The organism is Onishia taeanensis (assembly GCF_013349955.1).
Lineage (GTDB): Bacteria > Pseudomonadota > Gammaproteobacteria > Pseudomonadales > Halomonadaceae > Onishia > Onishia taeanensis_B.
In genome coordinates, this window is the sequence record NZ_JABVXC010000012.1 from 1 (window position 1) to 113541 (window position 113541).

Below are 113541 nucleotides of genomic sequence, written 5' to 3' on the forward strand. Positions count from 1 at the left end.
TGTCAACCCTTGCTGTTGTTGCTCACCGTAGATGACCGGGTGAACCAGCGGCGAGTTGAGCGCCGATCGAGTGGAGGTGCATTCTACCGTTTCCGGCGTTTTTGTCAATGCTTATCGACTCAAGCGAACCGAAAAACCTTAACGAAAACAAGTGCTTCCAACACCCTTCACCGCGTCCGACGTTTGCCCGTCGGCGGCAGCGGATGCGTACTTTACGGATTATCGACGTGCCATACAACCCCTTTCCTGCAAAAAGATGACGAAGAGGTTGTGGATAGATGAAGGCGGCTGACCGGGTGTGGATAGATCGAGGGGCTAGACACGACAACGCCCGCACAAGGGCGGGCGTTATTGAGCAGGCAGCACAATCGCCAGGCCGTAGCACTGAAGGATTAGCTAGCCGGCTGATTTTTCATCTTGCGCAGCACGGCAAGCACCGGCCCCGAGGCAACATAGGCGGCGAACAGCAGCAGTAACATGACTGACGGTTCTACTGAGATCACCACGAAGCCCAGCACGATGGCGAGCAATACCACGAAAGGCACCGGCCCCTTGAGATCGACATCCTTGAAGCTGTAGTAACGGATATTGCTGACCATCAGCACGCCTGATGCAGCGACCACCACCAGCATCAGCAGCTTGAAGGCGAAGGCATTAGCATCGAAGCTGTGGAAGGTCCAAACACTCGCGGCCACCAGGGCAGCGGCGGAGGGACTGGGCAACCCAATGAACCATCTCTTGTCGGTGGAGCCGATCTGCACATTGAAGCGGGCCAGGCGGAGTGCGGCACAGGCCACATACAGGAAGGCTACCACCCAGCCGACCTTGCCGAGGTCCTGAAGAATCCAGGTAAAAGCAACTAAAGCGGGCGCCATGCCGAACGAAATCATGTCGGCAAGACTATCGTACTCGGCGCCGAAGGCACTTTGGGTATTGGTCATGCGCGCGACGCGGCCATCGAGGCCGTCGAGCACCATGGCGATGAAGATCGCGATGGCGGCTGCCGAAAAGTCGCCATTGATGCCGGCCACTACGGCGAAGAAGCCCGAGAACAATGCGGAGGTAGTGAACAGGTTCGGCAGCAGGTAGATGCCACGCCGCCGGATCTTCTTACCATCCTCGACCGCTTCTTCGACCACCTCCGTCTCGCGCAAGAACGTCGCGGTGACATCCTCGTCGTGTTCGGGGCGCTCGTGTTCGGTCTTTTGCGAATCCTGGCTCATAGAGGTCTTCCGTTGCTGGGATATGTGTCAGTGACACGAGAGCCATTCTACATGCTAGCTCCGACAACGATAGTAACGGTGGAATGTAAGAAAACAGCGAGGGCGCGGAAATCCGCACCCTCGCTGTCATGATGGCCGTATTGCTTGGCCCTAGCTATCGACCGGAACTGTCAATCAGCTCATGCGATCAGTTCTTGGACTTATCGACCAGCTGGTTGGCGGCGATCCAAGGCATCATGGAGCGCAGCTTCTCGCCAACCTGCTCGATCGGGTGCTCGGCGTTGAGACGACGACGCGCGGTCATTGACGGATAGTTGGTCTGGCTCTCAGCGATGAAGCTCTTGGCATAGTCACCGTTCTGGATACGCTTGAGGGCGTTGCGCATCGCTTCGCGGGACTGGTCGTTGATGACTTCCTTGCCGGTGAAGTACTCGCCGAACTCCGCATTGTTGGAGATCGAGTAGTTCATGTTGGCGATACCGCCTTCGTACATCAGATCGACGATCAGCTTAAGCTCGTGCAGGCACTCGAAGTAGGCCATTTCCGGCTCGTAGCCTGCTTCGGTCAGGGTCTCGAAGCCGGCCTTGACCAGCTCGACGGCACCGCCGCACAGCACGGCCTGTTCGCCGAACAGATCGGTTTCGGTCTCGGCACGGAAGGTGGTTTCGATGATACCGGTACGACCGCCGCCGACACCTGCCGCGTAGGAGAGCGCCAGCGCCTTGGCGTTACCGGTCGCGTCCTGCTGAACGGCGATCAGGTCGGGAATGCCGCCACCCTTGACGAATTCGGAACGCACAGTGTGGCCCGGGGCCTTGGGCGCGATCATGATCACGTCCAGGTCCTTGCGCGGCTCGATCTGGTTGTAGTGGATGTTGAAGCCGTGAGCGAAGGCCAGCGTTGCGCCCTGCTTCAGGTTCGGCGCCACTTCCTGCTCGTAGATCGCCTTCTGGTTCTCGTCGGGCGCCAGCAGCATGACCACGTCAGCGGTCTGGCTCGCTTCGGCGACGGACGCCACCTTGAGGCCGGCCGCTTCGGCCTTGGCGGCAGAAGAAGAACCCGGGCGCAGCGCGACAGTGACGTCGACGCCGGATTCCTTCAGGTTGTTGGCGTGCGCGTGGCCCTGAGAGCCGTAACCCACGATGGTGACCTTCTTGCCCTGGATGAGAGAGAGGTCGCAGTCCTTGTCGTAATAAACGTGCATAGCGATATTCCTGATAACGAATGAGAAGAGTGTCAGCGTTGATGGCAACCCGCGCCGTCTATTGCGACGCTTGTGGTATGTGATGCCGATGCAAGGACGATACGACAGACATCGCGTTGCGTAAAACGCTATATTTGCAACATCACATCCCATAAAGTGCAATGACCCTTATGGACATACGCGACCTCCAACACTTCATGAGCCTGGCCGACACCCTACATTTCGGCCGCGCCAGCGATGCCTGCCACGTTAGCCCCTCGACGCTATCCCGCTCGATCCGTTCTCTCGAGGAAAGCCTGGGGGCAACGCTCTTCGAGAGGGACAACCGCCACGTCGCTCTGACCCACCAGGGCCTGATCTTTCAGACCTACGCCCGAGATGCCCTGGAGCAATGGGAGCTGGTGCGCCAGGCCCTGATGGAAGAAACCGCGGCACTCGCCGGCGAGATCAGCATTTTCTGCTCGGTGACCGCCAGCTACAGCTTCCTGTATGAGCTGCTGAGCGACTTTCGTACCCGCCATCCGCGCATTGAGCTCAAGCTGCATACCGGCGACCCGGCCCATTCGATCTCGCGGGTACTGGCCGGCGAAGAGGACATGGCGATCACCCCGCGACCGCGACGCCTCCCCGAGGCCCTGGCCTTCAAACCGATGACCACCTCGCCGCTGGTGTTCATCGCCCCACGGGACGGTGCCGACTGGATGCCCGCTCATCCAGAAGTCCCCACCGCCAAGCAATGGGCCGAAGTGCCGATGGTACTTTCCGAGTCGGGCCTGTCGCGGGAATACAGCGATACCTGGTTCAAGGCGCTGGGCATTACGCCGCACATCTATGCCCAGGTCGCCGGGCACGAGGCCATCGTCAGCATGGTCGGGCTGGGCTTCGGCATCGGCGTGGTGCCGAAAATCGTGGTCGACAACAGTCCGCTGGCTGCCCGGGTGCAGGCCCTGGCGGTCAAACCCGAGCTGCCCCACTACGACGTCGGACTGTGTGTGGCCCAGCGCCGGCTGAAGAGCCCGCTGATCCGCGCGCTATGGTCCGAAGTCTCGGCACGATAGCGCCCCGACCGGCCAGGCACGAAAAAGCCGCTCCGAAGAGCGGCTTTCCTGGCGACTTTCCTAGAGACGCGGCCTTGGCTTACGGCCGCCAACGCAACCTCAGAGGCTCAGCACCTTGTCGCCGCGAGCGATACCCGAGACACCGGTACGCGCCACCTCGAGGATACCCACCGGGGCCATGGCCTGAAGGAAGGCATCCAGCTTGCTGGCATCGCCGGTGATCTGCACCGTGTAGAGGTTCGGCGTCACATCGACCACCTGAGCGCGGAAGATATCGGCGGTGCGCTTGACCTCGTCACGGGCCGCGCCGAGCGCCTTGACCTTGACCAGCATCAGCTCGCGCTCGATATGCTGCCCCTCGGTCAGGTCGACCAGCTTGACCACGTCGATCAGCTTGTTGAGGTGCTTGGTGATCTGCTCGATCACCCGATCGTCACCAGTGGTGGTGACGGTCAGGCGCGACAGCGTCGGGTCTTCGGTCGGCGCGACGTTGAGCGACTCGATGTTGTAGTTGCGCTGCGAGAACAGCCCCACCACACGAGACAAGGCGCCGGGTTCGTTTTCCATCAGGATCGAGATGATATGGCGCATCAGGTCCGCTCCGTCTTCGAAAGCAGCATGTCACGCATGGAGCCCAAGGGCACCTGCATCGGATAAACGTGCTCGCGCGGATCGACATAAACGTCGAGAAACACCAGCTCGTTCTTGTCGGCGAAGGCCCGCTCGAGAGCGGGTTCGAGATCCTCGTGACGTTCCACCTTGAGAGCGGTGAAACCATACGACTCGATCAGCATCTGAAAGTCCGGCAGCGACTCCATGTAGGATTGGGCGTGACGGGACTTGTAGTTCAAATCCTGCCACTGGCGCACCATGCCCAGCGAGCCGTTGTTCAGGTTGATGATTTTCACCCCCACCCCGTACTGCTTACAGGTCGAGAGCTCCTGCATCATCATCTGGAAGCTGCCCTCACCGGTGATGCAGACCACATCATCGTCCGGATAGCTCTTCTTGATGCCCATGGCCGCTGGAAAACCGAAGCCCATGGTGCCCAGTCCGCCCGAGGTAATGAGGCGATTGGGCTTGTCGAACTTGTAGTACTGGGCCGCAAACATCTGATGCTGGCCGACATCGGTGGTGACGTAGGCCTCGCCGCGCGTTGCCCGGCAGATAGCTTCGATCACTTCCTGTGGCTTGAGCGGCTCGCCTTCCTGTGAGGGCTCATAGAGCTTGCCTACCCGCTCTTCGCGCCAGCCATCGAGCTTCTGCCACCACTCGGCGAGTGCGTCAGGCTGACTGATTTCTTTGCCCTGTATCAGGCTGATCATTTCGTTGATGACGCTGGCCGCCGGTCCGACGATCGGCACGTCAGCGCGCACGGTCTTGGATACCGAACTGGGATCGATATCGACGTGAATGATCTTGGCCGTGGGACAGAACTTGGAGGTGTTATTGGTCACCCGGTCATCGAAGCGCGCCCCGATGGCGATCACCAGATCGGCATGGTGCATGGCCATGTTCGATTCATAAGAACCGTGCATACCCAGCCAACCGAGGCACTGACGATCACTCTGCGGGTAGGCGCCGATGCCCATCAGCGTCGTGGTGATCGGAAAGCCCAGGTGTTTGACCAGGTCCGTCAGGCCTTCGCTGGCATTACCGGTGACCACCCCGCCACCGGTGTAGAACACTGGACGCTTGGCCTTGAGCATCAGCTCCACGGCTTTCTTGATCTGGCCGGTATGGCCACGAGTGACCGGGTTGTAGGAGCGCAGCTTGACCTTCTTCGGGTAGACGTACTCGTAACGCTCGGTGGGAGCGGTCATGTCCTTGGGAATGTCCACCACTACCGGCCCGGGGCGACCAGTCGCGGCCAGGTAGTACGCCTTCTTCAGCACCTCGGGAATCTCCGACGGGTGCCTGATCGAGAAGCTGTGCTTCACCACCGGACGGGTCACACCGATGATGTCGGTTTCCTGGAAGGCATCATCACCAATCAAGTGGCTCATCACCTGCCCGCACAGCACGACGAGTGGGATCGAGTCCATGTAGGCGGTGGCGATGCCGGTCACGGCGTTGGTCGCGCCGGGACCCGAGGTGACCAGCACGGTACCTGGTTTGCCGGAAGCCCGGGCATAGCCGTCGGCGGCATGCGTCGCGGCCTGCTCATGGCGTACCAGGATGTGTTTGACCTTGTCCTGACGAAATAGGGCGTCATAGATATGCAACGCCGCTCCGCCGGGATAGCCATAGATGTATTCGACGCCCTCGTCCTGAAGGAAGCGGGCGATCATGTCGGCGCCGGAAAGCAGTTCCACTGTATTTCTCCCCTGGAGGTCTCGAGTGCCTTGCCGTGCTCAAAGAGGCACGCAAGTCGAGTGCGGCGGTATGCCGCGGCCGGTCGATGCCGGCACCTGATGCCAAACCCTGGCTTCATTCGGCCCGGATAGGGCCTGCACTCACATCACGGCGGTTCACCGTGTCGGGGCGTTGGCCGAGCGTGGCGGGTAGCCTTGCCCGGATAATCCTTCGGCGGGTAGAGGTCTTACGACCTACCCTTCACGCGGCGGTCGGGGATCGCCCGGATTCGTCCGCGCCCGCAATCAGGAACCGTCAAGAGTCCAATAGGCCCTCGGTAGTGTCAACCGTGAAACCGCCTTCCTGCGACGAGTAGACGAGAACCAGCCACTTCAACCGGCTGACAGGCGTCCGAATGGCCCTATGGGTGCAAGGGATATGGTACCGGCGCCACCACTCTTGGACCAATGTCTAGCGCGTTTTGGGTGGTAGATTTGCCGGCTGGTTGCTGTAATAGTTCTCGGCTGACACGATTCAGCTAACCACATAACGCACCTTTAGCCTTTCGCCGGGCTTTTCCTGGCCGCTTGGACCAGCAGACTGTATCGCCCTGGTCCGAACCCTCTGGCCTTAGCATTTGGTCTTCGCCTCAGGTGAATCGATTCACCTGAGGCGAACCAGCCAAGGGCTCAAGAGAAGCAGCGACGAAAGGTGCCCAGCAAGGAGAAAGCGCATGTCTCGCATCATTCAGTGGTCGATCACGGTTGCCCTCGCCGGCTTCCTGTTCGGCTTCGATACCGCCGTCATCTCCGGCGCCGACAAGCCCATTCAGGCCCTCTGGGGACTCAGCGATCTGCAGCATGGGCTGCTGGTCATGTCGATGGCGCTGTGGGGCACGGTGGTAGGTGCCATCGGCGGCAACTGGCCCACCGACAGGCTGGGACGCCGAGCCACCCTGGTGCTGATCGGCATCCTCTATCTGGGCTCGGCGCTGGGCTCGGCGCTGGCCACTGACCCCTACTGGTTTTCCTTCTTCCGCCTGATTGGCGGCATCGGCGTGGGAATCTCCTCGGTCGCCGCCCCTACCTACATCTCCGAAATCGCGCCAGCCAAGCACCGCGGAGCACTGGTGGGCCTCTACCAGTTCAACATCGTGTTTGGCATCCTGATGGCCTTCGTCTCCAACTTCGTGATGGGTTCACTGCTGGGAGAAGGTGCGTGGCGCTGGATGCTGGGCATCGAGGCAGTGCCGGCGTTGCTGTACACCCTGATGATCTGCCGAGTACCCAAGAGCCCGCGCTGGCTGATTCTCAAGCGCAACGACGTTGAGGGCGCAAGCGAAGTGCTGAGAAAGATTGACCCCAATGCCGATGTGGATCGCGAAATCGCCACCATCCGCGCCGCGGAAACCAGCGAACAGAAGGCCCATGCGCCCTTCTTCTCCGGACGCTATCGCCTGCCGGTCCTGCTGGCCTTCTTGATCGCCTTCTTCAACCAGTTCTCGGGTATCAACTTCATCATCTACTACGCGCCGCGAGTATTCGAAGCCGCCGAACTCGGCAATAGTGCCGCCCTGCTCTCATCCGCCGGCATCGGCCTGGTCAACCTGGTCTTCACCATGGCCGGCATGGCGCTGATCGACCGCCTGGGGCGTCGCACCCTGCTGTATATCGGCTCAGTGGGCTACCTGGTCTCGTTGGTGCTGATCTCGCGGGCCTTCTTCCTCGGCAACCTCGGTGGTCTCGAGGTGCCTTTGCTGCTGGGACTGTTCATCGCCGCTCACGCGATCAGCCAGGGGGCGATCATCTGGGTGTTCATCGCCGAGGTCTTCCCCAACCATGTGCGCGCCCGCGGCCAGTCCTTCGGCAGCTCCGTACACTGGATCTGCGCGGCCCTGATCACCCTGGTGATGCCCTGGGTGCTCGGCACCTTCAACGGCGGCCCGGTGTTTGCCTTCTTCGCGGTGATGATGGCACTGCAGGTGCTGTTCGTGAAATTCCTGATGCCCGAAACCAAGGGAGTATCGCTGGAAGCTCTGCAGCAGCGCCTGGTGCGCGAGCCGACGCCAAAGACGCGCCCCGCCAGCGCCGGCTCACGCTGATCACGAGCCCTGGTAGTCGAGCCCTGGTAGTCGGGCGCTGACCTAGGAGCCCCATAAAGCACGAAGGCCCGCCTCCTGAGAGGCGGGCCTTTCGTGTGGCCGACCGACGCGGTTGGTATTCGGGTCGGCCGAGACTTGATAAAGCCTCTTTGGTTACTCCTTGCTGAACACCAACTTTCCGTCCTGGCTTGCGACCTTGATGGTGTCGCCCGGGGCGAACTTGCCGGCGAGCAAGTCCTGCGCCAGCGGGTTCTCGATCCGACTCTGGATCGCCCGCTTGAGCGGCCGGGCACCAAATACCGGGTCGAAGCCCACCACTGCCAGCTGGGCCAGCGCATCGTCACTGATCTGGAGCGACAGCTCGTGCTCGGCAAGCCGCGCCCGCAGACGATCGAGCTGGATACTGGCAATGGCCTGGATCTGCTCCTGGCCGAGGGCGTGGAAGACCACCACCTCATCGATACGGTTGATCAGCTCGGGACGGAAGTGGTCGCCGACCACCGCCATCACCATTTCCTTCATGTGCGCGTAGTCCTTCTCGCTATCACCGCTGTCTTCGCCGCCCATGCGCTGGATGATGTCCGAGCCCATATTGGAGGTCATCACGATCACGGTATTGCGAAAGTCCACGGTACGTCCCTGACCGTCGGTCAGCCGGCCATCCTCAAGCACCTGGAGCAGGATGTTGAAGACATCGGCGTGCGCCTTCTCGACCTCATCGAGCAACAGCACCGAGTAGGGCTTGCGACGCACCGCTTCGGTCAGATAGCCGCCTTCTTCATAGCCGACATAGCCCGGAGGCGCGCCGATCAGACGGGCCACGGAGTGCTTCTCCATGAACTCGGACATATCGATGCGTACCATGGCCTCCTCGGTATCGAAGAGGAAGTTGGCCAACGACTTGCACAGCTCGGTCTTGCCCACCCCGGTCGGGCCGAGGAACAGGAAGGAGCCGTTGGGCCGGTTCGGGTCGGCAAGCCCGGCCCGGGAACGGCGCACCGCATTGGCCACCGCTGTGACCGCCTCATCCTGGCCGATCACCCGTTCGTGCAAGGCCTCTTCCATGCGCAGCAGCTTGTCGCGCTCGCCCTCGAGCATTTTGGATACCGGGATGCCGGTCCAACGCGATACCACCTCGGCGACCTCCTCCTCGGTGACGTTGGAGCGCAGCAAGGTGTGGGTCGAGGTGTCCGCAGTTTCGCTTTCCTCGATCGCGGCGATCTTACGCTCGAGCTCCGGAATCACCCCGTACTGCAGCTTGGACATCGTCTCATAGTCGTTCTGGCGCTTGGCGGCGTCGAGTTCGATGCGCGCCTTGTCGAGTTCGGCCTTGTGCTGGGCCGCGCCCTCGATGCTGGCCTTCTCGGACTTCCAGACCTCGTCGAGGTCGGCGTATTCCCGAGACAGCTCGTCGATCTGGGTCTCGATACTTTCCAGGCGCTTCTGGGAGGCATCATCGGTCTCTTTCTTAAGCTGCTCGCGCTCCATCTTGAGCTGGATCAGGCGCCGGTCGAGGCGGTCCATTTCCTCGGGCTTGGAGTCGAGCTCCATGCGAATCCGCGAGGAGGCCTCGTCGATCAGGTCGATGGCCTTGTCCGGCAGCTGGCGGTCGGTGATATAGCGCGCCGACAGCTTGGCCGCGGCGATGATCGCCGAGTCGGTGATATGGAGACGATGATGGACCTCGTAGCGCTCCTTGAGGCCACGCAGGATAGCGATGGTGTCCTCCTCGGAGGGCTCGTCGACCAACACCTTCTGGAAGCGGCGCTCCAGTGCCGCGTCCTTCTCGATGTACTTGCGGTACTCATCCAGGGTCGTCGCACCCACGCAATGCAGCTCGCCGCGTGCCAGGGCCGGCTTGAGCATGTTGCCGGCGTCCATGGCGCCCTCGGCCTTACCGGCGCCGACCATGGTATGCAGCTCATCGATGAACAGGATCACCCGCCCCTCTTCCTGAGCCAGCTCGTTGAGCACCGCCTTGAGCCGCTCTTCGAACTCACCGCGGAACTTGGCGCCGGCCAGCAGCGCGCCCATGTCTAGCGACAGCACGCGCTTGTCCTTGAGCCCTTCCGGCACCTCGCCGTCAATGATGCGGTTGGCCAGGCCTTCGACGATGGCGGTCTTGCCGACGCCAGGCTCGCCGATCAGCACCGGGTTGTTCTTGGTGCGGCGCTGCAGCACCTGGATGGTGCGGCGGATCTCGTCGTCACGGCCGATCACCGGGTCAAGCTTGCCTTCGGCGGCCCGGGCGGTCAGGTCCAGGGTGTACTTGGCCAGTGCCTCGCGAGATTCTTCGGCGTTGGGGTCGTCGACCTTCTGGCCGCCGCGCAGGCTGTCGATGGCCGCGGCCAAGGCCTTCTGAGTGAGGCCGGCCTGGGTCAACAGCTTGGTGACCGCATTATTCATGGCAAGCGCCGCCACTAGCACCAACTCGCTTGCGATAAACTGATCGCCGCGCTTCTGGGCTTCCCGGTCGGCCAGGTTCATCAGCCGCACGAAGTCCCTGGACGGCTGGACCTCGCCGTCGAACTGGCCGACCTCGGGAAGCCCATCCAGATAATTGGTCAGCGCGCTGCGCAACGCTGCTGCATCGCCGCCGGCCTTGTCGACCAGCCCCTTGAGGCCGGCGTCGCGATCCTCGAGCAGCGCCATGAGCAGATGGCCAGGATCGAGCTGATTATGGCCACGCCCCACCGCCAGGGATTGGGCATCGGCCACCGCAGTTTGCAATTTGCCAGTGAATTTATCGAATCGCATCGCATGTCCTCCATGAGGGCAGCGGCGCATTCGGACGCACCGCCTGCCTGTGTCGTGTCTTGACAGTATCAATGGAGGTATGGTGGCCCTCTTTCAAGGCGCCAGCCTTAGGAAAGGTGCACCGGCTTGATGCAGATCAAGGTTGGCTTAGGGGCCACCGAATATGACGCAGGTAACACAGCATGGGCAGCCTGGTAAGGCGAAGCGTCTTTTTCAGGGCCGGAAGGTGCATCCATGCGATTCCGGCATTTCCGCCATCCATGGCGGTCAGATGAAAAGCCGAGCCCCCAGGTAGGGATTCACCGCGTCTTCGCGGTCCAGGCCGCCGAAGTACTCAACCGCATCAGCGCAGCCAGATCGCGCTGGCCATACGGCCAGTGACGCCGTCGTCACGGCGGTGGGAGTAGAAGCGCGGTTCGCAGGCGGTGCAGAAATGGCCGCCGCTGATGTGGGCGACGCCGAGGCGCTCGAGGCGCAGCCGCGCCAGCCGGTAGATATCGGCCATGTAGTGACCGAGACGATAGGGACTGGGCTCGAAGGCGCTCTCGGCCTCGGGTTGAACTGCCACGAAGGCATCGTGCACTTCGGGGCCCACCTCGAACTGCGCGTTGGAAATCGCCGGGCCTAGCCAGGCCATCAGTTCGCTGGGCTCGATACCCAGCGCCGCCACCGTGGCTTCGAGCACGCCGCCGGCGAGCCCTCGCCAGCCGGCATGGGCGATACCCACCCGGGTGCCCAGCCGGTCGCAGAAGAACACCGGCAGACAGTCGGCGGTCTGCACCACGCAGGCATGGCCGGCATCGAAGGCCACCGCGGCATCGGCTTGAGGCGCATCCGGCACATAAACCTGCTGCACGCTGGCGCCATGCACCTGGTCGAGCCACAGCAGCGGACGGTCACTACCGATCTCGGCCTGCAACAGCTCGCGACAGCGCGACACCATCGCCGGGTCGTCACCCACATGTTCGGCGGTATTGAAGGCCGCGAAGGGCCCTTGGCTGGGCCCGGTCTCGCGGGTGGTGACCAGGGCCCGCACCGTGCTCGGCGCCGGCCAGTCGGGCAGCACTAGAGTGGGGTGCGGGTGCAGCGTCGCAGCGGGGTCCGTCATCACCGGATTCCTCAGCAAAGCAATGGCCTCATCGCATGGTTTCGTGATCGTCGCGCAGGTAATCGAGCAGCATCAGCATATCGTCGGGCAGTGCGGCGCGAAACTCGAGGCGCTGGCCGCTTTCCGGATGAACGAAAGCCAGCTTGCGGGCATGCAGGGCCTGACGCGGGAAGCCGCGCAGCAGGTCCTTGAGATCATCGTCCGCCCCCGGCGGCAGCTTGAGACGCCCACCATAGAGGCTATCGCCAATCAGCGGAAAGCGCTGGTGGGCCATGTGTACACGAATCTGGTGGGTCCGCCCGGTCTCGAGCTTGCAGCGCACATGGGTGTGATTGCGGAAACGCTCGGTCACCCGGTAGTGGGTAACGGCCGGCTTGCCAGACGCCGTGACGGCCTGGCGTTTGCGATCTTTGGGATGGCGCCCGATCGGCGCCTCGATGCGCCCGCCGGAGGTCACGACCCCGGTGACGATGGCATCGTATTCCCGCGAGACGCTGCGCGCCTGCAACTGCTCGACAAGCTGGGTCTGGGCGGCAAGAGTCTTCGCTACCACCATCAAGCCGGTGGTGTCCTTGTCGAGGCGGTGCACGATACCGGCGCGAGGCACGCTAGCAAGCGCCGGGCAATGATGCAGAACGGCATTGAGCAGGGTACCGTCAGGGTTACCGGCGGCCGGGTGCACCACCAGGCCGGCGGGCTTGTTGATCACCAGCACGGCGGCGTCTTCATGGACGATGTCCAGCTCGATGGCCTGGGGCTCAAAACGCAGTTCGTCCTCGACCACAGCGGTCAGCACGAGCTGCTCGCCGCCGTAGATCTTGTCCTTGGGCTTGGCACGAGCGCCATCGAGGGTCAGGTCGCCGGACTTTATCCAGGCCTTGAGGCGCTCTCGAGAGAAGTCGGCGAAGATCTCGGCCGCCACCTGATCGAAGCGCTGGCCGGCCATGGCCTCGGGAATGCGGGCGTCGCGATGTACGGTTTCTGACATGGGGGCTGTGTGCCTTTGAGGTGGCACTGACGAGGCACCAAGGCTCGGCGCTTTGCGGCCTGCCCTGAGTGGTTTATCGTGAGTGCTTTATGATGAGCCGCTGCGTAATTCTACCACGGCCATTCGGGTTGTTTGAGACGAGGACCATGATGCGCGTTTTCCCCCGTGGCACACGGCTGGGCGCCTATGCCCTGACAGCCGCCCTGCTCGCCGGCTGCGCCGGCAACGATACCGTTCCCGACGAGCTCGCGGAAGCCGAGCTCTACCAGCAGGCGATGACGGCGCTGGAGGCGCAGAACTATACCAACGCCGTGAGCCGGCTCGAAGCCCTCGACGCCCGCTATCCCTTTGGCGACCACGCCGAGCAGGCACAGCTGGAACTGATCTACGCCTACTACCAGACCGACAACTGGGAATCGGCGCGGGCGGCTGCCAGCCGCTTCATCCGCCTGCAGCCGGACCATCCCCAGGTCGACTACGCCTACTACATGCGTGGTCTGGCCGCCTATCAGGCGGGCCGCTTTAGCCTCGAAGGGCTCAAGCTGATCGACATTTCCAAGCGCGACCTGGGCGCCACCCGCGAGTCCTACAACGACTTCCGGGAGCTGATCGAACGCTTCCCGGACAGCGAGTATGCCCCGGACGCCCAGCAGCGCCTGGTCTACCTCCGCAACGTGCTGGCCCGCCATGAGCTGCAGGTGGCCGACTTCTATCTGCGCAAGGGCGCCTACCTGGCGGCGGTCAAACGCGGGCGCTGGGTGATCTCCCACTACCCGGAGGCACCGGCCAATCACGACGCTCTGGCGGTCATGGTCGAAGGCTATCTGGGCCTTGGCATGACCGATCGAGCCCGCGAAGTGCTCGCCACCCTGATCGAGAATGCGCCGGATAACGAACGCCTCGACGGCAGGGCCTTCGAGCCCCGTTACGTCGATGCTGAGCCGCTGACGCTGTAATGCCCCTTCGGGGAGCCGTAAGCGATAAGCTGGAAGAAACACCCACCACCGCGCTGTCTTGGCAGAGGGCGACTCCTCCAGCTTCCAGGCGCGTAGCGCCGCGCTTACAGCTTATGTCTCCCCGGCTAAGCCGGGGTCATTCCCCGGGCTGCCAACCGTTGACGATTGGATAGCGCCGGTCGCGACCGAAGCCCCTCGGGGTCACGCGCACGCCTACCGGCGCCTGACGACGCTTGTATTCGCAGCGGTCGACCAGCTTGACTACCTGATAGACATCCTCGCGAGCGAAGCCGGCGTCGATGATCGCCTCGGCGCTCATGTCGCCCTCGATGTAGCGAACCAGGATAGCGTCCAGGATGTCGTATCCGGGCAAGGAGTCGCTGTCCTGCTGATCCGGCGCCAGCTCTGCCGACGGCGGACGCTCGATGACTCGCTCGGGAATCGCCGGCTCCTGGTCGTTGCGCCAGCGCGCCAGCCGGTAGACCCAGGTCTTGTAGACGTCTTTCAGCGCATTGTAGCCGCCGACCATATCGCCATAGAGGGTGGCATAACCGACCGCCATCTCGCTCTTGTTGCCGGTGGTCAACACCATCAGGCCCTTCTTGTTGGAGATCGCCATCAGCAGCACGCCACGACAGCGGGACTGCAGGTTCTCCTCGGTGGTGTCGCGCTCGGTACCGGCGAAGCTCTCGGCCAGGGTGTCCAGGAAGCTCTCGACCATCGGCGCGATGGGCATCACCTCGTAGCCGACGCCCAACAGCTTGGCCTGTTCGGCGGCGTCCGCCCTGGAGATATCCGCGGTGTAGTGGTAGGGCATCATCACCGCATGCACCCGCTCAGGCCCCAGGGCATCCACCGCAATGGCAAGTGTCAGCGCCGAGTCGATGCCCCCTGACAGGCCGATCACCACCCCCTTGAAGCCGCTCTTGTTGACGTAATCACGCACCCCGGTGACCAGCGCACAATAGAGGCTTTCCTCAGGCTCGGGCAGCGGCTCGCACTCACCGGCCTGCGGCACCCAGCCATTCTGCTCGCGCAGGAACTGCACCGGCATCAGCCCCACCTGCCAGTGGGGCGCCTGTACCTGCAACTGGCCATTGGCATCGACGCAGGCTGAGCCGCCGTCGAACACCAGCTCGTCCTGACCGCCCACCTGGTTCACATAGACCAGCGGGCGCTGGGCCTCGGCAGCCCGCTCGCGCAGGAGCTCGAGACGCTCTGAGGGCTTGTCCTGATGATAGGGCGACGAATTGAGCGTAATCAGAATCTCCGCGCCCGCCTCGCAGGCCAGGCGAACCGGCTCGGTCTTCCAGACGTCCTCGCAGATCAGGATGCCGAGCTTGGCCCCCTTATGCTCGACCACCAGCGGCTCGGTGCCGGCGCTGAAGTAGCGCTGCTCGTCGAACACTTGATAGTTGGGCAGCGCCTGCTTGGCATACTCGTCGAGCCATTCGCCGTTATACAAAAGGCCCGCCAGGTTATAGGTCTGCCCTTCACGGCGACCGGGGTAACCGATAATCACCAGCACGTCGCGGGCGACCTTGGCCGCCATGCGCGCACGGGCCTCCCGCAGGCGCGTCTCCATGGAGGGGCGCAGCAGCAGATCCTCCGGCGGGTAGCCAGTCAGGAACAGTTCGGGGAATACCACGATATCCGCGCCGTGCTCGATGCGGGCCTCGCGCACCGCTTCGATGGCACGCTCGGCGTTGCCGGGAATATCGCCGACCAAGGGGTCGAATTGGGCCATCACCAGCGTCAGGTCTTGCATGGTCGGGGAAATCTCTCGAAACTCTCGGATAACCGTATTGTCCCGCATGGCCGCCCGAGTAGCAAAACACTAAACCTTCTCACGCGGCCCGACCAGGGAGTCATAAAAGGATGAACCTGTTGATCATTCGCCTGATCATTTTCGCCGTGCTGTTCTGGGCCGGCCTCAAGCTCTACCGCATGTACCGCGACTGGAAGCTGGAGCGCGAGGAATGGGAGCGCAAGGAGGCTCACCAGGAGGGTGGCCACATGGTGCGCTGCGTCTATTGCCAGGTGCACCTACCCGAGGATGAGGCCCTGCGCGAACAAGGCGAATGGTTCTGCAGCACGCCCCATCGCGACAAGTACCTGGCCGAGCAACATCCTTCCGACTGAGGGCGCCTCGCCCCGGCACCGCGCTGGGCGGAGCCTATCTCTCGCCCAGACCTGACGCCGGCGCCGCTAGCTATTTTTGCCACTCGTGTTGTCACTCGCCAAGGCGACCAACCAATCGATAAGGGGCCGGGTCGATGATCGGCTCACGGCCCAGCAGCTCGTCGACCAGCAGGCGAGTTGAAGCGGGTGCCAGCACCAGACCGTTGCGGTAGTGACCGGCATTGACCCAGAGGTTCTCCACGCCAGGCACCGCGCCGATGAATGGAATGCCTTCTGGCGAGCCGGGGCGCAGCCCGGCCCAGTGATGTTCCACCTCGCAGTCAGCAAGCGCCGGCACGATCCGGACGGCGCTCTGCCAAAGCGACTCCCGAGCCTCATCGCTAAGCGCCTTGTTGAAGCCCACCTCTTCCAGCGTCGAGCCCGCCAGCACGCGGCCATCGCCGCGGGGAATCACGTAGCGCCCGTCCATCAACACCACCCGCTGGACAAGCCCCGCCGGCGCCTTGAAGAGAATCATCTGTCCCTTCACCGGACGCACCGACAGCGCCACCTCGACGCTCTCCAGCAGTTGCGCCGCCCAGGCCCCACCGCAGACGATCACACGGTCTGCCGCGATCAAGCCCTCTTTCGTGCGGGCACCAACCACCGCATCGCCTGCATCGCGCTCAAGACCGGTAACCGTTTCATGCTCACGCAGCGTGACCCGAGGCATCATCGCCAGTCGCGCGCGCAGCGCCTGGCCCAGGCGCGGGTTGCGAATACTACCAAGCGTCGGCATCCATAGCGCCTGCTCACAGCCCGGCGCGGCCGCGGGCTCCTTGGCATAGATCACCTCCGGGCCCACTCGTTCCAGGGGTTTGCCGACCTGGCGCGCCCAATCGAGGGCACGCGCCTCGTCCTCGACACGCAGATACAGCAGGCCCTTCTGGCGATATTCCGGATCGATGCCGGTTTCCTCAAGAAGCCGTAGGCTGAGCTCCGGGTAGAACCCCTCGGACCAGCGCGACAGCCGAGAAACCGGCGTGCCGTAGCGCCAAGGGTAAAGCGGCGAGACGATGCCGCCCCCCGCCCATGAGGCCTCGCGGCCGCACTCGCCACGCTCAACCAGCGTTACCGACTGGCCCGCGTCGGCCAGTTGCAAAGCCGTCATCATGCCGATGACGCCACCGCCGATAATCAGGAAATCGCTCACAATAGAATACGCTCTGGCTTACAACAGTTTTGGCTAGAGTAATGGAAAGCTCGACAGAATAAAGGACGAGCGACGGAGCGAGCAGAGAAACGGGCGACAGCGAATACCCCAAGAGCAGGATGTGCGGGGGCATCGGACACTCCAGGGAAGGAGAGAGACATGCGCACGAGAGTAGAGACCCAACTACAACATCACAGGGCTGGCTTCACTCTGATTGAGCTGCTGGTGACCCTTGCCGTACTGACGGTCATGCTTACTTGGGGCGTGCCTAATTTCCAACGACTTATGGAGCAGCTCTCGATCGATACGGATATCAGCCGCCTGCAGCGAGCGATTGCGCTGACCAGAAACACCGCCATAAGCCAGCAGCGGCGACTGACGCTGTGCCCCAGCGCTGATAACAAGCAATGCAGCACCAACTGGGAACTGCCGTTGCTGATAATGGTGGGCAATGTAGATGGGGATGCACTCGAAGATGCTGAAGTACTGAAGGTAGTTTCTGCTGGCAACCTCGAGCGCGTTAACTTCCGCAATGGCTATCGCTGGCTACGCATCGGCTCGAGTGGCTGGCCGCGAGGGTATAACGGCACCTTTACGCTGTGCGGGCAGGACGCATCCGCGACACTGGTGATGAGTGCCACCGGACGCCTTAGGGTCGGCCCGCCCGGGGACTGCTAGAAACACTGGGCAATCGTCCCAGACCCCGAAATGGAAGCTTGTCCGGTCTGGTCGAGTGACAGCGTGCCGCAATCCGCATCAGGCGCCTGCGGCCCCGAAGGGGTAGCCTCAATCACAAACGTTTGCTCCGTGGGTTCTTTGTCGGCGAAAGCAAGCGTGTAGCGATTGGCATTAGCCAACTCACTGACGCATTCAGCATTCGGCAACGGCTGATCATCGTTCTTGTAGCTGAAGGTCTCGGTATACCGGCGTTCCATCCCTTGAGCCAGCTCATCGAGACAGGCTACAGCCCGTGTGCGCCAGGTATCGTTTACGTACCTCTGGTAGGAGGGGTAGGCGATACTGGCCAGAATGGCGATGACCGCTACCGCAATCATCAGCTCGATCAAGGTAAAACCGCGCGGCAGACCACTGCGCATAAAAAGCTCCTAGGGTTCAAAAATCTGACGCCATGACTGCCGGCCGGTTGTGGCTCCCGAGACGCCAGTGCGTTGCGGGCCACCAGCACTGCCTATAGTACCTGCCAGAACGCCTTGGCCGGTTCCCGGGTCGCGCACCACGACCTGAGATTCCCCGTTACCCAGCTTGATGCCCGCCGCCACTTGAGCGTCGCCATTGGCATCAGTGATGTTGTCAGCACTGTCGACCTTGCCATCACCGTTGGTATCGAAGAAGGCTCTGGTGCCAACGCCGCCGGTTTCGAGAAGTAAACTGTAAACGTAACCGTCGACCCCGGCAGTACATTGGCCAAACAGAGGTCTCAGCGTCGAAAATAGCGCCCGCTGATGATAGATACCGGCTGGCAGTGTCGGCATGGACACCATTCTTTCTCCCTCCGGCAGGTCCATGTACCAGCCTCGCTGAGCCGTTCCACCATCTTTCCTGATGGTACGGAAATCACTGCCTTCATCGATAACAAGGACTTTGTGGAGTAGGACCGAATCAGGGTCGCTAGCTTGTACCGACGTTAAGTTCTCATTACCCGAATCGAACACCCCATATAAACGCTGTTCGCTTGTATCATAGCGATCGTCAACGAACTGGAAACTGCCCGTACCAAATAGTACGACCAGGGTGCTGGAATCACCGGGCTTGAACTCAAGCTGCACAGGCGCGGTAATCGGCTGATCGGTTTGGCCTTTCAGGAGCCGCTGCGGTGCGCTCAACAGATTGGATAAATCAAAGCGCCACATATTCCCCTGCAAGTCACCCGCGTAGGCATATTGGCTAAAGCCATTGTAGTCTGGCCAGCGCGTAGCAGTAGGCGGTGCCAGTCCATTGGGATTGTCAGCCCCTCCGACGCCAGTATTCCATCGCTTTAGCTCGTCGCCAGTTTGCAAATCAACAGCGAACATCACCGCCTGCTGAGTCTTGCTGTTATAGCCATTGCCAAACAATACCACCCAGCGAGATTCTGGATTTTCCTCAGTGCCAATGTTAATCCTGGAGATTGATGGTCGAGTAACACCTTCCCCCAGTGCCTCGTCAGAGAATTCCCATAGCACGTCCCTTGTACTCATGCCTTCAGGGTCGGATACATCAAGCGCAAAAACCGTACGCCCACCGGCGCCCATGGTGCCGACGACGAACGCATTCTGACCAACGTCTATATCCTCGTTACGGGACTCCTTTATCTCGACGTTACGGGCAACCGGTGAGCCATCGACAAAGTACCGGTGAGTGTAATCAGGCGCCATCAGCGATTCTAACGGTGCCTTTTTGCCTAGCTGGCTAGTGACTAACTCACTGGGAAGGTAAGCAAATAACTCTTTTCCGTTATCAGCGGAAAAACCATGCAGCATGCCATCGTTGGCGCCGACGAAGACCATACCTCGGCGATCGCTGTTGAAGACCATGCCTGAGCGCTCGCTGTCATCTGGTGGCGTCAGCAAGAAAGGCGCGCTGTTGACGATATCCCCCAGCAGGTTAGGCTCTTCCTGACCGTCGGGAATACGGCTACGCAAGCCATCGACTTCTTCACCATAGAGCCAGCGAATTTGACTTGCACTTAGATCGCTGCTGCCAGTACTCAGCATTTTACCGTTTGTGTTAGACCCAGCGCCCTGTGCGGTCAGCAGCACCCGATCATCCGGTTTCTGACCACGCAACATAACCTCAGCATCCCACTTAAGGTCACGCTTGCCCCCGGAGAGTAACTGATAACCCTTGAGCTCCCCCGACCAATCAGTGCTGCGAAACCCAGCCGAGAAGAGCTGCGTATCCGGCCCAATGGTGTCATTACTGACTGCCACCGGTACTACCGAAGTCTCCTGACGAGATACGATCGTTCCCAGCACGGTATCCAGCCCTTCGACAAAAGCTTGGGGGTCGGACGCACTAAAGAAGCCACCATGGCCGTTGATCGATGCATGCAACAGATCATCCAAGCGTGCTCGGTTTGCGGTACCCGAATCACGGCTGCTGAAATCATTTTCACTTGGCCAGTCAACACTCTCTTCATTCTCAACCGCCTGCCAAGCGCTATCTGGATCAATAGAGCCCGACACACCGAACCCCACACCGAAGGTGGTCATATGCTGCCAGAAAGCAGGGTCCTGAGCGTTGACAGGTACATCGTTGGCAAGCCCATTCTTCCTACCCTCCCTAAGATCGTTTTTCCAATAGTGCATGGCCACATCGGCAAGCGTTGATGACACACCATCGGCATAAGGGGCGGAGGGTTTATATTGATATCTTCGGTCATCAGGCCCTTCAATAATATCACCTTCCGAGCCATCGACATTATTAATACCCGGAGGATTATTCCCACTCCAATAGCCGTCGGTCATCATCAACGCATAGTTGGCACGGCAGGATTGGAAACCGCTGGATTGGTCCGAACTGGGATCATTACGCCAAGGCTCATCATGCTTTTCGAAGTAGTTGCCGCTACGCTGAAGGCCTCGGCGCAGCGGCGTGCCTTCGGCGGGGACTTCGTGGGTATAGAGTTCATCGAAAAAGCCGCTGCGCCCCTCCCCCTCAAAGACACGTACGCCCTTCGACACATCCCCCTGAACGACGTTGCCATTGCTATTGATAGTGTCAAACCCCACCCGTATCGTTTCACCCAGTTGCGAAAATGCCTCGCCGATGCCTGCCCGGGCAGCCAGGGTTCTCGAACGATAGTAAGTGTACCAGTTGGCAAAGTTCTGTATTTCTTCTTGATAGGTGCAGCTCGGTATATCGGCTGAGGCATTGGCACAGTCGCTGCGATTCTCGCGCCCCTCCCCTTTAAATGGCCCATTCCCGAAGCGAATCTCCACGCGACGATAGTTATTAATATTATTATAGCTTCCGCCAGTGTGGCTATAATACAAGGCAGGGTAGAATGTGTCTTCATAGCTCTCGGTATACTGGTAACCGCAGCGATAAGACCACCCAAACCAGCCACAGACATACTCTCTACTACGAATCGGTTCACACCCCGCTGGCCCTACTTCCGTGATATTATTGCAATTGCCTATCCAACGATCCGCCGACTGCGTATTTTCAAAGGTGAGATTGCGCCCACCGCGGCTTGGGATGCTGGGGTTATGGTAGGCATTGTTGGGGTTAGCCGGCGCCATTCTGGACCCATCAGCGCGCGTCCAGGGCTGATAGGTCACGGCGGGATTATAGTAAAGCGTATTGGCTTGCGGCGAACGACTATAAGCATTGTAGGCATCGTCCTGATCGAAAGTCGGCACGATATTGGAATACTCTCCACCCCCATAACCAGATTGGTAAACATTATCAGCTCGTGGATAGATAAAACGTGCTGAAAGAGCAATATTTGACTCTGGCATATTTTCGAAGCGCATGGAGCCAGAGTCATCGATGATGAACATCAGGTTAGGGTCGACTCTGGGGCCTACTGAAAGTGGTGCTTGTGCCAGGTCGGCCGCCAGGGTCACCTGTATCCCTCCTGCGAAAAACAGCAGCAGTGTGATGGGGAAAAATCGTATACGCATGACAATGCCTTTAGTTATCAGGGATATACCAACTCTGCAAAACCACGCGGCTATTAGGTGAACCACCATAGCCAACCGCACTAATCTGATAAATAGGGTAGGGATTATTATTATCGTCCCCCTCGCCAGCCTGGCCTGCCAGGCCCGTAGGGTGCCATATATAGTACCCTGGATTGCTACTTACACCTGATGCATTCACAGACGTTGTCGTCAAAGACTTATCGCTGCCATTCCACTGGGTATTCTTGATTCCATTATCGCTATCAGCCTGCTCTTCCGCAGCCTTCAAGGCGGCTTCCGCTGCCTGAAAAGCCATGGCATGATCTCGCTGGTTGGCGACCATACGCTCCTGAAGCGTGGCGTCCTGAACAGAAGATACCGCTAGCAAACTCAATAACAGCAGAAAAAACAGCGACACAATCAGTGCCATGCCTTGCTGCCGGCAAGCGGGAGGCAGGCGTGTCGGTTGAAGACGTGGAGAGTTAGCGCGACCCAATGGCATCATCTCCTCCCCTCGGCCAAACGATTACGCAGGGCAACCGTTGTCGTAAAGCCCTGATAAAGATGAAAATCATCTTCCCCGGCCTGGAAATCGAGATCGCCGACTGTCACCTTGGCGGGGCTATCTAGCACGTTGGTCTCGGACGAGCGCAGCAGCAGGCTAACGCGAACAGCGGTGATATCCTGCCAATCGGCATTCGGTGGAGCTTTCTCATATGTCCCGTTTCTTAAAAATCGTAGCTCCATATCCACCACCGGGCTGGCCAATGTCTCTGAACGACCAGACACCAAATCACGACGCCTAAGGCCAGATGCACCGCTAGGATTGTCCCAACCGATGTAATAAATACTAGCTTGCGGCGCCCCCACCCAAGTGCTTCCACCTCCAGACACATGTGTAAACGTATGCGTAAAAGGGTCAGGGGCGCTCAGCTTTTTATCGCTGGTGGTCTCGACGATTTCGCAGTTGTTTTTTTCGATAAAAGCCAGAAGGTCACCCTTAGCCAACCCGTTCTCATTATTGAGCTTGATGTTTTGGTCGCCGGCATTGATATCCTGGGCCAAGCGTTGCCCGGCTGGCGTGGCCGCATGGTGAATCAGCAGCAGATCACCTTGCTGATAATTACTGGAGTCTACTTGTGAGGTATAGGCATCGTTGCCTCGGCTTTCCCAGCCACCTATCGCATCGAAGCGATCATTTGGAAACAGCCTACCGGCCGTAGCATCTTGCAGGTTCAGCACCAGGCCAACGCCTGACCCTGCCTCCCCCTGGCAGGCCGGCGCATAACCGGCGTGACGCAGGTCGCGCTGGAAGACATCCAGTAAAAAGCGACCGTTTTCCTGTACCTCGGAAATGGCATTCTGTAAGCGGTAAGTGCGCTGATTGGAACTGAATAATTGATAAATGCCTGCCGTGATCACCAACCCCAGCACCAGCACGATCATTAGCTCGACCAAATTCGCACCACGCTGGCGCGAGAGTCTCAAATAGTGGACATCTTTCACGGCTGCACCCATGTCTCGAAGCGTTGCTGATCGCCGCCCAGGCCTGGGGCCGAGGACCATGCCACGGTGATAACCACTTCATCACCGGTGACGGCCACGCTGCCATCCCCTTCCGGCAGAGTGCATGCGATATCAATCAACCAGTCAGCCAAATCTCGACTGGCAAGACTGCCGCCACTCGGCTCATCGTCGTCACAGTTGACGTCATTACCCAGCGCAGTGGCATAGGCACCTAGTTGCCCCTCATTGGCGCGCATCCGGTCTCCCAGGTCATAGGCCAGGCTTGCAGCCTGACTACGCAAGTAGGCCTCTCGATCCAGAGCAAGAGAACGAGTCTGCAAGGCAACCATGCCGAGAATGCCGATCCCCAGCACGAGTAGCGAAATCAACACCTCTATCAACGAAACGCCACTTTGACGCGTCATGGTGGGCAAGTACTCCCTGCTGCTATTGAGCCACTGGGGGCAACCTTCAGAACCTGACTCTGCCCATCAGCGCTTATCGTCAGGCAGTAGCTACTGGCGCCATCAGGCCGGCCAAAGGAATTGAAGGTGACGGATGCGTTACTGGTGATGGTGACACCATCATCCCGAACGGCATGTTGCTGAACCACGCTCTCCACCGTCCCATCGGTTTTCTTGGTCACCAGTTGCCAGCCAGTACTCCAGTCGCTCCCACAGCCGTTGAGGCCGCATAATGTCAGCGTGCGGTTGCGCTTGATGGCTTCGCTGCGGGCGAGCCGCAGGGTTGCGTTGAGATTATTGGTCACTGTTGTTAGCCGATTGTCGTTCACCAGCCCGGAAAAGCTCGGCACAGCGACGGTGGCGATGATGACGATCAACGCAACCGTCACCAGCAACTCAATTAGCGTAAAGCCTGACTGCCTCCCGCACCGTGTCATTCACTCCACCTATCCACCTGAAACCTAGTTGCCATCATCAATTCATCCCACCCCAGTATGTCGCAGGATGACTAACGGCGTCATACCCGAGACCAAAAAAACCGGGCCTGAGCCCGGTTGTTGTCGATAGCGGTCGGCCTGGAGCCCAGGCAGTCCCACTAACCGCTGGCGATCACCTGCTCGCGTAGCTCCTTGGGCATCGAGAAGGTAATGGTCTCCTCGCGACCGGAGAGCTCCTGCGGGGCCTCAGCGCCCAGCGCCTGCAAGCGCTCAATCACGCCATTGACCAGCACCTCGGGGGCGCTGGCGCCGGCGGTGATGCCGATCTGCTCGACGCCTTCGAGCCAGCCGGGCTCGATCTGCTCGGCGTCGTCGATCAGGTAAGCCGGGGTGCCGACTCGCTCGGAGAGTTCACGCAAGCGGTTGGAGTTGGAGCTATTGGGACTGCCCACCACCAGCACCAACTGACTGCCGGCGGCAAGTTCGCGCACGGCGTCCTGACGATTCTGGGTGGCGTAGCAGATGTCATCCTTGCGCGGGCCCTGAATCTCGGGGAACTTGGCACGCAGCGCATCGATCACCCGAGCGGTGTCGTCCATCGACAGCGTGGTCTGGGTGACGAAGGCCAGGCGGCTCGGGTCCTTGACCTCAAGTGCCGCCACATCAGCCTCGTCCTCGACCAGGTAGATGGCACCGCCATGGGAGGTGTCATAGCGGCCCATGGTGCCTTCCACCTCGGGGTGGCCGTGGTGCCCGATCAGGATGCACTCCTCTCCGCGCCGCGCGTAGCGCAGCACTTCCATGTGCACCTTGGTGACCAGCGGACAGGTAGCGTCGAAGATCCTCAGGCCACGGCGCTCGGCCTCTTGCTGAACCGCCCGGGAGACGCCGTGGGCAGAGAAGATCACGATCACGTCGTCGGGGACCTCGTGGAGCTCCTCGACGAAAATCGCCCCGCGCTCGCGCAGGGTGTCGACCACGAAGCGGTTGTGGACCACCTCGTGGCGCACGTAGATGGGCGCGCCGAAGACATCGAGGGCGCGATTGACGATCTCGATGGCCCGATCGACGCCGGCACAGAAACCGCGCGGGTTGGCCAGCTTGATTTGCATATGTTGCCTTGCCTTGATGCCTAGGCATCGCATCTTGGATTTTGTCAGCGGACGTGGCTGCACTGGGGGCGGGCCATCGCGAAGACGCTGTAAACCCTTCCCTGAGCGCTACTTTTGCCATCCATGGCAAAAGACCTTCGCTCCATCCAGCCCCCGGCGCCACTCACCAGAAAGCACTCAACGAGGGCATCAGTGAGTGGTCGCCGGGGCGACCTTGATCACCTCGACCTCGAAGGTCAGGGTACGCCCGGCCAGCGGGTGGTTGAAGTCCACCGTCACCTGTTCGCCATCGATCTCGGCGATCACGCCAGGCAGCTCGCCGCCGGCGGCGTCGGCGAAGGACATCACCATGCCCATCTCCGGCACCTCACCCTCGAAGTCGTCACGCTTCATCAGCTGCACGTTCTGCGGGTTGTGCTGGCCGAAGGCATGCTCCGGGGTGATCTCGTAACTGCCGGTGTCGCCGTCGGTAAGGCCGGACAGCGGTGCTTCGAAGCCCGGCGGCAGGTTGCCGTCGCCGACCTGGAAGGTCGCCGGGGCCTTGTCGCGAGTGGAATCCACCACCGTGCCATCCTCGAGCTTGAGGGTGAAGTGAAGGGTCACTTCCATGCCCTCGTCGATGCGGTAGTCGCTCATCTGCTTGGCTCCGTCAGGAACTGGCTCGCCCGCGGCGGGCGTCGCGCAGGGATTCGATGATCAGGCCGATGGCGCCCAGGGTAATGGCGACATCGGCCAGGTTGAAGGCCGGAAAGTAGGCCTGGCCCCAGTGGAACGACAGGAAATCGACCACGTAGCCATGCACCAGCCGGTCATAGAGATTGCCGAGTGCGCCGCCGATGATCAGCGAAAGCGCCGCGGCCAGCAGCGTCTCGCCGGCGCGCAGCCGGCGCATCCAGACGGTAAGACCGACACTGGCGCCGATGGCAATGACAGCGAACAGCCAGCGCTGCCAGCCGTCGTGCCCGGCCAGGAAACTGAAGGCGGCACCGGTGTTATGCAAGAGCGTCAGATTGAAAACCGGCAGCACTTCCACCGGACGGGCGTAGACCAACATGGCCGACGCCAGCACCTTGCTGCCAAGGTCGGCAACGATCACGGCAAGCGATAGCCATAGCCAGCGCAGCGGCCGCGTCATCGGCGGCGCACGGTGCTGATCGGTCTTCGCAGCGGCTGATGGCTCTTGATCAGGCATAGTGACGCGTCTCGCCGGGGCCGTCAGGCAGGTTGGTGATGCAGCGCCCGCATAGATCCGGGTGCTCCGGATGGCTGCCCACGTCGGCGCGATGGTGCCAGCAGCGCTCGCACTTGGTGTGGGCGCTTTCCACGACGCTGACCTTCAGGCCCTCGAGCTCAGTGGCCTCAGCGGCACTGCCTTCCGCCAGAGGCGCCAGGCGCACGTCGCTGGTCAGCAGCACGAAGCGCAGCTCATCGCCGAGCTTGGCAAGCGTCGCCTCGAGGGCGTCATCGACGTAGAGCGTTACCTCGGCGGCCAGACCGTTCTTGATCTGCTTGGCGTTGCGGGCGTCTTCGAGACACTTGTTGACCGCCTGCTTGACCTCAAGCACCCGTGACCAGAACTCGCGGCCCAGTGTCGCGTCCGCGGCGAGTGTGGAGAGCCCCTCGAAATAGGTCTCGAGCAGCACGCTATCGGAACGCTTGCCGGGGATATTCTCGTAGATTTCCTCGGCAGTGAACGACAGGATCGGCGCGACCCAGCGCGCCAGCGCCTCGACCACCCGATAGAGCGCAGTCTGGGCGCTGCGGCGCGCCAGGGAGTCGCGCTGGGTGGTGTACTGGCGATCCTTGATCACGTCCAGGTAGAAGCCACCGAGCTCCACCGAGCAGAAGGAATGCACCTGCTGATAGACATCGAGGAAGCGATACTCTTCATAGGCGGTTTCGATGCGCGCCTGTAGCTGGGCCGCCCGGTCGACCACCCACTGGTCCAGCGACAACATGTCCTCGAAGGCCACGGCGTCCCGCTCGGGCTCGAAGCCGTTGAGGTTGGCGAGCAGGAAGCGCGAGGTATTGCGAATGCGCCGGTAGACATCGGCGGTGCGTTTCAGGATCTCGTCGGAAACCGCCATCTCGCCGGAATAGTCGGTAGAGGACACCCAAAGGCGCAGGATATCGGCGCCGAGCTTGTCCATGACTTCCTGGGGCGCGACCACGTTGCCCAGCGACTTGGACTGTTTGCGTCCCTTCTCGTCCACGGTAAAGCCGTGGGTCAGCAAGCCCTTGTAAGGAGGATGACCGTCGACGGCGGTGCCGGTGAGCAACGAGGAATGGAACCAGCCACGGTGCTGATCGGAGCCTTCCAGGTACAGATCGGCGATCGGCCCTTCGGTATGACCATAGGGGTGTGAGCCGCGTAGCACGTGATAGTGGGTGGTGCCAGAATCGAACCACACATCCAGGGTATCGGTGACCTTTTCAAAGTCGGCCGCCTCGTCGCCGAGCAGCTCGGCCGGGTCGAGGTTGAACCAGGCATCGATGCCCTCGACCTCGACGCGCTTGGCGACCTCTTCCATCAGCTCGACGGTGCGCGGGTGCAGCTCGCCGGTCTGCTTGTGCAGGAAGAACGGGATCGGCACGCCCCAGTTGCGCTGCCGCGAGATACACCAGTCCGGGCGGTTGGCGATCATCGAGTGCAGGCGCGCCTTGCCCCAGGCCGGCACGAACTGGGTCTGTTCGATGCCCTCAAGGGCCGCTTCGCGCAGGGTGCGGCCGTCGCGGGCGGTGACGTCCATGCCGACGAACCACTGTGCCGTGGCACGGTAGATGATCGGTGTCTTGTGGCGCCAGCAGTGCATATAGCTGTGAGTGATGGTCTTGTGGGCCATCAACGCACCGGCCTCATCCAGAGCGGCGACGATCTTCGGGTTGGCCTTCCAGATCATCATGCCGCCGAACATCGGCAGGTCATCGACGTAGACGCCATCTCCCTGTACCGGGCTGATGAAGTCATCGAATTCCAGGCCATAGGCGCGGCAGGTGTTGAAGTCGTCCACACCGTGAGTCGGCGAGGAGTGCACGATGCCGGTGCTGCCCTCATCGCAGGTGACGTAGTCGGCCAGGTGCACCGTCGAGGCGCGCTCATAGAGCGGGTGGCGGAACTCGATCAGGTCGAGGGCTTCGCCGCGAGCGGTAGCGACGACCTCGCCCTCGAGGCCGAAGCGCGCAAGACAGCTCTCGACCAGGTCCTCGGCCAGCAGCAGCAGGCGATCACCCACGTCGACCAGGGCGTAGTTGAACTCCGGGTGGACGTTGAGCGCCTGGTTGGCAGGGATGGTCCAGGGCGTGGTGGTCCAGATCACCACCGCCGCAGGCTTGCTAAGCTCCGTGAGGCCGAAGGCCGCCGCCAGCTTGGCGTCATCGCCGCTCGGGAAGGCGACGTCGATGGCTTCGGACTTCTTGTCGGCGTACTCCACCTCGGCTTCGGCCAGCGCCGAGCCACAGTCGAAACACCAGTTGACCGGTTTCAGCCCCTTGAAGACATAGCCCCCCTTGACCATCTCGGCCAGCGCGCGGATCTCGCCGGCCTCGTTGACGAAGTCCATGGTGCGGTAGGGGTTGTCCCAGTCGCCGATCACCCCCAGCCGTATAAAGCCCTGGCGCTGATCCTCAATCTGCTCGCCGGCATACTCGCGGCACAGCTCGCGGGCCCGCTGCGGCTCCAGACGCTTGCCATGAGTGGTCTCGACCTTGTGCTCGATGGGCAGGCCATGACAGTCCCAGCCGGGCACATAGGGCGCATCGTAGCCAGCAAGGCTCTTCGACTTGACGATGATGTCCTTGAGGATCTTGTTGAGCGCATGACCCAGGTGAATACTGCCGTTAGCGTAGGGAGGGCCGTCGTGGAGCACGAAGAGTTCCTTGCCCTGGCGCTCCTGGCGCAGACGCTGATAGAGCGCCATTTCCTGCCAGCGAGCCACCCGGGCGGGCTCTCGCTTGGGCAGCATCCCGCGCATCGGGAAATCGGTCTCGGGCAGATTCAGTGTGTGCTTGTAATCGCTCATAGCCTTGGGGTCAGCCGTCATCTTGGTCGGTAGGGGCCGGGCCCACCGAGGAGTCAGAAGTCGCGGCTTCGCGCGCCAGCGGCGCCGATGCCAAAGGAAGTCCGGTAGAACGTGAAATTGAAGAGGCAGCGCGAGATGCTGCGTCATCAGCAAAGCCGGCAGCCTCCTGCCGCGCCTCGCTTTCATGCGTTGTCGCTGCTTTCGTCGCCATCCATCCATGGCGTGCGAAGTAATGCCGCGCCTGGGTCTGATCGACGTTGATCTGCTGCTTGAGGGCATCCAGCCCATCGAAGGTGATCTCGCCCCGCAGCCGGGCGCAGGGGTAGACCCGCAGCCGCTGGCCGTAGAGATTCTCGCTTACATCGAACAGGTGCACTTCAAGCGTCGGTCGAGTGCTGCCCACCGTGGGTCGCCAGCCGATATTGGCCACCCCAGGCAGGCGGCGACCATCGCTCAGTTCGGTGACCACCGCATAGACGCCGCGCAGCGCCAAGGGCTGAGGCAGCAGCGGCACGTTGGCGGTGGGCACGCCGATGGTGCGACCAAGCTGCTGGTCGACGATCACTCGCCCGGCCAGCCGATAGGGCCGCCCCAGCATGCGCGCGGCCTGGGCGAAGTTACCGCTCGCCAGCAGGGTCCTTACCCGAGTGCTTGAGACTCGCTCGTCATCGAGCAGGAAGGTGCGCGTGTGCTCGACGCCAAAGCCGCGTTCCTCGCCCACCCTGGCCAGCAGCGAGAAGTCGCCATCCCGCTCGCGGCCAAAGCGGAAGTCATCGCCGACCACCAGATGACGCACGCCCAGGCCCGCGACCAGAACACGTTCGATGAACTGTCGCGCAGTCAGGCTGCGCAGCGCATCATTGAACGGTAGGCACAGCACCTGATCGACGCCGCACTCAGCCAGCAACCGGGCCTTGTCGCGCAGCCGAGTAAGCCGCGGCGGGGCCTGTTCGCCGGCGAAGAACTCCCGCGGCTGCGGCTCGAAGACCACCACCGTGACCGGCAGCCCCAGCTTGGCGGCGCGCTCACGCAACTGATCGAGGATCGCCTGGTGGCCAAGATGGACCCCATCGAAGTTGCCGATGGTGGCCACGCAGCCTTGCGATGCCTTGGGCAGATTGTGTAGTCCTCGAATCACTCGCATGCGTTACTCGCGCGCCAAGTAAAGGGATCGATTATAACGGCCAGGCCGGCCGGCGCCTATCCATGCCGGCGGGCGCCCCGTTGCTATCCATTTGCCGCTAACCATTCGCCGCTAGCCATTCAAGCGAAAGTGGCTCAGCCGAACGCCCAGTGCAGCCAGCCAGGCGAAATAGGCCAGCGCCCCACCGGCTACCATAGCGGCCAAGGTGGCGACGCGCGGCCAAAGCCCCCAGCCGAGCCACACCTGCCAGTTCGGTGACAGCAGGTAGAGCCCCAGCCCCATCACCGCACAGCCGCCACCAAGTTGCAGGGCAAAGCGCCCCCAGCCGGGCTGGAACACCAGCACGCCCTCGCGACGCAGCCCCCGCGCCAGCAGGCCGGCATTGAGGAAGGCCGAGAGAGCCGTGGCCAAGGCCAGTCCGGCATGTGCCAGGGGCCAGATCAGCATCAGGTTGAAGACCATGTTGGCCACCATGGCGATGATGCCGATCTTGACCGGCGTCTTGGTGTCCTGGCGGGCAAAAAAGCCCGGCGCCAACACCTTGATCAGCATGAAGGCCACCAGGCCCAGCGCATAGGCCCTCAGACTCATGGCCGCCATGGCGATGTCGTGATCGGTCATGGCCCCGTAGTGGAACAGGGTAATCAACAGCGGCTCGGCCAACACGCCAAGCGCCAGCGCCGCGGGCAGGCCCAGCAGCAACACCGCGCGCAACGCCCAATCGAGCATCTTCGCGAAGTGCTCGGCAGACTGCTCGGCATGGCGCTTGGAAAGTGCCGGCAGAATCACCGTGCCGATGGCGATACCGAACACCCCAAGCGGCAGTTCGACCAGGCGATCGGAATAATACAGCCAGGACACGCTGCCGGCGGCCAGCAGGGATGCCAGCACCGTATCCAGCAACAAATTGATCTGGGAGACCGACACCCCGAACAGCGCCGGCGCCATCAAGCGCAGCACACGCCGCACGCCCTCGTGGGCGAACGACGGCCAAGGCTTGGGCAGAAGCCCCAGCCGTGTAAGGAACGGCGCCTGAAAGGCGAGCTGGGTGACACCCGCGATCAGCACCCCCCAGGCCAGCGCCATGGCCGGCTCTTCCATCAGCGGCGTCAGCAACAGCGCTGCACCGATCAGCGACAGGTTGAGCAACACCGGCGTAAAGGCCGGCACCGCGAAGCGATTCCAGGTATTGAGCACGCTGCCGGAAAAAGCCGTCAGCGAGATCAACAACAGATACGGAAAGGTCAGCCTCAGCATGTCGGCGGTCAACGCCAGCTTGGTCGGATCGCGCCCGAAACCTGGCGCAAATACCCATACCAACCAGGGGGCGGCAAGCATCGCCAACGCCGTGATCAGCGCCAGCACCACCGTCAGGCTGCCGGCCACCGCATCGAGCAGCTCGCGCACCTCCTCGCGGGTACGGCGAGTCGCGTACTCGGAGAGCACTGGCACGAAGGCCTGATTGAAGGCGCCTTCGGCAAACAGCCGGCGCAGGAAATTGGGGATCTTGAAGGCCACGAAGAAGGCATCGGCGCCGCTGCCGGCGCCCAGCAAGGCGGCAATGACCACGTCGCGCACCAGCCCCAGCACGCGCGAGAGCATGGTCATGACGCTGACCACCATTCCCGAGCGCAGCAGGCCGGCGCGGGCGACGGGCTTTGCTGTTTGCGAAGATGTCGAGTCTTGCTGAGCCACGCGCGATCGTCCCTTCAGTGTTCCCATGCCCTCGTTGCGGGCATCCATGTCGCTCGGGCCGCCCGCAGCACGCCTAGCCTAAAAGCGCCACGGCCCAAAAAGGTTCAGCCATAAAAAAACCGGCCGAAGCCGGTTTTTTCCCTGAGGAACGAGCGCCAGGCGCGCGAAACGCGCCGGCCATGTCCCTAGGTAGCGTCCGGCTTACGCAGCCAGCGCCTTAATTCGCTTGTTCAGACGGCTCTTGATACGAGCGGCCTTTTTCTTGGACAGCGCGTCCTTGTCAGCGATGCGGTCGATGACCGGCTGAGCTGTCTTGAACTCTGCCATGGCCTGACCGTGGTCGCCGCTCTGGATCGCCTTGATGACGCGCTTGATGTAGGTACGCACCATGGAACGCTGACCGGCTTTAAGGACGCGACGAGCTTCTGACTGACGAGCGCGCTTACGCGCTTGTTTAGTGTTTGCCACCGTTATCTCCTTGGAGAATCATTACCGGTTTTGCCGGCAACGCTGTATAAGTGTTTGACCTTGCTGGGAAAACCACAAGGCTCCCAACCGGTTTGGCCGTAAAAGTAAACGGGCCGTGTCTGAGAGGATGGGATAGTCTATCATGCGATCTCTGCCCTTGCTACAGCCCCCGCCGTCTCTGGGCCGAGCGTCTCAAGGGGCTTCCCACTACCCCGCCTTAAATCACCACCAGGTTGTCGCGATGGATCAGCTCGGGAGCTTCCATATAGCCGAGCAGGCTCTCGATCTGATGGCTTGGCTTGCCAAGAATACGCACAGCATCTTCGGCGCCATAGTTGATCAACCCCTTGGCGATGCGCTGCCCCTGCTCGTCGACACATTCCACCATGTCGCCGCGGACGAAGTCGCCGCTGAGCGCCTTGACCCCGACCGGCAGCAGGCTCGAACCCCGCTCGCGCAGCACCGTCACGGCGCCGGCATCCAGCGTCAGGCGACCACGCACCTGCAGCTGACCGGCAAGCCAACGCTTGCGTGCCGCAATCGGTGCCTGCTCCGGACGCAGCAGCGTGCCCAGGCGTTCACCCTCGACCAGGCGCGTCAGCACATCGGGCTGGCGACCGCTGGCGATGGCGGTGACCGCCCCGGAACGGGCCGCCAAGCGGGCCGCCCGCACTTTGGTTGCCATGCCGCCGCGCCCCAGGACACCGCCGCTGCCAGCCATCGCCGTCAGTCGCGCATCATCGGCGCGGGCCTCGGGAATCAGGCTCGCCTCAGGGTTATGGCGCGGATCGGCGTCGAAAAGCCCCTCCTGATCGGTGAGGATGATCAGCGCATCGGCTTCGAGCAGGTTGGCAACCAGCGCCCCCAGGGTGTCGTTATCGCCGAAGCGGATCTCATCGGTGACCACGGTGTCGTTCTCGTTGACCACCGGCACCACCCGCAGCTCGACCAGCGTCCGCAGTGCCGAGCGGGCGTTCAGGTAGCGCTTGCGATTGGAGAGATCATCGTGAGTGAGCAGAATCTGGGCGGTCAGCACACCATGACGGTCGAAATGGCCTTCATAGCACTCGGTCAGCACGTTCTGCCCTACTGCGGCGGCGGCCTGCAGCGCATGCACGGCGCTGGGGCGGGCCTGCCAACCCAGGCGCACCATGCCGGCGGCCACAGCACCGGAAGACACCAGCACCACTTCTATGCCGCGACGGTGCAGCTCGGCAATCTGATCGACCCAGCCGCCGATCGCCGCCTCATCGAGGCCGCGGCCATCATTGGTCAACAGGGCGCTGCCGATCTTCACCACTACTCGCCGCGCACCGGCCAGGGCATCCCGCCCCGGCGCCTGCTCACTGGCCATCATTCCCTACTCTCCCGAAAAGACACCGCCCGCAACATGACTTAGCCTAGTCGGCGGTCAGGGCGCGTATTCGACTTCGACATCGTAATCATCGTCGTCGAAATCGTCATCATCTTCGTCACCGAAGGTCTTGCGCTTGCGACCCAGCCGCGCCTCGGTGCGCGCTACCGATTCACGCTCCATGCGCTCACGCATGTCGCGCTCGTGCTCGGCGACGGCCTCGTCTTCATTCTCGAGACGACGTTGCTCGGTCAGCCAGCGATAGACCGCCTGCACCAGCGCATCACAGCCCTCGCCGGAGATGGCCGAGATACGGAACACTGGCCCCTGCCAGCCCAGGCGCTCGACGATCTTGTCGGCCACCGCTTGCTGGTCGTCTTCGGGTAGCAGGTCGAGTTTATTGAGCACCAGCCAGCGCGGCCGCTCGGACAGCGCCTGCGAGAAGGTCTCGAGCTCGTGGACGATCGCCTCGGCGGATTCCACCGGGTCGGTCTCATCGAACGGTGCCACGTCGACGACGTGCAGCAGCAGCCGGGTACGGGTTAGATGCTTGAGAAAGCGCAGACCCAGGCCAGCGCCGTCGGACGCGCCTTCGATCAGCCCCGGCACGTCGGCCATCACGAAGTGCTGATGCTGACCGAGCTTCACCACTCCAAGGTTCGGCACCAGGGTGGTGAACGGATAGTTGGCGACCTTGGGCTTGGCCGCCGAGACCGCGCGAATCAGGGTCGACTTGCCGGCATTGGGCATGCCCAGCAGACCGACATCCGCCATCACCTTCATCTCGAAGCGCAGATTGCGCCGCTCGCCTTCGGTGCCTGGCGTGGTACGTCGCGGCGCACGGTTGGTCGAAGACTTGAAATGGATATTGCCAAGCCCGCGGCGGCCGCCCTGGGCGACCAGCACCACCTGACCGATCTCGGTGACATCGGCGATCACCTCGAGGGTGTCCTCGTCGATCACCGTGGTCCCTACCGGCACCTTGACGTGCAGATCCTCGCCGGCGCGTCCGCTCATCTGCCGACCCTGACCGGGCCGTCCGTTCGGGGCCTTGTAGAAGCGCTGGTACTTGAAGTCGATCAGGGTATTGAGGGCGTCGTCACCGATCAGGTAGACGCAACCGCCATGGCCGCCATCGCCGCCATCCGGGCCACCCTTGGGCACGTACTTCTCGCGCCGGAAGCTCAGGCAGCCGTTACCGCCGTTGCCGGCTTCAACGATGATCGAGGCTTCGTCGAGGAACTGCATCTCTCACTCTCCTGACGGGATATTACCGTCATGATACGAAAAGGCCCCGCCGGGGCGGGGCCTTTTTCACTGCAGATTCGCGGCGTCTCAGGCAGAGACGACAGTCACGAACTTGCGGCTTTTCGGACCCTTGGTCTCGAACTTGACCACGCCTTCGTCCAGAGCGAACAGGGTGTGGTCCTTGCCGATGCCAACGCCGGTGCCGGCGTGGAACTTGGTGCCACGCTGACGCACGATGATGTTACCCGGTGCGACGGCCTGGCCGCCGAACAGTTTCACACCAAGGCGCTTGGATTCGGAATCGCGACCGTTGCGGGTAGAGCCCGCCGCCTTCTTATGTGCCATTACGAAAACCTCCTGTAAGGGGAACCGCTGCGCTTAGGCAGAGATACCAGTGATCTTGACTTCGGTGAACCACTGACGGTGGCCCTGACGCTTCATGGAGTGCTTACGGCGACGGAACTTGATGATCGACACCTTATCGCCACGGCCATGAGAGACGACTTCTGCCGCCACTTTGGCACCTTCGACCAGCGGAGCGCCAACCTTGACGTCATCGCCGTCGGCGACCATCAGCACTTCGTCAAACTGCAGGCTTTCGCCGGTGGCCACTTCCAGCTTCTCGAGCTTCAGGGTCTGGCCTTCCTGAACGCGGTACTGCTTGCCACCGCTCTTGATAACTGCGTACATAGCGTATCTCCAAACACTCATCGGGTTGAGCTCTTCATCGACCTGCGGCGAGTGGCGCCCCTTTTGGCAGCCATCTGACAGGGAGCATGATGAGTCGGGTGCGGGATTATAATCGCCCCGCACCTGTCAAGCAAGTCGGCCTCTATAGCCCGAACTGCCCCAGCTTGACGCCCTACCGGGGGGCCCATAGCATAAACGCCATCATACAGGCCCACAGTGCTCACGAAGGCCGACTCCCACCTCTATACAAGCAGCTAGCCCATGCAGCCTACAGCGTCGCCTATCCATGCGGCGGTGGCCGAGGACTTCGCCGCCGTCAATCGCACCATCCTGGCCCAGCTGGCCTCCCGGGTCCCACTCGTCGAAACCATCGGCAACTACATCATCGAAAGCGGTGGCAAACGGCTGCGTCCGCTGCTGGTGCTGTTGGCTGCCCGTTCGCTGGGTTACGACGGCAACCGCCACATCACCCTGGCGACGCTGATCGAGTTCATGCACACCTCGACGCTACTCCACGACGACGTGGTCGACGAATCCCACATGCGCCGTGGCAAGACCACCGCCAACGATGCCTGGGGCAACGCGCCCTCGGTGCTGGTCGGTGACTTCCTCTATTCCCGCTCCTTCCAGATGATGGTCGAAGTGGGCTCGATGCGGGTCATGGAAGTGCTCTCCGGCGCGACCTGCACCATCGCCGAAGGCGAAGTATTGCAGCTGACCAATATCGGCAACCCCGACATCGACGAAGCCGCCTACTTCGAGACCATCCAGGGCAAGACCGCCATGCTCTTCGAGGCTGCCAGCCACAGCGGCGCGATCCTCGCCGGCGCCAACGCCGAGCAGGAAGCCGCCCTACAGCGCTTCGGCCGCTACCTGGGCCTGGCCTTCCAACTGGTCGACGACCTGCTGGACTATCAGGGCGATGCCAAGACAATGGGCAAGAACGTCGGCGATGATCTCGCCGAAGGCAAACCGACCCTGCCGCTGATCCAGGCCATGGCCAAGGGCAGCCCCGAGCAGGCCAAGCTGATCCGCCGCGCGATCCGCGAAGGTGGCCTTGACCACCTGGAGGAAGTACTCACCATCGTGCGCGAGACCGGCGCGCTGGAATATACCCGCGAGCGGGCCGTGGCCATGGCCGACCAGGCTCTGGCCGAACTCGACGCCCTGCCGCCCAGTGCCTATCGCGACACCATGGCCGAACTGGCCCATCTGGCAGTCGACCGGCAGACATGAACCGCGAACGGGATACGCATAGCCGATAAACGGAAAAAGCCCAACCAGCGTTAGGGCTTGCATAACACCGGTGGATCCGTATAATGCGTCTCCGTTGGGCCACACGGCTCACGCATCGGAGTATAGCTCAGCTTGGTAGAGCGCTGCCTTCGGGAGGCAGAGGTCGTAGGTTCGAATCCTGCTACTCCGACCATAGATTCAGTAAAAACGGCCACTTAGCTCATCAGAGCGGTGGCCGTTTTTCGTTGTGGCCTGCTCAAGGTAACCAATGGGCAGCACCCGAGCAGTCCAAGTTGTGCACCAGCTTCTTCCTGCATTGTTGCTGGCAGCACTTCACCAAAAGTGGGTGCCGACTACGCCTGTGTTCTTAGGGGCTTTATTAAGGGCTTTAAGAGTCTCGACCCGCCCTCGCTTCGTCCCTGCCATATAGCCATCTTACAAGACGCTTGCGAGCGATCTCGGCGCAGCCACCTGCCAGCAGACCCCAGAACGGATCAACGAAAACGGTAAAACCTGCCGTAACAGCAATCACTGGCCAGCAGGATGGCCTGCCGTCGATGAGCCGTCTGGTGAACGCCAGCTGCCCCGCCGTTACCAACAGCAGTGCCCCCAGCCCCGCCCCTGGTATGGCAGCGAGAACCCTGAGGCCAACCCCGCCGGGTAACAGCGCGAAGGTGATCAGCGCCCCGCCAACCATCAGCGTTGCGGCGCCGCTTCGTGCGCCAAAACGATAGTGTGCCGCCAGGCCACCCGCACCATGACACATGGGCAACGCCCCCAAGGGCGTCAACAGCAGATTCGCCAGACCGCTACTGACCGAGAGCCTCACGGGCGTTACGTGAGAGGCCTGATCACCGAAATAATCCCCCGCAAGCAAGGCGGTGAGCAAGATGGCGTTGGTGAAGGTCAGCGAGAGCTGGGGCAGCACGAAAACTGAAATAGCACGTTCAATCTCGGCAAGCGAAGGCCAGGTCGGTATGGACACCAGCCCCGTTGGCAGTGCTCCGAAATCCAGCCCTGGCACATCAAGTGCCTGGGCCATCAGGCTCGCGGCTACCAAGGCGAGCAGAGTGGCCGGATAACGCGACGATTTCAGCAAGCCAGACAGCAATATCAGCGTCACTATGGCAATCAAGGGCGCGGATGCCATCAGCTCCAGGCTCATGTGAGCGAGTGCCAGCCCGAGGCCAAGCTGGAGGCCGGCCAGCACCGACTGCGGCACGAGGCGCGCCATTCGGTTGACCCCGCCCGTCCAGCCCAGAATCAGAAGGGTCACGCCGATAATGACGCCGCTAGCGGCAAGTCCACCGGGAGAAATCCCGGCAGTGAGTAGCGCTGCCGCTACCGCCTTCATCGGCTGCACCGGTACCGGGAGACGATAATAGAGCGCTGAGGCGATATAAAAGGCGGCAAATCCCAGCAAGACCGGGGTAGGGGCCAGCCCGACCAGGGCGATCGTACCCAGCATCATCGGCAATAGCGTGCCAAGGTCGCCTAGCGCCCCATTCACCTCACGCAGGGTGAAAACCAACCTCTTGCCCCTCATGCCCATGCTCACCACATGTTCTTGCCTGCAAGAAAGTTAAAAAATCTAGATAGGCAGCGTCCAGACCCGTCGGCTACGCCTACAGTGTGCTTACCCCATCCGTTGACACTGGATGCTCACTTCAAGAACTAATATTAGGATTACCATGCAACATAGTACCTTGGGCCTGATTAGGGGCGGGTATTTTGATGTCCACCTGGACGCAAGCCAGACGAACCCGTGGAGCTATATGCGACTGGTAGCCTAAAGGCGGCACTCACAGAGGTGGCCGCTGCGTTCGAGGAGCGCTACGGCGTGACCATAGCCCCCAGGCTCGCCCCCTCCTTGAGTGTCGGTGCCGACTACAGGCTTGCTGTTTTGGCTCCCGGCAACCCGGCAGCCGTGCGCTTTGCGCGCTTCCATCGTTCGGATACAGGTCAAGCGATTCTGGGCGAATACGGCTCCGATACGCCCACGCAAGTCTCTACCAACCAGTGAGGGAACTCATGAAAATCAGTGCACGCAACAATTGGCCCGCTACCGTCGACAATGTGGAGAAGGGGCCGGTCTCGACCGAGGTCCAGCTCAGGCTGGAGAGCGGTGACGTCGCAGTGGCCACCATTACGACCGCCTCGGCAAACGATCTGGCCCTGGCGCCAGGCAGCCAGGTCCGGGCACTGGTCAAGGCCTCGAATGTGATGGTACTTGCCGGTGATGGGGCCGATATCGGCATCAGTACCCGCAACCGCCTCTCAGGCCAGGTAACTGAAGTGACTCACGGCACGGTTCACTCCATGGTAGCCCTGCGCACACCCAACGGCACCGAGATTACGGCCAGCATCACCAAGGCCTCGGTCGCGAAACTAGAACTCGCTGCCGGCAAAGCGGCGACTGCGCTCGTCAAGGCTAGCGACGTCTTGATTCTCACGGAGTGATATTCCCATCGCGACCGGCGAGAGCATCGGCCGTGTGGCAATTGCCGCCGCGCCCTTCTTCGTGCTGATGTGCGTGGCGGCATTGATCATTATCGTATGGCCTAGCATCGCGCTATGGCTGCCCGCGGTGCTCTCTGGCTAACCACCACTGATCGCCGTATTCATGCCGGCAGCCTGCTCGTAGGCAGAGATCACGATGGTAGCGGACGCCTTTTATAGCGCGACGAAAGTCGAGGCCGATAAGAAGCGCCACACTTTAATACCCGGGACGGCTAGGACGCTTTGCCGGGCGAGAAGCCTGCCGTTCATCCTCCTGGATGGCTACGGCACGCTGTGGCTCGGCGGCTTCCTGAGGATCTGGACCTGGGGGTAACGTGGTCGCAGCAATGATCCATGTCTTGAATCGCCGGAAAGACGCGCGTAACGCACTAGATGAGAGGGCTCGTCAAAAATACCAGGAGAGCCCCGCACTCACCTCATCTGCTTTATCGTCTCCTTCAAGGCCTGCACGAAAATCCAACCGATTGGACAATGCCACCCGATGCCGCAAAAGCCATTGCGTGCGGCGACTCTCATTCCCTTTCAGCCCATCGACATGAGTCACTTGCAATAGACTGCGCTGGCCCGTCGACCAATCGCTCAATACACCAAACCGAGCCATTGGCGCCGCCGGGCCAGCCTGATGATGCTCACTACGTAGCTTGCCGCCGATCATGGCGAAGGGCAGGTGGCGGCCAAATCGGTGAGATTTCCCTCCCAGCAAAGTGGCGTAACCATCGAGACAGCTGCTGCAATCCAATTGGGAGCGCTCGATACCGGTAGAGGCTTGCCAGGCGACACTGGGCAATATAGGCAGGGGTACGCTACGTGCATGCAGGTTAGTCACTTGAAAGAGCTCAAACTTGGTAAGGTGTAGTCCATCATGCCCAACATCCACCTCGGTACGCCCAATCTCCAGTGCCGCATTGGGCATCCGGGTCGCGTTGCTATCAAGCAGGTCATACTGCAAGGGACGCAGGGTCAAACGAGAACCGCCACCCAGTTCATCATTATATACCCCCTCTAGGCGCACCAGCGCCGACGGTGTGGCCTCATGCAGCGGAACCTGAGCACCAGATTCCGGCAGTTCGCTACCCGCCGGCAGTTGCAGCCGCGCCTGCAATAGCTGTCTCTCGCGTTCGGCCAAACCCGGCTCTTCATCGGTTTGCTTGAGAAACGCCGCATGACTCAGCAGGGTATCCAAGACAGCAGCCTGACGACTTGAGGCGAGGCGACGGAAAGAGTCAACCTCCAGTTCGAGAGTACGAGCCTCGGGCCACACATCCATGGCGGCATCCTGTTCTGACGCGGATAGGGCCTTATAGCGCCACTCGGTCCTAAGCCGCCTCGAGGGCACATGCTCGACACCGCTTAGCAGCGGCTTTCCCTGCACCTCAGCTTCGCTGATAGCACGTACCAGGGCTTCGGGAGTCACCCATGGCGCATTACCAGGCGTCAGGTTTTCATCAACCACCAGCTCCAGGGTGCGAGCAATCCTCGAGGCACAGTTCTGATTAAGAAACAGATAATCAAAGTCCTTTCCAGCCACTTCATAAAGGTGGGCCACCAGTAGCTTGCGCTCTTCGGCAGGTAAAGCCAGGCGATAGTGCCAGAGGTCGCGCATCTCTCGCTCTGAGTAAAGCGCAGTATTTCGATAGAAAGGCGCACGTGAGTACTCAGCTTCGTAGCCGCCAAACAAGCCCTTGGCCATATAGACTGCTAGGCCATCCTCTGCCGGCACATCGGCACCAAAGTTCATACTGGTATCCAGAAGCTGCGTCAGTACTGCGCCTTGGTCGGCATCATCTTTCTCAAGATGCAGCATCAGATGGCCAAAAAATGAAGCGGGGTTCCCCAAATAGCCCGACGCGAAGATCAGACCTACCTCAACATCTTTGTTTTCAAGCTGCCATTCATGCCACTCGGGGCACTTTGCCTGAGGCCATTGCTCGCCCGTCACTTGGCCTAGCCAGAGGGCACGGGCAGGAAAGCGACAGCGCGCATGCAGCTCACCTTCCTCTGGAGGCTGTCTCAGTGCAGCTAGAGTTGCGCTCAGCTCCGCTCGGGGGTCGTACCGACCATTTACAGCCAGGAAGAAGTCATCATCAACGACTGCACTTCTGGGCTTGCTGAAAAAACCGTCACGATCAAAATGCAGCAGCGAAAGCCATCGAGGATGCTCGGCCAGCGCAGTATCGGAAGCCATAACAACGCCTGACTGCAGGCATAGCAGTGCTAACAGCGTCACCTGAAGGCGTCGCATGGAGGGCCGTCCTTACAGAAATGGAGGGGTATTAATGGTGTCGGAGAAAACTCCCCGACACCACGGCACCGTTTAGCTAGCGGCGCAGTCGGCAGCAGCCTGGTTCAAGCTGTTGTAGTACTGGAAGGCTTTGTCGGCATGGCCCTGCTCAGCATAGCTGGCAGTCGCGCTTTCCCGTTGAAGGTCGGCACGCAGCTTGCTGACGACCTCTTGACTAGCAGTGTTTCCACAATTCATCAGACCAAGTGCTGCAGTGAGGTGTTCACCTTCGCCCATGGCAGTTTCCATGGCCAGCTGTTCATACGTCTCATCCACGAAGCGAGCTACTTCGACTTCTTTACTGCTGCACGTTTCAGGAGACATGGTCGCGGAAGTCACGGCAGTGGTCCCGGAATCCCAGATAACATTAGAAATAGCAGCAGCAGTGCCGTTCTCGTCAAAGATACCGGCACCAATACCACAATGCTGCCAAGGATTGATGTGACGCTCGGTCTCGGCGGAAGCAGTGGAGGCACCCATGATCATCATGCTGCCAGCCAGAGCGACCGCAGAAAGCGTGACTAATTTCATCTTCCAGTTCCCTTGTTTCCATTTTGCCGACCTCTTTTATTACGCAATCGAGAGGGGCCAGCGACTCTCAATTTTTTGAAATACTCGGTTGTGCACTTTTTAAATACAGCAGGAAGGTCTCGCTAGGCGGAAGGACTTCGTCTCAGTCCGAAGCAGCAAGTTCAAGCTCCTTTTGAATGAGGGCAACTCTACACATCTGAATACATGAAATAAATAACTTAAAGGACATAGCTGAGGTCTAAGGGCTGTAGACATAAGGCGATGAGGACTTTCTAGTAGCCGCCCAACGGGTGCATATTGTCAGCTAGATGCTCGACAACATGATCCACTCAACCATAAGAGGAGACCTGCAAGTGCCTGCCGATACACCAACCGATCAGCTTCCCACCACCATGGCCGCGATGTTGCTGACCGGCCATGGCGACATCGATAAGCTCGTCTACCAGAATGACGTGGCGGTGCCCCAGCCTGCCCCCGGCGAGGTGCTGGTACGCGTTACCGCAACGGCCAAGAACAACACCGACCGCAAGGCCCGCGAGGGTCTCTACCCCACCAAGGACAAGGGCGAGGTCACGTCCTTTGCCATGGGCGGCTCACCGACGCTGACCTTCCCGCGCATCCAGGGCGCCGATGTGGTCGGCCATGTGGTGGCGGTCGGTGACGGCGTGGCCAGTGTGCGGATCGGTGAACGCGGCCTGCTCGACTTCAACCTCTACCCCGATGAGCGCCGCGATCTCAATTTGGTGCCGGACTACTATGGCCATGGCGCCGACGGCGGCTTCGCCGAGTACATCGCCGTGCCTTCGGATCAGTTTCATGCGGTCAGCAACCCGGGGCTACATGATGCCGAACTGGCCGCCATGGGCATGTGCTCCTATCAGACCGCTTACCATATGATGACCTCCGTTCGGGTCTCTGCCGGCGAGCGGGTGCTGGTCACCGGTGCCAGCGGCGGCGTGGGGACGGCGCTGATCCAGCTGTGCCGCATCGTCGGGGCGATTCCCTACGCCCTTAGCCAGCCGGACAAGGCCGAGGCCCTGCTCGCACTGGGCGCTGAAGCCGTACTCGACCGTAGCGACATGGCGGACTTTACCGAGCAGGTGAAGGCCGTGACCGGCGGTGCGCCAATCGATGCGGTGATGGATCTGGTCGGCGGCGAGATGACCGACCGCTTCATCGATACCATGATCTTCGACATGCGCCGTCGCAGCACCTACCCACGCCTGTCCATTGCCGGCGCCAGCGGTGGCAACCTAAGTGAGATCATGTGGACACGCGTCTATCTCTACCAGGTGCAGATCTTCGGCGTGTCCCACGGCACCCGTGCGGAAGCCGAGCAGCTCGTCGAGTGGATCCGCAGTGGCCAGCTCAAGCCGGTGCTGCACGCCGCCTTCAAGCTCTCGGCCCTGCACGACGCCGAGCGCTACTTCGTCAATCGCGGCAGCAACTACCTGGGCAAGATCGTGATCGTGCCCGATGCCCAGTGGGCCAAGCATGGCGCCCCCTTCGCCCTTAAAGACGCCCCTCTGGAGAGCGCCCAATGAGTCAGCCGCTTAGCTTTCAGTTGATCGACACCCATGCCGGCGGCGACGTCAGTCGCATCGTCATCGGCGGCATTACCGCGCTGCCCGGCGCCAGTGTGCGCGAGCAGATGCACTACCTGCGCGACGACGCCGACGGCCTGCGTCGGCTCTTGCTGGAGGAGCCCTATGGGATTCCGGAGATGTCGGTCGACCTGATCGTGCCGGCCACCGACCCAGCGGCCGCAGCGGGCTACATCATCATGGAGGTGATGGGCTATCCCATCTATTCCGGCTCGAACACTCTATGCACCGCCACGGCGGTGCTGGAAAGCGGCATCGTGCCCAAGCAGGAAGGACACCAGCAGTTCAAGCTGGAATCCCCGGCGGGGCTGGTACAGATCGATGCACGGGTCGAGAACGGCGTGGTCGAGGCCATCACCTGCGAGGGCTTACCCAGCTATATCGACACCTACCAGGCCAGCATTCAGGTGCCCGGCATCGGCAAGGTCACCTACTCGATTGCCTACTCGGGCGGCTTCTATGCGCTGGTGGATGCCGCCGAGCTCGGCTTCTCGCTAGTGCGCGAAGAAGAGCGAGCACTGGCCGAGTGCGCCCACAAGATCGTCGAGGCCATTCAAGCCGAACGCGGCTTCTCGCACTACAGCCTCGGGGACGTGGGACCACTCCCCTTTCTGCACTTCATGGGCCCGGTCGAACAGGTAGCCGACGATTTCTATCGCTCGCGCTCGACTACCTATGTGCATCCCGGCGTGATCTGTCGCAGTACCACCGGCACCGGCACCTCGGCCCGTCTGGCACTGATGCATCACGAGGGCCGCATCAAGCCGGGCGACCGGCTGGAGACCGTCTCACTGCGCGAGACCGGTTTTATCGGCGAGTTCACCGGCACCCATCAGGAAGGCAGCCAAGCGGTGGTAGAAAACACCATCACCGGTAAGAGCTATGTGCTGGCCCGCTCGGAAATCGTCGTCAACTGTGACGACCCGATGGTCGAGTGCGCAGGCCTTCGGCACATCCTCGGCAAGGGGCCTGCCAGTAAAGGGTAAGGTCAGCAAAGCCTCAGCAGACGAAGCCCCCGTAAGGGCTCCTGCAAGACTCCTATACGTCCTGTAAGCAAGTGGCCGTGGTCGGTCGGCCACTTGCTTTTCGCCCAAGGCTTTTTCAGAACATTTTCAGTGCATCGAGCAGTTTTCTTGCACCACCACAATGCAGCCCCGCATTGTCCATGAGGGCCTATTCACTACAACCTCACGCAAGTTAACTGTAACCACATGTTTTTATTTGATTTTATATTCCTGGCACGATTCTGGCTTCATAATTCTCTGTAACATGGGGTATTGGCAGCGTCATGCTGCAAACAATCGAGTTTCCAATGGACGGCTAGGGTTCCGGTCGCATCACTTCATCACCCCGATGCGATGACTGGTCCAAGAGCGGTCGACCCGGCGCTTCAGCGCAAGGTTACACGGCGGGACAAAAGCCCGGGAGGATAAGGTGCAGCGAGCTGCGCCGATGCCCCCGACGTTTCCTAGCCCATTGGAGTCCACCATGTTCCGCATCCCTCTCTTCTCCCGCGCCACACCCCGCACGCTTTCCGCTTCATCTCGCAAGATGGCACCTCGTCGTCTCGCGCTGACCGCGGCTGTCTCGGCGGCCACCCTGGCAAGCGCCGTCGTAAGCCCGCTGGCTAGCGCACAGGAGCGAGACTCCTTCAGCGTCTGCTGGTCAATCTACGCCGGCTGGATGCCTTGGGGCTATGCCGATGTCGAAGGCATCGTCGACAAGTGGTCGGACAAGTACGGCATCGATATCGATGTCGTGCAGGTCAACGATTACGTCGAATCGATCAATCAGTACACCTCCGGCAACGTCGATGGCTGCGCCATGACCAACATGGACGCACTGACCCTGCCCGCCGCCAGCGGCGTTGATTCCACGGCGCTGATCATCGGCGACTACTCCGACGGCAACGATGGCGTGGTGCTGAAGAATGCCGATAGCCTCGAGGACATCGCCGGCCGCGATGTGAACCTGGTGCAGTTCAGCGTCTCCCACTATTTGCTGGCCCGCGCGCTGGACAGCGTCGGCATGAGCGAGCGCGATGTCTCGACGATCAACACCGGCGACGCCGACATCGCCAGCCTGTTTGCCAGCCGCGACAACATCGATGCGGTAGTGACCTGGAACCCCCAGTTGACCACCGTCAGCGAACTGGAAAACAGCAATCTGGTCTTCGACTCGAGCCAGATCCCGGGTGAGATCCTCGACCTGATGGTCGTCAACACCGACACCCTGGCGGCCAACCCGGCTCTGGGCAAAGCCCTGGTCGGCGCCTGGTACGAAGTCATGGACAAGATGGCCGCCGACGATCAGGCCGCCCTCACCCAGATGGCCAGCGCAGCCGGCACTGACCTGGCCGGTTATCAGGCCCAGCTCGACGCCACCCACCTCTATACGACGCCGACCGAAGCCCTCTCGCTGTTCGACAGCCCCGACCTGCTCGACACCATGCAGCGGGTCGCCGAATTCAGCTTCGAACAGGGCCTGCTCGGCGACATGGCACCGAACCCCGGCTTCGTGGGTATCGAGACCCCGAGCGGCGTATTCGGTGATCGGAATAACATCAAGCTGCGCTTCGATCCGAGCTATACCCGCGACTACCTGTCGACTCAGGAATAACTCGTCATCCGCTGGCCGGCACCATCACCAGATGGTGACCGGCCGCCGTATCCCATCCGACGAGGAATGCCCATGAAACGAATGATCAACCTCGCCCCCTCTAGGGGCGGTCGCTGGCTGCTCGGCCTACTGCCTTTTCTGATCATCGCGATGGTCTATTTCAGCCTGTCCAGCGCACGGCTCGCCGAGAACCCCAACGACCGTCTGCTGCCGGCGCCGGCCACCATGGCCGACACCTTCTGGAGCATGGCCAGCGAGGAAAACGTGCGCACCGGGCAGATCCTGCTGTGGGCCGACACCCTCTCCAGCCTCGAACGACTGCTCGCCGGTGTGGCGATTAGTGCGCTGATCGGCCTGACGATAGGCATCATCAACGGCGGCGTGCCAATGCTGCGCGCCAAGCTCTCGCCGCTGGTCACGGTCCTGTCGCTGATTCCGCCGATGGCGATCCTGCCGATCCTGTTCATCGCCTTCGGCACCGGCGAGATGGCCAAGATCGCGCTGATCGTGATCGGCATCACCCCCTTTCTGATCCGCGACCTGCAGGGCGAGGCGCTGCGTCTGCCCGATGAACAGCTGATCAAGGCTCAGACCCTGGGCGGCAACTCCTGGCAGATACTCTGCCGGGTGCTGCTGCCACAACTCACCCCGCGACTGCTGGCCTCGACCCGGCTGGCGCTGGGCAGCGCCTGGCTGTTCTTGATCGCCGCTGAAGCGATCGCCGCCCAGGAAGGGCTTGGCTATCGCATCTTCCTGGTGCGCCGCTACCTGTCGATGGACGTGATCCTGCCCTACGTGGCCTGGATCACGCTGCTCGCCTTTCTGCTCGACCAGGCCCTGGCATGGACCTCGCGCCTGGCCTTTCCCTGGTATCACGCCAATGAGGGAGACAAGTCATGAGCCTGCTGGAAGCCAAGCGCCTGGAGAAGCACTACGGCGACCAGGTGGTGCTGGAGCGCCTGAACTTTCGCGTCGAACCCGGTGAGTTCGTCACCCTGGTGGGGGCCTCCGGCTGCGGCAAGACGACCTTCCTCAAGATGCTACTGGGCACCGAGCGGTCCTCGAAGGGCGAGCTTTTGCTGGATGGCAAGCCGATCCCCAACGAGCCGGGCCCCGATCGCGGCGTGGTATTCCAGAAATACTCGGTGTTTCCGCACCTGACGGTGCTCGGCAACGTGATGTTCGCCGAGGAAATGCGCCACTCGCGGCTATTCGGCAAGGCCTTCGGCGGTACTCGGCGTGCAGCGGCCGACAAGGCCCGAGAGCGCATCGCCGAGGTAGGGCTCGATCATGCCCTCGACAAGTATCCCCACGAGTTGTCCGGTGGCATGCAGCAGCGTCTGGCCATCGCCCAGGCGCTGATGATGAAGCCACGCATCCTGCTGCTCGACGAGCCCTTCGGCGCCCTCGACCCGGGCATTCGTGTGGACATGCACGAGCTGGTCACCCGCCTGTGGCAAGAGCAACAGCTGACCATCTTCATGATCACCCACGACCTCAAGGAAGCCTTTGCGCTGGGCACCCGGCTGTGGGTATTCGACAAGCTGCGCCACGATCCCCAGGCCCCCCAGGCCTATGGCGCCACCATCACCTATGACCTGCCGATCGACGCACGCCAGCGCCAAGAAGGCGTGCCGGCCACATTCGCCGAGAGCGGCATCAAGACCCTGACCCAGGAGACGCTGTTATGAACCCGACCGACGCGCTCTACACCACCCACCTGCCCGGGGCTCATCACTGGTCGCTGCGGATGCGCCGCGGCACCACCCTGACCCTCAGCGCCAGGGAGGCCGACAGCAATGTCGGGCTGCTCTGCTACAACCCCGAGAACCTGCTCGAGCGGCTGAACCTGCCGGACACCCTCAAGGCGCAGCACACCTTCAAGCTAACCGAGGGTCACTGCCTGTATTCCGACATGGGGCGCATCTTCGCCTCGATCACCGCCGACAGTCTGGGCTGGCACGACAGCGTCGGCGGCAACCTGCTGGCGCAGCACATGACCGAGAAAAGCTGGCAGCCGCGCCGCTATCAGCAGGCCCACAACGACTGGACCCTGAGCGGCCATGACGCCTTTCTGGTGGAACTGGCCAAGTATGGCCTGGGCCGGCGCGACATGGCGGCCAATCTCAACCTCTTCTCGCGGGTGAAAAGCGACGCCGAGGGCAAGCTTGAGTATGTAGCCGGCCACTGCCAGCCCGGCGCAGAGGTCACCCTGCGCTTCGAGATGGACACCCTGGTGCTGCTGCATACCTGCCCACACCCCCTCGACCCCAGCGCCGACTACCCGCGTCGCGGCGTGGATATCGCCCTGGGCACCGCGCCGGCGCCCAGCAAAGACGACGCCTGCTACCGCTCGCGCCCCGAGAACGCCCGCGGCTTCGAGAACAACCGCCTTTACCACCTAGGCCTTTGAGGGAGAACGCCATCATGATCATTTCAAGCCCCCTGCGTCCCGAGAATGCCATCAGCCGGACCACCGTCGATGCCGGCGACCACTACATCGGCACCGTCAGGGCCGGACAGACCCTGCGCATCCTCGACCTGGAAGGCAACCAGGCCGCCGACACCCTGTTCTTCAATGCTCACGACACCGCCGAGCGCTACAGCGCCATGGACACGGTACGCGAGCAGGGTGCGGTCTATCTGACCGCCGGCTCGAAGCTGATCTCGAGCGAAGGCAACCTGCTGCTGACCATCACCGCCGACACCTGCGGTCGCCATGACACCCTGGGCGGCGCCTGCGCCAGCGAAAGCAACACGGTGCGCTACGACCTCGAGAAGCGCCACATGCACTCCTGCCGTGACAACTGGATGCAGGCCATCGCCGACCACCCCGAGTTCGGTCTGACCAAGCGCGATATCACCCACAACATCAATTTCTTCATGAACGTGCCGGTGACCGCCGACGGCGGCCTGACCTTCGAGGACGGCATCTCCGCCCCGGGCAAATATGTGGAGCTGCGCGCGGCCATGGACGTGGTGGTGCTGGTTTCCAACTGCCCGCAGCTCAACAACCCCTGCAATGGCTATGATCCGACACCGATCGAACTGCTGATCTGGGAAGAGTAGGTCTCTAGCGAATAGGCCTGGAAAGCACAAGGGCGGCGGTCCTGGGGACGACCCCGGTGACCCATGAACAGCGGCGGGACGACCCGCCACCGATTCGGGCAACCTCCATGTTCACCAAGGTTCTGATTGCCAATCGCGGCGCCATCGCCGCACGCATCCAACGCACCCTGACACGCCTCGGCATCCGCTCGGTCGCCGTCTATGCCGACGCCGACCGCGACGCCCCCTATGTTCATCAGGCCGACGAGGCCTGGCCACTGGGCGAGGGCAGCGCCACCGAGACCTATCTGGCCATCGACAAGCTGATCGACATCGCCCGCCAGAGCGGCGCCCAGGCGGTCCATCCCGGCTACGGCTTCCTCTCCGAGAACACTCGCTTCATCGAGGCCTGCGAAGCCGCCGGCCTGGTCTTTCTCGGCCCGACCGTCGAACAGATTCGCGAATTCGGCCTCAAGCACGAGGCCCGCGAGCTGGCCAAGCGTGCCGGCGTACCGCTGGTGCCGGGCTCGGCGCTGCTCGAAGACCTCGATGAGGCCGTCGCCGAAGCCACCCGCATCGGCTATCCGGTGATGCTCAAATCGACCGCTGGCGGCGGCGGCATCGGCATGCAGGTCTGCGAGGACGAGGCGACGCTGCGCCGCGCCTTCGACTCGGTGCGCGGTCTCGGCGAGCGCAACTTCGGCGATGGCGGCCTCTTCGTCGAGGCCTATATCGCCCGCGCCCGCCACCTGGAAGTCCAACTGTTCGGTGACGGCCAAGGCCAGGTAGTGGCACTGGGCGAGCGCGACTGCTCCACCCAGCGGCGTCATCAGAAGGTGCTCGAGGAATGCCCCGCGCCCGACCTGCCAGAAGCAGTGCGACGCGAGCTGCACGCCACCGCCGTACGCCTGGGCGAGGCGGTCGACTACCGCAGCGCCGGCACCGTCGAGTTCATCTACGATGCTGCCCGCCAGGCCTTCTACTTCCTCGAGGTCAACACCCGGCTGCAGGTCGAACACGGCGTGACCGAGGAAGTCTGGGGCGTCGACCTGATCGACTGGATGCTGCGCCTCGGCGCCGGCGAGCTACCGCCCCTTGCCGACCTGACACGCGATCTGGTGCCCCGCGGCCACGCCATCCAGGCGCGCCTCTACGCCGAGGACCCGGCCCACGACTTCCGCCCCAGCGCCGGCCTGCTCACCGAGGTCGAATTCCCGACCTCCGATCAGGCCAGCGGCCAGCGCCTGCGGGTCGACCATGCCATCGAGGCGGGCCTCGATGTATCGGCGCTCTTCGACCCGATGCTGGCCAAGATGATCGTCCACGCCAGTGACCGGACCCGCGCCATCGCAGGGCTCGACCAGGCGCTTGCCGACAGCCGCCTCTACGGCATCGTCACCAACCGCCAGTGGCTGTCGCACGTCCTGAAAGACGAGCGTTTCGAGAAGGCCGACATCCATACCCGCTGGCTTGCCGACCTCGACTGGGCACCACCGGCCATCGAGGTGCTGGCCCCCGGCACCATGTCCACCCTGCAGGACTACCCTGGTCGCCAGGGCCACTGGGACGTGGGCGTGCCGCCCTCGGGTCCCTTCGACGACCTGTCGTTCCGTCTCGGCAATCGGCTGCTCGACAACCCGGACGACGCCGCCGGCATGGAGATCACCCTGACCGGCCCCACCCTGCGCTTTCATCGCGCCACCCAGATCGTGCTGACCGGGGCCGCCCTGCCGGCCACCCTCGACGAGACGCCCGTGGCCTTCTGGCAGGTGCTCGATGTCCCCGCCGGGGCCACCCTTGCGCTGGGCAAGGCAAGCGCCGGCGCCCGCGCCTATCTGCTGGTGCGCGGCGGCATCGACTGCCCGCGCTACCTGGGTTCACGCAGCACCTTCACCCTCGGACAGTTCGGCGGCCATGGCGGTCGCGCCCTGCGCAGCGGCGACATGCTCGAGCTGCCGGCATGCCAGGTGACCAGCCCCCGCCTCCTCGACGAGGCCCTGGTGCCGTCGCTTGCCAGCGACGAGCAGCGCACCTGGCAAGTCGCCGTGCTCTATGGCCCCCATGGCGCGCCGGACTTCTTCACCGACGACGATATCGACACCTTCTTCGGCCATGACTGGGAGGTGCACTACAACTCCAGCCGCACCGGGGTCCGCCTGATCGGTCCACGCCCCGAGTGGGCACGTGCCGACGGCGGCGAGGCCGGCCTGCACCCGTCCAACATTCACGACAACGCCTATGCCTTCGGCACCATCGACTTTACCGGCGACATGCCGGTGATCCTCGGCCCCGACGGCCCGTCGCTGGGCGGCTTCGTCTGCCCGGCCACGGTGGTGCGCGCCGAGCGCTGGAAGCTCGGCCAACTGACCGCCGGTGACCGGGTGCGCTTCGTACCGGTCAGCCGCGCCACCGCCCGTGCGCTGGAAGAGCATCAGCAGGCGGCACTCGCGAGCCTGACGCCTCAGCCGGCGCCTGGTCTCGAGACCGAGCGCGGCTCACCGATCCTGCGTGAGGTGTCAGCGCAAGAGGCCGGCGAGGCCATCTGCTACCGCCAGGCTGGCGATGACTTCCTGCTGGTCGAGTTCGGCGCCATGGAGCTGGATATCGCCCTGCGTTTTCGGGTGCACGCCTGGATGCTGTGGCTCAAGGAGCATCCGCTGGACGGCCTTCGCGAGCTCACCCCCGGCATCCGATCGCTGCAGATTCACTTCGAGCCCCGCGAACTGAACCTGGACGACTTGCTAGCCCACCTGGTACAGGCCGAGCGGGCGCTCTACGACGTCGAACAGTTGGAGGTGGAATCCCGGATCGTGCATCTGCCGCTGTCCTGGGACGACCCCGCCTGCCAGGAAGCCATCGACAAGTATCAGCGCAGCGTGCGCCCGGACGCCCCCTGGTGTCCCAGCAACCTCGACTTCATTCGCCGTATCAATGGGTTGGACAGCACCCAGCAAGTGCGCGACATCGTGTTCGACGCCAGCTACCTGGTGATGGGGCTGGGCGACGTCTATCTCGGCGCTCCGGTCTCCACGCCGCTGGACCCGCGCCAGCGGCTGGTGACCACCAAGTACAACCCGGCCCGCACCTGGACCGCCGAGAATTCGGTGGGCATCGGCGGCGCCTATCTGTGCGTCTACGGCATGGAAGGCCCCGGTGGCTACCAGTTCGTCGGCCGCACCCTGCAGATGTGGAACCGCTACCGTCAGACTCGCCACTTCGAGAACCCCTGGCTGCTGCGCTTCTTCGATCAGCTACGCTTCTTCGAGGTCAGCCACGAGGAGTTGACCCGCATCCGTCGCGACTTCCCTCATGGCCGCTACGACCTTAAGACCGAACCGGCCCGCTTCCGCCTGGCCGATTACCAGGCGGAAATCGACCGTCAGGAGGATGCCATCGCGCGCTTCCGTGAGCGCCGCGAGGCCGCCTTCCAGGAAGAAATGGCCGCCTGGCGCGCCAACGGCCAGTTCACCTTCGAGGACCAGGCCCCGGACGCCGCCGAGGCCACCGAGCTCGACGATAGCGAGAGCGGCATCGACAGCCCGGTGACCGGCAGCCTGTGGAAGCTCTTGGTCGCCGAGGGCGACACGGTCAGCCCCGGCCAGCCGGTGGCACTGGTCGAATCCATGAAGATGGAAGTCGAGATCACCGCCGTCACCGAGGGGCGTGTCACCCGCTTGCCCATCCAGGAAGGCGTCGCCGTGGCGCCGGGCAAGCCCATCGTCATTCTCGCGTCTACCGAGGAGTCATCATCATGAGCGCAACGGACATGAGCATCGCCACCCTGGCGGCGGCCTATCGCGACGCCACCCTGACCCCACGCGCCTTGATCGAGCAGCTGCTCGCTGATGCCAGCGAGCGCGGCCATGATCCGGCCTGGATCACCCGCTTGAGCCATGAGCAGCTCGCCCCCTATCTGGAACGGCTCGAGGCCACAGCCCCTGAGGCGCTGCCACTCTACGGGATACCCTTCGCGATCAAGGACAACATAGACCTGGCCGGCGTGCCCACCACCGCCGGCTGCCCGGCCTTCGCCTACACGCCTGAGGAAAATGCCTTCGTCGTCCAGTGCCTGATCGACGCTGGCGCCATTCCGCTGGGCAAGACCAATCTGGATCAGTTCGCCACCGGCCTGGTCGGCGAGCGGGCGCCCGACGACTATGGCGTGCCCGCTAACGCCTTCGACCCCGAGCGTATTCCCGGCGGCTCGAGCAGCGGCTCGGCGGTGGTGGCCGCCCAGGGCCAGGTCAGCTTCGCGCTGGGCACCGACACCGCAGGCTCGGGCCGGGTGCCGGCCTGTTTCCATAATCTCTACGGGGTCAAACCCAGCCTCGGGCTGCTCAGCACCCGCGGCGTGGTGCCGGCCTGCGCGACCCTGGATACCATTAGCCTGTTCGCGCTCGGTGCCGACGATGCAGCTGCCGTACTGTCAGTAGCGGCGATTTTCGATCCGCAGTGCGCCTGGTCGCGGCGCCACGATTTCAAGCTCGAAGGGCAAGGCTACGGCGCCGCGCCCCAACGCTTCCGTTTCGGGATTGCCCCCGAGCACCAGTGGCACACCGATACCGACTACACCGCCGGCATGAAGGCGGCCATCGCCAGCCTGGAGTCTCAGGGGGGCGAAAAGGTCGAGCTCGACTGCTCGCCGCTACTGGCCGCCGCCCGACTGCTTTACGAAGGCCCCTGGGTCGCCGAGCGCTACCACGCCGTGCGCTCGCTGCTCGATCGTGATCCCGACGCTCTGCACTCGGTGACCCGCCAGATTACCCAGGGCGGCGCCACCCCGCTGGCCGTCGATGCCTTCGCGGCACGCTACCAGCTTGCCGAGTACAAGCGTCAGGCGGATGCGCTGCTCGCCTCGGTGGACGTGCTGGTGATGCCCACCACCGTGGAACACCCCACCAAGGCCGCGGTGGCCGCCGACCCGATCGGCGTCAACTCGCGGCTCGGCACCTGGACCAACTTCGTCAACCTGCTCGACTACAGCGCCCTGGCGGTGCCCACGGGCTTCCTGCCAAACGGCCTGCCGTTCGGGATCACCCTGCTTGGCCCAGCCTTCGACGACCTGGCACTGCTGAGCCTGGGCCGCAGCCTGGAAGCCTCTCTCGGCCTGCCGCTAGGGGCCACCGAAAAGCCTCGGCCGCCGCTTCCGCCGCTGGCACCGGCCGGCAATGGCACCCTGGACCTGGTGGTCTGCGGCGCCCACCTCGCAGGGCTGCCACTCAACCATCAGCTCACCGAGCGTGGCGGTGTACGTATCGCCGCGACCCGCAGCGCGCCCCACTATCGTCTCTTCGCGCTGGCGGGCGGCCCACCGGCGCGACCGGCCATGGTCCGAGACGAAGCCGGTGGTGCGGCCATCGACGTGGAGGTCTGGCGCTTGCCGCTGACCAGCATCGGCAGCTTCCTGGCCGGCATTCCCGCGCCGCTGGGGCTTGGCCAGGTGGAGCTGGAGAATGGCGACTGGCAGTGCGGCTTCATCTGCGCGGCGGGGGCGCTGAACGAGAGCGGCGAGGCCACAGAGATCACCGCGCTGGGCGGCTGGCGCCAGTATCTCGCAAGCCAGGGCTGATCCGCTCGAGATTGACTATCCATCGATCAGACATCGGCCAAGGAAGCCGATAAGTCACAAAGGAAAAAGGGGCAGCCGACCCGCCGGTCGGCTGCCCCTTTTTCGCGCCCGCTTCCCGCTTCCCGCCGATCAGTATCTTGCGTCTATCTCTCGGTTGCCGAACGGATACGCAGCCCGTGGCGCTGCATCTTGCGCACCACGCTTGGCTGGCTGATGCCCAGCCGTTCGGCGATGGCATAGCTGCTGCCAAGCTCACCGCACAGCGAGGCCAGAATGTCGCGCTCGATACGCGCCATGGCCTCCTTGAGCCCCTCGCCCTCGGCCAGCCGGCTCGCTTGCGCACCGGCGGCGGCAGGCCTAACGCCTGCACTGGACGCAGTCGCTGGCCCCTCACTCACAGAGAGGTCGTTTACCGCCGCCAGAGCATCACCCTCGGGCGTGGCGATCACGCGGCTCGCGGCGGATAGCCAGGCGCGCTCCAGCCAGTTTTCCAGCTCACGTACATTGCCAGGCCAGTCGCGCCCCATCAGTTCCTGCCAGACGCCGCTGTCAAGAATCTTGTCGCCGCCATAGCGACGGTTGAGCTGCTTGAGCTGGCGCTCGACCAAGCCGGGAATATCCTCGCGACGTTCCCGTAGCGGCGGCAGGGTCACGGGAATCACGTTCAGCCGGTAGTAGAGATCGAGCCGGAAACGGCCTTCCTCCACGGCCTCAGCCAGGTTCTGGTTGGTGGCCACCACCAGCCGGAAATCGACTCGCCGCGGCGTGGTGTCACCCAGCCGCATCAGGCTACCGTCCTGGATCACCTTGAGCAGCTTGGTCTGCATGGCGAGCGGCAACTCGCCGATTTCATCGAGGAACAGCGTGCCGCCGGCCGCCTGCTCGAGGAGCCCCGCCTTGCCCTTGGGGTTGCTGCCACTGAAGGCCCCCGGCTGATAGCCGAACATCTCCGACTCGAACAGGCTCTCGGGAATGGCGCCGCAGTTGACGTCGATAAAGGGCCCCTCGCCCCGCGCGCTCCAGCGGTGCAGCTGCCGGGCGAAGGCGGTCTTGCCGACGCCGGACTCGCCCAGCATCAGCACATTGGCATCGGTAGGGGCGACACGCTTGAGCAACAGGGCGATTTCCTGCATCACGCTGCTGCGCACTTCCAGCACGCCCGCCAGGCCCGCCAGTGCCGGGTCCTGCTCGCCGGCTATCGCGCCCTCCCCGACGCTGCGCTTGAGGTGATCGCTGAAGCGCTGCTGCAGCAGAGCGTACTCCTCCTGCAGCAGTTGCAGGTCGGTTAAATCCATCGAGCGGCTGACCACGCAGGCCAACCGCCCCTCGCTGAACACCGGATGCGCCTGGGCAACCACCCGCCGGCCGGTGCCGGTATGCTGCAACAACTGCGCCGGCTTGCCGGTGCGAATCACCTCGAGACTCACCGATGGCTTGAGCACGCCCTGCTCGACCAGGGTACGGACATTGCTGCCGCGCAGCGCCTCGCAGGACATGCCATAGACGGCGGCGGCCCCGGGGCTTACATCCCGCACCTGGCCACTGGCATCGACCACGAAGAAGTGATCATGGGCAGTATCGATGATGGTTCTGAGAATGGCGCTGTCCAGCTCGCTCATGAGGCGCCCTCCGGCGATACATTGTTGAATCAATGATTCAATAATGTATCAATACGGCCCGCCAGGCAATGCACAATTGCATCACGGATAAGCCAACCCCTTGAAATTCAATAAAATAAAAGTTGGCACGTTTCCTGCTCTACTACTCCCTATATAGGGATACCTGACCGTCACGACGGACCAGGTCTCTTTGCAAGGTCTTTCGAAAAAGGACTCTCAACAAGGGCTCCCGACCAGGACGCCTGACGAGAGAGGCCTTGACTACCGACACCAAGAACAAGGAGCAGAACGTGAGCGACTTCAATCAGCCATTGGGCGGCAATGACATGCCACGTTTCGGCGGCCCGGCCACCATGATGCGGCTGCCGACCCAGGAAACCGCCGCCGGCCTCGACGCCGCCTTCATCGGCATTCCGCTGGATATCGGCACCTCGAACCGCCCCGGTGCCCGTCTGGGGCCGCGTCAGATTCGCGACGAGTCCCGCATGCTGCGCCCCTACAACATGGCGACTCGCGCGGCGCCCTTCGATAGCCTGCAGGTCGCCGATATCGGCGATGTGCCGATCAACACCTTCCACCTGCCCAAGAGCATGGACATCATCAGCAACTTCTACGATGAGGTGCTCGCCCACGGCTGCGTGCCGCTCACCCTGGGTGGCGACCACACCGTGACGCTCCCGGTACTGCGCGCCATTGCCAAGAAGCACGGCCCGGTGGGGCTGATTCATATCGATGCCCATGCCGACGTCAACGATCACATGTTCGGCGAACCCATCGCCCACGGCACGCCGATCCGCCGCGCCCAGGAAGAAGGCCTGCTCGACAGCCGCCGCGTCGTACAAATCGGCCTGCGCGGCACCGGCTATTCCGCCGAAGATTTCGACTGGTGCCGCGACCAAGGCTTCCGCGTGGTCACCGCCGAGCAGTGCTGGCACAAGTCCCTCGAGCCGCTGATGGCTGAGGTACGCGAGCAGATGGGCGATGGCCCGGTGTACATCACCTTCGACATCGACGGCCTCGACCCGGCCTTCGCACCGGGCACCGGCACCGTGGAAGCGGGCGGCCTGACCATGCCCCAGGGCATGGAGATCGTGCGCGGCGCCCGCGGCCTCAACGTGGTCGGCGGCGACCTGATGGAAGTCGCGCCGCCCTACGACACCAGCGGCAATACCGCGCTGATGGGCGCCACCCTGCTTTACGAAATGCTCTGCGTGCTGCCGGGCGTCATGCATCGCGACTGACGGCTCAGGCTTCAAGGCACCCCACGACTGACCCGGCCAGCGACACCGCTGGCCATCGGGCCTGAATCACGCACTACACACCCTAAGCCCAATACAACTCCAATAGGGAATACCTCATGTCTTCATCACTAGACGCGACCGACGAGATTGCCACCGATCCCGAACCGATAAACCGCCGAGGGCTGCTGAAGTTTCTGATCCCCTCGCTGCTGGGGGTCGGCCTGTTCCTGGTGCCGTTTTCGGTCAACGACACCATCAATATCGGCATGGGCCTGATGGCCGACGGCCTGAAGTCGGCACTGGGTGATACCCTGCCGGCCATCGCGGTGTTCGTGCTCTGCCTGTCGGTGGTGCTCACCGCCGTGGTCAAGTTCGGCAAGCCCGCTTGGGGCCAGCAGGGCATCGGCAAGGAGCTCTTCGATGTGGCGCCGCTGTGGTTCGCCATGCGCGGCCTCGGCGCGCTGTTCGCGCTGATGACCTACTTCCAGGTCGGTCCTTCCTTTATCACCGCCGCCTACACCGGTGGGGTGATGCTCAACGACCTGGCGCCGGTACTGCTGACGTTCTTCTTCTTTGCGGCGATCCTGCTGCCGCTGCTGGTCGACTTCGGCTTCATGGAGTTCATCGGCAGCCTGGTGCGCAAGCCGTTTCGGATGATCTTCGGCCTGCCCGGTCGCAGCGCCATCGACGCTACGGCTTCCTGGATGGGGTCGGGCACCGTTGGCGTGCTGATCACCACCCAGCAGTACGAGCAGGGCTACTACAACCGGCGCGAAGCGGCGGCCATCGCCACCAACTTCTCGATCGTGTCGATCGCCTTCGCGCTGCTGGTGACCAGCTTCATCGGCATCAACCACCTGTTCGTGCCGTTCTATCTGACCGTGGTGGTGTCGGGGCTGATCGCGGCGATCATCGTCCCGCGCCTGCCGCCACTGTCGCGCAAGGCAAACACCTACCATGAGCCGGTCGGCTGCCAGATCGCCGAAGAAAGCACCGGCGACATGGGCCTTTTCCGCTACAGCCTGAGCATCGCCGTGGCTCGCGCCGAAACGGCGCCCGGCCCACGCGCGCTGGTGCGCGTGGCGCTCTTCAACGTCGCCGACATCTTCCTCGGCCTGCTGCCGCTGGTGATCGCGATTGGCACCGTGGCGCTGGTATTCGCCGAATTCACGCCGCTGTTCACCTGGCTCTCCTACCCGATGGTGCCGGTGCTCGAGTGGCTGCAGATTCCCGATGCCGCGGCCGCCGCACCGGCAACGCTGGTGGGCTTCGCCGATATGTTCCTGCCGGCGGTACTGGCCAAGGACATCGACAGCGAACTGACCCGCTTTGTGATCGCCTGCCTGTCGCTAACCCAGCTGATCTACATGTCGGAAATCGGTGCCCTGCTGCTCAAGTCGAAGATTCCGCTGAAACTCTGGGAACTGGTGGTCATCTTCCTGCTGCGTACCGCCATCACCCTGCCGATCATTGCCTTTATCGCCCACGTCTTCGTCTTTTGAGGAGTGCTGACATGACCTGTGCCGAGCTGCTTATCGCCCTGCTGCGCGACCGTTACGGCGCCGATACCGTCTTCGGCATCCCCGGCGTGCATACCGTCGAGCTCTACCGAGGTCTCGCCGACAGCGGCCTGCGCCACGTCACGCCGCGCCACGAACAGGGCGCCGGCTTCATGGCCGATGGCTATGCCCGCGCCACCGGCAAGCCCGGGGTCTGCTTCATCATCACCGGCCCCGGCATGACCAATATCGCCACGGCGATGGGCCAGGCACTGGCGGACTCGGTGCCGATGCTAGTGATCTCAAGCGTCAATCGCCGCGACACCCTGGGTCGCGGCCAGGGGCGGCTGCACGAGTTGCCGAGCCAGCAGCAGTTGCTGGCCGGCGTCGCCCGCTTCAGCCATACCCTGCTTGACCCAGCGGCCCTGCCGGAGGTGCTGGCCCGGGCTTTCGCGGTCTTCGACGGCATGCGCCCGGGGCCTGTGCATATCGAGATTCCCATCGATCTGTTCGATACCCAAGTACCGACGCCCACCCAGTGGAGCGCTCCGACCATTCATCGCCCGGCACCGGACCCCGCTGGGGTCGCCACCGCCGCGGCCTGGCTGCATGAAGCCAAGCGTCCGCTGGTGCTGCTGGGCGGTGGCTGCGTCGCGGCACCCGAGGCGGCCCGCGCGCTGGTCGAACGCCTGGACGCCCCCACCGTCACCACCATCAACGCCAAGGGGCTGCTGGGAAACGGCGACCAGCTCTCGCCGCGACATCCGCTTGACCTGGGGGCCAACGCCGCCCTGCCCGCCGTGCGCGAGCTGGCCCATGATGCCGATGTGATTCTCGCCATCGGCACCGAACTCGGCGAGACCGACTACGACGTGGTGTTCGACGATGGCTTCCTGCTGACGGGCCGGCTGATCCGTGTCGATCTCGACCCCGAACAACTGGTGCGCAACCAGTCGCTTTCGCTTGGCCTGATCGCCGATGCCGGCGCCACCCTTAGCGCTATGCTGGCCCACTTCCCGACGGCCCTGTCGCGTCAGGGTCACCAGCGCACCGCCGCGGCCATGGAGGCCCTGGCGCTGCCCCAGGACCCGGCGTTCGCGCCCTTCGTGCCCTTGTTCGACACTCTGAACGAGGTAATGCCCGACGCGATCCTCGTCGGCGACTCCTGCGCGCCGGTCTACGCCGCCAATCACCTGGTCACCAAGTCCGAGCCACGGCGCTTCTTCAACGCCTCGACTGGATACGGCACGCTGGGCTACGGCCTGCCCGCGGCCCTCGGCGCCAAGCTGGCTCGTCCGGATCTGCCGGTGGTGGCGATGGTCGGCGATGGCGGTGTGATGTTCACCCTCTCAGAAATTGCCACCGCCGTGGAGGAACGCCTGCCGGTGGTGATTCTGCTGTGGCACAACGGAGGCTACGAGGAGATTCGTCGCTATATGGCCGCCAACGGCGTCATCCCGATCGGCGTCAACCTGCATGCCCCTGAGTTCCAGACCCTGGCAAGCGGCTTTGGCTGCCTATCCACCCGGGCCGAGGATCCTGCAAGCCTCGCCAAGGCCCTGGCACAGCGCCCCGAACAAGGACCGCTGCTGATCGAGATAGATGCCCATCGCTGGTCCGCCGGCTGAGGGTCTCGGTCTGTAAGGCTGCATGGCATCAACAGATCCCGCTTCATCCCAACTCTTAATAAGGACAACAACAATGAGCCAATCCTCGTCTCCCTTCGGTCAGGACACCCTGGCCGCCGATAACGTCGAACGCAGCCTGGGCATGCCTGGCACCTTCGCTCTGTGGCTGGGTGCCAATGTGGTGGTTACCACCATCCTGACCGGCATGCTGCTGGTGCCTGATCTGAGCTTCCTGCATGCCATGCTGCTGGTGCTGATCGGTTCTGCGGTCGGCATCATACCGCTGGTGCTGATCGGCCTGATGGGCCAGCAGACCGGCATGACCACCATGGTGCTGGCCCGCGGCACCTTCGGGCGACTGGGGGCGATGTTCCCGGCCTGGGTCAACCTGTTCGCGTTGATCGCCTGGAGCTGGATCCAGGCGCTGCTGGCCGGCATGAGCCTCGACTATGCCGTCTCGAGCCTGACCGGCTATTCCAACGTCGCGCTGTTCACGGTGCTCTGCGAGGCACTGGTGGTAATGATCACCCTGCGCGGTCACCTGGGCATCGAGAAGGCCGAAAAGCTTGCCGCGGTGCTGATGCTGCTGCTGTCCGGGGTGGTGGTGTTCGCGTTGGCCCGCAACTACGACCTGCCCTCGATCACCGACATGGAAGCGACGGGCGCCCTCGGTGCCGGCGTGGCCTTCGACATCATCATCGCCACCGCCTTTTCCTGGATTCCGCTGGCCGCCGACTACAATCGCCACTGCCGCTCTCCCAAGGCCGCGGTCATCGGCACCTGGGCCGGCTATGTCACGGCCACACTGATCGCCATGGGCCTCGGTGCCACGGTATCGGCCCTGTCGGTCTCGATCGGCTTCCCGCAGACCTATGACCCGACCCAGCTGCTGAGCAGCTTCGGCTTCGGTCTGCCCGCCGCCCTGGTGATCTTCTTCTCGGTGCTGACCACCAACGTGATGTGCGTCTACAGCGCGACCCTGTCGTACATGAGCGTGCGCACCCAGACCCCCTTCTGGAAGCCGGCCCTGATCATCGGCATCATCTCGGTGCTGGGCTCGCTGATCCCGGGCATCCTCGACCAGTTCCAGACCTTCCTGTTGATCATCGGCAGCGTCTTCATCCCGGCCTTTTCGCTGATGATCGTCGACTACTTCCTGGTCGACCGCGACCGCTACACGCCCAAGCACCTGATCACGGACGCCGCGACCCTGCCGGCGATCAATCCGCAGGCGCTCGGCTGCTACGTGGTCGGGGCGGTTCTCGCCTACTACTGGAACTGGGTCGCGCCGCTGAGCTTCGGCGCATCGCTGCCGGTATTCGTGCTAACTGGGACGCTCTACTTCGTCATCAGCAAGCTGTCCAGGCGCCAGCAGAAGGCCCGCGCATGAGTTCAACGTCCTCGCGCCTCGAGCGCATCGCGCCGGATCAGTGGTATCGCACCCAGCGCCTGAGTGATGGCATCACCCTGATCGACGAGCCTTGGATCAAGCCGTTCTTCCGCTGCAATATCTGGCATGTCCGAGGACGCGACCGCGATCTGCTGGTGGACTTCGGCCTGGGTGCCGTGCCCCTGCGCCGGCATGTCGCGCTCCTCGCCGAGCGCGACCTGGTCGGCGTGGCCAGCCACACCCACTTCGATCATATCGGGGCGGCCAGCGAGTTCGACTGCTGCCACGTGCATGCCGCCGAAGCCGATATCCTCGCCGCGCCGGATAACGCTCGCACCCTGGCCGATGCCTTTCTCAACGATGAGATGTTCGACGCCCTGCCGCCGGCGCCCTATGCCCACAGCGGCTATCGCATCCCCGTACCGCCCAAGATCGCCCACCTCGAAGATGGCGACGTCATCGACCTGGGCGACCGACGCTTCGAGGTCATTCACACGCCGGGCCATTCGCCCGGCGGCATCGCCCTTTGGGAAGCCGCCACCGCTACCCTGATCTCCGGTGACCTGGTCTATGACGGCCCGCTGATCGAGGACGCCTGGCACAGCAATCTCGCCGACTATGCCGCCAGCATGCGGCGGCTGCGCGCCCTGCCGGCCCGCATCGTTCACGGCGGCCACTTCCCGAGTTTTTCGGGCGAGCGGCTGAACGCCATGATCGACGACTGGCTTGCCCATCACGATCAATGACCTCTCGCCCCACCTCTCTAGACCCATCTCTCGACTTATGACGGAGCGCGTCATGCAAAAGATCGACCAGCAGTTCATTAACAATCACTGGGTGACCAGCCAGAGTCAGCGCCGGCTGGCCGTCATGGACCCGTTTCGGGAAACGGTGATCGCCGAAGTCACCGCCGGCGACCCGGCCGATGTCGAGGCCGCCGTTACCGCCGCTCGTCAGGCGCAGCCCGCCTGGGAAGCCCTTGGCGGCAATGCCCGTGGCGACTATCTGGACGCCTTCGCCGAGGCCCTGAGCGCACGCCGCGAGACGCTGACCCGGCTCTCGTCCACCAACAACGGCAAGGCGCTGATGGAAGCCGGCATCGACCTGGACGATGCCATCGCCTGCTACCGCTACTATGCCAATCAGGCCCGCGCTCTGGAGGCCCGGCAGGGGCGCCTGGTGGAACATGCCATGGACGGCGTCGAGGCCCGCTGCTATGAAGACCCCGCCGGCGTGGTCGGCCTGATCGCGCCCTGGAACTTCCCGCTGGTGACCAGCGCCTGGAAGCTCGCCCCGGCACTGGCCGCCGGCTGTACCGCGGTCTTCAAGCCGTCGGAAGTCACGCCGCTGCCCGAGCTGGCGCTGGCCGATATCGCCCTCGAGATCGGTCTGCCCGCCGGTGTGCTCAACCTGCTCAACGGTGACGGTGACGGCATCGGCGCGCCCCTGAGCCAGCACCCCAGCATCGACAAGCTCTCCTTCACCGGCAGCAACGCGGTTGGCGAGAAGATCATGCAGGCCGCCGCCCGTGGCGTGCGCGGCGTGTCGCTGGAGCTCGGCGGCAAGTCACCGATCCTGGTGCTCGACGATGCCGACGTCGAGCAGGCCGCCGACTGGGTGATGGCAGGCATCTTCTTCAACAGCGGCCAGATCTGCTCGGCCACCTCGCGCCTGATCGTCCACGAGGCGATCGGCGAGTCGCTGTATGCCGCCCTCGGCGAACGTATCGACGCGCTGACGCTGGGCGACCCGCTGGATGAGGGCACCGACATGGGCCCGATGACCAGCGAACGCCAGCGCGATGCCGTGCGTTCCTACCTGGCGCTGGCCGAACGCGAAGGGCTCGAGGCCGTCCGCGACGCCCGCCATCGCCGCCTGCCGGATCAGGGCTTCTTCGTCGCCCCGGTGCTGTATCGCGACGTGCCTACCCACAGCCGCCTGTGGTGCGAGGAAATCTTCGGCCCGGTGTTGTGCGCAAGAAGCGTGGCAAGCGAAGAAGAGGCGATTGCGCTGGCCAACGACTCGGCGTTTGGCCTTGCCGCCACCGTGATCAGCGGCGACGCCGAGCGCGCCAAGCGCGTCGGCCGTGCCCTCAAGGCCGGCAGCATCTGGTTCAATACCGAGCAGTTGGTGCTGCCCGAAACGGGCTGGGGCGGCTTCGGCATCAGCGGCATTGGCCGCGAATTGGGCCCTTGGGGGCTGGCCGGCTATCTCGAGGTCAAGCACATCGTCGGGCCAGCCTGAGACCGGACCGGGCCCCTAATCCAGGCCTGTGCATAAGCAAGGCGGCCGGCTGGCCGCCTACCAAAAGAGACCGCCGAGGCGGTCTCTTTTTTGGTTCGCTTTGTTAGGTTCGATGCGACGCCCAGTTAGCGCCCGTCATCGAAGACGCCGGCCATCAGGCGGCACCTGGTACCGGGGAAAAATGGGTGCGGGCATGGTGATAGAGGACGCTGGCATAGCCGTTGCGGTGGAGCAGCTTGTGAATCTTGGCCGGGTCCTGGTCCTCGAGCGCGCGGCGCAGCTTGGCTTGCTGCTCGGCGTCGATTGCCTCGTGCCAGTGGAAGGGTGTCCCCTGTGCCAGGGCCTTTTCAGCCTGCTGCATGAGGTCGATTTCCACTCGCCCACCCTGCTGATAGAGCAGGTCGAAGCCTTCCTGGCGCTCCGCAGCGGGAACGTCGCAGGGTTTCTCCATCGCTTCCAGTACATTGACGTAGTAATAGCTAAGCGGCTGCATCTCGGCTCCTTTCAAGGAAATTGTTGTCTTGCCAACGAGCTTTTTGCCGTTCTTGCCGACCACCCCCATAACGGGGTGACGCACTTCGAGTGTATCTCACCCATGGAGATCCGACAGCCATCCATGCTCTTGCGTCTGAGGATCCATGACGACCCTGACGTTGCCATACTCACGGGGGCCCTGTAGGAGTATCCCTAGAATCCATTCATTGGCAGGTGATCCATGGCTCGACGGCCCTTCGCTCTTTCGACAACCAACGCCTCCTCGACCACCCATGCTTCCTCGATAGCCGCGGCGGCCTCGACAGCGACTCCCGCAACCGCTACAGCTCAGCCGGCCTGGCTCAGGGAGTGTCTGATCTCACTGGCGATCGCGGCGCTGCTAGCCGGGATATCGCTGGGCGCTGGTCTCACCTGGCAAGCACAAGGCCTGGGCTGGCTGGCAGCCGGGCCACTGGTGGCAGCCATTGGCTGGAGCCTGGTCTGGGGATTTTTGCTGATACGCCACCTCCACCAGTCGCTGATCGGGGCCCTCGGCTTCTGGCTGGTGCAGGGAGCAATGTGGCACGGCAGCTACCGGGATGGGCCGCTGGGCGAACTCGAGACGCCGCTGCTGGTCCTTTGGGCGCTGATGCTTGCCGGCCTGGCCTTGACCCTGCTGGCGCTCTGGCTTGCCAAGGCTTACCGAAGCCGCACTGACTCCGGCCGTTAAACCAGGCACACCGTCGAGAGCATCTCGCGAGCAGGCGCGCTATCCATGATCCAGATCGAGTTCCCGCTCAGCATATGCACATAGCGCATATCTTGTATCAGTATTCATCAGTTCCCGAATACGGTGACGGTCTCTAGAGTGGCTATCATTAACTCGCCGCCGAGGGCGGCGAGGCATCAGCTGTGACCTTTTTCCAAATCATCTTTCAAACCATCACCAGGAGCTTCCATGAGCAAACGCATTCTGATGGTACTGACCTCTCACGACCGTCTCGGCAATACCGGCAAGAAGACCGGCTTCTGGCTCGAAGAGCTGGCGGCGCCCTACTATGCCTGCCTGGATGCCGGCGCCGAGATAACTCTGGCATCCCCCCAGGGCGGCCAGCCGCCGCTGGACCCCGCCAGTGACGCAGAAGATAGCCAGACCGATGCCACCCGTCGCTTCAAGCAGGACGATGCGGCCAACGCCAAGCTGGCCAACACCCAGCGCCTGTCCGAGATCAAGGCCGACGACTTCGACGCCATCTTCTATCCGGGCGGTCACGGCCCGCTGTGGGACCTGGTCGACAATCCCGATTCTATCCGCCTGATCGAAACCTTCTGGGCTCAGCAGAAGCCGGTGGCGGCGGTCTGCCATGCGCCCATCGTGCTGCTCAATGCACGCGATGAGTCAGGTGAGCCGCTGGTCAAGGGCCGCGAGGTCACCGGGTTCACCAACGGCGAGGAAGACGCCGTGGGCCTGACCGAGATCGTGCCCCAACTGGTCGAAGATGCGCTGATCGGCTGCGGCGGCGTTTACTCCAAGGCCGACGACTTCACGCCCTACACTCGCCAGGATGGCCGCCTGATCACCGGCCAGAACCCGCCCTCTTCCGAGCCAGTGGCCAAGGTACTGCTCGAGGCACTCGGCCTCTGAGTCGCCAGGAGCCGTCATCGACGCTTCTCATCCCGCCCTTGAATCCGGCGGGATGATCCCAAGGTTTATTAGTCAGCTATCGATGCCTAACGGGAGCGACTCGTCAGGCACGAATCTTGCCCATTGTTACGGAGGTTGCATGACTCAGCACACCGCTATTCCCAATCCCGGGCTCGGCACCTTCCGTCTTAAGGGCGATACCCTCAAGAGCGCCGTCAACAACGCTCTTGACCTGGGCTATCGCCATATCGATACGGCCCAGATGTATGGCAACGAGGCCGAGGTCGGCCAGGCGATCGCCGAGAGTTCGGTGCCGCGTGACGAGATTTTCCTGACCACCAAGGTCTGGCACGACACTCTCGAGCCCGATGATCTCAAGAAGAGCGTCGACGAGAGCCTGGACAAGCTCGGCACCGATTACGTCGACCTGCTGCTGATTCACTGGCCGTCGCCGAACGATGAGGTGCCGATGCGCGATTACCTCACCGCACTGCGTGAGGTACAGAAGGCCGGCAAGACCCGTCATATCGGTGTGTCCAACTTCACCATGGCGCAGATCGACCAGGCCGTGGATATCCTCGGCGAAGGCGTACTGCTGACCAACCAGATCGAGGTCCATCCCTTCCTGCAGAACCGCGCACTGGTGGAACATTGCAAGCGCCACGACATCGCGGTCACTGCCTTCATGCCGCTGGCCGTGGGCAAGGTGATGGAAGACGACACCCTCAAGCGCATCGCCGCCGACCACGATGCCACCCCGGCACAGGTCACGCTGGCCTGGCTTCAGGCGCTGGATATCGTGACCTTCCCGTCGTCTACCAAGGCCGATCACCTCAAGAGCAACATCGAGGCGCTGAAGATCACCCTGAATGACGACGAGCTTGCAGAGATCGCTACGCTCGATCGAGGCGAGCGCATCGCCAACCCCGACTTCGCGCCCGACTGGGACTGACCGCGAAGCACGGTAGCGAGATCCTTCGTGCCTGATCTAGCGATGAGATAAGTCCAGATAAGGCGATATAAAAGGGGGCGGTGGCCATGAGCCACCGCCCCTTTTTTTGCGTCTGCCCTGCCGCTCGATAGGCCCAGCCACTCACACGCATAGCGACAATTCAGCGGCACCGCGCCTCGCCGTGCACAACACTCACGGCATAGACACGCTGATCAGGAGGCCAAGATGCAACGCCTTTCTCTGGACAAGGCAACCCTCAGGGTTCGTGACCTCGATGCGCTGACCCAGGTCTTCGGCGAGCTGCTGCCGCTGTTGATCGCTACCCCCACGGGAACAGTTTTCGAGCTGGGCAGCGACGCCCGAGGGCATACCCAGGTACTGATGCTGGTGAAGAGCGCAACGCCCTCACCGCCACGCCGCATGACCCTCGAAGTGCCCGACACCGGCTTTGCCGCGCTATGTAAACGCCTGACCGCTCGCGGCGCCCGCCTTTACCAGAGCCAGGGCAGCAGTTCCCCGGGCTGCGCCTGGCGAGTGCTGAGCTACCCCCTGCCCGAGGGGCATCATCTGCAGGTGGTCACCATCGACCCACGGCGCTGTGCGCCGATGAGCATTCGGCCCACCGCCGCGGGCGCCTGAGCGCCATGGTGAATGCGCCCTTAGCCGCGATCTGCCTGCCTGCGCTGACGATTGCGCCGATAGGTCCGCGCTACCGCCAGCACCAGTGCTGAGGCGATCATCAGCCCGAGCGTCAGCCCCTGCCAGGGCCGAGCGGCATCGCCCATCACGGTTTCAAGCGTAATGATGGCGATCAGGCCAACGGCCTGACTGGCGATCGCTAGCGCGCGCAGGATGTCGAAGGCAGGCTTGGCCATGAAAGCTCCCGATGTGGATCGTTTGACCTGTTGTGGGTCGTTTGAATCGTGCGAGGGGTGTGGATAAGTCAACATCACCGATGAGACGCCTCCCTCGCGCAGCGCCTCATGATACCCAATGCGAAGGGCCCGGGTCGTCTAGAGCCCCGGCTTCAGCACCAGCCTGCCGGGCTCGATATCCAGGGTCACGGCTCGCGAAGCCAGGCGCTCCTTCCACCCCCAGCCCATGGCGTCCGGATCCAGGCGATATACCGGCACGCTCTCCAGGGTCTGGGCGACCAGGCGCACCACCATGTCGGTGACCGGCGCGACATCCACGGGTAGCCAGGGCGCATCGATGCGGCTGTCGAGCAGCGTCAGGCGACGCAGGTAGATCGCTCCCTCGTCGTTGTCGTAATAGGGCATGCCCTCGAGACTCAACGACACATCGGCGGGCAGGTTGGACGCGAAGGCGTTGACGGCGACGCGGCCGGCTACCGCGATACGCACCACGTCGCGACCGTCCGGACCGACGGCGAGCTCGGTGGACTCGAGACTCAGCGACAGCGGCGAGCCGGCCTTGAGCTGGGCTCGGTCGAAGCCTTCCACAGCCGCCGTCAGTTCCTGCTGCAGGGTGTCCTCGCTCACCGAATAGGAGAGCGTGGAACAGCCGCTCAGGCCAAGCAGGCAGATCAGGATCAAGGGAACGAGGTGGCGCATGGGACCGGCTCCGGCAGAGGGATGCGGCTATCCTGTCCCATTATTGCCCTGTCGCCAAGCGCCTGCGCTCCTTTGCGCGACACGTCGTGCTGCTCTCTCTTTATGACAGGCATCCGTGACAGTCAACCGTGACAGCCATCGGGCGAGACAGTAGGCTAAGCGCGACTCTTTGCCATGCGGCGCCGGTACGCCTGCCGCCCGCTCGCCCTTTTCTAGCCACTTATATTTATTCGCTACTTACCGGAGCCCGACGACATGGATGCCCTGGCCATCGGCCCGCTGTTGATCTCGCTACCGCGTCTTTATGCCCTGGCGGCGGCGCTTGTCCTGCTGGTCCTCAGCCTGGTGCTGCTTGGCCTGCCGCGACGCGCCCATGCCCGTTGGTTCAATGGCCTGCTGCTCAGTTGGCTGGTCGCGGCGCGCCTGGGCCATGTGCTAACCCACCTCGACAGCTTCGCCGCCGCGCCGCTGGACGCCCTCAAGTTCTGGCAGCCCGGCTACCTGGGCCTGGCGGGACTCGCCGCTGCCAGCGCCTGGACGGCCTGGACGCTGCGTGCCCATATGGGGCGCATGTTGGGCGGCCTGGCGCTGCTGCTTGGCTGCTCGGCGCTGTGGCTAGCGCTGGTCAGCTGGAATCCACTAGGATCGAGCGCCACCCTGCAAAACCTGCCCGAACTGACGCTCGAGAACCTCGACGGCGAGCCTATCGAGCTGGCGTCGCTCGAGGGCCAGCCGGTGTTGATCAACCTATGGGCCACCTGGTGCCCGCCCTGTCTGCGCGAAATGCCGCTGCTCGCCGCAGTAGCCAGTCGCGACGACATCACCGTGGTCACCGCCAACCAAGGGGAAGAGCTGCTGCAGGTGGTGCGCTATCTGGACGATAACGACTTACGCTTCGACCAGACACTGCTCGACCCGCAGCAGCGCCTGGGCGTTATCGTCGAGTCACCGGGACTGCCCACCAGCCTCTACTTCGATGCCGACGGCCGGCTGGTCGAGCGCCATGTCGGCGAGCTTACCCGCGCCCAGCTCGAGGCCTGGACGAGGCGCTGAACGCGTATTCTAGCCACTCATTCACCCCCAGGGCCGCATGACGTCAACGGCATGCGGCCCTCGCTTTCCCAGCTGACGCCTTGCCTACTTAAGCCGCGCCTCGCTTTGCTGTAAGATACCGCGCCCTGTCGTCGTCGGCCGCTTTGTGCCGGCTACGTGCGCATCGACCCTTTCAGTATCCGAGGCAGCATGAGCGAATTTTCTCCCGGCCAGCGCTGGATCAGCGACGGCGAAGCCGAGCTGGGCCTGGGCACCGTCCTGAACTGCGATTTCCGTACCGTCACCGTGCTGTTTGCCGCCAGCGAGGAAACACGCACCTACAGCGTGCGCCAGGCCCCCCTGACTCGGGTGGCCTTCGGTAGCGGCGACCGCATCCAGTCCGCCGAGGGCTGGCAGATGCTGGTCGACGACAGCAAGGAAGAGCGCGGTCTGATCGTCTATATCGGCGAGGACGACCAAGGCCAACTGCGCGAGCTGCCCGAAGCCCAACTGGCCGACACCATGCAGTTCGACCAGGCCCGCGACCGCCTGCTGACCGGCCAGGTCGACCGCAACGACTGGTTCAACCTGCGCTTCCGCACCCTGCACCACCATAATCGCATCGAGCAAAACCCGGCACTGGGTCTCGCCGGCCCCAAGGTCGACCTGATCGAGCATCAGCTCTACATCGCCGATGAGATCACCAACCGCCATGCGCCCCGTGTGCTGCTGGCCGACGAAGTGGGCCTTGGCAAGACCATCGAAGCCGGCCTGATCCTGCACCGGCTGCTGCTCACCGGCCGCGCCGAGCGGGCGCTGATCCTGGTGCCGGACAGCCTCACGCATCAGTGGCTGGTCGAGCTGCTGCGTCGCTTCGCCCTCAAGGTCACCCTGCTCGACGAGCACCAGAGCCAGGCCCATAGCGACGGCAATCCCTTCGAGACCGGCCAACTGGTGCTGGCGAGCCAGCAGTGGCTGTTCAATAACCCGCACCGCCAGGCCCAGGCCGAGGCCTGCGACTGGGACATGCTGATCGTCGACGAGGCCCACCACCTGGACTGGGCTCCGGACGAACAGGGCCCCGGCTACAGCTGCGTCGAGCGCCTGTCGACCGCCATCGACGGCGTGCTGCTGCTCACCGCCACCCCCGAGCAGATGGGCCTCGAGAGCCACTTCGCACGGCTACGCCTGCTCGACCCGGACCGCTACCAGGACCTCGAACGCTTCAAGGCCGAGGAGGCCGGCTACGTGCAGGTGGCCGAGGCCATCGATGCCCTGGAGACGCTGCCCGCCGGCTCCACGGCCGAGAGCACTGCCGCCCGGACACGGATCGATGCGGTGATCGACGACGCCGACAGCCAGGCCCTGCTCGATACCCTGGCCGAGCCGGAAAGCGATGACGCCCAGCGCGAGTCGGCCAGGCGCCAGCTCACCGAGCAGTTGCTCGACCGCCACGGCACCGGCCGGGTGATGTTCCGCAACAGCCGACGTCACGTCGGCGGCTTCCCCTCCCGGGAGCTGCACGTCAGCGAACTCGCCCTGCCCTCGGCCTATCGCCGTGTGCTGCGCCGGATCGAACGCGACGAGGACTACCTCGACGAGCTGCTGATCGAGACCGGGCTGGATCACCCAGATGTGCTGATCTACCCGGACGCCATGTACCGGGCGCTCGGCGAGGACCCGCTCAATGCCGAACCCTGGTGGCAGTTCGACCCCCGAGTGACCTGGCTGCTCGAACAGCTCACCGAGGTCGGCGACGATAAGATGCTGGTCATCGCCCACGACCGCGACACCGCCCTCGAGCTCGCCGAGGGCTTGCGGGTGCTGGGCGGCGTGCATGCGCCGGTGTTCCACGAGGGCCTGACGCTGGTCGAGCGCGACCGCGCCGCCGCCGCCTTCGCCGATGACGAGGACGGCTGTCAGGTGCTGGTGTGTTCGGAGATCGGCTCCGAGGGCCGCAACTTCCAGTTCTGCCGCCACCTGGTGATGTTCGATCTGCCCCAGCACCCGGACCAGCTCGAGCAGCGCATCGGCCGCCTGGACCGCATCGGCCAGCAGCACGCCATCCAGTTGCATGTGCCGGTGTTCGAACAGAGCCCCGGCGCTCGCCTGCTACGCTGGTATCGGGAAGGAATGGACGCCTTCAGCGCCCCCCATGGAGTGGGCAGCGAGCTGTTCGATGCCTTCGGCGACGAGCTGGCCGAGGCGCTGCTCGACGAGGAAGGCCTCGAGGAGCTGATCACCGAGACCCGCGCGCTCTTCGCTGCCAAGCTCAAGGAGCGCGAGGCCGGCCGCAATCGCCTGCTGGAGCACAATGCCTGCCGCCCCGCCCGGGCCGCCAAGGTGATCGAGGCGATCCGCGAGCTCGACGACGACAAGGCGCTGCCGCGTTACCTGGAACAGGCGCTGGATATTTTCGGCGTCGACAGCCAGGAGCTCGGCGGCAATATCATGCATCTGCAGCCGAGCCCGCAGATGCTCGACGGCCTGCCGGGACTGGTGAAAGGCGAGGACGGTTTCTCTGCCACCCTGTCGCGCTCTCAGGCCCTGGCGCGGGACGACGTGCAGCACCTGTCCTGGGAGCACCCGCTGGTGCGCGAGATGATGGCGCGCCAGCTCGACGGCAACATGGGCAACACGGCGCTTGCCCTGCTCAAGCATCCGGCGATCCCCGGCGGCCGCCTGATGACCGAGCTGGTCTTCCGCACCCATTGTCCGGCGCCCAAGAAGCTGCACGTCAACCGCTTTCTGCCGGCCACCGCGGTGCGCGTGCTGCTCGACGAAACCGGCAGCAACCTATCCTCCAAGGTCTCCTTCGGCGGGCTCGCCAAGAACCTCACCAAGGTCAAGAAGGCGGTGGCCCGCGACCTGATCAAGGACCGCCACGACCAGTTGCGCGAGCTTCTGACCCAGGGCGAGCAAGAAGCCGAGCGCGAGCTGCCGAGCATCGTCGAGGCCGCCCAGACCCGCATGCGCGAGACCCTGGACGGTGAGCTTTCCCGCCTCAAGGCGCTCTCCCGACACAATCCGGCGGTGCGTGAAGATGAGCTGAAGGCCCTCGCCGACACCCGGGCCGCGCTGGATAGCGCCATCGAAGGCACCCGGCTACGCCTGGATGCGGTGCGCGTGATCGTGACCATCGACACCGACTAGCCTCGATGAGGGCGCCGATCCCGGTGCCCGCCCACGGCACGCCTGAAACCCAGCGCGCCCGGCCGAATTGGCCGGGCGCGCTGGGTTTTACGGCAATGCCGCTACTCACGAATCTCTTGGTGCCAAGGGAAATCTTGGTGATAAGGGGAACGAAGGCGCCGAGAGCTCTGAACCGACTCGAACAGCGCTAGCGCCCGAGGATCGCCGTCAGCGCCTGATCGAGTGTCGGGTACTGGAAGCGAAAGCCGGCCTCCTCGAGGCGTGCCGGGCGCATGTCGGCACCGGTCAGCAGCAGGTTGGCCATTTCGCCGAGGCCTGCCTTGAGCACCCAGGCCGGCACCGCCATAAAGGCCGGCCGCTTGAGGTGGCGGGCCAGGGTGGCAGAGAAGGTGGCATTGGTCACTGGATGCGGGGCCGAGGCATTGAAGGGGCCGCTGAGATCCTCGCGCTCGAGCAAAAATTCGAGCAGCGCCAGCATGTCCTCGCGGTGGATCCAGGGCATGAACTGACGCCCACTGCCGAAGGGGCCGCCGAGCCCCAGCTTGAAGGGCGTCAGCATCTTCGCAAGGGTGCCGCCGTCCTTCTCGAGCACCAGTCCGGTGCGCACCAGCACGACCCGCACACCGTGGGCCTCGGCGGCCTTGGCTTCCTGCTCCCAGCGCTCACACAGGCGGTGGGCGAATTCGTCGTGGGGCGGCGTCTCCTCGGTGACCCGGGTATCGCCCTGATCGCCGTAATAGCCCATCGCCGAGCCGGAAACCATCACCCGCGGCGCCTCGCCGATCTCGGCGAGTTGATCACAGAGCTTCACCAGCTCCCGAGTGATACCGACGCGAGAGTCCACCAGACGATGCTTTTGCGCCTCGCTCCAGCGCTTGCCGGCGATCGATTCGCCGGCCAGGTTAATGATCGCCTCCGGCCGTGCCTCGGCGAATGCCATGACCGAGTCCGCGACCCTCGCACCCTCCGGCAGCAAGCCCCGAGCGCTGCCCGGATCTCGGGAGACCACCAGCAGCTCGTGCCCCGCCTTGGCCAGGCGTTGGCACAGGGGCCTACCGACGAAGCCGGTTCCACCAGTGACCAGAATACGCATGCTGCCTCCTTAGAATGCTAAACCTATGTGCTACCCGCCGACATCGAGCTGTCTCGCCTTGGCAAGCTGACCCGAGGAAAGATGCTGCCCCAGCGCCCGAGAACTAGAATCCGTGGACAGAAAGCTGAGAACAGGAGCCTGACAGCAAGAGTGACTCATGACGATACTGTCACGCCAGGACTCCTTGCCTGCATCAGCCCCAGAAGGCGATGACGGACCATCGCAGGACAAACCAAGAGTTATACAGCTTTTGTACGAATCTGTTAACCTAGTAACCGATTGCTGCAACGCCAACCACGCCAGTCCCCGGAGGATTAATGACTGCCACCCCTTCCATCGCCATTATCGGTGCCGGCCTATCGGGACTCGCCTGCGCCCAGGCACTCGCCAGTCACGACATCTCAAGCGAGGTCTTCGACAAGGCGCGTGGACCGGGCGGGCGCCTGACCAGCCGTCGGCTGCCCGGCGCCGTCGTCGATCTGGGGGCTCAGTATTTCACCGTCCGTGAGGCGCGCTTCTCCGACCAGGTCGCCGTCTGGCGCAAGGCCGGGCTGGTGGCTCCCTGGCCGCAGCGACTGTGGCGGGTCGAGGCTGACGGTTGGCAGCCCCACCAGGACGATCAAACACGCTACAGTGCCGTGCCGCGCATGAGCGCCCTGACACGCTCGCTGGCCGAAGGCCTCAACCTGCATGTTCAGACGCGCATCACCGGCCTGCATCAGAAAGCCGACGGCTGGTGGCTAGCCGACGACACCGGCCGCGCTCATGGCCCCTATGCCCGGGTGGTGGTCACGGTGCCGACGCCTCAGGCCGAGCCGCTGGTCGCGCCCCATGATCCGGCGCTTGCCGCCGACTGCCTCGCCATCGTGCAACAACCCTGCTGGGCTGGGCACGTGGTCTTCGATGAGCCCTTGCCGGCACTGCCCGGCGTCGATGCCGACTGGCAGGCCGCCTTCGTCAATGTCGGCCCGCTGGCCATGATCAGCCGCAACGACACCAAGCCCGGCCGGCAATCGCAGGACGAGAGCCTGACACTGCTCGCTAGCCCCGAGGCCAGCACTGCCTGGCTGGAAGACGACGCCGAGACGGTAGCTGAGCGGCTCTTCTCGGCCTTCGAGACACTCTACGCACGGCCGCTGCCCAAGCCGCGTCTCATCGGCGCCCACCGCTGGCGCTATGCCAAGCCATCCGGGCCGATCTCTGGCCCAGGGTACAGGCTCAGTGCCCGGGGCCTTGCGCTGTGCGGCGACGCCTTTCGTTCACCTCGAATCGAGGGAGCCTGGCTTTCCGGGCATGGCCTGGGCCAAGCCCTGGCCGCCGAGATCGGTCACTAATGAGGCCGACCACTGAGAAAAGCCAAGAATTCAAGAGTTGAAAGACTGGCCAGTTGAAAGACTGATACTCGGGCAGCCCATGCACGACGACGCCACTGATTACGACCACTCATTCCCTGAAGCCAAGAGGTTTTCATGTCACACGCCCTGATTCTGCTCGCCCACGGCTCTCGTGATCCGCGCTGGAAGGCCCCCTTCGAATCCCTGGCCGAGACCCTCGCAGCGCGTCTATCTACCCCGCTGCGCATGGCCTACATGGAGCTCTGCGAGCCATCGCTCGAAGCCACGGTGGCCGAGCTCCGTGACAGCGGTATCGAGCGGGCCGATATCCTGCCGCTATTCTTCGCCGCCGGCCGTCACCTCCGCGAAGACGTCCCGGGGCAAATCACCGCCTTGAGCGAGGCCCATCCCGATATCGAGCTGACGCTGCTTGCGCCGGTGGGCGAGCACCCGGCCTTTGTCGATGCCCTGGCCGGCATCATCGACGAGCGTGCCGACGGCTGATCAGCGGCGATAGTGAGATGCCGCTCACCCCACACTTTGTACAACATCATTGCCTTGTATAATATTTTGCACCATTCTTAGCCCCATCAGCGACGTAGCACAGTGTTTGCCAGTCGCTGTTTCGACTGACCCAGCGAGAGGCTCCCAAGCGCATGACTACCAAGGCGACCCACCCGGCAGATACGCCGCTCTACCCTATTCGTGAGGTTTCGCGATTGACGGGGGTCAACTCGGTGACCTTGCGCGCCTGGGAGCGACGCTACGGCCTGATTCGCCCTCAGCGCACGGCCAAGGGTCATCGTCTCTATGCCTACGAAGACGTGGAGCGCGTCGAACACATCCTGCAATGGCTCAATCGCGGCGTTCCGGTCAGCCAGGTGCGCGAGCTGCTCGACCAGCCGGCGCCGCCCGAGCCTCAGATGCCGGCCATCGGCGATTGGACGGGCCAGCGCCAGCAGTGGCAGACCGCCGTCGAAGCCCTGGATCTCGAACGCCTGGACACGCTCTACCATCAGGCCATGGCGCTCTACCCAGTGGCCACCTGCGTCAGCGAACTGTTCAAGCCGCTTGTCGCGTCGCTCGAGGAAAACTGGGGCGACCAGCTCGGCGCGGCGCTGCAGCGCGCGACTCTGGAATCCTTCCTGCGCAGCCGCATCGGCACTCGCCTGTATCACGGCAACCAGGTTGGCACTGGCGGCATGGTGCTGATCAGTCGGCTGCCGGACGCTCACGGCATGCTCTGGGAGTTACTGATCGCCCTGACGGCCAGCGACGCCGGCTACCGTGTGCAGCTGTTCGACACCGCTCTACCCCTCAACGAAATGCCGCTCGCCGTTCAACGCCTGAGCGCCGCCGCCATGCTGGTGTGCAGCGGCCAGGCCGAGCGCGCCGAACTGTTCCGGCGCCAGCTGCCCAAGCTCGCCGAGCAGCTCACCGTACCGTTGGGCCTCTGCGGCCCGGTGGCGCGCATCCGCGAGCAGGAGTTGAGCGATACTCAGGTCGCGGTACTCGGCGACGACCCGATACAGGCCATCGCTCGACTCAAGCCGCTGACCCGGGGCTGATCGCGGCCAGCCTCACCCCCTCTGACAGCGCCTCTTCAGACACGGCCCCCTCCATAATGACAGGAGCGATCATGCAAGGTGCGACTCAGGCCAACGCGGCCCCTCGACTGGTCTGGCTGCGCAGCGATCTGCGACTACACGACAACACCGCCCTGAGTGATGCCGCCCGTCAGGGCCCGGTGGTGGTCGTCTTCTTGCGTTGTTTGCCCCAATGGCAGGCCCATGGCCACGGGGCCAACAAGCTCGACTTCCTCAATCGCGGCGTCGCCGCGCTGGCCGAGGATCTTGCCGGTTACAATATCCCGCTGCTGCACCGGGAGATCGACCACTTCGACGACGCCCCGGCCACCCTGCTCGCCCTGGCTGAAGAGGTCGGCGCCTGCGCCCTGCACTTCAACCGCGAATATCCCCTCGACGAGTGGCGCCGCGACGAAGCGGTCATCGCCGCCTTCGACCGCCAGGGCCTGGCGGTCAAGGCGCATACCGACGCCATCGCCTTCGCCCCTGGCGAATTGCTGACGGGGCAAGGCGACTACTACAGCGTCTTCACGCCCTTCGCCAAGGCCTGGCACCGGGCACTCACGCCGGAGCGACTGGCCCTGCGCGACGCACCCGCCGTCCAGGCGCCGCTAGAAATCTCAAGCGAGCCGGTACCCGAGCTGCCCGACCTTGGCGATAGTCCAGCCGCACCGGAGCGCTGGCCCGCCGGGGAGCGGGCCGCCGCCGACCGGCTGGAACGTTTCCTGCGCTTTCGCGGCCGCCACTACAAGGAGCAGCGCGATCTGCCGGCAGTCGCCGGCACCAGCGAGCTCTCACCCTATCTGGCGCTGGGCATGCTGTCCTTTCGTCAGTGCTGTCAGGCGGTGCTGGCCGAAAACGACGGCCGCCTCAACGAGGGTGACGCTGGTCTTACCGCCTGGGTCAACGAGCTGGTCTGGCGGGAGTTCTATCAGCACATCGTCATCGGTTTTCCCCGAGTGTGCCGTCACCGGGCCTTCCAGCAACACACCGAGGCCCTGGCTTGGCGCGACGACGAGACCGCCTTTACGGCCTGGTGTGAGGGACGCACCGGCTACCCCATCGTCGATGCGGCCATGCGTCAGCTGGTCGAGACCGGCTGGATGCACAACCGGCTGCGCATGGTGACCGCGATGTTCCTGACCAAGCACCTGCTGATCGACTGGCGCCGCGGCGAGGCCTTCTTCCTGCGCCACCTGATCGACGGCGAGTTCGCCGCCAACAACGGCGGCTGGCAATGGGCCGCGTCCACCGGCACCGACGCCGCGCCCTATTTTCGCATTTTCAATCCCACCACCCAGTCCCAGCGCTTCGACCCGGAAGGCACCTTCATCAAGACCTACCTGCCCTCTCTGGCGACGCTTTCTGCCAAGCAGCGCCATGCGCCGCCGGCAGGCGACCTGCTTGGCCAGGCCGACTATCCCGCGCCGATCGTCGATCACAAGGCCGCACGCGCGCGGGCGCTGGACGCCTTCAAGGCCCTCAAGAGCGACGCGTCCTGACGGGGCGCGCCCTGAACAGGAGTCATCATGTCTCATGACCCGGCCCTCGAGGCTTTCTGCGCCTTCTTCAACAAGCTAGACAAGACCTATACAAATCAATTGGGCAACGTATACACTGATGACATTGTCTTTCAGGATCCGCTGCACCGGATCGAGGGTCTGAGCGAACTTGAGAGCTACTTCGCAGCCTTGTACACGAATGTAGAGGAATGCCAGTTCACCTTCCATCAACGGCAGCGCCAGGGCGACACCGCCTTCGTCACCTGGACCATGACGCTACGCCACCCCCGGCTGTCAGGGGGCAAGGCCTATGAAGTGGAAGGTTGTTCACGACTGACGTTCGCTCCGTCTTCGGCCGGCAGTGACGAAGGATTACAAAAGGTGCAGCACCACCGTGACTACTTCGATGCCGGGGAATTGCTCTATGAGCGGCTCCCCGGGCTCGGTTGGGTGATTCGTCATCTCAAGCGACGCGCCGGGGCCTGAAACCCATTGGCCACTGCCATCGTAGCTAATAGCGACGCTGCCGCATGAAGGATCGTATGGCGCGTGCCATCGAGGCCGACACGGCCGTCTGGCCAGGAGGAAGCATGACCACAACACCGCATCCGCAGCGCATCTGGTTGACCGGCGCGACCTCGGGTATCGGCCGCGCCCTCGCCGAACGCCTGCTCGACGATGGTCATCGGGTGGCCCTCAGCGCCCGCAGCGCCGAGAAACTTGAGGCGCTGACCGAAGGTCATGACAATGCCCTGGCAGTACCGCTGGACATCACCGACCGCGAGGCCGTAGCGGCCGCTGGCAAGCAAATCATGGAAGCCTTTGGCGGGCTCGAGCTTGCCCTGCTCAATGCCGGGACCTGCGAATACCTGGATGCGCGAGACTTCGATGTCGACCTCGTCGAGCGGGTCTTCGCCCCCAACTTCCACGGCGCCCTCTATACCATCGAGGCGGCGCTGCCGCTGCTGCGCCAGGCACGCGACCACGACGGCAGCCGGCCGCTGCTGGCGGCTACCTCCAGCGCCTCGGCCTATGTCGCACTTCCCAGGGCCGAGGCCTACGGTGCCTCCAAGGCGGCGCTCAGCTACTTCATGGAATCGCTGCGCCTGGATCTCGCCGCCGAAGACATCGGCGTCAGCGTGATTCACCCGGGCTTCGTCAAGACGCCGCTCACCGAGCGCAACGACTTCCCGATGCCGATGCGGGTCAGCGTCGACACCGCCGTGGAAGCCATCCTCAAGGGCCTCGAGAAGCGCGACCTGGATATCCACTTCCCCAAACGCTTCACCTACCTGGTCAAGCTGATGGGCATTCTGCCACCCGGACTCCGCTGGCGACTCGGCCGGCGCATGACCCGCGACCGGGATAACCGGGCAGCAGGAGACGAAACATGAGCAGACAGCGCATCGCCGTGATCGGCAGCGGCATCAGCGGCATGGCCGCGGGCTACTACCTGTCGAAGCACCACGATATTACGCTCTTCGAGGCCGGCGAGCGTCTGGGTGGGCACACCGCGACCATCGATGTGACGCTGGACGGCCGCGACTACGCCATCGATACCGGCTTCATCGTCTTCAACGACTGGACCTACCCGCACTTTCAGGCGCTGCTGGCCGAGCTGGGGGTTGCCAGCCAGCCCACCGAGATGAGTTTCTCGGTGCATGAGCGCGCCTATGATTTCGAGTACAACGGCCACACTCTGGGCTCTCTCTTTGCTCAGCGCCGCAACCTGCTGCGCCCGCGCTTCTATCGCATGCTGGCCGATATCCTGCGCTTCAACCGCTCGGCCGTCCGCGACCTGGATAGCGGCCGCCTGGACGCGGCGATGACGCTTGGCGACTACCTGGATGCCGGCGGCTACGGCGAGGACTTCCGCCACCGCTACCTGCTACCGATGGGCGCGGCCATCTGGTCGGCCAGCATCCAGGACCTGATGGGCTTCCCGCTGGCCTTCTTCGTGCGATTCTTCAAGAATCATGGCCTGCTGTCGGTCAGTCATCGCCCGCAGTGGCACACCTTGGTGGGCGGCTCCCGCGCCTATATCCCGGCGCTGACCGCGCCCTACGCCGAGGGCATCCGCCTGGAAAGCCCGGTGCAAGGCATCCGCCGGCGCGCCGATGGCGTCGAGATCATAAGCCGCCATGGCACCGAGCACTTCGACCAGGTGGTACTGGCCTGTCACTCGGACCAAGCCCTGGCACTGCTCGAGGATGCCAGCGGCGCCGAGCGCGAGATTCTTGGTGCCATGCCCTACCAGGACAACGAGGTGGTGCTGCACACCGACACCCGCTTACTGCCCCGCCGCCAGCGCGCCTGGGCCAGCTGGAACTACCGCCTGGACGGTCGCGGCAATGCTGCCCGAGTCTCGGTGACCTATGACATGAACATTCTGCAGCGCCTGGAGGCACCGCACACCTTCTGCGTGACCCTCAACGATAGCGCCAGCATCGATCCACGCCGGATACTGGGGCGTTTCACCTACGCGCATCCCTGCTTCACCCTGGCCGGCCAGGCCGCCCAGGCGCGCCATGCGGAGATCTCCGGCACCGGCCGGCGCACCCACTTCTGCGGCGCCTACTGGCGCAACGGTTTCCACGAGGATGGCGTCTGGAGTGCTCGCCGGGTAGCCCTGGCGCTGGGTGACACGCCGCGCCCCGCCGACGACGCCCGGACGGCCAGCGAGACCGGCGCGGAGGCGCCCGCATGATTGCCGCTCCTCGCTCCAGGATCTACCACGGCCACCTGCGCCATCGCCGCTATCGGCCCAGGGCCCACGCCTTCCGCTATGGGCTATGGATGGCCTGGCTGGATCTCGACGAGCTGCCGGCGCTGTTTCGCGGCGTGCCGGGCTTCGGCGAGGGAAAACTGGCGCTGGCCCGTTTTCGCCGCAGCGACTATCTGGCGCCCCATGAGCGCCCACTCAAGCAAGTCGTCCGGGAAGAGCTCGAACGCCAACTCGGCGCGGCGCCTAAGGGGCGGGTGTGCATGCTGACCCAGTTGCGCACCCTCGGGGTGGCCTTCAATCCGGTCACCCTCTATTACGCCTATGACGCCGACGACCGGTTGGTCGCGCTACTGGCCGAGGTCACCAACACGCCATGGGGCGAGCGGGTGCGCTATGCCTGCCGTGTCGATCCGGGGCGTCACAGCCACCAGGCCAGTTTCGACAAGGCCATGCACGTCTCGCCCTTCAATCCCATGGACATGATCTATCGCTGGCGCTTCTCGACGCCCGGGGAGCACCTGATGATGCATATGGAAACCTGGAAGGACGAAGCACTGCACTTCGATGCCACCCTGACCCTGAAGGCCCGAGCTGCGACTCGTGGCGCGCTGGTGGCTGCCTTGGTCCGACAGCCCTTCATGAGCCTCAAGACCCTGGCCGGCATTCACCTGGAGGCACTGCGCCTGTGGGCCAAAGGCGTGCCGATCCATGACCATCCCCATCGCGAGGAGACACCGCCGTGAGTACGATCCGCTCTGCCACCTCAGCGCCGCAGTCCGAGACGGGCGATCGCCTGACCCGACTGCTCAAGCCCCGCCTGCTCGCTCAGTTGAACGACCTAGAAGGCGGCCAGATCACCCTGATCGAAGGCGATCAGAGTCATACGCTGGGCCGCGGTGGGCCCTTGTCCGTCACGGTCGTGGTCCAACGCGCCCAGGCCTGGCGCCGGCTGGCGCTGGGCGGCACGGTGGGCGCCGCCGAAGCCTACATGGACGGCGACTGGGAAGCCGATGACCTCGTCGGCCTGACCCGGCTGTTTGCCGCCAATATGGAAAGGGTCAACGGCGAGGTCGAGAACGGCAGTGCTCGCCTCGGCCGCTGGCTGTTGACCGCCGCCTATGCCCTGCAGCGCAACACTCAGCGCGGCGCTCGACGCAACATTTCGGCGCACTACGACCTGGGTAACGATCTGTTCGCCACCTTCCTCGATACCCAGCACTGGATGTACTCGAGTGCCGTCTTTCCTCACCCGGAAGCGAGCCTCGAGGAAGCCTCGACTCACAAGCTCGACGTGATGCTCGACAAGCTCGACGTGGGCCCCGATAACCATCTGCTGGAAATCGGCACCGGCTGGGGAGGGCTCGCCATCCATGCCGCCAAGAGCCGCGGCTGCCGGGTCACGACCACCACCATCTCCGACGAGCAGTACGCCCATACCGCGAAACGCATCGAGGAAGAGGGGCTTGGCGAGCGAATCACCTTGCTCAAAGAGGATTATCGCGCCTTGAAGGGCCGCTATGATCGGCTGATCTCGGTGGAGATGATCGAGGCAGTAGGCCACCAGTATCTCAACACCTACCTCGAGACCCTGGATCGGCTGCTCACCGACGATGGCATGGTGATGCTGCAGGCCATCACCATCCGTGACCAGCGCTTCGAGGCCGCCAAGCGCGAGATGGATTTCATCAAACGCTATATCTTCCCCGGCGGCTTCCTGCCCTCGCATCGCGCCATTCTCGACGGCATGGCCCGCCACACCTCACTGAACGTGCTCTCGCTCGACGAGATTGGACTGCACTATGCCCGCACCCTGCGCGAGTGGCGCCATCGCTTCGAGTCGCGGCTGGATCGGGTACGCAAGCTCGGCTATGACGAGCGTTTCATTCGCATGTGGCGCTACTACCTGTGCTACTGCGAAGGCGGCTTCCTGGAACGCAGCATCGGCACCTGTCACCTGCTGATGGCGAAACCCGGCGCTCGCCGGGCCGCCTTGACGGGCACGCCATGACCCGGCCTCGTCTTAGTGGCTGGGTGGCCTCGCTAGCCAATATCCTGGCCTTTCAGGTCGGTTGGTTTGCCTGCGTATTGGGAGGCAGCGCGATAGGCGCCGTCGTGGCGGCATTGATCCTGACCGCGCACCTTTACTGGCTGGGGCAACCGCGGGAATGGCGGCTGCTGGCGGCTTTCGCCACCCTTGGGCTGGTCATCGATGGCAGTTTCGTACTGCTCGGCGGCTTTGGCTTCGATGCGACAACTGGCGGTGAGGCTGCCCTTGCCGGCGCTGGGGCAGGCTCATGGGGGGCGCTACCGCTGCCGCTCTGGCTGTGGCTGCTGTGGCCGCTGTTTGCCACTCTGCCGCTGCATTCACTGACCTGGCTATGGCAGCGCCCTTGGCTGGCGGTGCTGGGGGGAGCGACGAGCGGTCCACTGTCCTACCTGGCCGGCGCACGGCTGGCCGGTGTGGAGCTGGCCCCTTGGCTGCTGCCGGCGGAGGCGCTGGTATGGGCGGTGCTGTGCCTGGGGCTCAGCCATCGCCTGGGGCGGAAGCCATCTTGACCACCATTGCCAAGCCAATGCCATGGGAGCCGCTTCAGCCACAAGATTGCTAGATTGCTAGGCCGGGGCGATAGCCGCACCATCACTTGAGTAAACCCCCGTGCCCTCTTGCCTGAGCCGTGCCTCGATCTCGCCTGCCGACACCGGGCGCGAGAACAGGAACCCCTGCACTTCGGGGCAGCCCTGCTGGTGCAAGAAGTCCCGCTGCGCCGGCGTTTCGACGCCTTCCGCCACCACCGTCAGCGATAGCCCCTTGGCCATCGCCAGCACCGCACCGACGATCGCCGCATCCGCGCGATCATCAGGCAGCGCACTCACGAAGGCCCGATCGAGCTTGAGCTTGTCTACCGGCAGCCGCTTCAGATAGCTCAGGGAAGAATAGCCGGTGCCGAAATCATCGATGGCGATCTGGTGGCCCTTATCGCGCAATGATGTCATGCGCGGGTAAACATCGCCGGCACGCTCATCGAGCAACACCGACTCGGTGAGCTCGAGTCCGAGCAGGCGGGTCGGCACCTGGTAACGGGCCAGACACGCGGAAACTCGAGATTCCAGGTCGCCCTGAATCAGCTGTAACGCGGAAATATTCACCCAGACCGGCACCCGCGGCAGCCCGGCCTGATGCCAGCGCGACAGCTGAGAAACCGCCTGCTCGATCACCCAGGCCCCTAGCGGGGTCATCAGACCATGGCGCTCGGCCAGCGGTATGAAGTCTCCCGGCGACACCATGCCAAGCCGCGGGTGCCGCCAACGCATGAGCGCTTCCATGCCTACCAGGGAGCCATCCTTCAGGCTGTGCTGCGTCTGGTAATGCAGCTCGAGTTGATCACCGTGGGCGAGTGCCGCGCGCAGGTCGTTGACCAGCTCGAGCTGTCGATCCCCCGGCTCATCCAGGGCGGGCTGAAAGCGCTTATGATGGTTACGGCCGTGGCGCTTGGCGCTATAAAGAGCGCTTTCCAGCCGCTGCAATAGCACATTGGAATCGCGACCATCATCCGGCGCCCGACAGCTGCCAACGGTCAAGCCAAGGCGCAGCGACTGCCCGTCCAGTTCGAAGGGCGCCGTCAGATGCTCGCTGAGTCCGGCCACCCAGGTATCATGGTCGTCGAAGTTGGTGGTGCGGATGACCATGAATTCATCGCCGCCCAGGCGTCCCACCACTCCCCCTGCCACCTGCCGCGCTAGCCGCTGGCCAAAGCGCGACAGTAGCCGGTCACCTGCCTCGACACCCATGGCATCGTTGATGGCCTTGAAGCCATCGATGTCGATCAGCGCCATGTCCAGCCCTTCACCGGCACGCAGGTGGCGTAGCCGCGAACTCAGCAGGTCGTGAAGCCGCCGCCGGTTAGGCAGGCCAGTCAGCGGGTCCTCGAAGCCAATGCGGCGCATGTCCTGCTCACGCGCCTTGTGACGAGAGATGTCGGTAAAGAGTCCCACGTAGTGACTGACCTTACCATTCTCGGCACGGTAGGCCTGAATGCGCAGCCATTCCGGGTATTGATCGCCCTGCTTGCGCTGGTTCCAAATCTCGCCTTCCCATTTGCCAAGCGAGGTAAGCGTCTCCCAATAACGGTCGTAGAACGCCTTGTCGTGACGCCCTGCCGATAGCATCGATGGGTCCTGGCCACGCACTTCCTCGAGGGCATAACCGGTGATCTGGGTAAAGGCAGGATTGACGGTGAGAATACGGTGGCGGGCGTCGCAGATCATGATGCCGTCTTCGGAGTTCAGCATCACTTGCTCGCCCAGTGCTCGACGGGCATGCTCCTGGCGCACCACCCGCGAGGCATCCCAAAGCCCTAGGGCGAGCAGTAGCAGGGTCGTCAAGCGCACTCCTACTCCGCTGGCCCACGGCAGGGCGGCGACGCCGAGCAAGCCCAGCCAGACCATTGGTCGGTTAAGTGTAAAGAGCGGCCACATAAGGAGTCATCAGTTTTACGGTCCATGGACTCGAGTACGAAAGAAGTTCGTACCTTTCATTACTCTATCGGCGAACGCTACCATGGGTTTAATCGTTAATCACCAAAATGGTGAGGGCGCGGTATCTACCCTCTCGTCAGCCGGACCGCCGCCAAGGGTGGCGACGTGCAATCATCTGGCGCTGCCAGTAGAATGGCCCGCAGTCCAGCCGGTCTCCGGCCCACCCTAATGTCGACTCTCGGAATGATTCTGTGACCAAGCAACACTCCTTTAGCCACGAAGAGCTGCTGGCATGCAGCCAAGGTGAACTGTTCGGCCCGGGCAATGCCCAGCTGCCGGCGCCCAACATGCTGATGCTCGACCGCGTCACCCATATCCATGAGGAAGGCGGTGAATACGGCAAAGGCGAGCTGATTGCGGAACTCGATATCCACCCGGACCTGTGGTTCTTCGACTGCCATTTTCCAGGCGACCCGGTCATGCCCGGCTGCCTGGGTCTGGATGCCATGTGGCAGCTGGTCGGTTTCTACCTGGGCTGGCTTGGCCATCCAGGACGCGGCCGTGCGCTGGGCTGTGGCGAGGTCAAATTCTCGGGCCAGATCCTACCGGAAGCGAAGAAGGTCAAATACCATATCAACGTCAAGCGCATCATTACTCGGCGCCTGATACTTGGCATCGCCGATGGCACCGTGTCCGTCGACGGCCGCGACATCTACCAGGCCAATGACCTGCGGGTCGGTCTGTTCACCTCCACCGCGAATTTCTGATCAGGAGGCTCCCATGCGACGAGTGGTAGTCACCGGCCTGGGCATCGTGTCTTGCCTCGGCAACGACCGTCACCAGGTCCTCGATGCGCTCAAGGCAGGGCGCTCTGGCATCCGTTTCAAGGACGACTACGCTGAACGCGGCTTCCGCAGCCAGGTGGCGGGCGTCGTGGATATCGACCTCGACACGCTGGTCGACCGCAAGCTGCGCCGCTTCATGGGGGATGCCGCTGCCTATGCCTATGTGAGCATGGCTCAGGCCATCGAAGACTCGGGCCTCACACCGGAACAGGTATCGAACGAACGTACCGGCCTGATCGCCGGCTCCGGCGGCGCGTCCAGCGCCAACCAGGTCGAAGCCGCCGACGTCATGCGCGAGAAAGGCCTACGCCGCGTGGGGCCTTATCGTGTCACCCGCACCATGGGTAGCACCGTCTCGGCCTGTTTGGCGACCCCGTTCAAGATCAAGGGCGTCAACTACTCGATCTCCTCGGCCTGCGCGACCTCGGCTCACTGCATCGGCAGCGCCGTCGAGCAGATCCAGCTGGGCAAGCAGGACGTGGTATTTGCCGGCGGCGGTGAAGAAGAGCACTGGACCCTGTCCTGCCTGTTCGACGCCATGGGCGCCCTGTCGACCCACTATAACGAGACGCCGGACCAGGCATCGCGCCCCTATGACCAGTCTCGCGACGGCTTCGTGATCGCCGGCGGCGGCGGCATGCTGGTGCTCGAAGATCTGGAACACGCCCAGGCTCGCGGCGCCAAGATCTATGCCGAAGTGGTCGGCTATGGCGCCACCTCCGACGGCTATGACATGGTGGCACCCTCCGGTGAAGGTGCCGCCCGCTGCATGCGTCAGGCCATGTCCACGGTCAAGGGCGACATCGACTACGTCAACACACACGGCACCTCCACCCCCGTGGGTGATGTTGCCGAGCTGAAGGCGATTCGCGAGGTGTTCGGGGACCGGACGCCGGCGATGAGCTCGACCAAGTCGCTGACCGGCCACTCGCTGGGCGCCACCGGTGTGCAGGAAGCGATCTACTCGCTGATGATGATGGAGCACCGCTTCATCGCGGCCTCGGCCAATATCGAGCAACTGGACGATCAGGCCGAAGGCTTCGACATCGTCACCCAACGTCGCGATGACGCCGAGGTGACGCGCGTGCTGTCCAACAGCTTCGGCTTTGGCGGCACCAATGCCTGCCTGGTGCTGGAGAAGTTCAGCGGCTAACGCTCAGGCTAGCATCCCGCTAACGCAAAGAAGGCGACCCAAGGGTCGCCTTCTTTGTTTATCGCATCCGTGTGCGTCGCGCCAGCTTGATCGACGGCTAACCTGGCGGCTCGCCAAAGATGGCCGAATGCTTCGAGCGTCAGCTATTCACGGTCTCTTTGGCCGGTTTGCTTGCGGGCCTCGGCACCTCGGATATCTCCGCCAGACGCCCCTCGATCCAGGCTTCGACGTCTACCAGCACTTCTTCTGCCGTGCGGCCTTCGGTCTCGATCGGTGGGCCAATCTCCAGCGTCAGGCATCCCGGATTCTTCACCCAGTGTCGCCCCGGCCAGCGTTCACCCGCATTATGCGCCACCGGCAGCACCGGCACGCCGGCGCGGCAGGCAATCACCGTCCCGCTCTTGTTATAGCGCCGGCGCTCGCCCGGTGGCACCCGAGTCCCCTCCGGGAAGATCAGCACCGATAGCCCCTCATCGAGACGCTCCTTGCCCTGGATTAGCACCTGCTTCATGGCCCGAGCCGGCTTGGAGCGATCCAGCGCAATCGGCTTGAGCAGCCTCAGACCCCAGCCGAAGATCGGGAAGTTCAGTAACTCCTGCTTGAGCACCGTACACACCGGCGGCTTGATCAATTGAAGGTAGATCGTCTCCCACTCGCACTGGTGGTTCGAGAGAATCACGCAGGCTCCCTCGGGCACATTCTCGTGCCCGCGGAAGTCATAGCGCACGCCACAGGTGATGCGAAACCAGGCGACAACCACATGATTGTAGAGATTCAACAGCCGATAGCGCGAGCGTAACGGCAGCAGCGGCGCCAAGGGCAACAGAAAAACGCCGCTGAGAATCATGGCCAGGAAGTAACCGGCGTAGAAGAGCAGACTGCGCAGGGTATTCATGCACTGCCCCCGCGATGATCAAGAGATTGGTCGGCAGGACGATAGGCCTGGCACCAGGTATCGAGCATACGCCCGACTTCCAAGCGCCAGGGCTTCTGGTGCACGCCGAACACCTGCAGTACGCGACGACAGTTAAGCACCCGACGCAGGGGTTGGCCGTGATGGTGATCAAGTGCCTTGAGCTCGCCAAGCAACAGCGGCTGGCCGAGGCCTTCGAGGCGCGTAACCAGTTGAGTGCGCACCATCGAGGCGAAGGCAAAAGCGCTGACCGGTTCGGTGCCGGCCAGATGATAGACCCCCCAACTTTCTGCACCGCAGTGAATCTGCTGTAGCATGCCGATCAAGGCCATGGCCGCCGCATCCGCCGACGTCGGGCAGAAGATCACGTCCTGAGCCGCACTCAGTTCATCGCCGCTAACCAGCCGATCGAGCATGCTGCCAAGCCAAGCGCCGCTCCCTTCCAGGGCGAACAGTGGCCCCAGGCGCACGATCAGGTGGCGGGGATGACGCTCGCGAATCTGCTGGCCGACGGCCATCAATTGGCGCAACCCCTCGTCACGCGGCTCGGGTCTGACGTGCTCGTCGATGGGGCCCTCGAAGCCGTCTTCATAGAGCTGATCCGATACCGCCCACACCAGTGGCACACCGAGATCCCGGCAGCTCGTAAGGCAGCGTTCTACCGCCTCGGCATGGGCCGTGACGGCTGCCGGCTCGATATCCATGGGCTGCACCAGCGGCGGAACCAGCACCGCATCGGGTGAAATCTCGGCGAGCCGGCCGACCTCGAGGTCCATCCCGGCCTCGATCACCAGCTCGGTATCGGTACGACGATTGGCCTCACGGGCCAGTGCCAGGCTCAGACAGTGCCCGGCATCCAGTATCAACAGCTTCACGAAGGCTCCTTCATGGGCACCGATTCAGCGCAGGTAAAGGCGGGGCGCCTCAGAACGGAATCTCATCATCGAAGTCGTCGAAGCTGCCCGGATTCGGTGCGCCGAAGTTGTTACCCTGCTGAGGCTGCTGGGGCGGTTGCTGCGGCGGGCGCTGGGGCTGTCCGCCCTGCTGCGGGCCGCCTTGCTGACCGAAGTTGTTACCCTGAGGCGGCTGCTGGGGTGCATTGCCGTAGTTACCTGCCCCTCCACTCTGAGCGGCATTACCCTGCGGCATGCCGCCCTGGTTCATGCCGCCCTGGTTCATTCCCCCCGCATAGTTGCCACCCTGAGGATCGTTCTGCGGGTAGCCGCCCTGACCGCCGCTACGCGAGTCGAGCATCTGCATATCGTTGCAGACGATCTCGGTGGAATAGCGATCCTGACCGTCTTGGCCCTGCCACTTGCGAGTCTGCAGGCGGCCCTCGACATAAATACGCGAGCCTTTCTTGACGTACTGCTGAGCGATCTCGGCGAGCTTGTTGAACAGCACGACGGTATGCCATTCGGTGCGTTCCTGACGCTGCCCGCTCTGGCGATCGGTCCAGCTGTCGGTGGTGGCGATGCGCAGGTTGGCAACCGGGTTGCCGGACGGCAGGAAACGCACGTCCGGGTCTTGGCCCAGATTGCCGATCAGAATGACCTTGTTTACACCACGGGCCATGTTCTACTCCTTGATTGCGGGCGGCCGTCTGGCCGCTCGAATGAATGATGACCGCCTAGCGGTCCTGAGCCCCGGCCACTCGCGCCAGGGCCTCGCTGTCTAGTTGCTGGCGATCGACCTTGAGGTAGGCAAGACGCTCTTCAGGGACCACCAGCACATCTTCGACGCCTGCCACTTCGGCGAAGCGTTGCATCAGGGTTTCCAGGGCATCCTCGTGAGTGCGCTCATCAAGCGCCACCACTTCGCTTGAAAGGTGACGTGGCGTGGGCATGCCATACACCACCCCCAGCCAAAGCACCCCTACCAGCGTAGCACCGAAGAATACCGCGTCCTGGCCCCACTGCTGGCTCAGGGCACCGCCCAGCACACCGCCGAGAAAGGCCCCGAGGAACTGACTGGTGGAATAGACCCCCATGGCCGTGCCCTTGGTACCCGCCGGTGCCAGCTTGCTGATCATGGAAGGCAGGGTTGCCTCCAGCAGATTGAAGGCGGTGAAAAAGATCATTAGCAATGCGGCCAGGCTCCACCAGCCGGTATTCATCGCCCCCATGCCCGCAAGGCTCAGTGTCAGCCCGGCCACCGCCAGCACCATCATGCTCTTCATGCGCCGGCGCTTCTCGGCAATGATCACCAGCGGCACCATGGCCACGAAGGCAAGCCCCATGATGCCGAGATAGATCCAGCCATGCTGCTCGGCGGGCACCCCCAGCGCGGCGAGGCGAACCGGCACCGCGACGAAAATCATCATCAGCAGCAGGTGCAGAGAGAAAATCGAGATATCCAGGCGCAGCAAGTCGCCGCGCTTCAGCATCGACTTGAGCTGGCCACTATCGAGCCCGACGTCCCGGTGGCGCAGACGGCGTGGCGCCGGAGGCACCAGCTTCCACAGCACCAGAATGCCCACCAGCGCCAGGGCGGCAGTGAACCAGAACACCCCGCTGAGGCCATAGTGGGCGGCCAGCAAGGGGCCAAGCACCATGGCCACCGCGAAGGCCACGCCGATCGACAAGCCGATGGTGGCCATGGCCGCGGTGCGCACCTGCTCACGGGTCTGATCGGCGAGCAGCGCCATGATGGCGGCGGCCACCGCCCCGCAGCCCTGCAGGCCGCGGCCGATGATGATGTCCAGGATGCTGTCCGCCTGGGCCGCGACGGCGCTGCCGAGGAAGAACAGCAACAGGCCAGCGGTGATCACCGGCTTGCGGCCGATGCGATCCGACAGTTGTCCGAAGGGGATCTGCAGCACGGCCTGAGAGAGCCCGTAGATACCCAATGCCACGCCGACCAGGAAAGGAGTGGCGCCGGCCAGGTCTCCGGCATGCAGAGCGAGCACCGGCAGCACCATGAACAGGCCCAGCATTCGCGAAGCATAGAGCCCCGCCAGGCCACCGATGGCACGCCGCTCGGGGGCGGTCAGCAAACGAGAAACCATGGAAAATAGAGATCCCAAACGCATGAAAGGGGCGCAAAGCACGCCTTAGTTGACCCCGTATTCTACCGGCTTGGCCATGCCCAGGGAAAGGCAGTGCAGCGTAAAGCTGCCCGGCTTTGGCGCCGCACTCGCCAAGCCCGTATACTTGAGCTTTTGTGCTGCACGAGGTGGCAATGGACAAGATCCTGGTCAGGGGTGCCCGCACCCACAACCTCAAGCAAATCGACGTCGAGCTGCCCCGCGACAAGCTGATCGTCGTTACTGGCCTGTCCGGTTCGGGCAAGTCATCACTGGCCTTCGATACCCTCTATGCCGAGGGTCAGCGGCGCTATGTGGAGTCACTGTCCACCTACGCCCGCCAGTTCCTGTCGATGATGGAAAAGCCTGACGTCGACCACATCGAGGGGCTGTCACCGGCGATCTCCATCGAACAGAAATCCACCTCGCATAACCCACGCTCGACCGTCGGCACCATCACCGAGATCTACGACTACCTGCGCCTGCTGTTCGCCCGCGCCGGCACGCCGCGCTGTCCAGAACATGGAGAAGACCTGGAAGCCCAGACCATTTCCCAGATGGTCGATCAGGTGCTTGGCCTGCCTGACGGCAGCAAGCTGATGCTGCTGGCACCTGTCATCAAGGGCCGCAAGGGTGAACACCTGCAACTGCTCAGCGAGCTGCGTGCTCAGGGCTTCGTGCGGGCGATGATCGACGGCCAGGTGCTCGAGCTAGACGACCTGGCACCGCTGGAAAAGAACAAGAAGCACGATATCAGCGTGGTGGTGGACCGGGTGAAGGTTCGCGAAGGCCTGACCCAGCGCCTCGCAGAGTCCTTCGAGACCGCACTGGGGCTTGCTGACGGCGTAGCGATCGTTCACTTCATGGACGGCGAGCATGAGGATATCAACTTCTCGGCGCGCTTCGCCTGCCCGGTGTGTGGTTACTCGATCGCCGAGCTAGAGCCGCGCATGTTCTCCTTCAACAATCCCGCCGGCGCCTGCTCTACCTGTGATGGCCTCGGCGTCCAGCAGGTCTTCGATCCGGACAAGTTGATCAGCCATCCGGAACTGTCGTTGGCCGAAGGCGTGATCAAGGGCTGGGACAGGCGCAGCGTCTACTACTTCAGCCAGCTACAGGCCGTGGCCGCGCACTACCGTTTCGCCCTAGAGACCCCCTGGCAGGAACTGGCCCGACACGAGCGGGACATCATCCTCCATGGCAGCGGTCACGACGACGTTTCCTTCAGCTACGTCAACGATCGTGGCCGCCAGGTGACGCGCGAGCATCCCTTCGAGGGTGTGCTGCCCAATATGCAGCGCCGCTACCGGGAAACCGAATCGAGCATGGTCCGCGAGGAGCTGTCGCGCTACATTGCCGTCCAGCCCTGCCCCAGCTGCCACGGCTCGCGGCTGCGCAAGGAATCCCGCCACGTCTACATCGACGACCAGACCCTGCCACAGCTGGTGGGACTGCCGATCGGCGAGGCGATGAACTACTTCGAGTCGCTCGCCCTGCCGGGGCGCAAGGGCGAGATCGCGGTCAAGATCATCCACGAGATCCATGCGCGACTGGAGTTTCTGGTCAACGTCGGGCTGGACTACCTGAACCTGGAACGCAGCGCCGAGACTCTCTCCGGCGGCGAAGCCCAGCGCATTCGCCTGGCCAGTCAGATCGGTGCGGGCCTGGTCGGAGTGATGTACATCCTCGACGAGCCCTCGATCGGCCTGCATCAGCGCGACAACGACCGCCTGCTCAAGACCCTCGAGCGGCTGCGAGACCTGGGCAACACCGTGATAGTGGTCGAGCATGACGAAGATGCGATCCTCGCCGCCGACCATGTGCTGGATATCGGCCCCGGCGCCGGCGTCCATGGTGGCGAGATCGTCGCCCAGGGCACCCCACAGCAGATCAAGGACACGCCCGGCTCGCTGACCGGTCAGTATCTGTCCGGCACGCGACGTATCGAGGTGCCGCCCTGGCGCATCCCCGGCAACCCCGAGAAACAGCTCAGGCTCACCGGGGCCTCAGGCAATAACCTGCGCGACGTTACCCTGACGCTGCCGCTCGGTGTGTTGACCTGCGTCACCGGAGTGTCCGGCTCGGGCAAGTCGACGCTGATCAATGGCACCCTGATGCCGATCGCCGCCCGGGAGCTCAACAAGGCCACCACCCTGACCCCGGCGGCTCACACCGGCATCGAGGGCCTCGACCAGCTCGATAAGGTCATCGACATCGACCAGAGCCCGATCGGCCGCACCCCACGCTCCAACCCAGCCACCTATACCGGCATCTTCACGCCCATCCGCGAATTGTTCTCCGGCACCCAGGAGGCGCGTTCTCGGGGCTACAAGCCGGGACGTTTCAGCTTCAACGTCAAGGGTGGGCGCTGCGAGGCCTGTCAGGGCGAGGGCATGATCAAGGTGGAAATGCACTTCCTGCCAGACATCTACGTGCCCTGCGACGTCTGCAAGGGCAAGCGCTATAACCGCGAGACGCTGGAGATCCAGTACAAGGGCAAGAGCATCCACGAGGTGCTCGACATGACCGTCGAGGACGCGCTGGAATTCTTCAGCCCGGTACCTGCCATCGCCCGGCGCCTGCAAACGCTACTGGACGTGGGCCTGTCCTATATTCGCCTGGGCCAGAGCGCGACGACGCTTTCCGGCGGCGAAGCCCAGCGCATCAAGCTGGCACGCGAACTCGCCAAGCGCGACACCGGCAAGACGCTGTACATCCTCGACGAACCCACCACCGGCCTGCACTTCGAGGACATCCGCCAATTGCTGACGGTGCTGCACCGGCTGCGCGACCATGGCAACACCATCGTGGTCATCGAGCATAACCTCGATGTGATCAAGACCGCCGACTGGTTGATCGATCTCGGCCCCGAAGGTGGCTCAGGCGGCGGGCAGATCATCGCCGAAGGCACGCCTGAGCAGGTCGCGGCCAACGCCACCTCGCACACCGGCCACTTCCTCAAACCGTTGCTTGAGCGGCAAGCCACGAGCGCGGCGGAGGCCTAAGCCGGGCTCGTAGCTCGTAGCTCGTAGCTCGTAGCTCGTAGCTCGTAGCTCGTAGCTCGTAGCTCGTCTTCCAGCTTCCAGGCGCGAAGCGCCGCTCTTCCAGCTTCAAGCGCATAAAAAAACCGACTCCCGGAGGAGTCGGTTTTCTGTGTCGGATGACCGGTGCGAGGCAGCGCGAGGATCAATCCTCGGCGGCTTCCTCGACGACCGGACGATCGACCAGTTCGACGTAGGCCATGGGGGCGTTGTCGCCGGTGCGGAAACCGCACTTGAGGATACGGACGTAACCGCCCGGACGCTCGACGTAACGCGGACCCAGCTCATTGAAGAGCTTGCCGACCGCTTCTTTGGAGCGGGTGCGGCTGAAGGCCAGACGACGGTTGGCGACACTGTCCTGCTTGGACAAGGTGATCAGCGGCTCGACGTGACGACGCAGCTCCTTGGCCTTGGGCAGGGTTGTCTTGATCACTTCATGCTCGACCAGAGACACGCACATGTTCTTGAACATGGCCTGACGGTGCGAGCTGTTGCGATTTAATTGGCGACCACTCTTACGATGACGCATGGTTGTAATTCCTTACCAAACTGGGACTCGAGGCGACGCTCACGCGGATGCCTTGTCGTCCTTCAGGCTTGCCGGCGGCCAGTTTTCCAGCCGCATGCCAAGGGACAGACCGCGCGTAGCCAACACATCCTTGATTTCGTTCAAGGACTTCTTGCCGAGATTCGGGGTCTTCAACAGCTCCACCTCGGTGCGCTGAATCAGATCGCCGATGTAATAGATATTCTCGGCCTTGAGGCAGTTGGCACTGCGTACGGTCAACTCGAGATCGTCTACGGGGCGCAGCAGGATGGGATCGATCTGATCCTCTTCCTCCACCACTTCCTGTTCCTTGTCGGCTTCCAGGTCGACGAACGCAGCCAGCTGCTCTTGCAGGATGGTTGCGCTGCGACGGATCGCCTCTTCCGGATCCAGGGTGCCGTCGGTTTCCAGGTCGATGATCAGCTTGTCGAGGTCGGTACGTTGCTCGACACGCGCGGCATCCACGGAATAGGAAACACGACGCACAGGGCTGTAGGTCGCATCCAACTGCAGGCGACCGATGGCCCGGGACTCGTCCTCGGCACCATCGCGGGTATCCGCCGGCTCGTAGCCACGACCGCGGGCCACCTTTAGCTGCATTTTCAGCTCGGCGCCTTCGTTGACGTGTGCGATCACATGGTCGGGATTGACGATCTCGACATCATGGTCGACGGCAATATCGCCGGCCGTGACGAGGCAAGGACCCTGCTTGTTCAGCGTGAGCGTTGCTTCGTCGCGGCTGTGCATTTTGATTGCCACGTCTTTGAGGTTCAGGAGCATCTCGATGACGTCTTCCTGGACCCCTTCGATCGCACTGTACTCGTGATCGACTCCTGCGATTTCGACTTCCACCACGGCGCAGCCGGGCATGGAAGACAGCAGAATACGACGCAGAGCATTCCCCAGGGTGTGACCGAAACCGCGCTCGAACGGCTCGAGCACGATCTTCGCGTGGTGCGCGCTGATCTCTTCGACCTTGATATCGCGAGGACGGAGAAACTCTGTCACTGAACGCTGCATATGAACACCTTTCAGGCTGCCAAACGGATACTCGGTACTCGACCGGGCCACCTCGGTGACCCGGCGCCGCTAAGCGGATTACTTCGAGTACAGCTCGACGATCAGGTTTTCGTTGATGTCGGCAGACAGGTCGCCGCGTTCAGGCAGAGCCTTGAAAGTGCCTTCCATCTTCTTGGAGTCGACGTCGACCCAGGACACATCACCACGGTTAGCGGCGATGGACAGCGCATTCTGGATGCGCGCCTGGTTCTTGGCCTTCTCGCGAATGCTGACCACGTCACCCGGCTTGACCTTGTAGGACGCCACGTTGACGGTGCGGCCATTCACGGCGAGGGCCTTGTGACTGACCAGCTGACGCGCTTCAGAGCGAGTCGAGCCGAAGCCCATACGGTAGACGACGTTGTCCAGTCGGGTTTCGAGAAGCTGCAGCAACACTTCACCGGTCGCGCCCTTAACACGGGCCGCTTCCTTGTAGTAGTTGCGGAACTGCTTCTCGAGTACGCCATACATGCGACGTACTTTCTGCTTCTCACGAAGCTGCAAGCCGTAGTCGGAAAGACGCTGACGGCGCTGGCCGTGTACACCCGGAATCTGCTCGGATTTACACTTCTTCTCGAAGGGAGTCACACCACTCTTCAGAAAGAGGTCGGTGCCTTCACGACGAGACAGTTTACACTTCGGTCCAATATAACGAGCCATGAGTCTGTCTCCTTAAACGCGGCGTTTCTTCGGCGGACGGCAGCCGTTGTGGGGAACGGGCGTCGCGTCGGTGATGCTTTGCACGCGGAAACCGGCGGCATTGAGTGCACGCACGGCGGACTCACGACCAGGTCCAGGACCTTTGACCAGCACGTCGACGTTTTTCACACCATACTCGGCTGCAGCAGTCGCTGCACGTTCACTTGCCACTTGAGCAGCGAACGGGGTGCTCTTGCGAGAACCACGAAAACCCGAACCACCGGCTGTCGCCCATGACAGAGCGTTGCCCTGGCGGTCTGTGATCGTCACGATAGTGTTGTTAAAAGAGGCGTGGATATGCGCAACGGCATCCACCACCTGCTTTTTAACCTTTTTGCGATTACTACGCGGGTTAGCCATGTTGATGTTTCTTCCTGTCTTAACGCCAGAACATGCGTATTATTTGCGAATCGGCTTACGCGGGCCCTTGCGGGTACGCGCATTGGTCTTGGTACGCTGACCACGCAGCGGAAGACCACGACGATGACGCAGACCACGATAGCAACCCAGATCCATGAGACGCTTGATATTAAGCGTCGTATCACGGCGAAGGTCGCCTTCTACGGTGTACTTGCCGACCTCGGTACGCAGGCTGTCGACTTCATCAGAAGACAGTTCCTGAACCTTGGCGGTCGGCGCGATACCGGCAGCTGCACAGATATCCACTGCGCGAGTACGGCCGATCCCGAAGATATAGGTCAGCGAGATCGCCGCATGCTTGTTGTCCGGGATATTGACGCCTGCAATACGGGCCATCAGCTTACTCCGAAATTTGAGCGGCTTGCTCGTTTAATCATCTACAAAAGGCGCAACAGCATACCCCTTTACCCAGCGAAGGGCAAGGGGCATGCCGGCACCCGGTTGAGTACAGCCGCCAGGTTAACCCTGGCGCTGCTTGTGCCGAGGCTCCGTGCAGATGACGCGGACGGCGCCATTGCGACGGATAATCTTGCAGTTACGGCACATCTTCTTCACGGAAGCTCGAACTTTCATCGTTCTCTCCAAATCGCGTGCGGCGCGCTTAGCGCATGCCGCCGCTACCGTAGCCTTTCAGGTTGGACTTCTTCATCACCGAGTCGTACTGGCTCGACATCAAGTGCGACTGTACCTGCGACATGAAATCCATGATGACAACCACCACGATCAGCAACGACGTCCCGCCAAAGAAGAAGGGAACGTTCCAGGCCACGATCAGGAATTGGGGCATCAAGGATACGGCGGTGATGTACAGGGCACCAAACAAAGTCAGACGCGTCATGACCTTGTCGACATAGCGAGCGGTCTGCTCACCAGGACGAATGCCCGGCAGGAAGGCCCCTGACTTCTTGAGGTTGTCAGCGACATCCTTGGGGTTGAAGACCAGCGCTGTGTAAAAGAAGCAGAAGAATACCACCGCGAGCGCGAAAAGCAAGATGTACAGCGGTTGACCCGGCCCGAGAGCCAAGGACGCCTGTTGCAACCAGTCCAACCCCTCACCGGAGCTGACCCACTGTCCGAGCGATGCAGGGAACAGCAGAATGCTGGACGCAAAGATCGCCGGGATGACCCCTGCCATGTTGACCTTGAGCGGCAGGTAGCTGCTCTGGCCCGCATACATCTTGTTGCCCACCTGGCGGCGCGGATAGTTCACCGTAATGCGGCGTTGGCCACGCTCGATGAACACCACGAAAGCCACCGTGGCGATGCCGAGGATCGTCAGTGCCAGCAAGGGCAGCACGTTCCAGGCACCGTCGTTGCGAGCCAGCTCGAAAGACTGGCCCACCGCGCCCGGCAGACCCGCGACGATCCCCGAGAAGATCAGCAGCGAAATACCGTTGCCGATGCCCTTCTCGGTGATCTGCTCACCCAGCCACATCATGAACACCGCGCCAGCCACGAAGGTAACCACGGCGGTGAAATAGAAGCTGAAGTCAGCGGTGTAGGCAATCCCTTGTCCTGCCAGACCGACGGACATACCGACAGCCTGGACGAAGGCCAGGATCACCGTACCGTAGCGGGTATATTGGCTGATCTTGCGGCGGCCGGCCTCGCCTTCCTTCTTCAACTGTTCCAGTTGAGGCGAGACCGCCGACAGGAGCTGCATGATAATCGACGCCGAGATATAGGGCATGATGCCCAGGGCGAAGATACTCATACGCTCCAGCGCACCGCCCGAGAACATGTTGAACATGCCAAGGATGGTGCCCTGCTGCTCCCTGAACAAGGCAGCAAGCTGGTCAGGATTGATACCGGGTACGGGAATGTGAGCACCGATTCGGTACACCACAATGGCGAGGAGCACAAAGCGCAAACGCGCCCAGAGTTCACTCAGACCGCTGCCCATCGCCGGCATGTTTCCTGACTTAGCCATTTAGTCCTCTACCTTGCCGCCAGCGGCTTCGATCGCGGCCCGGGCACCCTTGGTGACCTTGAGACCGCGGACGGTAACCGCTTTGTTCAGTTCGCCAGAGAGGAGCACCTTCGCGTAACGCGTGGCGTCCTTGAGCACGTTGGCTTTCTTCAGCGCTTCCAGGTCGACGACATCGCCGTCTACCTTGGCAAGCTCGGCCAGACGAACTTCTTCGCTGACCAGAGACTTCGCTGACGTGAAACCAAACTTCGGCAGACGACGCTGCAGCGGCATCTGACCGCCTTCGAAGCCGGGCTTCACGGAGCCGCCGGTACGTGACTTCTGGCCTTTATGACCACGGCCACCGGTCTTGCCCAGACCGGAGCCGATGCCACGACCGACACGCTTTTCAGCGTGCTTGGAACCCGGTGCCGGGCTCAGGCTATTGAGTTTCATGGATTACTCTCCCTCTACACGCACAAGGTAATTCACCTTGTGGATCATGCCGCGCACGGCAGGGGTGTCTTCCAGCTCGACCGTATGACCGATGCGGCGCAGGCCAAGACCATTGATGGTGGCCTTGTGCTTGCCCAACACGCCGATGGTGCTGCGGATCTGGGTAACCTTGATCGTTGCTGCCATGGTGTCTTACCCCGTGATCGCTTCGACAGACAGGCCACGCTTGGCGGCGATGTCTTCCGGAGACTGCATAGCGGCGAGACCGTTAATGGTCGCACGCACCACGTTCACCGGATTGGTGGAACCGTAGCACTTGGCCAGGACGTCGTGGACGCCAGCCAGTTCGAGCACGGAGCGCATAGCGCCGCCAGCGATGATCCCGGTACCTTCAGAGGCCGGCTGCATGTACACCTTGGAGGCACCGTGACGGGCCTTGATCGGGTACTGCAGCGTGTGACCGCTGAGGCTCACCTTGATCATGTTGCGACGCGCCTGGTCCATGGCCTTCTGGATCGCGACCGGCACTTCACGTGCCTTGCCGCGGCCAAAACCGACACGACCACTGCCATCGCCGACGACAGTCAGAGCGGTGAAACCGAAGATACGGCCACCCTTGACCACCTTGGCGACACGGTTGACCTGCACCAACTTCTCTTGCAGATCGCCGCTGTTCTGTTCGTTCTTCGCCATCGTAAAACCCTTTAGAATTCCAGGCCGCCTTCACGAGCGGCGTCGGCCAGGGCCTTGACTCGACCGTGGTACCGGAAACCGGCACGATCGAAGGCAACCTGAGTGATGCCTGCTTCCTTAGCGCGTTCAGCAATCAGCGCGCCCACCTTGGCGGCGGCGTCTGCGTTACCGGTCGCACCCTCACGAAGCGCCTTGTCCAGCGTGGAAGCGCTGGCCAGGACCTTGCCACCATCCGGCGAGATGATCTGCGCGTAGATGTGGCGTGGGGTACGGTTGACGCTCAGGCGATACACGCCCAGCTCGCGGATCTTGGCGCGAGCGCGGCGGGCACGACGGAGACGAGATTCTTTCTTCGCGTTCATAACCCTGCCTTACTTCTTCTTGGCTTCTTTACGACGGATCTGCTCGTCGCCGTACCGGATACCCTTGCCCTTATAGGGCTCAGGCGGACGGAAGGCGCGGATTTCCGCGGCGACCTGGCCGAGACGCTGCTTATCGGCGCTTTTCAGCACGATGGTGGTGTTCTTGGGCGTTTCCGCCACAACACCTTCCGGCAGCGTGTATTCGACCGGGTGTGAGAAGCCCAGTGTCAGGTTGAGCGTCTTGCCACTTGCCTGGGCACGATAGCCGACGCCATTGATCTCGAGGGACTTGGTGAAGCCCTCGGTGACACCGGAAACCATGTTCTGGACCAGTGCACGGGTGGTTCCAGCCATCGCCCAGCTCTTGGCAGACTCGGTCGGAGCGAAGGTCAGTTGACCTTCTTCCTGACCGATCACGACCTGGTCGTGAACGGTCATCGCGAGTTCGCCCTGACCGCCCTTGACGGTCAGTTGATTGCCGTCGAGTTTGATCTCGACGCCGCTCGGCAATTTAACCGGATATTTGGCTACGCGGGACATTCCAAACTCCTAGAATACGGTGCAGAGGACTTCACCACCAACACCAGCATGACGGGCCGCACGATCGGTCATCACGCCATTCGAGGTGGAAACGATCGCGATGCCCAGGCCGTCGGCAACCTTCGGCAGCTCGGCCTTGCCCTTGTACGAGCGCAGCGACGGCTTTGACACCCGCTGGATATGCTCGATGACGGCTTTGCCCTCGAAGTACTTGAGGGTAACGGCCAATTCAGGCTTGGTGCCTTCAGCGACGCTGTAGTCGTTGATAAAGCCTTCTTCTTTCAGTACGCGGGCCACCTCGACCTTCAGCTTCGAAGACGGCATGGTAACCGTCTCCTTGGTGGCCATCTGCGCATTACGGATACGAGTAAACATATCCGCCAGCGTATCTTGCATGCTCATTACGTTGCGCTCCTGATAATTCTGCGTGGCGTTACCAGCTGGACTTCTTCAGTCCAGGGACATCGCCACGCATGGCGGCTTCACGCAGCTTGTTACGGCCCAAGCCAAACTTGTTGTAGTAGCCGTGCGGACGACCAGTGATGCGGCAGCGGTTACGCTTACGCACCGGGCTGGAGTCGCGCGGCAACTGCTGCAGCTTGAGCTGCGCGTCGAAGCGCTCTTCGTCAGAAGCGTTCACGTCATAGATGATGGCCTTGAGCTCTGCGCGCTTGGCAGCATACTTAGCTACCAGCTGTGCACGCTTTTGCTCGCGCCCTACCATGCTTTTCTTTGCCATGATCCCACCCTTATTTCTTGAACGGGAAGTTCAGCGCACGCAGCAGCGCACGGCCTTCTTCATCGGTGTTGGCAGTCGTGGTGATAGTGACATCCAGACCACGGATCCGGTCGATCTTATCATATTCGATCTCCGGGAAGATGATCTGCTCACGCACCCCCATCGAATAGTTGCCACGGCCGTCGAAGGACTTCGGGTTGAGACCACGGAAGTCACGAACGCGGGGGATCGCGATGTTCACCAGGCGATCCAGGAAGTCCCACATGCGCTCGGCGCGCAGTGTGACTTTGATCCCGATCGGCCAACCTTCACGCACTTTGAAGCCCGCGATGGACTTGCGTGCCTTGGTCACCATCGGCTTCTGACCGGAGAGTTTCTCCAGGTCGCCGATGGCATTGTCGATCAGCTTCTTGTCGCTGGTCGCTTCGCCGATGCCCATGTTCAGGGTCACTTTCGTGATCCTGGGCACCTGCATCACGTTGGCGTAGCTAAACTGCTCTTTGAGTTGAGCTGCCACCTCGTTTTGATAACGTTCTTTCAAGTTCGCCATTTTGCTACCCGACTCACGTTAGGCGTCGATCTGCGTCTGCGTCGACTTGTAGATACGTACCTTGGTACCGTCTTCTTTCACCTGGAAGCCGACTCGATCCGCTTTGCCGGTCTCCTGATTGAAGATGGCCACGTTGGACGCGTGAATCGGAGCTTCGCGCTCGACGATACCGCCTTGATTGCCTGCCATGGGATTGGGCTTGGTGTGACGCTTGATCATGTTCACACCTGCCACCACGTAGCGATCGTCCTGGAGGACGCGCTTGATGGTGCCACGCTTGCCCTTATCCTTGCCGGCAATGACGATCACTTCATCGTCACGTTTGATTTTTTGCATATCCGCCTCGCTCCTTACAGCACTTCAGGCGCCAAGGAAATGATCTTCATGAACTTTTCGGTACGGAGTTCACGAGTGACCGGCCCAAAAATACGGGTACCGATCGGCTGCTCGTTGGTGTTGTTCAACAGAACCGCCGCATTTCCATCGAAGCGGATCAGCGAACCGTCGTTACGACGGACGCCACTACGAGTGCGAACCACGACCGCCTTCATGACTTGGCCTTTCTTGACCTTGCCACGCGGAATGGCTTCTTTAACTGTTACTTTGATGATATCGCCTACGCGAGCATAGCGACGGTGAGAACCGCCCAGCACCTTGATGCACTGCACCCGGCGCGCCCCGCTGTTGTCGGCGACATCCAGCATTGACTGCGTCTGAATCATCGGTTTTCTCCAAACCTAATCTGACTGCACTGGTTTCGAGCGCGGGGCGTTAACCCTTGGCCTGCTCGACCACTTCGACCAGCGTCCAGGCTTTCTTTTTGGACAGGGGACGCGATTCCTCGATGGAAACCGTGTCACCGGCCTTCGCCTGGTTCTGCGCGTCATGGGCGTGCAGCTTGGTGGAGCGCTTCACGTATTTGCCGTAGATCGGATGGCGCTCACGGCGCTCGATCATCACGACGATAGATTTGTCCATCTTGTCACTCACCACTTTACCGGTGAGCGTCCGGACTTTCTTTTCTTCGGACATCTCAGTCACCTGCCTTCTCGTTGAGCACAGTCTTCACGCGGGCGATATCCCGACGAACCTGCTTGAGCAGATGGGTCTGGCTCAGCTGGCCAGTGGCCTTCTGCATGCGCAGGTTGAACTGCTCGCGGAGGAGTTCGAAGAGCTGCGCCTGCAGGTCTTCTACTGACTTTTCACGAATTTCCTGGGCTTTCATCACATCACCGTCCGTTTCACAAAGGTGGTGGAGACCGGAAACTTCTGAGCGGCCAGGCCGAAGGCCTCACGAGCCAGCTCTTCAGAAACGCCTTCAATCTCGTAGAGGACACGGCCGGGCTGGATCTGTGCGACCCAGTACTCGACGGAGCCCTTGCCCTTACCCATACGGACTTCAAGGGGCTTCTTGGAGATCGGCTTGTCCGGGAAGACCCGGATCCAGATCTTACCGCCACGCTTTACGTGACGAGTGATGGCACGACGCCCAGCTTCGATCTGACGCGCGGTAACGCGGCCACGACCGGTAGCCTTCAGGCCATATTCGCCGAAACTAATCTTGCTTCCGCGATGTGCAAGGCCGCGGTTGCGACCCTTCTGCACTTTGCGGAACTTCAAACGCTTAGGTTGTAACATCGATCCGCTCTCCCCTTACCTGGAACCTTTCTTCTTGGAGGGCGCACTCTGAGGCTGCTTAGCCTTGGCGCGGACCTCTTCGATGCCCCCGAGGATTTCACCCTTGAAGACCCAGACCTTGACGCCGATGACGCCGTAGGTGGTGTGAGCTTCGTAGGTGGCGTAATCGATGTCGGCACGCAGCGTATGAAGCGGCACACGGCCTTCGCGGTACCATTCGGTACGTGCGATTTCCGCACCACCAAGACGACCAGAGAGCTGGATCTTGATGCCGCCGGCGCCCAGGCGCATGGCGTTCTGGACGGCGCGCTTCATGGCACGACGGAACATGACACGACGCTCGAGCTGGCCGCAGACGTTCTGGGCAACGAGCTTGGCATCGAGTTCCGGCTTGCGCACTTCTTCGATGTTGACGTGAACCGGCACGCCCATCATCTGGGTGACGTCGCGACGCAGACGGTCGACGTCCTCACCCTTCTTGCCAATCACGATGCCCGGACGGGCAGTGTGAATGGTGATACGAGCATTGTTGGCCGGGCGCTCGATGTGGATGCGACTCACGGACGCATTCTGCAGACGCTCCTCGATGAAGCGACGCACTTCGAGATCGTTATTCAGCTTGTCGGCATAGGTACCGCGCTCGGCGTACCAGACCGACGTGTGGTCTTTGACGATACCCAGCCGAATGCCTGTCGGATTTACTTTCTGACCCATCTGGTCGACTCCTACTTCTCGGCTACCATAACGGTGATGTGGCAGGTGCGCTTCAAGATACGATCCGCACGGCCCTTGGCGCGCGGCTGGATGCGCTTGAGCGTCATGCCCTCATCGACGCAAATGGTCGAGACACGCAGCTCGTCGATGTCCATGCCGTTGTTTTCTTCCGCATTCGCGATGGCGGACTGCAGCACTTTCTTAACCAGCTTGGCAGCCTTCTTCGGTGAGAAGGTCAGCAGGTCGAGTGCCTCGGCGACAGGTTTACCGCGCACCTGGTCAGCCACCAAACGGGCCTTCTGGGCGGATAAACGAGCGCCACGCAGCTTAGCTGTGACTTCCATCTCTCAATCCTCTTTGGCTTACCGTTTGGCTTTCTTGTCCGCCGCATGACCGCGATAGGTGCGGGTAGCAGCGAATTCGCCCAGCTTGTGGCCAACCATTTCCTCGGAGACGTGCACCGGGACATGTTGACGCCCGTTATGGACCGCAATGGTGAGCCCGACCATATTCGGCAGGATCATGGAACGACGCGACCAGGTCTTGATCGGTTTGCGGTCGTTCTTCTCCACTGCAGTCTCAACCTTCTTCAGCAGATGAAGGTCAATAAAAGGACCTTTCTTCAGTGAACGTGGCACAGCCGTTACCTCTTAATGTCTTGGCAATTTCGATCAGCTACGGGCCTTGCGGCGACGTACGATCAGCTTGTCGGTGCGCTTGTTCTTGCGAGTCTTGTAACCCTTGGTGGGGACGCCCCACGGGGTGACCGGGTTACGACCACCGCTGGTGCGGCCTTCACCGCCACCGTGCGGGTGATCCACCGGGTTCATCGCAACACCGCGAACTGTCGGGCGAACGCCACGCCAGCGCTTGGCACCGGCCTTGCCCAATTGACGGAGGCTGTGCTCAGAGTTGCTCACTTCGCCCAGGGTCGCGCGGCACTCGGCCAGAATCTTGCGCATTTCGCCGGAGCGAAGACGCACAGTGGCGTAGTTGCCTTCACGCGCCACGAGCTGGGCGCTGGTGCCGGCACTGCGTGCGATCTGAGCGCCCTTGCCGGGCTTCAGCTCGATGCAATGCACGGTGGAACCCACCGGAATGTTGCGCAGCGGAAGGGTGTTGCCCTTCTTGATCGCGGCGTTGACACCGGACTCGACGCGGTCGCCAGCTTTCACACCCTTGGGGGCGATGATGTAGCGACGCTCGCCATCCAGATACTTCAACAGCGCGATATGAGCGCTACGGTTCGGATCATATTCCAGGCGCTCGACGATGGCCGGAATGCCATCCTTGATGCGCTTGAAGTCGATCTGACGGTAGTGCTGACGGTGCCCACCACCCACGTGACGTGTGGTGATACGACCGTTGTTGTTACGCCCACCCGAGTGCGACTGCTTTTCCAGCAGCGGCGCGTACGGCCGACCCTTGTACAGATCGTCACCGACGATCTTGACGAGGTGGCGACGACCGGCGGATGTGGGTTTGGTCTTGACGATTGCCATTATCCGTACTCCTGCCCTTATTCGGCGCCAGAGAAGTCTTCAAGGGTCTCACCCGCGGCGAGGGTTACATACGCCTTGCGGTAACCCTTGCGCTGGCCCAAGCCATTGGCGGTGCGCTTGGTCTTGCCCTTGATGTTCAGGACCTGTACGCGGTCAACCTTCTTACCGAACAGCGCCTGTACGGCCTGTTTGATTTCCGGCTTGGTCGCGTCAGAGGCCACCTTGAACACGTACTGGTTGTTCTCGGCGGCGGAGGCGGCCTTCTCGGTCATGTGCGGACCAAGCAGAACCTTGAATACGCGTTCCTGGTTCATGCCAGCTTCTCCTCGAATTTGCGCAGGGCGGAGACGGTGACCAGCACCTTGTCGAAGGCGACCAGGCTCACCGGATCGGCAGCAGCGACGTCCACCACATCCACGTGCGGGATGTTGCGAGCGGCCAGATAAAGGTTCTCGTCAACTTCTTCGGTGACGATCAGTGCCTTTTCCAGGTCCAGCTCTTTGAGCTTGGCGGTCAGCTGCTTGGTCTTGGGTGCGTCGACGGAAATCTCCTCGACGACGACCAGACGCTCCTGGCGGACCAGCTCGGATAGAATCGAGCGGATCGCGGCCCGGTACATCTTGCGGTTGACCTTCTGGGTGTAGTCTTGCGGGCTAGCCGCAAAGGTCACACCGCCGGCACGCCAGATCGGCGAACGGATGGTACCGGCGCGAGCACGACCGGTGCCCTTCTGGCGCCACGGCTTCTTGCCGCCACCACGCACATCGGCACGATTCTTCTGGGCGCGAGTCCCCTGACGACCGCCTGCCAGATAGGCAGTAACGACCTGATGGACCAGCGCTTCGTTGAATTCTTTGCCAAAGGTTGCGTCGGACACTTCAACCGTGCCGGCACTAGCACCTGAAAGATTCAGATTCATTGGATCAAACCCCCTTAGCGAGCTTTCACGGCACTGCGAACAACAACGTCGCTGCCCGGTGCACCCGGTACGGCGCCCTTGATCAGCAGCAGATTGCGTTCAGCGTCGACGCGCACGACTTCCAGGCTTTGCACGGTGCAGCGGACATTGCCCATCTGACCGGCCATTTTCTTGCCTTTGAAGACGCGGCCCGGGGTTTGACACATACCGATGGAACCCGGGGCGCGGTGCGCCAGAGAGTTACCATGGCTGTTGTCTTGGGTACGGAAGTTCCAGCGCTTAACGGCGCCCTGGAAACCCTTACCCTTGGAGGTACCGGTCACATCAATCTTCTGACCAGCTTCAAAGAGGGATACGGTGAGCTCGCCACCCACTTCCGGAGCTTCGTCGCCTTCGGCCAGGCGGAACTCCATCAGCGAACGGCCGGCCTCGGTACCTGCCTTGGCAAACTGTCCAGCTTGCGCTTTGGTCAGGTGCTTGGCCTTGCGTGAGCCAGAGGTAACCTGCACGGCGCTGTAGCCGTCGACGTCGACGGTCTTAACGCGCGTGATGCGGTTAGGCTCAACTTCGATAACGGTTACGGGCACGGATGCGCCATCTTCGGTAAAGACACGGGTCATCCCGGCCTTTTTACCGACTAAACCGATAGTCATGTTCAGTCTCCTATAGTGTACGGGGCTATCACCCGCTATGGCTGCCCTTTCCAGAGCATTCCACTAGCACATTGTGTGACGCCATCTCGGCGTGACGGCGGCTGCTCCTGACTATTGCAAGGGGAGCGGCGACCGTAAGTGTCTAGTGTGGTCTCAGTCGAGTTTGATCTGAACGTCCACGCCAGCGGCGAGGTCGAGCTTCATCAATGCATCAACGGTCTTTTCAGTGGGTTCGACGATGTCGAGCACACGCTTATGAGTGCGAATCTCATACTGGTCGCGCGCGTCCTTGTTGACGTGCGGAGAAACCAGGATGGTGTAGCGCTCACGATTGGTCGGCAGCGGGATCGGACCGTGCACCTGAGCACCGGTACGCTTGGCGGTCTCAACAATCTCCGCGGCGGACTGGTCAATCAGGCGATGATCGAACGCCTTCAACCGAATGCGAATCTTCTGGTTCTGCATTTGCCCTAAACTCCAATGGATGTCGACGGCGCGAGCCGTCTACCCACGCATTCAAAGGATGCGCATTATAGGCATGGAGCCTCGCAGAGTCAAACCCTGCGAGACAACATGCGCAGAAAGGGGGCTCCCGCAGGAGCCCCCTTCGATCATCGGGTGAGCCTAAGGCTTACTGGACGATCTTGGCGACAACACCGGCGCCAACGGTACGGCCGCCTTCGCGAACCGCAAAGCGCAGGCCGTCTTCCATGGCGATCGGGGCGATCAGGGTAACGGTCATTTTGACGTTATCACCCGGCATCACCATCTCAACGCCTTCCGGCAGCTCACAGGTACCAGTCACGTCGGTGGTACGGAAGTAGAACTGCGGACGGTAGCCCTTGAAGAACGGCGTGTGACGACCACCCTCGTCCTTGGACAGCACATAGACTTCGGCTTCGAAGACGGTGTGCGGCGTGATGGTGCCCGGCTTGGCCAGAACCTGGCCACGCTCGACGTCGTCACGCTTGGTGCCACGCAGCAGGGCGCCGACGTTCTCGCCAGCACGACCTTCGTCGAGCAGCTTGCGGAACATCTCGACACCGGTGACGGTGGTCTTGACGGTGTCTTTCAGGCCGACGATTTCGACTTCTTCGCCTGCCTTGACCACACCGCGCTCGACACGACCAGTCACAACGGTACCGCGACCAGAGATGGAGAACACGTCCTCGATCGGCATCAGGAACGGCTGATCGATAGCGCGCTCCGGCTCCGGGATGTACGCGTCCAGGGCCTTGATCAGGTTGGCAACGGCGGTAGTACCCATGCCGTTGTCGTCCTTGCCTTCCAGGGCCATCAGCGCAGAGCCGATGATGATCGGGGTGTCGTCACCCGGGAAGTCGTACTCGCTGAGGAGTTCGCGGACTTCCATTTCGACCAGCTCGAGCAGCTCTTCGTCGTCGACCATGTCGGCCTTGTTCAGGAACACGACGATGAACGGCACGCCGACCTGACGCGACAGCAGGATGTGCTCGCGAGTCTGCGGCATGGGGCCGTCGGCAGCGCTGCAGACCAGGATAGCGCCGTCCATCTGGGCAGCACCGGTGATCATGTTCTTGACGTAGTCGGCGTGACCCGGGCAGTCGACGTGAGCGTAGTGACGCTCTTCGGACTGGTATTCCACGTGAGCGGTGGAGATGGTGATACCGCGCTCACGCTCTTCCGGGGCGTTGTCGATGGAGTCGAACGCACGAGCGTCGCCACCGAAGACTTCTGCAGATACGCGGGTCAGAGCCGCGGTCAGCGTGGTCTTGCCGTGGTCAACGTGACCGATGGTGCCGACGTTGATATGCGGTTTGGAACGTTCGAATTTTTCCTTAGCCACTGCTATAACCTCTTTACGTTAGCTAACGGTTAACCGTTCTGGTTGATGACGGCTTCCACGATGCTGGAGGGCGCCTCGTCGTACTTCGCAAACTCCATGGAGTAGCTTGCACGGCCCTGGGTCTGAGAACGCAGATCGGTTGCATAACCGAACATCTCAGCCAGCGGCACCATTGCGCGGATGGTCTTCCCTGAGGAAGTGTCATCCATGCCCTGCACCAGACCGCGACGACGGTTAAGATCGCCCATGACGTCACCCATAAACTCCTCGGGGGTCACGACTTCGACCTTCATCATCGGCTCCAGCAGCACGGCCTTGGCCTTTTTGGCACCTTCTTTGATCGCCATGGAAGAAGCGATCTTGAACGCGGTCTCGTTAGAGTCCACGTCGTGATAGGAACCATCGTACAGCGTGACCTTGACGTCGATCATCGGGTAACCCGCGATGACACCGTTCTGCAGCTGTTCATAGGCCCCTTTCTCGACAGCAGGCACGTATTCCTTCGGAACCACGCCGCCGACGATCTCGGACGAAAACTTGAAGTGCATCTCCTCGTCGTCGCCCTTGTCTTCTGCGGTCAGCGGTTCGATGCGCAGGTACACATGACCGAACTGACCGCGACCGCCAGACTGACGAACGAACTTGCCTTCCTGTTCGACGCTGTGGCGGATGGTCTCGCGATAGGCGACCTGCGGCTTGCCGATGTTGGCATCGACCTTGAACTCGCGACGCATGCGGTCAACGATGATATCGAGGTGCAGCTCGCCCATGCCGGAGATGATGGTCTGGCCGGTTTCCTCGTCAGTCTTGACCTGGAAGGACGGATCCTCCTGAGCCAGCTTGCCGAGGGCCACACCCATCTTCTCTTGGTCGGCCTTGGATTTCGGCTCCACGGCCACCGAGATCACCGGATCCGGGAACTCCATGCGCTCGAGCACGATCTTGTCGGTCAGGTCGCACAGGGTATCACCGGTGGTGACGTCCTTGAGGCCGATACAGGCGGCGATATCGCCGGCCAGCACTTCCTTGATCTCTTCGCGAGAGTTGGAGTGCATCTGCACGATACGGCCGACACGCTCCTTCTTGCTCTTAACAGAGTTGAAGACGCTGTCGCCAGACTTCAAGACCCCGGAATACACACGGATGAAGGTCAGGGTACCAACGAACGGGTCGGTGGCGATCTTGAAAGCCAGCGCGGAGAAGGGCGCACTATCATCGGCCTCACGGGTCGCGATGGTGCCATCCTTGTCGTCCAGCTCGCCCTCGATGGCCTTGACCTCGGTGGGTGACGGCATGTACTCGATGACGCCATCCAGCACGGCCTGCACGCCCTTGTTCTTGAACGCGGAGCCGCAGGTCACCAGGACGATCTCGTTGTCGAGGGTACGACGACGCAAGCCGGCCTTGATTTCCTCGGTGGAGAGCTCGCCCTCCTCGAGGTACTTCATCATCAGCTCTTCAGACGCTTCGGCGGCCGCCTCGACCATCTCTTCGCGATACTTCTCGGCGGTTTCCTGAAGCTCTGCCGGGATATCAACCAGGTCATAGTTCATACCATGGTTGTCTTCGTCCCACAGAATCGCCTTCATCTGGATCAGATCGACGACACCCTTGAACTCGTCCTCGGCGCCCCAGTTGATCTGGATCGGCACCGCATTGGCGTTCAGGCGGGTCTTCAACTGGTCGAGGACCATGAAGAAGTCAGCGCCGGCACGGTCCATCTTGTTGACGAAGACCATGCGCGGCACTTCGTACTTGTTGGCCTGGCGCCAGACGGTTTCGGTCTGCGGCTGCACACCGGAACTGCCACACAGCACGACGACCGCGCCATCGAGCACACGCAGGGAACGCTCGACTTCGATGGTGAAGTCAACGTGCCCCGGGGTGTCGATGATGTTGATGCGGTGCTCATCGAACTGCTTGTTCATGCCCTGCCAGAAGCAGGTGGTCGCCGCGGAGGTGATGGTGATACCACGCTCCTGCTCCTGCTGCATCCAGTCCATGGTGGCGGCGCCATCATGGACCTCACCAACCTTGTGGGACAGGCCGGTGTAGAACAGGACACGCTCGGTAGTGGTGGTCTTCCCGGCGTCGACGTGGGCAACGATACCGATATTACGGTAGCGCTTAAGCGGTGTCTTACGTGCCACGATGGAATTCCCCGTTGGTTGGAGGCGCCCAGACATATGAGCGCCTCAAGTTGCGAAGCCTGCTTAGAAGCGGTAGTGCGAGAAGGCCTTGTTGGCCTCCGCCATGCGGTGCACGTCTTCGCGCTTCTTCACAGCGGCGCCCTTGCCTTCAGCGGCATCGAGCATCTCACCGGCCAAACGCTGCACCATGGTCTTTTCACCACGGTTACGGGCAGCATCGGCCAGCCAGCGCATGGCCAGCGCCTGACGACGCGAGGGACGCACTTCCACGGGCACCTGGTAGGTAGCACCACCGACACGACGAGATTTTACCTCGACCATGGGCTGAATGGTTTCCAGCGCCTTGTCGAAGATCTCCAGCGGGTCATCATTGTTGCGCTCGGACACGCGGTCCAGGGCGCCATAGACGATACGTTCAGCTACAGACTTTTTGCCGCTGATCATGAGGTGGTTCATGAACTTTGCCAGGCGCTCGCTTCCGAACTTCGGATCCGGGAGGATTTCGCGCTTCGCAGCAACTCTTCTTCTAGGCATGATAAGCCCTCAAAACTAAGGGGTCCTTCAGGTAAACCCGAGACTGATACAGGACTTGCCTGCAACGCTCGACCTTACTCTTATCAGACCGATGCAATATGGTATGGCGGTTCCGGCGGCGTACGAGTCGCTTAGGACTTCGGACGCTTGGTGCCGTACTTGGAACGGCCCTGCTTACGGTTCTGGACACCGGAGGTGTCGAGAGCGCCGCGAACGGTGTGATAACGCACACCCGGCAAGTCCTTCACTCGGCCGCCGCGAATCAGCACGACAGAGTGTTCCTGCAGGTTG

Annotated in this window: 112 protein-coding genes, 1 tRNA gene and 1 riboswitch (1 of these 114 only partly in view); of the genes, 42 read left to right on the top strand and 71 right to left on the bottom strand. The window is 62.6% G+C overall.

Annotation, left to right across the window (positions count from 1 at the left end; translation table 11 throughout):
- Window positions 1–392: 392 nt before the first annotated feature.
- Together pssA and ilvC are read right to left on the bottom strand one after the other, a co-directional pair.
- A complete protein-coding gene (gene pssA, locus HUS66_RS13360) occupies window positions 393–1223 on the bottom strand; it encodes a CDP-diacylglycerol--serine O-phosphatidyltransferase (protein ID WP_175071409.1) in 831 nt (276 codons plus the stop codon).
- A gap of 187 nt (window positions 1224–1410) precedes the next feature.
- Window positions 1411–2427: a ketol-acid reductoisomerase gene (gene ilvC / locus HUS66_RS13365; protein WP_175071411.1), complete on the bottom strand. Its 1017-nt coding sequence runs from the start codon at window positions 2425–2427 to the stop codon at window positions 1411–1413.
- A gap of 170 nt (window positions 2428–2597) precedes the next feature.
- Here ilvC and ilvY point away from each other — a divergent pair, with 170 nt between their 5' ends.
- Entirely contained in the window at window positions 2598–3485 is an 888-nt protein-coding gene (ilvY, locus tag HUS66_RS13370) for an HTH-type transcriptional activator IlvY (RefSeq protein ID WP_175071413.1), read from the top strand.
- A gap of 99 nt (window positions 3486–3584) precedes the next feature.
- Here ilvY and ilvN read toward each other — a convergent pair whose 3' ends face one another.
- Both ilvN and HUS66_RS13380 read right to left on the bottom strand, forming a co-directional pair.
- Window positions 3585–4076, bottom strand: a complete 492-nt coding sequence (gene ilvN / locus HUS66_RS13375) for an acetolactate synthase small subunit (RefSeq protein ID WP_175071416.1) — start codon at window positions 4074–4076, stop codon at window positions 3585–3587.
- Entirely contained in the window at window positions 4076–5800 is a 1725-nt protein-coding gene (locus HUS66_RS13380) for an acetolactate synthase 3 large subunit (RefSeq protein ID WP_175071418.1), read from the bottom strand. The genes ilvN and HUS66_RS13380 overlap by 1 nt, the downstream gene beginning before the upstream one ends.
- A gap of 713 nt (window positions 5801–6513) precedes the next feature.
- On the opposite strand from HUS66_RS13380, the gene HUS66_RS13385 reads away from it, so the two are divergent.
- Complete coding sequence (locus HUS66_RS13385; protein ID WP_175071420.1) at window positions 6514–7881, top strand: sugar porter family MFS transporter; 1368 nt, start codon at window positions 6514–6516, stop codon at window positions 7879–7881.
- 153 nt (window positions 7882–8034) lie between these two features.
- Here the strand turns inward: HUS66_RS13385 and clpB are convergent, their stop codons facing one another.
- From clpB to rluD, 3 genes are all read right to left on the bottom strand, one after another.
- Window positions 8035–10638 carry an ATP-dependent chaperone ClpB gene (gene clpB, locus HUS66_RS13390; protein ID WP_175071421.1) on the bottom strand — a complete coding sequence of 868 codons (2604 nt, stop codon included), beginning with the start codon at window positions 10636–10638 and terminating at the stop codon, window positions 8035–8037.
- A gap of 343 nt (window positions 10639–10981) precedes the next feature.
- Window positions 10982–11746: a peptidoglycan editing factor PgeF gene (pgeF, locus tag HUS66_RS13395; protein WP_175071422.1), complete on the bottom strand. Its 765-nt coding sequence runs from the start codon at window positions 11744–11746 to the stop codon at window positions 10982–10984.
- Window positions 11747–11774: 28 nt separating this feature from the next.
- Entirely contained in the window at window positions 11775–12734 is a 960-nt protein-coding gene (gene rluD, locus HUS66_RS13400) for a 23S rRNA pseudouridine(1911/1915/1917) synthase RluD (RefSeq protein WP_175071424.1), read from the bottom strand.
- A gap of 149 nt (window positions 12735–12883) precedes the next feature.
- On the opposite strand from rluD, the gene HUS66_RS13405 reads away from it, so the two are divergent.
- Complete coding sequence (locus HUS66_RS13405; RefSeq protein ID WP_175071590.1) at window positions 12884–13690, top strand: outer membrane protein assembly factor BamD; 807 nt, start codon at window positions 12884–12886, stop codon at window positions 13688–13690.
- A 136-nt stretch (window positions 13691–13826) separates the two neighbouring features.
- On the opposite strand, the gene HUS66_RS13410 is transcribed toward HUS66_RS13405, so the two are convergent.
- On the bottom strand, window positions 13827–15458 hold the full coding sequence (locus HUS66_RS13410) for an NAD+ synthase (protein ID WP_175071426.1): 1632 nt from the start codon (window positions 15456–15458) through the stop codon (window positions 13827–13829).
- A 110-nt stretch (window positions 15459–15568) separates the two neighbouring features.
- On the opposite strand from HUS66_RS13410, the gene HUS66_RS13415 reads away from it, so the two are divergent.
- Window positions 15569–15832, top strand: coding sequence for a PP0621 family protein (locus tag HUS66_RS13415; RefSeq protein ID WP_175071428.1), 264 nt, complete (start codon window positions 15569–15571; stop codon window positions 15830–15832).
- A 91-nt stretch (window positions 15833–15923) separates the two neighbouring features.
- On the opposite strand, the gene thiO is transcribed toward HUS66_RS13415, so the two are convergent.
- The gene (thiO, locus tag HUS66_RS13420; RefSeq protein ID WP_175071430.1) at window positions 15924–17024 is read right to left on the bottom strand and encodes a glycine oxidase ThiO; all 1101 of its coding nucleotides are present in this window, start codon (window positions 17022–17024) and stop codon (window positions 15924–15926) included.
- A gap of 159 nt (window positions 17025–17183) precedes the next feature.
- Between thiO and HUS66_RS13425 the strand changes: the two genes are divergently transcribed.
- A complete protein-coding gene (locus HUS66_RS13425) occupies window positions 17184–17702 on the top strand; it encodes a GspH/FimT family pseudopilin (RefSeq protein ID WP_175071433.1) in 519 nt (172 codons plus the stop codon).
- On the opposite strand, the gene HUS66_RS13430 is transcribed toward HUS66_RS13425, so the two are convergent.
- From HUS66_RS13430 to rplU, 17 genes are all read right to left on the bottom strand, one after another.
- Window positions 17699–18121: a type IV pilin protein gene (locus HUS66_RS13430; protein ID WP_175071435.1), complete on the bottom strand. Its 423-nt coding sequence runs from the start codon at window positions 18119–18121 to the stop codon at window positions 17699–17701. The two genes, HUS66_RS13425 and HUS66_RS13430, sit on opposite strands and share 4 nt — an antisense overlap.
- Window positions 18122–18130: 9 nt before the next feature.
- Window positions 18131–21652 (bottom strand): pilus assembly protein, encoded by a 3522-nt coding sequence (locus HUS66_RS13435; RefSeq protein ID WP_175071436.1) that lies wholly within the window; start codon window positions 21650–21652, stop codon window positions 18131–18133.
- A gap of 10 nt (window positions 21653–21662) precedes the next feature.
- Window positions 21663–22082, bottom strand: a complete 420-nt coding sequence (locus HUS66_RS13440; protein WP_175071437.1) for a pilus assembly PilX family protein — start codon at window positions 22080–22082, stop codon at window positions 21663–21665.
- Window positions 22083–22153: 71 nt separating this feature from the next.
- Window positions 22154–23158 carry a PilW family protein gene (locus HUS66_RS18025; protein ID WP_175071438.1) on the bottom strand — a complete coding sequence of 335 codons (1005 nt, stop codon included), beginning with the start codon at window positions 23156–23158 and terminating at the stop codon, window positions 22154–22156.
- Window positions 23155–23583, bottom strand: coding sequence for a type IV pilus modification protein PilV (pilV, locus tag HUS66_RS13450; protein WP_175071439.1), 429 nt, complete (start codon window positions 23581–23583; stop codon window positions 23155–23157). The genes HUS66_RS18025 and pilV overlap by 4 nt, the downstream gene beginning before the upstream one ends.
- Window positions 23580–24059, bottom strand: a complete 480-nt coding sequence (locus HUS66_RS13455; protein ID WP_254628838.1) for a GspH/FimT family pseudopilin — start codon at window positions 24057–24059, stop codon at window positions 23580–23582. The genes pilV and HUS66_RS13455 overlap by 4 nt, the downstream gene beginning before the upstream one ends.
- A gap of 158 nt (window positions 24060–24217) precedes the next feature.
- The gene (gene ispH / locus HUS66_RS13465; RefSeq protein ID WP_175071441.1) at window positions 24218–25171 is read right to left on the bottom strand and encodes a 4-hydroxy-3-methylbut-2-enyl diphosphate reductase; all 954 of its coding nucleotides are present in this window, start codon (window positions 25169–25171) and stop codon (window positions 24218–24220) included.
- Window positions 25172–25360: 189 nt separating this feature from the next.
- Window positions 25361–25807: an FKBP-type peptidyl-prolyl cis-trans isomerase gene (gene fkpB / locus HUS66_RS13470; RefSeq protein WP_175071442.1), complete on the bottom strand. Its 447-nt coding sequence runs from the start codon at window positions 25805–25807 to the stop codon at window positions 25361–25363.
- Window positions 25808–25820: 13 nt separating this feature from the next.
- Window positions 25821–26363: a signal peptidase II gene (lspA, locus tag HUS66_RS13475; RefSeq protein WP_175071444.1), complete on the bottom strand. Its 543-nt coding sequence runs from the start codon at window positions 26361–26363 to the stop codon at window positions 25821–25823.
- Window positions 26356–29190 (bottom strand): isoleucine--tRNA ligase, encoded by a 2835-nt coding sequence (gene ileS / locus HUS66_RS13480; RefSeq protein ID WP_175071446.1) that lies wholly within the window; start codon window positions 29188–29190, stop codon window positions 26356–26358. Before ileS ends, lspA begins: the two co-directional genes overlap by 8 nt.
- 10 nt (window positions 29191–29200) lie before the next feature.
- A complete protein-coding gene (ribF, locus tag HUS66_RS13485; protein WP_175071448.1) occupies window positions 29201–30334 on the bottom strand; it encodes a bifunctional riboflavin kinase/FAD synthetase in 1134 nt (377 codons plus the stop codon).
- 111 nt (window positions 30335–30445) lie between these two features.
- Entirely contained in the window at window positions 30446–32056 is a 1611-nt protein-coding gene (gene murJ, locus HUS66_RS13490; RefSeq protein WP_175071592.1) for a murein biosynthesis integral membrane protein MurJ, read from the bottom strand.
- A gap of 174 nt (window positions 32057–32230) precedes the next feature.
- The gene (gene rpsT, locus HUS66_RS13495; protein ID WP_175071450.1) at window positions 32231–32497 is read right to left on the bottom strand and encodes a 30S ribosomal protein S20; all 267 of its coding nucleotides are present in this window, start codon (window positions 32495–32497) and stop codon (window positions 32231–32233) included.
- Between the two features lie 217 nt (window positions 32498–32714).
- The gene (proB, locus tag HUS66_RS13500) at window positions 32715–33854 is read right to left on the bottom strand and encodes a glutamate 5-kinase (RefSeq protein WP_175071452.1); all 1140 of its coding nucleotides are present in this window, start codon (window positions 33852–33854) and stop codon (window positions 32715–32717) included.
- 54 nt (window positions 33855–33908) lie between these two features.
- A complete protein-coding gene (gene cgtA, locus HUS66_RS13505; RefSeq protein WP_175071454.1) occupies window positions 33909–35099 on the bottom strand; it encodes an Obg family GTPase CgtA in 1191 nt (396 codons plus the stop codon).
- Window positions 35100–35186: 87 nt separating this feature from the next.
- Entirely contained in the window at window positions 35187–35444 is a 258-nt protein-coding gene (gene rpmA / locus HUS66_RS13510; protein WP_092527038.1) for a 50S ribosomal protein L27, read from the bottom strand.
- Between the two features lie 33 nt (window positions 35445–35477).
- Window positions 35478–35789: a 50S ribosomal protein L21 gene (rplU, locus tag HUS66_RS13515; protein ID WP_092527040.1), complete on the bottom strand. Its 312-nt coding sequence runs from the start codon at window positions 35787–35789 to the stop codon at window positions 35478–35480.
- Window positions 35790–36050: 261 nt separating this feature from the next.
- On the opposite strand from rplU, the gene ispB reads away from it, so the two are divergent.
- Together ispB and HUS66_RS13525 are read left to right on the top strand one after the other, a co-directional pair.
- Entirely contained in the window at window positions 36051–37025 is a 975-nt protein-coding gene (gene ispB / locus HUS66_RS13520; protein ID WP_175071456.1) for an octaprenyl diphosphate synthase, read from the top strand.
- Between the two features lie 116 nt (window positions 37026–37141).
- Window positions 37142–37218: transfer RNA gene (locus HUS66_RS13525), tRNA-Pro, on the top strand.
- Between the two features lie 195 nt (window positions 37219–37413).
- Here HUS66_RS13525 and HUS66_RS13530 read toward each other — a convergent pair.
- Window positions 37414–38571, bottom strand: a complete 1158-nt coding sequence (locus HUS66_RS13530; RefSeq protein ID WP_254628839.1) for a putative sulfate/molybdate transporter — start codon at window positions 38569–38571, stop codon at window positions 37414–37416.
- Window positions 38572–39056: 485 nt separating this feature from the next.
- Between HUS66_RS13530 and HUS66_RS13535 the strand changes: the two genes are divergently transcribed.
- Window positions 39057–39485: a TOBE domain-containing protein gene (locus HUS66_RS13535; RefSeq protein WP_175071458.1), complete on the top strand. Its 429-nt coding sequence runs from the start codon at window positions 39057–39059 to the stop codon at window positions 39483–39485.
- Between the two features lie 445 nt (window positions 39486–39930).
- On the opposite strand, the gene HUS66_RS13540 is transcribed toward HUS66_RS13535, so the two are convergent.
- Window positions 39931–41787 (bottom strand): DUF4105 domain-containing protein, encoded by a 1857-nt coding sequence (locus tag HUS66_RS13540; RefSeq protein ID WP_175071460.1) that lies wholly within the window; start codon window positions 41785–41787, stop codon window positions 39931–39933.
- Window positions 41788–41859: 72 nt separating this feature from the next.
- Window positions 41860–42357, bottom strand: coding sequence for a DUF3015 family protein (locus HUS66_RS13545; RefSeq protein WP_175071461.1), 498 nt, complete (start codon window positions 42355–42357; stop codon window positions 41860–41862).
- 392 nt (window positions 42358–42749) lie between these two features.
- Between HUS66_RS13545 and HUS66_RS13550 the strand changes: the two genes are divergently transcribed.
- The 9 genes from HUS66_RS13550 (at window position 42750) to atzF (ending at window position 55197) form a co-directional block, all read left to right on the top strand.
- Window positions 42750–43901, top strand: coding sequence for a zinc-binding dehydrogenase (locus HUS66_RS13550; RefSeq protein ID WP_217488040.1), 1152 nt, complete (start codon window positions 42750–42752; stop codon window positions 43899–43901).
- Window positions 43898–44947, top strand: coding sequence for a proline racemase family protein (locus HUS66_RS13555; protein WP_175071465.1), 1050 nt, complete (start codon window positions 43898–43900; stop codon window positions 44945–44947). The genes HUS66_RS13550 and HUS66_RS13555 overlap by 4 nt, the downstream gene beginning before the upstream one ends.
- A gap of 323 nt (window positions 44948–45270) precedes the next feature.
- Window positions 45271–45391, top strand: a riboswitch (guanidine-I (ykkC/yxkD leader).
- Window positions 45392–45512: 121 nt separating this feature from the next.
- Window positions 45513–46580, top strand: coding sequence for a putative urea ABC transporter substrate-binding protein (locus HUS66_RS13560; protein ID WP_175071596.1), 1068 nt, complete (start codon window positions 45513–45515; stop codon window positions 46578–46580).
- A gap of 72 nt (window positions 46581–46652) precedes the next feature.
- Window positions 46653–47480, top strand: coding sequence for an ABC transporter permease (locus tag HUS66_RS13565; RefSeq protein ID WP_175071467.1), 828 nt, complete (start codon window positions 46653–46655; stop codon window positions 47478–47480).
- A complete protein-coding gene (locus HUS66_RS13570; protein WP_175071469.1) occupies window positions 47477–48271 on the top strand; it encodes an ABC transporter ATP-binding protein in 795 nt (264 codons plus the stop codon). Before HUS66_RS13565 ends, HUS66_RS13570 begins: the two co-directional genes overlap by 4 nt.
- Window positions 48268–48993: an urea amidolyase associated protein UAAP1 gene (locus HUS66_RS13575; RefSeq protein WP_175071471.1), complete on the top strand. Its 726-nt coding sequence runs from the start codon at window positions 48268–48270 to the stop codon at window positions 48991–48993. Before HUS66_RS13570 ends, HUS66_RS13575 begins: the two co-directional genes overlap by 4 nt.
- Window positions 48994–49007: 14 nt before the next feature.
- Window positions 49008–49649: an urea amidolyase associated protein UAAP2 gene (locus HUS66_RS13580; protein WP_175071473.1), complete on the top strand. Its 642-nt coding sequence runs from the start codon at window positions 49008–49010 to the stop codon at window positions 49647–49649.
- 107 nt (window positions 49650–49756) lie between these two features.
- Complete coding sequence (gene uca, locus HUS66_RS13585) at window positions 49757–53383, top strand: urea carboxylase (RefSeq protein ID WP_175071475.1); 3627 nt, start codon at window positions 49757–49759, stop codon at window positions 53381–53383.
- The gene (gene atzF, locus HUS66_RS13590) at window positions 53380–55197 is read left to right on the top strand and encodes an allophanate hydrolase (protein WP_175071477.1); all 1818 of its coding nucleotides are present in this window, start codon (window positions 53380–53382) and stop codon (window positions 55195–55197) included. Before uca ends, atzF begins: the two co-directional genes overlap by 4 nt.
- Before the next feature lie 143 nt (window positions 55198–55340).
- Here atzF and HUS66_RS13595 read toward each other — a convergent pair whose 3' ends face one another.
- Window positions 55341–56816, bottom strand: a complete 1476-nt coding sequence (locus HUS66_RS13595; RefSeq protein WP_175071479.1) for a sigma-54 interaction domain-containing protein — start codon at window positions 56814–56816, stop codon at window positions 55341–55343.
- A gap of 290 nt (window positions 56817–57106) precedes the next feature.
- Here HUS66_RS13595 and speB point away from each other — a divergent pair, with 290 nt between their 5' ends.
- From speB to HUS66_RS13625, 6 genes are all read left to right on the top strand, one after another.
- Complete coding sequence (gene speB / locus HUS66_RS13600; protein WP_175071598.1) at window positions 57107–58057, top strand: agmatinase; 951 nt, start codon at window positions 57107–57109, stop codon at window positions 58055–58057.
- 116 nt (window positions 58058–58173) lie between these two features.
- A complete protein-coding gene (locus HUS66_RS13605; protein ID WP_175071481.1) occupies window positions 58174–59559 on the top strand; it encodes a YjiH family protein in 1386 nt (461 codons plus the stop codon).
- A gap of 11 nt (window positions 59560–59570) precedes the next feature.
- Window positions 59571–61184: a 5-guanidino-2-oxopentanoate decarboxylase gene (locus HUS66_RS13610; RefSeq protein WP_175071482.1), complete on the top strand. Its 1614-nt coding sequence runs from the start codon at window positions 59571–59573 to the stop codon at window positions 61182–61184.
- Between the two features lie 73 nt (window positions 61185–61257).
- Window positions 61258–62574: a purine-cytosine permease family protein gene (locus HUS66_RS13615; RefSeq protein WP_175071483.1), complete on the top strand. Its 1317-nt coding sequence runs from the start codon at window positions 61258–61260 to the stop codon at window positions 62572–62574.
- Window positions 62571–63320, top strand: coding sequence for an MBL fold metallo-hydrolase (locus tag HUS66_RS13620; protein WP_175071485.1), 750 nt, complete (start codon window positions 62571–62573; stop codon window positions 63318–63320). The genes HUS66_RS13615 and HUS66_RS13620 overlap by 4 nt, the downstream gene beginning before the upstream one ends.
- Window positions 63321–63372: 52 nt before the next feature.
- Complete coding sequence (locus HUS66_RS13625) at window positions 63373–64818, top strand: aldehyde dehydrogenase family protein (RefSeq protein WP_175071487.1); 1446 nt, start codon at window positions 63373–63375, stop codon at window positions 64816–64818.
- A gap of 154 nt (window positions 64819–64972) precedes the next feature.
- Here HUS66_RS13625 and HUS66_RS13630 read toward each other — a convergent pair whose 3' ends face one another.
- Window positions 64973–65311, bottom strand: a complete 339-nt coding sequence (locus HUS66_RS13630; RefSeq protein ID WP_175071489.1) for a hypothetical protein — start codon at window positions 65309–65311, stop codon at window positions 64973–64975.
- A gap of 222 nt (window positions 65312–65533) precedes the next feature.
- On the opposite strand from HUS66_RS13630, the gene HUS66_RS13635 reads away from it, so the two are divergent.
- The 4 genes from HUS66_RS13635 (at window position 65534) to HUS66_RS13650 (ending at window position 68528) form a co-directional block, all read left to right on the top strand.
- Window positions 65534–66022, top strand: coding sequence for a hypothetical protein (locus tag HUS66_RS13635; protein ID WP_175071491.1), 489 nt, complete (start codon window positions 65534–65536; stop codon window positions 66020–66022).
- A gap of 228 nt (window positions 66023–66250) precedes the next feature.
- Window positions 66251–66937, top strand: coding sequence for a type 1 glutamine amidotransferase domain-containing protein (locus HUS66_RS13640; RefSeq protein WP_175071493.1), 687 nt, complete (start codon window positions 66251–66253; stop codon window positions 66935–66937).
- 139 nt (window positions 66938–67076) lie between these two features.
- Window positions 67077–67889: a 2,5-didehydrogluconate reductase DkgB gene (gene dkgB / locus HUS66_RS13645; RefSeq protein WP_175071495.1), complete on the top strand. Its 813-nt coding sequence runs from the start codon at window positions 67077–67079 to the stop codon at window positions 67887–67889.
- Window positions 67890–68114: 225 nt separating this feature from the next.
- On the top strand, window positions 68115–68528 hold the full coding sequence (locus HUS66_RS13650) for a hypothetical protein (protein ID WP_175071497.1): 414 nt from the start codon (window positions 68115–68117) through the stop codon (window positions 68526–68528).
- 20 nt (window positions 68529–68548) lie between these two features.
- On the opposite strand, the gene HUS66_RS13655 is transcribed toward HUS66_RS13650, so the two are convergent.
- The gene (locus HUS66_RS13655; RefSeq protein WP_175071499.1) at window positions 68549–68764 is read right to left on the bottom strand and encodes a hypothetical protein; all 216 of its coding nucleotides are present in this window, start codon (window positions 68762–68764) and stop codon (window positions 68549–68551) included.
- 138 nt (window positions 68765–68902) lie between these two features.
- A complete protein-coding gene (locus tag HUS66_RS13660) occupies window positions 68903–69463 on the bottom strand; it encodes a DUF1439 domain-containing protein (RefSeq protein WP_175071501.1) in 561 nt (186 codons plus the stop codon).
- Between the two features lie 255 nt (window positions 69464–69718).
- On the opposite strand from HUS66_RS13660, the gene HUS66_RS13665 reads away from it, so the two are divergent.
- Both HUS66_RS13665 and rapA read left to right on the top strand, forming a co-directional pair.
- Window positions 69719–70516 carry a TlpA family protein disulfide reductase gene (locus HUS66_RS13665; RefSeq protein ID WP_175071503.1) on the top strand — a complete coding sequence of 266 codons (798 nt, stop codon included), beginning with the start codon at window positions 69719–69721 and terminating at the stop codon, window positions 70514–70516.
- Window positions 70517–70705: 189 nt separating this feature from the next.
- Window positions 70706–73648, top strand: a complete 2943-nt coding sequence (gene rapA / locus HUS66_RS13670; RefSeq protein ID WP_175071505.1) for an RNA polymerase-associated protein RapA — start codon at window positions 70706–70708, stop codon at window positions 73646–73648.
- A gap of 187 nt (window positions 73649–73835) precedes the next feature.
- Here rapA and HUS66_RS13675 read toward each other — a convergent pair whose 3' ends face one another.
- Window positions 73836–74741 carry a TIGR01777 family oxidoreductase gene (locus tag HUS66_RS13675; protein WP_175071507.1) on the bottom strand — a complete coding sequence of 302 codons (906 nt, stop codon included), beginning with the start codon at window positions 74739–74741 and terminating at the stop codon, window positions 73836–73838.
- 317 nt (window positions 74742–75058) lie between these two features.
- Between HUS66_RS13675 and HUS66_RS13680 the strand changes: the two genes are divergently transcribed.
- The 10 genes from HUS66_RS13680 to HUS66_RS13725 all read left to right on the top strand — a co-directional run bounded on the left by HUS66_RS13680 (window position 75059) and on the right by HUS66_RS13725 (window position 84444).
- On the top strand, window positions 75059–76075 hold the full coding sequence (locus HUS66_RS13680) for an NAD(P)/FAD-dependent oxidoreductase (RefSeq protein ID WP_175071509.1): 1017 nt from the start codon (window positions 75059–75061) through the stop codon (window positions 76073–76075).
- 135 nt (window positions 76076–76210) lie between these two features.
- Complete coding sequence (locus HUS66_RS13685) at window positions 76211–76579, top strand: sirohydrochlorin chelatase (protein ID WP_175071511.1); 369 nt, start codon at window positions 76211–76213, stop codon at window positions 76577–76579.
- 152 nt (window positions 76580–76731) lie between these two features.
- Window positions 76732–77643, top strand: coding sequence for a MerR family transcriptional regulator (locus HUS66_RS13690; protein ID WP_175071513.1), 912 nt, complete (start codon window positions 76732–76734; stop codon window positions 77641–77643).
- Window positions 77644–77714: 71 nt separating this feature from the next.
- Window positions 77715–79163, top strand: coding sequence for a deoxyribodipyrimidine photo-lyase (gene phrB, locus HUS66_RS13695; protein ID WP_175071515.1), 1449 nt, complete (start codon window positions 77715–77717; stop codon window positions 79161–79163).
- 27 nt (window positions 79164–79190) lie between these two features.
- The gene (locus HUS66_RS13700) at window positions 79191–79649 is read left to right on the top strand and encodes a nuclear transport factor 2 family protein (RefSeq protein ID WP_175071517.1); all 459 of its coding nucleotides are present in this window, start codon (window positions 79191–79193) and stop codon (window positions 79647–79649) included.
- 104 nt (window positions 79650–79753) lie between these two features.
- On the top strand, window positions 79754–80557 hold the full coding sequence (locus HUS66_RS13705) for an SDR family NAD(P)-dependent oxidoreductase (RefSeq protein ID WP_175071520.1): 804 nt from the start codon (window positions 79754–79756) through the stop codon (window positions 80555–80557).
- The gene (locus HUS66_RS13710; protein WP_175071522.1) at window positions 80554–81870 is read left to right on the top strand and encodes an NAD(P)/FAD-dependent oxidoreductase; all 1317 of its coding nucleotides are present in this window, start codon (window positions 80554–80556) and stop codon (window positions 81868–81870) included. The genes HUS66_RS13705 and HUS66_RS13710 overlap by 4 nt, the downstream gene beginning before the upstream one ends.
- Window positions 81867–82631: a DUF1365 domain-containing protein gene (locus HUS66_RS13715; RefSeq protein ID WP_175071524.1), complete on the top strand. Its 765-nt coding sequence runs from the start codon at window positions 81867–81869 to the stop codon at window positions 82629–82631. The genes HUS66_RS13710 and HUS66_RS13715 overlap by 4 nt, the downstream gene beginning before the upstream one ends.
- Window positions 82628–83896 carry an SAM-dependent methyltransferase gene (locus tag HUS66_RS13720; protein WP_175071526.1) on the top strand — a complete coding sequence of 423 codons (1269 nt, stop codon included), beginning with the start codon at window positions 82628–82630 and terminating at the stop codon, window positions 83894–83896. The genes HUS66_RS13715 and HUS66_RS13720 overlap by 4 nt, the downstream gene beginning before the upstream one ends.
- The gene (locus HUS66_RS13725) at window positions 83893–84444 is read left to right on the top strand and encodes a DUF2878 domain-containing protein (protein ID WP_175071528.1); all 552 of its coding nucleotides are present in this window, start codon (window positions 83893–83895) and stop codon (window positions 84442–84444) included. The genes HUS66_RS13720 and HUS66_RS13725 overlap by 4 nt, the downstream gene beginning before the upstream one ends.
- A 57-nt stretch (window positions 84445–84501) precedes the next feature.
- Here HUS66_RS13725 and HUS66_RS13730 read toward each other — a convergent pair whose 3' ends face one another.
- A complete protein-coding gene (locus tag HUS66_RS13730) occupies window positions 84502–86364 on the bottom strand; it encodes a putative bifunctional diguanylate cyclase/phosphodiesterase (protein ID WP_175071530.1) in 1863 nt (620 codons plus the stop codon).
- Between the two features lie 251 nt (window positions 86365–86615).
- Here HUS66_RS13730 and fabA point away from each other — a divergent pair, with 251 nt between their 5' ends.
- A complete protein-coding gene (gene fabA / locus HUS66_RS13735; RefSeq protein WP_092527144.1) occupies window positions 86616–87131 on the top strand; it encodes a 3-hydroxyacyl-[acyl-carrier-protein] dehydratase FabA in 516 nt (171 codons plus the stop codon).
- Window positions 87132–87144: 13 nt separating this feature from the next.
- Entirely contained in the window at window positions 87145–88362 is a 1218-nt protein-coding gene (fabB, locus tag HUS66_RS13740; protein ID WP_175071532.1) for a beta-ketoacyl-ACP synthase I, read from the top strand.
- Window positions 88363–88501: 139 nt separating this feature from the next.
- On the opposite strand, the gene HUS66_RS13745 is transcribed toward fabB, so the two are convergent.
- The 4 genes from HUS66_RS13745 to HUS66_RS13760 are packed head-to-tail and all read right to left on the bottom strand — an operon-like array spanning window position 88502 to window position 92282.
- A complete protein-coding gene (locus HUS66_RS13745) occupies window positions 88502–89257 on the bottom strand; it encodes a lysophospholipid acyltransferase family protein (protein WP_175071533.1) in 756 nt (251 codons plus the stop codon).
- Window positions 89254–90150 carry a sugar nucleotide-binding protein gene (locus HUS66_RS13750; RefSeq protein WP_175071535.1) on the bottom strand — a complete coding sequence of 299 codons (897 nt, stop codon included), beginning with the start codon at window positions 90148–90150 and terminating at the stop codon, window positions 89254–89256. The genes HUS66_RS13745 and HUS66_RS13750 overlap by 4 nt, the downstream gene beginning before the upstream one ends.
- 49 nt (window positions 90151–90199) lie before the next feature.
- A complete protein-coding gene (ssb, locus tag HUS66_RS13755; protein WP_175071537.1) occupies window positions 90200–90850 on the bottom strand; it encodes a single-stranded DNA-binding protein in 651 nt (216 codons plus the stop codon).
- Between the two features lie 55 nt (window positions 90851–90905).
- Entirely contained in the window at window positions 90906–92282 is a 1377-nt protein-coding gene (locus HUS66_RS13760) for an MFS transporter (RefSeq protein WP_175071539.1), read from the bottom strand.
- A 173-nt stretch (window positions 92283–92455) separates the two neighbouring features.
- On the opposite strand from HUS66_RS13760, the gene uvrA reads away from it, so the two are divergent.
- Window positions 92456–95305: an excinuclease ABC subunit UvrA gene (gene uvrA / locus HUS66_RS13765; protein ID WP_175071541.1), complete on the top strand. Its 2850-nt coding sequence runs from the start codon at window positions 92456–92458 to the stop codon at window positions 95303–95305.
- A gap of 181 nt (window positions 95306–95486) precedes the next feature.
- Here the strand turns inward: uvrA and rplQ are convergent, their stop codons facing one another.
- From rplQ to rpsL, 32 genes are all read right to left on the bottom strand, one after another.
- Window positions 95487–95870 (bottom strand): 50S ribosomal protein L17, encoded by a 384-nt coding sequence (gene rplQ / locus HUS66_RS13770; protein ID WP_112056026.1) that lies wholly within the window; start codon window positions 95868–95870, stop codon window positions 95487–95489.
- A gap of 39 nt (window positions 95871–95909) precedes the next feature.
- Window positions 95910–96908 carry a DNA-directed RNA polymerase subunit alpha gene (locus HUS66_RS13775; protein WP_175071544.1) on the bottom strand — a complete coding sequence of 333 codons (999 nt, stop codon included), beginning with the start codon at window positions 96906–96908 and terminating at the stop codon, window positions 95910–95912.
- A 78-nt stretch (window positions 96909–96986) separates the two neighbouring features.
- Entirely contained in the window at window positions 96987–97607 is a 621-nt protein-coding gene (gene rpsD / locus HUS66_RS13780; RefSeq protein WP_175071546.1) for a 30S ribosomal protein S4, read from the bottom strand.
- Between the two features lie 12 nt (window positions 97608–97619).
- Complete coding sequence (gene rpsK / locus HUS66_RS13785; RefSeq protein ID WP_011505752.1) at window positions 97620–98006, bottom strand: 30S ribosomal protein S11; 387 nt, start codon at window positions 98004–98006, stop codon at window positions 97620–97622.
- A 39-nt stretch (window positions 98007–98045) separates the two neighbouring features.
- Window positions 98046–98402: a 30S ribosomal protein S13 gene (rpsM, locus tag HUS66_RS13790; protein WP_092527180.1), complete on the bottom strand. Its 357-nt coding sequence runs from the start codon at window positions 98400–98402 to the stop codon at window positions 98046–98048.
- Window positions 98403–98525: 123 nt separating this feature from the next.
- Window positions 98526–98639 (bottom strand): 50S ribosomal protein L36, encoded by a 114-nt coding sequence (gene rpmJ, locus HUS66_RS13795; protein ID WP_031384759.1) that lies wholly within the window; start codon window positions 98637–98639, stop codon window positions 98526–98528.
- 28 nt (window positions 98640–98667) lie between these two features.
- Window positions 98668–99996 (bottom strand): preprotein translocase subunit SecY, encoded by a 1329-nt coding sequence (gene secY / locus HUS66_RS13800; RefSeq protein WP_175071548.1) that lies wholly within the window; start codon window positions 99994–99996, stop codon window positions 98668–98670.
- On the bottom strand, window positions 99997–100431 hold the full coding sequence (gene rplO / locus HUS66_RS13805; protein ID WP_092527184.1) for a 50S ribosomal protein L15: 435 nt from the start codon (window positions 100429–100431) through the stop codon (window positions 99997–99999).
- Window positions 100432–100434: 3 nt separating this feature from the next.
- Window positions 100435–100617, bottom strand: a complete 183-nt coding sequence (gene rpmD, locus HUS66_RS13810) for a 50S ribosomal protein L30 (RefSeq protein WP_092527186.1) — start codon at window positions 100615–100617, stop codon at window positions 100435–100437.
- Between the two features lie 6 nt (window positions 100618–100623).
- The gene (gene rpsE / locus HUS66_RS13815) at window positions 100624–101124 is read right to left on the bottom strand and encodes a 30S ribosomal protein S5 (protein ID WP_092527189.1); all 501 of its coding nucleotides are present in this window, start codon (window positions 101122–101124) and stop codon (window positions 100624–100626) included.
- 11 nt (window positions 101125–101135) lie between these two features.
- The gene (gene rplR, locus HUS66_RS13820; RefSeq protein ID WP_092527192.1) at window positions 101136–101486 is read right to left on the bottom strand and encodes a 50S ribosomal protein L18; all 351 of its coding nucleotides are present in this window, start codon (window positions 101484–101486) and stop codon (window positions 101136–101138) included.
- 9 nt (window positions 101487–101495) lie between these two features.
- A complete protein-coding gene (gene rplF, locus HUS66_RS13825; protein WP_175071549.1) occupies window positions 101496–102026 on the bottom strand; it encodes a 50S ribosomal protein L6 in 531 nt (176 codons plus the stop codon).
- A gap of 9 nt (window positions 102027–102035) precedes the next feature.
- Window positions 102036–102428 (bottom strand): 30S ribosomal protein S8, encoded by a 393-nt coding sequence (gene rpsH, locus HUS66_RS13830; protein WP_092527198.1) that lies wholly within the window; start codon window positions 102426–102428, stop codon window positions 102036–102038.
- 31 nt (window positions 102429–102459) lie between these two features.
- Entirely contained in the window at window positions 102460–102765 is a 306-nt protein-coding gene (gene rpsN / locus HUS66_RS13835) for a 30S ribosomal protein S14 (RefSeq protein ID WP_175071551.1), read from the bottom strand.
- A gap of 10 nt (window positions 102766–102775) precedes the next feature.
- Window positions 102776–103315 carry a 50S ribosomal protein L5 gene (gene rplE, locus HUS66_RS13840; RefSeq protein WP_175071553.1) on the bottom strand — a complete coding sequence of 180 codons (540 nt, stop codon included), beginning with the start codon at window positions 103313–103315 and terminating at the stop codon, window positions 102776–102778.
- Window positions 103316–103333: 18 nt separating this feature from the next.
- Window positions 103334–103651, bottom strand: coding sequence for a 50S ribosomal protein L24 (gene rplX, locus HUS66_RS13845; protein WP_092527208.1), 318 nt, complete (start codon window positions 103649–103651; stop codon window positions 103334–103336).
- Window positions 103652–103665: 14 nt separating this feature from the next.
- Complete coding sequence (gene rplN / locus HUS66_RS13850) at window positions 103666–104037, bottom strand: 50S ribosomal protein L14 (protein ID WP_092527211.1); 372 nt, start codon at window positions 104035–104037, stop codon at window positions 103666–103668.
- Window positions 104038–104086: 49 nt separating this feature from the next.
- Window positions 104087–104347 carry a 30S ribosomal protein S17 gene (gene rpsQ / locus HUS66_RS13855; RefSeq protein WP_092527214.1) on the bottom strand — a complete coding sequence of 87 codons (261 nt, stop codon included), beginning with the start codon at window positions 104345–104347 and terminating at the stop codon, window positions 104087–104089.
- A 1-nt stretch (window position 104348) separates the two neighbouring features.
- On the bottom strand, window positions 104349–104540 hold the full coding sequence (gene rpmC, locus HUS66_RS13860; RefSeq protein WP_092527216.1) for a 50S ribosomal protein L29: 192 nt from the start codon (window positions 104538–104540) through the stop codon (window positions 104349–104351).
- Window positions 104540–104953, bottom strand: a complete 414-nt coding sequence (gene rplP, locus HUS66_RS13865; RefSeq protein ID WP_092527219.1) for a 50S ribosomal protein L16 — start codon at window positions 104951–104953, stop codon at window positions 104540–104542. Before rplP ends, rpmC begins: the two co-directional genes overlap by 1 nt.
- Before the next feature lie 15 nt (window positions 104954–104968).
- Window positions 104969–105667, bottom strand: a complete 699-nt coding sequence (gene rpsC, locus HUS66_RS13870) for a 30S ribosomal protein S3 (protein ID WP_175071555.1) — start codon at window positions 105665–105667, stop codon at window positions 104969–104971.
- 11 nt (window positions 105668–105678) lie between these two features.
- Window positions 105679–106011, bottom strand: a complete 333-nt coding sequence (gene rplV, locus HUS66_RS13875) for a 50S ribosomal protein L22 (RefSeq protein WP_092527226.1) — start codon at window positions 106009–106011, stop codon at window positions 105679–105681.
- An 18-nt stretch (window positions 106012–106029) separates the two neighbouring features.
- A complete protein-coding gene (gene rpsS / locus HUS66_RS13880; protein ID WP_072824351.1) occupies window positions 106030–106305 on the bottom strand; it encodes a 30S ribosomal protein S19 in 276 nt (91 codons plus the stop codon).
- A gap of 33 nt (window positions 106306–106338) precedes the next feature.
- Window positions 106339–107169 carry a 50S ribosomal protein L2 gene (gene rplB, locus HUS66_RS13885; RefSeq protein ID WP_175071556.1) on the bottom strand — a complete coding sequence of 277 codons (831 nt, stop codon included), beginning with the start codon at window positions 107167–107169 and terminating at the stop codon, window positions 106339–106341.
- 17 nt (window positions 107170–107186) lie between these two features.
- On the bottom strand, window positions 107187–107483 hold the full coding sequence (rplW, locus tag HUS66_RS13890; protein WP_092527236.1) for a 50S ribosomal protein L23: 297 nt from the start codon (window positions 107481–107483) through the stop codon (window positions 107187–107189).
- On the bottom strand, window positions 107480–108088 hold the full coding sequence (rplD, locus tag HUS66_RS13895) for a 50S ribosomal protein L4 (RefSeq protein ID WP_175071558.1): 609 nt from the start codon (window positions 108086–108088) through the stop codon (window positions 107480–107482). The genes rplW and rplD overlap by 4 nt, the downstream gene beginning before the upstream one ends.
- A gap of 14 nt (window positions 108089–108102) precedes the next feature.
- Window positions 108103–108741 (bottom strand): 50S ribosomal protein L3, encoded by a 639-nt coding sequence (gene rplC, locus HUS66_RS13900; protein WP_092527242.1) that lies wholly within the window; start codon window positions 108739–108741, stop codon window positions 108103–108105.
- A 153-nt stretch (window positions 108742–108894) separates the two neighbouring features.
- Entirely contained in the window at window positions 108895–109206 is a 312-nt protein-coding gene (rpsJ, locus tag HUS66_RS13905) for a 30S ribosomal protein S10 (RefSeq protein WP_092527245.1), read from the bottom strand.
- A gap of 166 nt (window positions 109207–109372) precedes the next feature.
- On the bottom strand, window positions 109373–110566 hold the full coding sequence (gene tuf, locus HUS66_RS13910; protein ID WP_112056013.1) for an elongation factor Tu: 1194 nt from the start codon (window positions 110564–110566) through the stop codon (window positions 109373–109375).
- 29 nt (window positions 110567–110595) lie between these two features.
- On the bottom strand, window positions 110596–112716 hold the full coding sequence (gene fusA / locus HUS66_RS13915; protein ID WP_175071560.1) for an elongation factor G: 2121 nt from the start codon (window positions 112714–112716) through the stop codon (window positions 110596–110598).
- Between the two features lie 63 nt (window positions 112717–112779).
- A complete protein-coding gene (gene rpsG, locus HUS66_RS13920) occupies window positions 112780–113250 on the bottom strand; it encodes a 30S ribosomal protein S7 (RefSeq protein WP_092527250.1) in 471 nt (156 codons plus the stop codon).
- 131 nt (window positions 113251–113381) lie between these two features.
- Window positions 113382–113541 carry the 3' portion of a 30S ribosomal protein S12 gene (rpsL, locus tag HUS66_RS13925; RefSeq protein WP_092527252.1) on the bottom strand. 215 nt of this gene lie beyond the right edge of the window, so 160 of the gene's 375 nt are visible here — the last part of the coding sequence; its start codon lies off the right edge, out of view; it ends in the stop codon at window positions 113382–113384.

Bases quoted from the DNA above. Each gene is read 5' to 3' on its own strand.
- rpmD (WP_092527186.1), bottom strand. From the start codon at position 100,617: ATGGCAGCAACGATCAAGGTTACCCAGATCCGCAGCACCATCGGCGTG.
- ribF (WP_175071448.1), bottom strand. From the start codon at position 30,334: ATGCGAGTGATTCGAGGACTACACAATCTGCCCAAGGCATCGCAAGGC.
- rplB (WP_175071556.1), bottom strand. From the start codon at position 107,169: ATGGCAATCGTCAAGACCAAACCCACATCCGCCGGTCGTCGCCACCTC.
- fkpB (WP_175071442.1), bottom strand. From the start codon at position 25,807: ATGAGCGACTACCGCATCGACGAGGGCATGGAAGTGACCCTTCACTTC.
- atzF (WP_175071477.1), top strand. From the start codon at position 53,380: ATGAGCGCAACGGACATGAGCATCGCCACCCTGGCGGCGGCCTATCGC.
- ileS (WP_175071446.1), bottom strand. From the start codon at position 29,190: ATGAGCGATTACAAGCACACACTGAATCTGCCCGAGACCGATTTCCCG.
- HUS66_RS13760 (WP_175071539.1), bottom strand. From the start codon at position 92,282: ATGGTTTCTCGTTTGCTGACCGCCCCCGAGCGGCGTGCCATCGGTGGC.
- rpmC (WP_092527216.1), bottom strand. From the start codon at position 104,540: ATGAAAGCCCAGGAAATTCGTGAAAAGTCAGTAGAAGACCTGCAGGCG.
- rapA (WP_175071505.1), top strand. From the start codon at position 70,706: ATGAGCGAATTTTCTCCCGGCCAGCGCTGGATCAGCGACGGCGAAGCC.
- rplW (WP_092527236.1), bottom strand. From the start codon at position 107,483: ATGAACCAGGAACGCGTATTCAAGGTTCTGCTTGGTCCGCACATGACC.
- HUS66_RS13690 (WP_175071513.1), top strand. From the start codon at position 76,732: ATGACTACCAAGGCGACCCACCCGGCAGATACGCCGCTCTACCCTATT.
- dkgB (WP_175071495.1), top strand. From the start codon at position 67,077: ATGACTCAGCACACCGCTATTCCCAATCCCGGGCTCGGCACCTTCCGT.
- fabB (WP_175071532.1), top strand. From the start codon at position 87,145: ATGCGACGAGTGGTAGTCACCGGCCTGGGCATCGTGTCTTGCCTCGGC.
- rpsC (WP_175071555.1), bottom strand. From the start codon at position 105,667: ATGGGTCAGAAAGTAAATCCGACAGGCATTCGGCTGGGTATCGTCAAA.
- rplE (WP_175071553.1), bottom strand. From the start codon at position 103,315: ATGGCGAACTTGAAAGAACGTTATCAAAACGAGGTGGCAGCTCAACTC.
- HUS66_RS13565 (WP_175071467.1), top strand. From the start codon at position 46,653: ATGAAACGAATGATCAACCTCGCCCCCTCTAGGGGCGGTCGCTGGCTG.
- rplU (WP_092527040.1), bottom strand. From the start codon at position 35,789: ATGTACGCAGTTATCAAGAGCGGTGGCAAGCAGTACCGCGTTCAGGAA.
- HUS66_RS13415 (WP_175071428.1), top strand. From the start codon at position 15,569: ATGAACCTGTTGATCATTCGCCTGATCATTTTCGCCGTGCTGTTCTGG.
- pilV (WP_175071439.1), bottom strand. From the start codon at position 23,583: ATGACGCGTCAAAGTGGCGTTTCGTTGATAGAGGTGTTGATTTCGCTA.
- HUS66_RS13715 (WP_175071524.1), top strand. From the start codon at position 81,867: ATGATTGCCGCTCCTCGCTCCAGGATCTACCACGGCCACCTGCGCCAT.
- HUS66_RS13580 (WP_175071473.1), top strand. From the start codon at position 49,008: ATGATCATTTCAAGCCCCCTGCGTCCCGAGAATGCCATCAGCCGGACC.
- clpB (WP_175071421.1), bottom strand. From the start codon at position 10,638: ATGCGATTCGATAAATTCACTGGCAAATTGCAAACTGCGGTGGCCGAT.
- uvrA (WP_175071541.1), top strand. From the start codon at position 92,456: ATGGACAAGATCCTGGTCAGGGGTGCCCGCACCCACAACCTCAAGCAA.
- rpsN (WP_175071551.1), bottom strand. From the start codon at position 102,765: ATGGCAAAGAAAAGCATGGTAGGGCGCGAGCAAAAGCGTGCACAGCTG.
- HUS66_RS13775 (WP_175071544.1), bottom strand. From the start codon at position 96,908: ATGCAGCGTTCAGTGACAGAGTTTCTCCGTCCTCGCGATATCAAGGTC.
- rpsG (WP_092527250.1), bottom strand. From the start codon at position 113,250: ATGCCTAGAAGAAGAGTTGCTGCGAAGCGCGAAATCCTCCCGGATCCG.
- cgtA (WP_175071454.1), bottom strand. From the start codon at position 35,099: ATGCAGTTCCTCGACGAAGCCTCGATCATCGTTGAAGCCGGCAACGGC.
- pssA (WP_175071409.1), bottom strand. From the start codon at position 1,223: ATGAGCCAGGATTCGCAAAAGACCGAACACGAGCGCCCCGAACACGAC.
- rpmJ (WP_031384759.1), bottom strand. From the start codon at position 98,639: ATGAAAGTTCGAGCTTCCGTGAAGAAGATGTGCCGTAACTGCAAGATT.
- HUS66_RS13675 (WP_175071507.1), bottom strand. From the start codon at position 74,741: ATGCGTATTCTGGTCACTGGTGGAACCGGCTTCGTCGGTAGGCCCCTG.
- HUS66_RS13575 (WP_175071471.1), top strand. From the start codon at position 48,268: ATGAACCCGACCGACGCGCTCTACACCACCCACCTGCCCGGGGCTCAT.
- HUS66_RS13550 (WP_217488040.1), top strand. From the start codon at position 42,750: ATGGCCGCGATGTTGCTGACCGGCCATGGCGACATCGATAAGCTCGTC.
- rpsM (WP_092527180.1), bottom strand. From the start codon at position 98,402: ATGGCCCGTATTGCAGGCGTCAATATCCCGGACAACAAGCATGCGGCG.
- HUS66_RS13540 (WP_175071460.1), bottom strand. From the start codon at position 41,787: ATGCGACGCCTTCAGGTGACGCTGTTAGCACTGCTATGCCTGCAGTCA.
- rluD (WP_175071424.1), bottom strand. From the start codon at position 12,734: ATGTCAGAAACCGTACATCGCGACGCCCGCATTCCCGAGGCCATGGCC.
- rplC (WP_092527242.1), bottom strand. From the start codon at position 108,741: ATGACTATCGGTTTAGTCGGTAAAAAGGCCGGGATGACCCGTGTCTTT.
- ispB (WP_175071456.1), top strand. From the start codon at position 36,051: ATGCAGCCTACAGCGTCGCCTATCCATGCGGCGGTGGCCGAGGACTTC.
- HUS66_RS13435 (WP_175071436.1), bottom strand. From the start codon at position 21,652: ATGCGTATACGATTTTTCCCCATCACACTGCTGCTGTTTTTCGCAGGA.
- ilvY (WP_175071413.1), top strand. From the start codon at position 2,598: ATGGACATACGCGACCTCCAACACTTCATGAGCCTGGCCGACACCCTA.
- rpsE (WP_092527189.1), bottom strand. From the start codon at position 101,124: ATGGCGAAGAACGAACAGAACAGCGGCGATCTGCAAGAGAAGTTGGTG.
- HUS66_RS13425 (WP_175071433.1), top strand. From the start codon at position 17,184: ATGCGCACGAGAGTAGAGACCCAACTACAACATCACAGGGCTGGCTTC.
- HUS66_RS13410 (WP_175071426.1), bottom strand. From the start codon at position 15,458: ATGCAAGACCTGACGCTGGTGATGGCCCAATTCGACCCCTTGGTCGGC.
- ispH (WP_175071441.1), bottom strand. From the start codon at position 25,171: ATGCAAATCAAGCTGGCCAACCCGCGCGGTTTCTGTGCCGGCGTCGAT.
- lspA (WP_175071444.1), bottom strand. From the start codon at position 26,363: ATGCCTGATCAAGAGCCATCAGCCGCTGCGAAGACCGATCAGCACCGT.
- HUS66_RS13705 (WP_175071520.1), top strand. From the start codon at position 79,754: ATGACCACAACACCGCATCCGCAGCGCATCTGGTTGACCGGCGCGACC.
- HUS66_RS13615 (WP_175071483.1), top strand. From the start codon at position 61,258: ATGAGCCAATCCTCGTCTCCCTTCGGTCAGGACACCCTGGCCGCCGAT.
- phrB (WP_175071515.1), top strand. From the start codon at position 77,715: ATGCAAGGTGCGACTCAGGCCAACGCGGCCCCTCGACTGGTCTGGCTG.
- HUS66_RS13610 (WP_175071482.1), top strand. From the start codon at position 59,571: ATGACCTGTGCCGAGCTGCTTATCGCCCTGCTGCGCGACCGTTACGGC.
- HUS66_RS13660 (WP_175071501.1), bottom strand. From the start codon at position 69,463: ATGCGCCACCTCGTTCCCTTGATCCTGATCTGCCTGCTTGGCCTGAGC.
- HUS66_RS13745 (WP_175071533.1), bottom strand. From the start codon at position 89,257: ATGAATACCCTGCGCAGTCTGCTCTTCTACGCCGGTTACTTCCTGGCC.
- HUS66_RS13730 (WP_175071530.1), bottom strand. From the start codon at position 86,364: ATGTGGCCGCTCTTTACACTTAACCGACCAATGGTCTGGCTGGGCTTG.
- HUS66_RS13620 (WP_175071485.1), top strand. From the start codon at position 62,571: ATGAGTTCAACGTCCTCGCGCCTCGAGCGCATCGCGCCGGATCAGTGG.
- HUS66_RS13545 (WP_175071461.1), bottom strand. From the start codon at position 42,357: ATGAAATTAGTCACGCTTTCTGCGGTCGCTCTGGCTGGCAGCATGATG.
- HUS66_RS13530 (WP_254628839.1), bottom strand. From the start codon at position 38,571: ATGAGGGGCAAGAGGTTGGTTTTCACCCTGCGTGAGGTGAATGGGGCG.
- rplP (WP_092527219.1), bottom strand. From the start codon at position 104,953: ATGTTACAACCTAAGCGTTTGAAGTTCCGCAAAGTGCAGAAGGGTCGC.
- HUS66_RS13650 (WP_175071497.1), top strand. From the start codon at position 68,115: ATGCAACGCCTTTCTCTGGACAAGGCAACCCTCAGGGTTCGTGACCTC.
- HUS66_RS13405 (WP_175071590.1), top strand. From the start codon at position 12,884: ATGCGCGTTTTCCCCCGTGGCACACGGCTGGGCGCCTATGCCCTGACA.
- ilvN (WP_175071416.1), bottom strand. From the start codon at position 4,076: ATGCGCCATATCATCTCGATCCTGATGGAAAACGAACCCGGCGCCTTG.
- rpsD (WP_175071546.1), bottom strand. From the start codon at position 97,607: ATGGCTCGTTATATTGGACCGAAGTGTAAACTGTCTCGTCGTGAAGGC.
- rpsQ (WP_092527214.1), bottom strand. From the start codon at position 104,347: ATGTCCGAAGAAAAGAAAGTCCGGACGCTCACCGGTAAAGTGGTGAGT.
- HUS66_RS13555 (WP_175071465.1), top strand. From the start codon at position 43,898: ATGAGTCAGCCGCTTAGCTTTCAGTTGATCGACACCCATGCCGGCGGC.
- rplX (WP_092527208.1), bottom strand. From the start codon at position 103,651: ATGCAAAAAATCAAACGTGACGATGAAGTGATCGTCATTGCCGGCAAG.
- HUS66_RS13725 (WP_175071528.1), top strand. From the start codon at position 83,893: ATGACCCGGCCTCGTCTTAGTGGCTGGGTGGCCTCGCTAGCCAATATC.
- rplO (WP_092527184.1), bottom strand. From the start codon at position 100,431: ATGAAACTCAATAGCCTGAGCCCGGCACCGGGTTCCAAGCACGCTGAA.
- HUS66_RS13560 (WP_175071596.1), top strand. From the start codon at position 45,513: ATGGCACCTCGTCGTCTCGCGCTGACCGCGGCTGTCTCGGCGGCCACC.
- murJ (WP_175071592.1), bottom strand. From the start codon at position 32,056: ATGGGAACACTGAAGGGACGATCGCGCGTGGCTCAGCAAGACTCGACA.
- proB (WP_175071452.1), bottom strand. From the start codon at position 33,854: ATGATGGCCAGTGAGCAGGCGCCGGGGCGGGATGCCCTGGCCGGTGCG.
- rplQ (WP_112056026.1), bottom strand. From the start codon at position 95,870: ATGCGTCATCGTAAGAGTGGTCGCCAATTAAATCGCAACAGCTCGCAC.
- HUS66_RS13535 (WP_175071458.1), top strand. From the start codon at position 39,057: ATGAAAATCAGTGCACGCAACAATTGGCCCGCTACCGTCGACAATGTG.
- rplN (WP_092527211.1), bottom strand. From the start codon at position 104,037: ATGATTCAGACGCAGTCAATGCTGGATGTCGCCGACAACAGCGGGGCG.
- HUS66_RS13680 (WP_175071509.1), top strand. From the start codon at position 75,059: ATGACTGCCACCCCTTCCATCGCCATTATCGGTGCCGGCCTATCGGGA.
- ssb (WP_175071537.1), bottom strand. From the start codon at position 90,850: ATGGCCCGTGGTGTAAACAAGGTCATTCTGATCGGCAATCTGGGCCAA.
- HUS66_RS13655 (WP_175071499.1), bottom strand. From the start codon at position 68,764: ATGGCCAAGCCTGCCTTCGACATCCTGCGCGCGCTAGCGATCGCCAGT.
- rplD (WP_175071558.1), bottom strand. From the start codon at position 108,088: ATGAATCTGAATCTTTCAGGTGCTAGTGCCGGCACGGTTGAAGTGTCC.
- HUS66_RS13595 (WP_175071479.1), bottom strand. From the start codon at position 56,816: ATGAGCGAGCTGGACAGCGCCATTCTCAGAACCATCATCGATACTGCC.
- HUS66_RS13455 (WP_254628838.1), bottom strand. From the start codon at position 24,059: ATGACACGGTGCGGGAGGCAGTCAGGCTTTACGCTAATTGAGTTGCTG.
- HUS66_RS13685 (WP_175071511.1), top strand. From the start codon at position 76,211: ATGTCACACGCCCTGATTCTGCTCGCCCACGGCTCTCGTGATCCGCGC.
- rpsK (WP_011505752.1), bottom strand. From the start codon at position 98,006: ATGGCTAACCCGCGTAGTAATCGCAAAAAGGTTAAAAAGCAGGTGGTG.
- ilvC (WP_175071411.1), bottom strand. From the start codon at position 2,427: ATGCACGTTTATTACGACAAGGACTGCGACCTCTCTCTCATCCAGGGC.
- HUS66_RS13625 (WP_175071487.1), top strand. From the start codon at position 63,373: ATGCAAAAGATCGACCAGCAGTTCATTAACAATCACTGGGTGACCAGC.
- HUS66_RS13635 (WP_175071491.1), top strand. From the start codon at position 65,534: ATGGCTCGACGGCCCTTCGCTCTTTCGACAACCAACGCCTCCTCGACC.
- HUS66_RS13440 (WP_175071437.1), bottom strand. From the start codon at position 22,082: ATGGCACTGATTGTGTCGCTGTTTTTTCTGCTGTTATTGAGTTTGCTA.
- rplV (WP_092527226.1), bottom strand. From the start codon at position 106,011: ATGGAAGTCACAGCTAAGCTGCGTGGCGCTCGTTTATCCGCCCAGAAG.
- HUS66_RS13640 (WP_175071493.1), top strand. From the start codon at position 66,251: ATGAGCAAACGCATTCTGATGGTACTGACCTCTCACGACCGTCTCGGC.
- pgeF (WP_175071422.1), bottom strand. From the start codon at position 11,746: ATGACGGACCCCGCTGCGACGCTGCACCCGCACCCCACTCTAGTGCTG.
- secY (WP_175071548.1), bottom strand. From the start codon at position 99,996: ATGGCTAAGTCAGGAAACATGCCGGCGATGGGCAGCGGTCTGAGTGAA.
- rplR (WP_092527192.1), bottom strand. From the start codon at position 101,486: ATGAACGCGAAGAAAGAATCTCGTCTCCGTCGTGCCCGCCGCGCTCGC.
- HUS66_RS13665 (WP_175071503.1), top strand. From the start codon at position 69,719: ATGGATGCCCTGGCCATCGGCCCGCTGTTGATCTCGCTACCGCGTCTT.
- HUS66_RS13710 (WP_175071522.1), top strand. From the start codon at position 80,554: ATGAGCAGACAGCGCATCGCCGTGATCGGCAGCGGCATCAGCGGCATG.
- rpsH (WP_092527198.1), bottom strand. From the start codon at position 102,428: ATGAGCATGCAAGATACGCTGGCGGATATGTTTACTCGTATCCGTAAT.
- rpmA (WP_092527038.1), bottom strand. From the start codon at position 35,444: ATGGCACATAAGAAGGCGGCGGGCTCTACCCGCAACGGTCGCGATTCC.
- rpsJ (WP_092527245.1), bottom strand. From the start codon at position 109,206: ATGCAGAACCAGAAGATTCGCATTCGGTTGAAGGCGTTCGATCATCGC.
- HUS66_RS13430 (WP_175071435.1), bottom strand. From the start codon at position 18,121: ATGCGCAGTGGTCTGCCGCGCGGTTTTACCTTGATCGAGCTGATGATT.
- rplF (WP_175071549.1), bottom strand. From the start codon at position 102,026: ATGTCCCGCGTAGCCAAATATCCGGTTAAATTGCCGAGCGGCGTCGAG.
- HUS66_RS13700 (WP_175071517.1), top strand. From the start codon at position 79,191: ATGTCTCATGACCCGGCCCTCGAGGCTTTCTGCGCCTTCTTCAACAAG.
- HUS66_RS13385 (WP_175071420.1), top strand. From the start codon at position 6,514: ATGTCTCGCATCATTCAGTGGTCGATCACGGTTGCCCTCGCCGGCTTC.
- uca (WP_175071475.1), top strand. From the start codon at position 49,757: ATGTTCACCAAGGTTCTGATTGCCAATCGCGGCGCCATCGCCGCACGC.
- HUS66_RS13630 (WP_175071489.1), bottom strand. From the start codon at position 65,311: ATGCAGCCGCTTAGCTATTACTACGTCAATGTACTGGAAGCGATGGAG.
- HUS66_RS13605 (WP_175071481.1), top strand. From the start codon at position 58,174: ATGTCTTCATCACTAGACGCGACCGACGAGATTGCCACCGATCCCGAA.
- HUS66_RS13570 (WP_175071469.1), top strand. From the start codon at position 47,477: ATGAGCCTGCTGGAAGCCAAGCGCCTGGAGAAGCACTACGGCGACCAG.